The sequence below is a fragment of the Mesorhizobium sp. M0018 genome (genome assembly GCF_040323955.1).
GTDB lineage: Bacteria > Pseudomonadota > Alphaproteobacteria > Rhizobiales > Rhizobiaceae > Mesorhizobium.
Genome location: NZ_JAMYVL010000002.1, coordinates 113597 through 224721, shown reverse-complemented (window position 1 = coordinate 224721; position 111125 = coordinate 113597). Strand labels below are relative to the sequence as shown.

Here is a 111125-nt window from a genome sequence, read left to right as displayed (position 1 = left end):
CCGGTGTTGTTTATCGGTGGCGTCTGCTGTGCCGCGCTAATCCATGGCCGGCGGCAACCGGTTCGCTACGCACTGGATTTGGTTCAAGGGCGCTGGCGCGGTTGTCTGCTGGTGCTGCTGTTCTTCTTTGCCAGCTTGACCGCGTTCTCTACCTACAAGATCGCCATCCCGTCCGTCGTCCCATACTATGCCGACAACTGGTTGGCCGACGCTGATGAATGGCTGCACGGGATGCCGCCATGGGAGATCGTCCATAAGCTCGACAGCAACAATTGGTCGTTCGTCGTCTTCAACAGCTATGAAGTCATTTGGTTTTACCAGTGGTTCGGCGCCATCCTTTTCGTGTCGCTCTGGTCGGACGAGATTGCCCGCATCCGCTATCTCTGCGCAGCAGCGCTGACGTTGTCCGTCCTCGGAACGGTCTTGGCCGTGGCGCTGGCATCGGTCGGACCGGTTTACTACCACCACTTTGTCGGCGTGGATCGCTTCCACGGATTGAATGCGGCCCTGGACAGGCTGGACCATAGTTACATGGTGCGGGAACCCGCGGCATATCTCCTGATGGCTTACCAAAGCGGCCGGCCAAGTCTTGGCGGCGGCATCTCGGCCATGCCAAGCATGCATGTCGCCTTTGCCGCATTGAACGCCTATTTGCTGTCATCGATCAATCGCTGGCTTGGCGTTCTGGGTTGGACCTTTGCAGCCCTGATCCTGTACGGATCGGTGTTCACTGGCTGGCACTATGCCGTGGACGGCTACGCATCGATCGTTGTTGTGTCGGTGATTTGGTGGGCGACCGGACGCCTGGTGCGCGAATAGTTATGTGCGCTTGTCGATAGATGGCCATGCCTGCCGATGGCCACTTCGCATAAGCCAAACTCGCGACCGCAATCAGGCAAAAAGCACGTGCCCCGACAAGGACGCTCCCTGCCGTGCTCGAATTCAACGGGCAAGAGATTCCGCTTTCGAATTTGATGGTGCGGTCGAGATGCAGCGCCGCAACGCCTCCCGCGTTGATTTTAAGCCATTTTTCTACGATTCCGTGGCGACCTGTATTGAGGATGGTTCGGCAGCGGCAAAGCATGTAGTTCCGGCCAGCCACCATCGGCAGGCAGCTGGCAGCCTTGCCATCACATCCTCCTCTGACGAACACCTAGTACGGTCAACCCTTAGCTGCCGCGCCGCGCCGCTCGAGCGCGGTCTTGCGGATGGTTTCTGCGATCTCCGGGCTGCTGCTGCACAGCATCTGGAAATCCGCCGAGTGTAGCGACAGGAGTGAGACCACCGTTGTGGCGCTGACGGTCGCCGAGCGCGGTTCGCCGGTGATCAGCGCCATCTCGCCGAAGAAGGCGCCAGGGCCCAGATCCACCGGGTTCGGCGTCGCGACGCTGACGCGCCCCTCCACGACGAAGAACATCTGGTCACCGGTCTCGCCATTGCGGCAGATCACAGCGCCCGCCGGCACGACGCGAGGTCGTAATGCGCGCACGATCTCGACTAGTGTGGCCGGGCCGAGCTTCTGAAACAACGGCACGGCGGCGACCAATTGCCAATTGCGGACGAAATCCTCGCGACGGACTTCTTGATAAAAGCCGGTGGCAAGAATGCCAGCCCAGAGCGCGAAGATGCCGATGCCACTCATCATGACCGCCCCGGCAAGGACGCGGCCGGCGAAGCTTTCCGGAATAGCGTCGCCATAACCGGTGGTGGACAGCGTGACCACCGCCCACCACATTGCCTGGGGGATGCTGCCGAACTGTTGCGGTTGGACGTCGCGCTCGATGACATAGGCTGCGAGCGCAAAACCGAAAAGAACGATGCCGAAGACCGTGGCGACGCCGATCAGGTTGCGCGCTTCGTTGGTCAGGATTCTGCCCAGCAGCGGGAAGAAAGTTGAATCGCGCAGCGGTTTGAGCAGCCAGACAGCACAGTAGAGGCTCCGGTCGGGCGTGCCGACGAGCAGAAATGCGGCGAGTGGAACCAAAACCGCGAGCACATCAATGGCGATTGCCGGCGTCCTGTCCCGAACGTCTCCCGTCCGGCGCTTGAGCAGTTTCTCCGCCAATTCCAGGAGATAGACACCCCAAATGACCGCGAGCACGGCAGCCAAAGCCAGTCTGCTTCGTCCGGACATGTCCGGTATCGTGAGCGTAGCCACCGCCACAAGCCCAGTCGCAGCCAGCACCGCGTTGAGCAGCGCGTAAATTCTTAAGAAAGGCAGTACCGACATTCTATGCCCACGAGCGGATACTACCCGCCAGAATAGGATGCCTTCAAGGCAAGCGCAAAGGTGCTAATTCGATATGGAGATTACCGGGCCACCCTTGGTCGTCGCTGGACCATAGGCCATGAACCATCCGATCAGCGTCGAGATCGAGCTGCCCCTCGAACCACACCCAGCGCCGGCTCGTTCTCGGTTGGAACTTTGCAGCCCTGATCCTGTACGGATCGGTGTACACTGGCTGCCACCATGCCGTGAACGGCTACGCATCGATCGTTGTTGTATTTGTGATCTGGTGGGCAACCGGACGCTTGGTGCGCGAATAGTTTGCACGCCAACCGCATAGATGGCTCCGCGCGCCGATTGCTTCTTCACTGGGCCACATTCGTGATCGCAACCAGGCAAAAAGCCTCGCGCCCCGACAAGGACGCTCCCCGCCGTGCTCGAATTCAACGGGCTGGAGGTTCCGCTTTCGAATTTAATGGTGCGGTCGAGAAGACTCGAACTTCCACGGGTTGCCCCACAGCGACCTCAACGCTGCGCGTCTACCAATTCCGCCACGACCGCACGTGGTAGGAGCCGGAACCAACCGGCCCGCGGCGTGTAGCAAATCGTTTCCGGTGAAACAAGTGCGCGGCCAGCAATAATCGGCCGGACATCGGCATAACTCTTCAAGGGCCGAACGTGCCGGAACTGGACGTTTGTACCGATTGCCGCCATATGAGTGGCGAGACGAGATATCATGACAGAGCGCAGCCAGATCGCCACGTCGTTCCTGCCCTTGCCCGGCTCGGCGCCGGTCGAATGGCGCATCGAGCCCGGGCTCACCGCCTATCCCGATGCGCTCGCCGTAATGGAGGCGCGCGCCGAGGCAATCCGCAGCGGCGGCGCCGGCGAGATGGTCTGGCTGGTCGAGCACCCGCCGCTCTACACCGCCGGCACCAGCGCCCGCATCGAGGACCTGATCGAGCCGGACCGTTTCCCGGTCTTTGCCGCCGGGCGTGGCGGCGAATACACCTATCATGGGCCGGGCCAGCGCGTCGCCTACGTCATGCTCGACCTGAAGCGGCGGCGCGAGGATGTCCGCGCCTTCGTCGCCGCACTCGAACAATGGATCATCGGCTCGCTGGCCGCCTTCAACGTACGCGGCGAACGCCGCGAGGACCGCGTCGGCGTCTGGGTGGTTCGGCCGGACCGCCCCGCTTTGCCCGACGGCTCGGCGGCCGAGGACAAGATCGCCGCCATCGGCATCAGGCTGAGGCGCTGGGTGAGCTTTCACGGCATCGCCATCAATGTCGAGCCGGACCTTAGCCATTTCAGCGGCATCGTGCCGTGCGGCGTCCAGGATCACGGCGTCACCAGCCTTGTCGACCTCGGCCTTCCCGTAACCATGGCCGACCTCGACCTGGCGCTGAAATCCGCTTTCGAGGACGTGTTCGGGCCCGCCGCGGTGTCGCCTGTCGAAGTATCCCGCAAGGCCGGCTGAAACACTCGCCCAATGCCTGCGCCAATATGCGAAGGCGGCCCTCGCTCATCAGCATCGAGCCCGCCCTTGAGCTCAATCCTCACATCGCGCCGATCCAGATTGCCATGGAAATGAGGAACGTGCTCATGCACACCAGCGAGACGACATCCTGAACAAGATCGGTCATAACTCTCTCCTGTTGTTAGTATGTTCGTATTTTGTTCTAATTTTGTTCGAATGTCAACGATCGCAGTCCGGACGTCACCGGAATTTGCGCCCGGTCAATTCGACAGGGTTAAGAAAGGGTTGAGAGGGAAATGCCGAGCGTTTCGCGGCCGACAGGCGCGCGAAAGGCGGCGGGACGGCGCACGGCAGCTCGCAGGCCGTCATCGCCTCAATTGCAGCGCACCCTAAAGCGGCACGACCTTGCCGTCGGCGAGCGTCACGCGGCGGTCCATGCGCGAGGCGAGCTCGTGATTGTGGGTGGCGATGAGCGCCGCCAGGCCCGATTGCCGGACCAGCGCTGCCAGCGCCTCGAACACATAGGAAGCGGTCACCGGGTCGAGATTGCCGGTCGGCTCGTCGGCCAAAAGCACCAGCGGCGCATTGGCGACGGCACGCGCAATGGCGACGCGCTGCTGCTCGCCGCCGGAGAGCTCGGAAGGACGATGCTGCGCGCGCTTGCCGATCTGCATATAGTCGAGCAATTGCGCCGCCCGCTCGGCCGCCTCCTTGCGCGGCAGCCCTTTTATCAGCTGCGGCATCATGATGTTTTCCAGCGCAGAAAACTCAGGCAACAAATGATGGAACTGGTAGACGAAGCCGACATCGTTGCGGCGGATCGCCGTGCGTTCGTCGTCGGAAAGCCGGCCGCAGGCGCGCCCCGCCAGGATCACGTCGCCGGCGTCCGGTCGCTCCAGCAGCCCGGCAGTGTGGAGCAGCGTCGACTTGCCGGTGCCCGACGGCGCCACAAGCGCCACCATCTCGCCACGCTTCAGCGAAAAATCGGCGCCGTTCAGGATGGTCAGCTTGCGCGGCCCCTGTACATAGTGGCGTTCGACGCTCTTCAGCTCGATAATGGCCTCGGCCATCATTCGTACCTCAGCGCTTCGACCGGATCGAGCCTGGCAGCGCGCCATGCCGGAAACAGTGTCGCCAGGAATGACAGCGCCAAAGCCATGAGAACGACCGAGATCGTCTCGCTGGCATCCATGCGGGCCGGCAGCTGGCTCAGGAAATAAAGCTCGGGATTGAACAGCCGCTCGTTGGCCAGCCAGGAGAAGAACTGGCGGATGCGCTCGACGTTGAGGCAGATCACGATGCCGAGCAGCACGCCGGCGATAGTGCCGACAACGCCGATCGCAGCCCCGGTCATCAGGAAGATGCGCAGGATCGCGCCGCGCGTGGCGCCCATGGTGCGCAGGATGGCGATGTCGTGGCCCTTGTCCTTCACCAGCATGATCAGGCCCGAAATGATGTTGAGCGCCGCCACCAGCACGATCAGCGTCAGGATCATGAACATGACGTTGCGCTCGACCTGCAGCGCGTCGAAGAACGTCTTGTTACGCTCCCGCCAATCGACAAGGCTGATCGGCCGCTGCGCCGCCTCTTCGACCTTCGGCTTCAGCGCGTCGATATTGTCGGGATTGTCGGCGTAGATCTCGATCGTCTGCGCCCTTCCGTCCATGTTGAAGTAAAGCTGCGCTTCGGAAAACGGCATGTAGACGATGGAACTGTCATATTCCGACATGCCGACCTCGAAGATCGCGGTTATCGGATAGCCTTTCATACGCGGCGTCGTGCCGAGCGGCGTGATGTCGCCCTCGGGCGAGATCAGCGTGATGGTATCGCCGAGCACAAGGCCGAGATTTTCGGCCATGCGGCTGCCGATGGCGACGCCTTCGCCGGTGTCGAAGCCGACGATCGAGCCCTCCTTGATGTTGTTGGCGACGATGGTGATCTTGCCGAGATCCTCGCCGCGTATGCCGCGCACCAGCGCGCCGGTGCCGCCGCCGACATTGCCTTGCGCCAGCACCTGCCCGTCGATCAGCGGGATGGCGTATTTGACGCCGGGCACGCCGTTGATGCGGCCAGCGACCTGGGCATAGTCCTCCAGCGGCATGTCGAGCGGCTGCACGATCAGGTGCCCGTTGACGCCTAGGATGCGCGTCAGCAGTTCGGCGCGAAAGCCGTTCATGACTGCCATGACGACGATCAGCGTGGCGACGCCCAGCATGATGCCGAGGAAGGAGATCGAGGCGATCACCGAGATCACCGTCTCCTTGCGACGCGAGCGCAGATAGCGCCACGCCACCAAGCGTTCGAAGCCGGAAAAAGGCCCGGCGCCCGGTGGTCTTGCTGCCGCCGCTTCGTTCATGCGGCGGCACCGAAACGCTTTTTCACGTCGCCGATCGGCAGCGTCTCGCGCTCGCCGGTCCTGCGGTTCTTGATCTCGACCTCGCCGGCGGCGACACCACGCGGCCCGACGATCACCTGCCACGGGAGCCCGATCAGGTCGGCGGTGGCGAACTTGCCGCCCGGCCGCTGGTCGGTGTCGTCGTAGAGCACCTCCTTGCCGGCGGCGGCAAAGGCGGCATTCAGCTCGCCGCAGACGCGGTCGCATTCGGCATCGCCAGCCTTCATGTTGATCAGGCCGACATCGAACGGTGCCACCGCCTCCGGCCAGATGATGCCGTTATCGTCATGGCTGGCCTCGATGATCGCCGCGACCAGCCTGGACGGGCCGATTCCGTAGGAACCGCCAGAAACGAAATGATCCTTGCCGTCCGGCCCGGTCACCTTGGCGCCCATCGGCTTGGAATATTTGTCGCCGAAATGGAAGATATGCCCAACCTCGATGCCGCGCGCCGAGACCCGGTCGCTCGCGGGCACCTTCTCCCACGCCGCCTCGTCATGCATCTCGTCGGTGGCGGCATAGGGCGTCGTCCACGTCGTGACGATGCCGCCGATCTCGGCGTCGTTCGAAAAATCAGTGTCTGCGCCGGGCACTGCCAGCGAAAGATAATCGCGATGGCAGAACACCTGGCTCTCGCCGGTGTCGGCCAGGATGATGAACTCATGGCTGAGGTCGCCGCCGATCGGCCCGGTGTCGGCGCGCATCGGGATGGCCTGCAGCCCCATGCGCGTAAACGTCCTGAGATAGGAAACGAACATGCGGTTATAGGCGGCCTTGGCGCCTTCATAATCGAGGTCGAAGGAATAGGCGTCCTTCATCAGGAACTCGCGCGAACGCATGACGCCGAAGCGCGGGCGCACCTCGTCGCGAAACTTCCACTGGATGTGATAGAGGTTGAGCGGCAGGTCCTTGTAGGACTTGACATAGGAGCGGAAGATCTCGGTGACCATCTCCTCGTTGGTCGGCCCGTAGAGCATATCGCGGTCTTGCCGGTCCTTGATGCGCAGCATCTCCTTGCCGTAGTCTTCATAGCGGCCGCTTTCGCGCCACAGCTCGGCCGATTGGATGGTCGGCATCAGGATTTCGAGTGCGCCGGCGCGATTCTGCTCCTCGCGAATGATCCGGCAGACCTTGTCCAGCACCCGCTTGCCGAGCGGCAGCCAGGAAAAGCTGCCCTGCCCCTGCTGGCGGATCATGCCGGCGCGCAGCATCAGCCGATGCGAGACGATCTCGGCCTCGCGCGGATTTTCTTTGAGGATGGGCAGGAAATAGCGCGACAAACGCATGAACTGGTCCGTGAGAGAGGATGGCGGCGCCGGAATCGGCGCAGCGCAGGCTTGCTTGCCCCGGCTTCATAGCCATTTCATGGCGGAATGGAAACCCGGCCCAGGCGCTGCACAGGCGCCGCAATTGCCGCACGCGGCTTGCTGGGCGTTTCGCAAGCAACGCCTGCCGTACTATTGTGCACTGCAGCACGAGATTGCCTGTTTCTGGGCAAAATTCTTCGTGACATTTTCACCCGCCTTAGGCTAGTGTGCCCCCATAACCGAGAGGGTAGAGAAAAATCTGCCCTCCTACGCGGTCAAAGTCTTGGGAGGATGCGATCTAGGCGCGGTAACTCGCTGCCGCCGGACACCGGAAACAGATCGGACGCGTTTAAATTGCAAGGCCTCGCGCCTTGCATTTTTTTTGTGCAATCATCTGGTTAGCACGACGGATTACCAAACTACATGACGTTGCGTCAGCCCAAACCCGCCCCGGCCTTTACTTTGGGTTGACCTTGCTGGCTCAGCTTGATTTCAGAGCCTCGGCTAGGCTGGGATAGTCGGACACGATCGGTAGCCGGCTAATGCGCTGGGCTCTGGTTAAAATCCGGCACGATGTGCGGGATGTCGTCGATACCGAGGCCAAGCCCTCTCGTGATGCCGTAGAAGATACCCATGAGGACCAGCGTGGCGATCGTCGTGCGCAGCGCGGCGCGCAGCATGTGCGGTCCGCGCGGTGCGCTCGGAACCGTGCCAAGCGTCACGTCCCGATCCTCGTCCTGCGTCCGCATGCTGAACGGCAGGACGGCGAACAACACCACCCACCACGTGGCGAAGAACAGGGCGATAAACGAAACCCAACTCATGCTTGCTCCAGTTCGACCAGCGTGCCGAAGAAATCCTTGGGGTGCAGAAACAATACCGGCTTGCCATGTGCGCCGATCTTCGGATTGCCGTCGCCGAGCACGCACGCGCCGCTGGCCTTGAGACGGTCGCGCGCCGCAACAATGTCATCCACCTCATAGCAGACATGGTGCATGCCGCCGGACGGATTCTTCGCGAGGAATGCGGCGATCGGCGAGGCTTCGCCGAGCGGCTCGAGCAACTCGATCCTGGTGTTGCCGACATCGACGAACACCACCGTAACGCCATGCTCCGGCAGCGCCTGCGGCGCGGTCACGCGCGCGCCAAGCGTATCGCGATAGACCGCCGCAGCCGCGGCCAGATCCGGCACCGCAAGCGCGACATGGTTGAGGCGTCCGAGCATAGAGTGCTCCCGGTTAGGGGAGTAGGGGAATAGGGGAGTACGGGAGTACGAAAAACAAGTTTGGAGAGTGCAAACTATCTGTTCTTCCCTACTCCCCTACTGCCATACTCCCCTACTCCCTCATCTTGTGACGAACACCGTCACCAGCGGCTTCTTGCCCCAGGCTTCGTTGGCCGCGCCGCGCACCGCGCGCCGCACCGCCTCCTGGACCAGGTCGAGGTCTTTTCGGCGCTGGCGGGGGATGGAGTCCACGGCGCCGATTGCCGCATCGATCATCAGGTCTTCCAGGCTCTCACCGCTGCCGTCGGCCTCGGCGACGCCGATGGCGACCAGATCGGGATCGCCGGCAAGCTCGTATTTGTCGTCGAGCACGACATTGACGGCGACATGGCCGGCAAAGGACAGCTTGCGGCGGTCGCGAATGCCCATCGCCTGGTCGGTGCCGATCAGCCTTCCATCCTTGTAGATGCGGCCGAACGGCACCTGGTCGATGATGGCGGCGGCACCCGGATACAGCCTGAGCATGTCGCCGTCGCGCACCTGCGCGACCTGGCCGATACCGGACGTCGACATCAGCGAGCCCTGCGCCACCAGATGCGCCGCTTCGCCATGCACGGGAACGCCGATCTGCGGCCGCACCCATTCATACATCTTGCGCAATTCGCTGCGGCGTGGATGGCCGGAGACATGCACCAGCGCATCGCCGTCCTCGATGATCTTGATGCCGAGATCGATCAGGCGGTTCTTGATTTCGAGGATCGCCTTCTCGTTGCCGGGAATGGTGCGCGAGGAAAACACCACCGTGTCGCCGGCCGTCAGCGCCACCGACTTCATCTCGTCGCGCGACAGCTTGGCAAGTGCGGCAAGCGGCTCGCCCTGGCTGCCGGTGCAGATGATGACGAGGTTTTCGCGCGGGATGAAGCCGTAATCCTCCTCGGCGATGAATTCCGGCAACCCGTCCATATAGCCGAGTTCATCAGCCACATCGATGACTCGCTTCATCGAGCGGCCAATCACCAGGCACTGGCGGCCGGCATCCCGCGCCGCCTTGGCGATGGAGACGATACGCCCGACATTGGAGGAGAAGCTGGTGACGGCGACCCGGCCCTTGGCGTTCTGGATGACGCTCTTGAGGCCCTCGCCCACCGCCACTTCGGACGGCGATTCCCCTTCCCGCATCGCATTGGTGGAATCGCAGACCAGCGCCAGCACGCCCTTGTCGCCATAGGCTCGGAAGCGCGCCTCGTCGGTCATCGGCCCGACCGTCGGCGCCGGATCGATCTTCCAGTCGCCGGTATGGATGACGACACCGGCCGGCGTCGTGATCGCCAGCGACATCGGTTCGGGAATGGAGTGCGCAACAGGGATGGCCTCGATCTCGAACGGGCCAACGGTGAATTTCTCGCCGGCCCGGTAGATCGTCACCGGGATCTTCGGCGCCCCTTGCTCGCCCTGCCGCTTGGCTTCCAGCAGGCCGGCGCTGAACGGCGTCATCCACACCGGCGCCTTGAGCTTCGGCCAGATGTCGTGGAGCGCGCCGTAATGGTCCTCATGCGCATGGGTGATGACGATGCCGCGCAGATTGGCGACATTCTCCTCGATGAAGCGTGTGTCGGGCAGAACCAGGTCGACGCCGGGCAGGGTTGCATCGGGAAAGGTGACGCCGACGTCGACCACGATCCATTCGCGCGCATTGGCCGGTCCATAGCCGTAGAGGGCAAAGTTCATGCCGATCTCGCCGACACCGCCGAGCGGCACGAAGACAAGTTCGGCGTTTTCCGCTGTCGCCATGGTCTTTCCTTCCTTGCCGGTCAAAATTGCGGGCCGGTCAAAATTGTCGGCCGGTCAAAATTGTCGGCCGGTCAAATTCAAGCTGGTCAAATACCTGGCCAGTCAAACGTATTGGCCGGTCAAACGCCGGCCGAGGCAACCGCGCCGAAATGCACGTCGCCGGCGGCGATCGTCAGAACCGAACCTTCATCGTCGCGGATCACGAAACGGCAGTCCTCGTCAATGGTCTCGAAGGTGCCGCGCACCACATTACCGTCAATTCTGACAGCAACCTGCCCGCCAAGCCCCGCCGCACGCGCCAGCCACCGCCGCCTGACGGCGGCAAGCCCACGCCCTTCGTTCCACAGCCGCGCATTCTCGCTCCAGGCATCCGACAGCGCCAGAAACAGCGTCTCGGCATCGCAAGCAGACCCCAGCGCGCTGAGCGACGTCGCTGGATAAGGCAAATCCTTGGGATAAGCCACCACGTTGACGCCGATACCGACAGCCACCGCCGAACGGTCGCCATCCAGCATCGCCGATTCCAGCAGGATGCCGGCGAGCTTGGCGCCCGAGGCAAGCACATCGTTCGGCCATTTCAGTTCGAAACGGTTCTTGCCTTGGCTCGCACCATCGAGGCCGATCCCGATCCTGCCCTTCGGCACGACAGCGTCGAGCGCGTCGGCCAGCGCCAGTCCGGCAACGAAGCCGAGCGTCGCGGCAAGCCGAAGCTCGGTGTTGGTGATCACCAGCAGCGTCGCTGCCAGATTGCCCTCGGGCGTCGCCCAGGCGCGGCCACGGCGGCCACGCCCGGCTTCCTGCTTTTTTGAGACGACCCAGAGTTTGCCCGGATCGCCGGCCCGCGCGTGCTCCAGCGCCAGCGCATTGGTGGAGCCGACCGTGTCGTGCGCCTCGAGCCGGAACCCGTCCGAAGCCGCGGTTGGAGCCAGCCTGAACGTCATTCCGTCAGAAGAAGGTCTTGGCTGCGGCAGCGGCGTAGGTTCCGATCGGGCCGCCGATCAGCACGTAGAACAGCACGAAAGCGCCGCAGGCGCCGAGTACGACGCGCAGTTCGGTCGCCATCGGCACGAAGCCGCCGACCGGTTCGTCGAACCACATGATCTTGATGATGCGCAGATAATAATAGGCGCCCACCACAGACGCCAGCACGCCGATGATCGCCAGCGCGTAGAGGTTGGCATTGATGGCGGCGAGGAACACGTACCATTTCCCCCAGAAGCCGGCGAGTGGCGGGATACCGGCCAGCGAGAACATCAGGATGGTGAGGATCGTCGCCATGATCGGATTGGTTGCCGACAGTCCGGCGAGATCGCTGATCTGCTCGACATTGCCCTCCTTGCGCCGCATGGCGAGGATGAAGGCGAAGGTGCCGAGCGTCATCACCAGATAGATCAGCATGTAGATGGCGACGCCGCGCACGCCGTCCTGGCTGTTCGCGGCAAGGCCGACCAGCGCATAACCCATATGACCGATGGAGGAATAGGCCATCAGCCGTTTGATGTTGGTCTGGCCGATGGCCGCAAAGGCACCAAGCGCCATCGAGGCGATCGAGATGAAGACGATGATCTGCTGCCAGTCGGCGGCGATCGGCTTGAAGGCGCCCATGGTGACGCGCACCATCAGCGCCATTGCCGCCATCTTCGGTGCCGCCGCCAGAAAAGCCGTCACCGGCGTCGGCGCGCCCTCATAGACGTCGGGCGTCCACATATGGAACGGCACCGCCGAGATCTTGAAGGCAAGGCCGGCCAGCACAAAAACCAGGCCGAAGACGAGGCCGAGCTGGCGCTCGCCGCCGCTCAGCGCCGCGGCGATCTCCTGGAAGCCGGTGTTGCCGGTGTAGCCGTAGACCAGCGAGATGCCGTAAAGCAGCATGCCCGACGACAACGCGCCAAGGACGAAGTACTTCAGCCCAGCCTCGGTCGAGCGCAGATTGTCGCGGTTGATCGCCGCCAGCACGTAGATCGCCAGCGATTGCAGCTCGAGGCCGAGATAGAGCCCGATCATGCCGTTGGCCGAGATCATCAGCATCATGCCGAGCGTGCAGAGCAGGATCAGCACCGGATATTCGAACTTGTCGAAACGCTCCGCCTGGGCAAAGCGGACCGACATGACCAGCGTCACCGCCGAGCCGATCAGCGCCAGCACCTTCATGAAGCGGGCGAATGGGTCCTGGATGAAGGCTTCGCCATAGGCATTGCCCTGCCCTGGGGAAAAGATCAGCCAGGCGCCGGCGATCACCAGCACGGCAACAGCAAGGCCGCTCACCGTGACAGTGGTGTTGGCGCGCGAATAGGCGCCGAGCATCAACAGCGCCAAGGCGCCGATGGCGAGGATCAGCTCTGGCGTCGAGAGCGACAGGCTTGAGAGAAGGTCCGGCGTCATGGTTCGCAAACCCCCAGTCAGTTCGCCGCCGCGGTCTGCGCGGCGCCGATGGATGCGGTGACATTGGTAACGAGCGCCTTGACCGATTCGGCGGTCGCGTCGAAGATCGGCGCCGGATAGACGCCGAAGAAGATGACCAGCGCGACCAGCGGATAGATGATCACCTTCTCGCGCGTCGACAGGTCGAGCAGGCCTTTCAGGCTTTCCTTGGTCAGCGCGCCGAAGATCACCTTGCGGTAGAGCCAGAGCGCATAGGCCGCCGAAAGGACGACGCCGGTGGCGGCGAAGAACGCCACCCAGGTGTTGACCCGGAACACGCCGAGCATGGTCAGGAACTCGCCGACGAAGCCGCTGGTGCCGGGCAGGCCGACATTGGCCATGGTGAAGATCATGAACACGGTTGCATATTTCGGCATGTTGTTGACCAACCCGCCATAGGCGTCGATGTCACGCGTGTGCATGCGGTCGTAGACGACGCCGACGCAGAGGAACAGCGCGCCGGAGACCAGGCCGTGCGACAGCATCTGGAAGATCGAACCCTGGACGCCTTCCTGGTTCATCGCGAAGATTCCCATGGTGACGAAGCCCATGTGAGCGACCGACGAATAGGCGATCAGCTTCTTCATGTCCTCCTGCATCAGCGCCACCAGCGAGGTGTAGATGATGGCGACGACGGAAAGCGTGAAGATCAGCGGCGCGAACATTTCGGATGCGATCGGAAACATCGGCAGCGAAAAACGCAGGAAGCCGTACCCGCCCATCTTGAGCAGGATGGCGGCCAGGATCACCGAGCCGGCCGTCGGCGCCTCGACATGTGCGTCCGGCAGCCAGGTATGCACCGGCCACATCGGCATCTTCACCGCGAAGGACGCGAAGAAGGCAAGCCATAGCCAGGTCTGCATATTGGCTGGGAAGTTATGCGTCAGAAGCGTCGGGATATCGGTGGTGCCGGACTGGAAGAACATCGCCATGATGGCGAGCAGCATCAGCACCGAGCCGGCCAGCGTATAGAGGAAGAACTTGAACGAGGCATAGACGCGCCGCTTGCCGCCCCACACGCCGATGATGATGAACATCGGGATCAGGCCGGCTTCGAAGAAGACGTAGAACAAGACGATGTCGAGCGCGCAGAACACGCCGATCATCAGCGTCTCGAGCAGCAGGAAGGCGATCATATAGGCCCTGACGCGCTTCTCGATCGATTCCCACGAGGCGAGGATGCAGAGCGGCATCAGGAAGGTGGTCAGGATGACGAACAGCATGGAGATGCCGTCTACGCCCATATGGTAGGAGATGCCGGAATCCAGCCAGGCAAACTTCTCGACGAACTGGAAGCCGGGCTGCGAATTGTCGAAGCCGGTCCAGATAAACAGCGAAACCACGAAGGTGAACGCAGTCGTGAACAGCGCGATGGCGCGGATGTTGCGGCGCGCGTTCTCGCTGTCGTCACGCACGAAAAGGATGAGAAGCACACCAACCAGCGGCAGGAAGGTGACCAGCGATAGGATCGGCCAGGCGGTCATCAGAGCATCATCCAGGTGACGAGTGCGGCAACGCCGATCAGCATGGCGAAGGCATAGTGATAGAGGTAGCCGGTCTGCAGCTTGACGACCCGGTTGGTGACGTCGACGACGCGCGCCGAAATGCCGTCCGGCCCGAGCCCGTCGATGACGGTGCCGTCGCCGGTCTTCCACAGGAAGCTGCCGAGGCGCTTTGCCGGCCGCACGAACAGGAAGTCGTAGAGCTCGTCGAAATACCATTTGTTGAGCAGGAAGGCGTAGAGCAGGCGATGGTTGGCGGCGACGCTCCGAGGCATTTCCGGCGCGCGAATATAGAACTGCCAGGCAATCGCAAAGCCGATCAGCATGGCGATGAACGGTGACAGCTCGACCCACAACGGCACTTCGTGGATTTCGTGCAGGATGTGGTTGTCCGGCAGCGTGAACAGCGACGCCTTCCAGAATTCGGCATAGCCCTCGCCAATGAAGGCGCCGTGGAAGATCACGCCGGCGAACAGCGCGCCCGCCGCCAGGATGAACAGCGGTACCAGCATGACCGGTGGCGATTCATGGACATGGTGCATGACCTCGTGGCTGGCCCGCGGCTCGCCGTGGAAGGTCATGAAGATCAGCCGCCAGGAGTAGAAGGAGGTGAAGCAGGCAGCAATGACCAGCAATATGAAGGCAAACGCGGCTACCGCATTGTGGCCGGCGAAGGCCGCTTCGATGATGGCGTCCTTGGAAAAGAAGCCGGCCGTGCCGATGATCGTTACCGGAATGCCGACACCGGTCAGCGCCAGCGTGCCGATCACCATCATCCAGTAAGTCGTCGGGATCAGCGTCCTCAGGCCGCCCATTTTGCGCATGTCCTGCTCGTCGGAGACGGCGTGGATGACCGAGCCCGAGCCGAGGAATAGCAGCGCCTTGAAGAAGGCGTGGGTGAACAGATGGAAAATCGCTGCGCCATAGGCGCCGACGCCGAGCGCCACGAACATGTAGCCGAGCTGCGAACAGGTCGAATAGGCGATGACGCGCTTGATGTCGTTCTGGACGAGACCGACGGTCGCCGCGAAGAAGGCGGTGAAAGCGCCGATGAAGGTGACCACCGTCAGGGCCGAATGCGACAGCTCGAACACCGGCGACAACCGCGCCAGCATGAACACGCCTGCCGTCACCATGGTGGCGGCATGGATCAGTGCCGAGACCGGCGTCGGGCCCTCCATGGCATCCGGCAGCCAGGTGTGCAGCGGCACCTGCGCCGACTTGCCCATGGCGCCCATGAACAGAAGCAGGCAGACGACCGTCATCGCAGCCTGCCTGTCGAGTGCATAGCCGAGGAAGGTCAGCACGGCCGCACCTTGCGGCGCGCCTTCCGCCGGAATGAACGTCGCCGCATTGGCGAAGATGGTGCCGAGATTGACCGAGCCGAACAGCACGAACACGCCGAAGATGCCGAGCGCAAAGCCGAAATCGCCGACGCGGTTGACGACGAAGGCCTTGATTGCAGCCGCATTGGCCGAAGGCTTCTTGTACCAGAAGCCGATCAGCAGATAGGAGGCAAGGCCGACGCCTTCCCAGCCGAAGAACATCTGCACGAGGTTGTCGGCCGTCACCAGCATCAGCATGGCGAAGGTAAACAGCGACAGATAGGCGAAGAAGCGCGGCCGGTCCGGATCGTGATGCATGTAGCCGATCGAGTAGATATGGACCAGCGACGACACCGTGTTGACGACGACCAGCATGACCACCGTCAGCGTGTCGATCCTGAGCGCCCAGGACGCCTCCAGCCCGCCCGACTGGATCCAGCGCATCACCGGCACGGTGAACACCTCGCCGCCGCCGAAGCCGACCGAGAAGAAGGCGACCCACGACAGCACAGCCGCGATCACCAGGAAGCCGGAGGTGATGTATTCTGAAGCCTTGGCGCCGAGCGAACTGCCGAACAGGCCGACGATCAAGAAGCCGAGCAGCGGAAGGAAGACGATGGCCTGATACATGGTGGTTCCGTCAACCCTTCATCATGTTCACGTCTTCGACCGCGATCGAGCCGCGGTTGCGGAAGAAGACGACGAGAATGGCAAGGCCGATCGCCGCTTCGGCCGCCGCGACCGTCAGCACGAACAGTGCGAACACCTGGCCGACCAGGTCGCCGAGCGCCGCCGAAAAGGCGACGAAATTGATGTTGACCGCAAGCAGGATAAGCTCGATCGACATCAGGATGACGATGACGTTCCTGCGGTTCAGGAAGATGCCGAATACGCCGAGCGTGAACAGGATCGCCGATACGGTCAGGTAGTGCGCGATGCCGACGACCATCTCAGACTCCTTCGCCCGTCTTGACCTTGCGGATTTCCACTCCGGTTGCCGCCGTGCGGCCGACCTGGGCGGCGATCGACTGCCGCTTGACGCCCGGCTTGTGGCGCAGCGTCAGCACGATGGCGCCGATCATGGCGACCAGCAGCACCAGCCCCGCCACCTGGAAGTAATAGAGGTAATCCGTATAGAGGATGTCGCCGAGCGCTGCCGTGTTCGAGCGCGCGGCCAGGTCCGGAATGGGCTTGGCGACCGTCGCCGCCAGTTTCGGCACGAATGTATAGCCGCCGAGCACCACGATCAGCTCCGCCGCCAGGATCAGCCCGACCAGCGCGCCGATCGGTGCATATTGCAGGGCGCCTTCCTTCATTTCGGCGAAGTCGACGTCGAGCATCATGACGACGAACAGGAACAGCACCAGCACCGCGCCGACATAGACGACGAGCAGGATCATCGCCAGGAACTCGGCGCCGGTCAGCATGAACAGGCCGGCGGCGTTGAAGAAGGTCAGGATCAGGAACAGCACCGAATGCACGGGATTGCGCGCCGATATGACCATGAACGCCGATGCCACCGCGACAAAGGCGAAGAGGTAGAAAAAGGCCGCCTCTAGTCCACTCAGCATGGGTTCCCCCGGGTTTCCTGTCAGAACAGGACGTTCGTCCTGTTTTTTGCCACCGCCTCCGGTCGGCAAGTTGCGTGTTCCTTAAACGAGGCCCCTCGCCCCGTCCATGCGTCAAATATCAGCGGTAAGGCGCATCCAGCGAGATGTTGCGCGCCAGTTCACGCTCCCAGCGGTCGCCATTGGCCAGGAGCCTGTCCTTGTCGTAATAAAGTTCCTCGCGCGTCTCCGTCGCGAACTCGAAATTCGGCCCCTCGACGATGGCGTCGACCGGGCAGGCTTCCTGGCAGAAGCCGCAATAAATGCATTTCACCATATCGATGTCGTAGCGCACGGTGCGCCGCGTGCCGTCATTGCGGCGCGGGCCGGCCTCGATGGTGATGGCCTGCGCCGGGCAGATCGCCTCGCACAATTTGCAGGCGATGCAGCGTTCCTCGCCGTTCGGATAGCGGCGCAGCGCATGCTCGCCGCGGAAGCGCGGGCTGACCGGCCCCTTCTCATGCGGATAGTTGATCGTCTCCTTCGGCGCGAAGAACTGGCGCATCGACAGGAAGAAAGCGCTGACGAAATCCTGCAAAAGCAGTGACTTGGCGGCCTGGGATAATGCTGACATCACGCAAACCCCGTGAGTTTGAGGAAGGCGGCGGTGGCGACCACCATGAACAGCGAGATCGGCAGGAACACCTTCCAGCCGAGCCGCATCAGCTGGTCGTAGCGGTAGCGCGGCACGAACGCCTTCACCATGGAGAACATGAAGAACACCAGGCAGACCTTGAGCACGAACCAGATCAGCCCCGGCACCCAGGTGAACGGCGCGAAGTTGAAGGGCGGCAGCCAGCCGCCAAGGAACAGGATGGTGGCCAGCGCGCACATCAGGACGACGGCGACATATTCGCCGAGGAAGAACAACAGGAACGGCGTCGAGGAATATTCGACCATATGGCCGGCGACAAGTTCCGATTCGGCTTCCACAAGGTCGAAGGGCGGCCGGTTGGTCTCGGCCAACGCCGAGATGAAGAAGACGATGAACATCGGGAACAGCGACAGCCAATGCCAGTCGAGGAAGGTGTTGGGCAGGCCGAGCCGCGTGCCCAGCCCGTCCTGCTGCGACAAGACGATGTCGGACAGGTTGAGCGAGCCGACGCAAAGCAGCACGGTCACGATGACGAAACCGATGGAGACTTCGTAGGACACCATCTGCGCCGCCGAGCGCAGCGCGCCGAGGAACGGGTATTTCGAATTGGACGCCCAGCCGCCCATGATGACGCCATAGACCTCGAGCGAGGAGATGGCGAAGACATAGAGGATGCCGACATTGACGTTGGCGATCGCCCAGCCTTCATTGACCGGTATGACCGCCCAGGCAGAGATCGCCAGCACCGCCGACACCAAGGGCGCCAGCAGGAAAACGCCCTTGTTGGCGCCGGACGGGATCACCGGCTCCTTGAAGACGAATTTCAGCAGATCGGCGAAGGCCTGCAGCGTGCCCCACGGGCCGACGACGTTCGGTCCGCGGCGCAATTGCACCGCCGCCCAGATCTTGCGGTCGGCGTAAAGCACATAGGCGACGAAGATCAACAGAACGACGATCAGCACGACCGACTTCAAAAGGATCAGCAGCGCCGGCAGCACGTAGAAGGAGAAGAAGGTGTCCATGTCTACTCCGCCGCCTGCCTGAAGCCGTTCTTCGCCAAAGCCGAGCACTCGGCCATCACCGCGGAAGCCCGCGCGATCGGGTTGGTCAGGTAGAAATCCTTGACCGGCGAGGTGAAGGTGCCCTTGTTCAGCCGCCCGCCGAGCTTGGCAACCCTGGCGATGTCGGCCGGGTCGCCGGCCGCGACATGGTCGATGCGGGCAAGATGCGGGTATTCCGCATAGAGCTTAGCGCGCAGCTGCGGCAGCGAATCGAACGGCAGCTTCTTGCCAAGCACATCCGACAGTGCCCGAAGGATCGCCCAGTCCTCGCGTGCCTCGCCGGGCGCGAAGCCGGCACGGTTGGTCTGCTGCACGCGCCCCTCGGTGTTGACGAAGGTGCCCGACTTCTCGGTATAGGCGGCCCCCGGCAGGATGACGTTGGCGCGATGCGCGCCCTTGTCGCCATGCGTGCCGATATAGACGACGAACGCGCCGCCGGTCTTGGCCATGTCGATTTCGTCGGCGCCGAGCAGGAACAGCACGTCGGTCTCGCCGAGCATGCCGGCGACGTTCCTGCCGCCCTCGCCCGGCACGAAGCCGACATCGAGGCCGCCGACGCGCGCCGCCGCGGTGTGTAGCACGGCAAAGCCGTTCCAATCGGCCCTGGCGGCGTTGACGGCGACGGCGAGCTTCGCCGCCTGGCCGAGCACGGCCGCCCCGTCCGGACGCGCCAGCGCACCCTGTCCGACGATGATCAGCGGATGCGTCGCCTTCTTCAGCAGTTGGAAGAACTTGCCGTTGCCGTCGGCCAGATCCTTCAGCGATTCCGGCCCGGCGCCGAGCTGCTCGTAATCATAGCGCGTATCGCCGACATCGCCGATGACGCCGACCGGCAGATTGCCGGCCCGCCAGCGCTTGCGGATGCGGGCGTTGAGCAAGGATGCCTCGAAGCGCGGATTGGCGCCGATGATCAGCACCGCATCGGCCTGTTCGATGCCTTCGATGGTCGGGTTGAACACATAGCTCGCCCGGCCGAGCGACGGATCGAGTGCGGCGCCGTCCTGGCGGCAGTCGGTGTTCTTTGAGCCGAGCGAAGCCATCAGAAGCTTCAGCGCGTAGATCTCCTCGACGGCGGCAAGATCGCCGGCAATGGCACCGATCTTTTCGGGTGCCGCATTCGACACCGCTTCCTTGATCGCGGCAAAAGCCTCGGCCCAGCTTGCCGGGGCCAGTCTGCCGTCCTTGCGCACATAGGGGCGGTCGAGGCGCTGCGTGCGCAAACCGTCCCAGATGAAGCGGGTCTTGTCGGAAATCCATTCCTCGTTCACCGCCTCGTTGGTACGCGGCAGGATGCGCATCACTTCGCGGCCCCGGCTATCGACGCGGATCGCCGAGCCGACGGCGTCCATCACGTCGATGGATTCGGTCTTGGTCAGTTCCCACGGCCGTGCCTGGAAGGCGTAGGGTTTGGAGGTCAGCGCACCGACCGGGCAAAGGTCGATGACATTGCCTTGCAGTTCCGAAGTCATCGCGCTTTCGAGATAGGTGGTGATCTCGGCATCCTCGCCGCGGCCGATCAGGCCGAGCTCGGATATGCCCGCAATCTCGGTGGTGAAGCGGACGCAGCGCGTGCAATGGATGCAGCGGTTCATGATCGTCTTGACGAGCGGCCCGATATACTTGTCTTCGACCGCCCGCTTGTTCTCATGGTAGCGCGAGGAATCGACTCCGAACGCCATCGCCTGGTCCTGCAGGTCGCACTCGCCGCCCTGGTCGCAGATCGGGCAGTCCAGCGGATGGTTGATCAGCAGGAATTCCATCACGCCTTCGCGCGCCTTCTTGACCATCGGCGTGTTGGTGAAGATTTCCGGCGGCTCGCCATTCGGACCGGGGCGCAGGTCGCGCACGCCCATGGCGCAGGACGCCTGCGGCTTGGGCGGGCCGCCCTTTACTTCGATCAGGCACATGCGGCAATTGCCGGCGATCGACAGCCGCTCATGGAAGCAGAAGCGCGGCACTTCCGCGCCGGCGTCCTCGGCCGCCTGCAGCAGCGTGTAATGGTCGGGTACAGTGATCTCTTTCCCGTCGACCTTGAGCTTTGCCATTTCGCCTCAAACCCCTGCGGACGTTCCGCAATCTTTCCTTCCGGGCGCAGCCGAAACCGCGCACGATATTGAATTCACTTTTTGGCCCCGGCCAACGCGGCCGCCTGACCGATCCAGCCGTCACGGCCGATGCGGCCCTTCAACGACAGGTAATCTTCGACCCAGGCGATCTCTTGCGGCGTCCACGCGGCGATCTGGGCGTATGTCCAGATGCCAAGGCCGTTCAGCACCTTTTCCAGTTTCGGCCCGATGCCCGATATCGCCTTGAGGTCGGCGGGCTCGGCGGGCCGATCCATCGGCTTGGGCTGCTTGAAATCCTCCGGCATCAGTCCGGCCGACGCATCCGCTGCAACGGTGCTGGCATTCGCCAAGCTCCGCGCAGCGGTGCTCGTCGCAATGTCGGTCACATCGTTGGCGAAGGACTGCGCCTCGGCAATCAGGGTTTTGGTCGCCGCGCGTGCCTTGGTCGAGGAGCTTTTGCCGGTCGCGGAAACGCGTTCCGTTCGCGCCTCGAAATCCTCGGCGACCGGCTGCCAAAGCCGCTGCGAGGTCTCGGCCGCGCCTGAAAGCACGCCCATCCAGATACCAAAGGCGTGGTTGGCAAGGCCGATGCCGAGTGCCGTCATCGCCGCCGCGCCCGCGACAGGATGCGCCAGGAGATTGACGGCATTGGCCATCTCCTTCGGCATCATCCTGGTCAGATCCTGGTTCATCTTCAGCAACGGGTCCATATCGGGCGTAAAATCGTCGGGTGTCGAAAACAGCGACATAGGTGGTCTCCTGGTCGTTTCCGTCTGCCCCGCGCTCGTTTCCTCGTGTCGGACATTCGTCCGCATTTTGAATTCTTCTATTCCGCCGCCGCCAGCACCGGTTCGGCACGGTGTGCGTTGCGCGAAAACTCGTCGATGCGCCGCTCCACCTCACCGCGGAAATGCCGCATCAGGCCCTGGATCGGCCATGCTGCCGCATCGCCCAGCGCACAGATCGTGTGGCCCTCGACCTGCTTCGTCACGTCGAGCAGCATGTCGATCTCGCGCTTCTGCGCCTCACCGCGCACCAGCCGTTCCATCACCCGCCACATCCAGCCGGTGCCCTCACGGCAGGGCGTGCACTGGCCGCAGCTCTCGTGCTTGTAGAAATAGGACAGCCGCGCGATCGCTTTCACGATATCGGTCGATTTGTCCATGACGATGACAGCCGCCGTGCCGAGGCCCGATTTCAGGTCGCGCAGCGCGTCGAAATCCATCGGCGCGTCGATGATCTGCTCGGCCGGCACCAGCGGCACCGAGGCGCCGCCCGGAATGACCGCCAGCAGATTGTCCCAGCCGCCGCGGATGCCGCCGCAATGCGTATCGATCAGTTCGCGGAACGGGATCGACATCGCCTCTTCGACGGTGCACGGATTGTTAACGTGGCCGGAGATGCAAAACAGCTTGGTGCCGACATTGTTGGGCCGGCCGAAGGACGAGAACCAGGCGGCACCGCGGCGCAGGATGGTCGGCGCGACAGCGATGGACTCGACATTGTTGACCGTCGTCGGGCAGCCATAGAGGCCGACATTGGCCGGAAATGGCGGCTTCAGCCGCGGCTGGCCCTTCTTGCCCTCGAGGCTTTCGAGCAGCGCCGTTTCCTCGCCGCAGATATAGGCGCCGGCGCCATGGTGCATGTAGATGTCGAAATCGTAGCCGGAGGTATTGTTCTTGCCGATCAGCTTGGCCGCATAGGCCTCGTCTATGGCGCGTTGCAGCGCCTCGCGCTCGCGGATGAACTCGCCGCGCACATAGATGTAGGCGGCGACCGCGCCCATGGCGAAGCCGGCAAGCAGGCAGCCTTCGACCAGCGTGTGCGGGTCATGGCGCAGTATGTCGCGGTCCTTGCAGGTGCCGGGCTCGGATTCGTCGGCATTGACGACGAGATAGCTCGGCCGGCCGTCGCTTTGCTTGGGCATGAACGACCATTTGAGCCCGGTCGGGAAACCGGCGCCGCCGCGGCCGCGCAGGCCCGATGCCTTCATCTCGTTGACGATCCACTCGCGCCCCTTGGCAACGATGCCGGGCGTGTTGTCCCAGGCGCCGCGCGCCATGGCGCCGGCCAGCGACTTGTCGAAGCGGCCGTAGATGTTGTTGAAGATGCGGTCTCTGTCCTGAAGCATTGCTCGTTCCTCAGACCGGCTTCTTGCCGGTCGGCCGGCTCTTGTTTCCGGGCGACGGCTTGGCCGCCTTGGCGGCAGCCTTCGCCGGTTTGACCTTGGCCTCCGGCGCTTTGAAAGCAGACGCCGGCTCGGCCTTGTTCTTGGGGCCCTTGCGCTGTTTCGAGACGTCCTCGACCTGCGGTTCGGCCTTGTTGGCATTGGCGGCCGAATGCAGAGGCGCTGCGACGCTCGCCGCCCTTTCCGCCGCGGGCGCGACTTTCGTCGCCGACGGCGATTTCAGCGCCGGGTTGGTCTCGACCGCGTCGGTCTTCGGCTTGCTGGCATTCGAGGGCGCAACCGGCGCCGGCGCGGCAGGAGCAGCTGGCGGAACTGATGCTGCGGCGGCAGCCGCCGGCTCTGCATACTTGGCCGCCTTGGTCGCCGCCCTGGTTTCCCGGTCGCGGGTCGCCTTGAGGATCGCCTTTTCGCTCTTGAGGGTCGTCAGGCCACTGGCCGGCTCAGAGGTGATGCGGCCGTTTTGCGGTCCTGGCGTCACCGAAGCACCTTTGCCGGCGTCATAGAGGTCGATGATCTCGGCAAGCCGCTCCGGCGTCAAATCCTCATAGGTGTCCTTGAATATCATCACCATCGGTGCGTTGACGCAGGCGCCGAGGCACTCGACCTCCTCCCACGACAGCGTGCCCTTGTCGTTGGTGTGGAACTGGTCGTGATGGATCTTCGAGCGGCACACATCCATCAGCGCTTCCGAGCCGCGCAGCATGCAGGGCGTGGTGCCGCAGACCTGGATATGCGCGCGGGTACCGACCGGATTGAGCTGGTACTGCGTATAGAAGGTGGCGACTTCCAGCCCACGGATATAGGGCATGTCGAGCATGTCGGAGATCGTCTCGATCGCCGCCTTGGTCACCCAGCCTTCCTGCTCCTGCGCCAGCATGAGCAAGGGGATAATCGCGGATTGCTCGCGCCCCTTCGGATATTTCTTGATCCACTGCTTCGCCGCCGCCGCATTCGCCCGATTGAAGGCGAAGGAGGCTGGCTGGAGGCTGGCTTCTGCGAGACGGCGGACTGACATTTAGCTTTTAACTCTGTTGTAGCAGTCGAAATAAAAACGAGGGTCGGACCTGGCCAAGACCGCGGTACTCTCATCGTTTCCGATCTTTCCCCGGGTAGTGTCGACATAGTCGCGATATTCGCGATACCGATCCGAGCAATCCGCGCCAAGGGCCACATTCCAATCCGGATATGCCGTATCGGCATAAAGATACCAACCGGAATCCAGATCCCAAAGTCGGCCCGTCGTGGTTACCCTGCACATGACATCTGTCTTCACGCCCTCAAGGCGGCAGGACACCCAATAGGCTTCCGCCGAGCTGCCCCAGGCGGCAACGGCACCCATGCCTGCCACTCCGGCAGCAAAACCGGCAGCAACATGCAGGGCGCTCCGCATCTTCACCGATCCACCTCCCCGAAGACGATATCGAGGGAGCCAAGCACAGCGGTGACGTCGGCCAACATGTGGCCGCGGCACAAAAAGTCCATGGCTTGCAGATGCGCAAAGCCGGGCGCGCGCAGCTTGCAGCGATAGGGTTTGTTGGTGCCGTCGGAGACGAGATAGACGCCGAACTCGCCTTTCGGCGCCTCGACGGCCGCATAGACCTCGCCGGCCGGCACGCGGTAGCCTTCGGTATAGAGTTTGAAGTGATGGATCAGCGCTTCCATCGAGCGCTTCATCGCCGCGCGCTTCGGCGGCACCACCTTGCCGTCGAGGTTAGACACCGGTCCGCTGCCTTCCTTGCCGAGCAACAAGTCGACGCATTGGCGCATGATCTTGGCCGACTGTCGCATCTCTTCCATGCGCACCAGATAACGGTCGAAACAGTCACCGTTCTTGCCGATCGGAATGTCGAAATCCATCTCGGCATAGCATTCGTAGGGCTGCGATTTGCGCAGGTCCCACGGCGCGCCCGAGCCGCGCACCATGACGCCGGAAAAACCCCAGGCCCAGGCGTCGGCCAGAGACACCGTCGCGATGTCGACATTGCGCTGCTTGAAGATGCGGTTGCCGGTCAAGAGTGAGTCGAGGTCGTCGACCGATTTCAGGAACGGGTCGATCCAGCTGCCGATGTCCTCGATCAGCTTCTGCGGCAGGTCCTGGTGGACGCCGCCGGGGCGGAAATAGGCGGCATGCATGCGCGAGCCGCTGGCACGCTCATAGAACACCATCAGCTTTTCGCGTTCGACGAAGCCCCACAGCGGCGGCGTCAGCGCGCCGACATCCATCGCCTGCGTCGTCACGTTGAGGATATGCGACATGATGCGGCCGATTTCCGAATAGAGAACTCGGATCAACTGGCCCCGCTTCGGCACCTCGATGCCGAGCAACCGCTCGGCGGCGAGCGCAAAGGCGTGCTCCTGGTTCATCGGCGCGCAATAATCGAGCCGGTCGAGATAGGGCACGGCCTGCAGATAAGTCTTGGCCTCGATCAGCTTTTCCGTGCCGCGATGCAACAGCCCGATATGCGGATCGACGCGATCGACGACTTCGCCGTCAAGCTCCAGCACCAGGCGCAAAACGCCGTGCGCCGCTGGATGTTGCGGGCCAAAATTGATGTTGAAGTTGCGAACGGAGGTTTCAGCCATTTACTGCTTTGCCTTTTCGTCGCCTGGAAGGACGTAATCCGTACCTTCCCACGGAGACAGAAAATCGAAATTGCGGAATTCCTGCTTGAGCTCCACCGGCTCGTAGATGACGCGCTTGGCTTCGTCGTCGTAACGCACCTCGACGAAGCCGGTCAGCGGAAAGTCCTTGCGCAGCGGATGGCCTTCAAAGCCGTAATCGGTCAAAATCCGCCGCAGATCCGGATGGCCTGAAAACAGCACGCCGTAAAGATCGTAGGTCTCGCGCTCGAACCAGTCGGCGCCGGGATAAATCCCGGTGATCGACGGCACCAGCGTCTCTTCGTCGGCTTGGACCTTTATGCGGACGCGGATATTCTGCCTCGGCGACAGCAGATGATAGACCACATCGAAGCGCTTTGCCCGCGACGGATAATCGGCGCCGCAAACGTCAATGATCGAAATGAACTGGCATTTCGGGTCGTCGCGCAGGAAGGTCACCACCTCGATCAGGTCGCGCGGCTCGACCGAGATGGTGAGTTCGCCATAGGCGAACACCGCCGCGCCGATCCGGCCGATCAGCTTCTCGCCGAGATAGGTCGAGAGGTCATTCAACGCCTGGGTCATGCCGCTCACCGCTCGATCGTGCCGGTGCGGCGGATCTTCTTCTGCAGCAGAAGGATGCCGTAAAGCAGCGCTTCGGCGCTCGGCGGGCAGCCGGGCACGTAGATGTCGACCGGCACGATGCGGTCGCAGCCGCGCACCACCGAATAGGAATAATGATAATAGCCGCCGCCATTGGCGCAGGAGCCCATCGAGATGACGTAGCGCGGCTCCGGCATCTGATCGTAGACCTTGCGCAGCGCCGGCGCCATCTTGTTGGTCAGCGTGCCGGCGACGATCATGATGTCGGACTGGCGCGGGGACGCGCGCGGCGCGACACCGAACCTCTCCGAGTCATAGCGCGGCATCGAAGTATGGATCATCTCGACGGCGCAGCAGGCGAGGCCAAAGGTCATGAACATCAGCGAGCCGCTGCGCGCCCAGGTGATCAGCGCCTCGGTCGAGGTGACGAGAAAGCCCTTGTCGGCGAGCTCGTTGTTGATCTCCAGGAAGAATGGATCGTCGGACCCGACCGGCCTGCCGGTGTTGGGGTCGATGAGGCCCTTGGGCTTCGGCGCGACGAGCGTACCGGAACTGTCGTTCAATCCCATTCCAGCGCTCCTTTTTTCCATTCATAGGCAAAGCCGATGGTCAGCACCGCCAAAAACACCATCATCGACCAGAAACCGAGCATGCCGATCTGACTGAACGACACCGCCCACGGAAACAGGAAGGCCACCTCCAGATCGAAGATGATGAACAGGATCGACACCAGGTAGAAGCGGATGTCGAATTTCATGCGGGCGTCGTCGAACGAGTTGAAGCCGCACTCATAGGCCGAAAGCTTTTCCGGATCGGGGTTGCGATAGGCCACCAGGAAGGGTGCGGCGAGCAGCGCCAGTCCGACGACCAGCGCCACGCCGATGAACAGGACGATGGGCAGGTACGAACTCAACAATGCGTTCATTCTGCAGCTTTCCGTTGCGGCCAATCCACTCTGATTACAGCACCGGACCCACTTGCGGAAGCGTGACAGTTTAACCACTGAACCGTTTTAAGGGGGCTCTATGCTGCAACGCGGCGAGGGTTAGCGCAGCGCTTTCGGCGAAGCAAGTCAAACCTTGTTCAAATCGCGGTGCTGGACGGCATATCCGGGAAAACTGGTCCGATCCGCTCCTGTTTGATTTCCTTCACTTTTTACTCCACTTTTCTCTCCTGACATGGATGCCGCCAAAACCCTGCTAGCATGGCACGGAATCGCAGGTCATTTTCTCTGTCCAAAATCGTCCGGATGCCGCCTTCATGAAGGAAAAAATCTCGCTTGCCATGGCCCGCCGCATTGCGCTGGCGGCACAGGGATTCAATGACCCGCGCCCCACCGGCACGCCTGACCGCCGGCATCTGGCCCGCGTGCTTGCCCGTACCGGCCTGCTGCAGATCGATTCCGTCAGCGCCGTGGTGCGCGCCCACTATATGCCGCTTTATTCGCGGCTTGGCCCTTACAAGCTGGCGTTGCTCGACAACGCCGCCGTCACGCGCAAGCGCATGGTCTTCGAGTATTGGGCGCATGAAGCCTCGTTCTTGCCGGTCGAGACCTATCCGCTGATGCGCTGGCGCATGCAGCGGGCCGAACGCGGCGACGAAATGTACAGCGGACTGGCCAAATGGGGCCGCGAGCACGCCGCCTATATCGAAGACATCTATCGCGAGGTCGCCGAACGAGGCCCGATCGCGGCGTCGGCTTTCGAAGGCCAGAAGGGTTCGGGCGGCTGGTGGGGCTGGAGCCATGCCAAGCATGCCTTCGAGTGGCTGTTCTGGGCCGGCCGCATCACCACGGCGCATCGCCGCGGCTTCGAGCGGTTCTACGATCTGCCGGAGCGCGTGCTGCCGCCGGCGGTACTCGCGCTACCGGTTCCCTGTCCCGAGGATGCTCACCGCGAATTGCTGCGCATCTCGGCCCGCGCCCACGGCATCGCCACGGCAGGCGACCTGCGCGACTATTTCCGCCTCTCGCCCGCCGACATCAAGGGCCGCATCGAGGAGTTGGTCGAGGCCGGCGACCTGTTGCCGGTGAGCGTCGAAGGCTGGAGCAAAACAGCCTATCTCCACAACGACGCCCGTTTGCCGCGCAGGATCGAGGCGCGCGCCTTGCTCGCGCCGTTCGATCCCGTCGTCTTCGAGCGGTCGCGCACCGAGCGCTTGTTCGACTTCCACTACCGCATCGAGATCTACACGCCGGCCGAAAAGCGCCGGTATGGCTATTATGTGCTGCCATTCCTGCTCGGCGACAGCATCGTCGGGCGCGTCGACCTCAGGGCCGACCGTCCGGCCGGCGTATTGCGCGTCCATGCCGCCTATGCGGAGCCCGGCGCCCCGCCACAAACCGCTGCCGAACTCTTCGAGGAATTGAAGCAGATGCAGGGCTGGCTCGGGCTTGAGCGCATCGAGGTGACCGCTGCCGGCGATTTGGGCCGGCCGCTCGCGGACATCGCCGCGCCATAGACGTGCGTTGACACGACTGCCTCCACAAGCCTAAATCGGTTCCAGACGGTCCCCTGCCCGCAACGGCAGGGGCCAAGAGGGAATGCGGTGCGAAATCTCGATTTCAAATCCGCGGCTGTCCCCGCAACTGTAAGCGACGAGCCAAGGCCGAAAACCACTGGGATATTCCCGGGAAGGCGGCACCCAGGCGATGACCCGCGAGCCAGGAGACCTGCCGTCTAGGACCTAAGAATCCGATGGCCTGGCGGGTTTTCCGGGCAAGGAGCCTGATTTGGAACGCGACAGCAGTTTTCCGGCTGAGACAGCGGATTTATTGTCCGGCCATGGTGATTCCCCGGCCGGCGTTACCGTCATCGTCTGCTCGTCCTGCCGTGACGAGACCGGTTCGGACGCTCATCCGCGCGCCGGCGAACTGCTCGCAGAGGACACGCGCCGCGCTGCTTCCAGCGAAAACATCAAAATCCGCGCCGTCGAATGCCTCGGCAATTGCAAGCGCCGGCTCAGCGCGGCCATGCTGCGCGACGGCTGCTGGAGTTACGTCTTCGGTGATCTGACCACGACCAGCGGCGCCGATCTCGTCACCGGGGCAAAGCTGTTCGCCACCTCGACGGATGGGCTCATTCCATGGCGCGGCCGTCCCGATTGCCTGAAGCGCGGCCTGGTTGCCCGCATCCCTCCCCTTGACCTGTTGAAGGACCTGACATGACCGCTGCCTCCCTTTCGCGCGTTCCCTGCACCGTGGTCACCGGCTTTCTCGGCGCCGGCAAGACGACGTTGATCCGCCATTTGCTCGAAAACGCCAAAGGCAAGCGCCTGGCCATCATCGTCAACGAGTTCGGCGACATCGGCATCGACGGCGAGATCCTGAAGGGCTGCGGCATCGACACCTGCCCCGAGGAAAACATCGTCGAGCTGGCCAATGGTTGCATCTGCTGCACCGTCGCCGATGATTTCGTCCCGGCGCTGGACCAGATCCTGTCGCTGACGCCGAGGGTCGACCACATCCTGATCGAGACATCCGGCCTCGCTTTGCCCAAGCCGCTGGTCCAGGCCTTCCAGTGGCCGTCGGTGAAAAGCCGCGTGACGGTGGACGGCGTCATTGCCGTGGTCGACGGACCGGCGCTGGCTGATGGCCGCGTAGCCAACGACATGGACGCCCTGCAGGCGCAGCGGGCGCAGGACGAGACGCTCGACCATGACGATCCGGTCGAGGAAGTGTTCGAAGACCAGCTCGCCTGCGCCGACCTGATCATCCTGTCGAAGAGCGACCTGATGGACGCAGCCGGCTCGGCCCGTGCCAATGCCGTCATCGGCAAGCACGTTGCGCGGGCGGTGAAGATCGTACCGACTTCGCAAGGCAAGGTCGACCCTTCGGTGCTGCTCGGCCTCGGCCTCGCCGTCGAGGACGACATCGAGAACCGCAAGACCCACCACGACGACGAGCTCGACCACGAACATGACGATTTTGACTCGTTCGTCATCGACATCGCATCTGTGTCCAACCCGAACGAGCTCGCACAACGCGTCGCCACGGCGGCGGAGGAAGAAAACGTGTTGCGCGTCAAGGGTTTCGTCGAAGTCGGCGGCAAGCCGATGCGGCTCCTGCTGCAGGCCGTCGGTCCGCGCGTCAACCACTATTACGACCGCGCCTGGACCGCTGAAGACGACCGCCGCTCGCGCCTCGTCGTCATCGGCCTGAAAGGGCTGAACCGCCCGGCCATCGAGCGTATCCTCGCCGGCTGACCCCAGGTACGAGCCGCGATGCACATCCTCACCACCACATCCGCCTCGCTCGACGATCTCGCCGAGCCTGTCGATCTCAGGCAAACGCCTGCGGATGTCGTGGCGCTGTCCTTCACCGACAGCGACCTGGCCGGGCTGGCGGCGGCGTGGAAGGCAGATGCGCACCGCCTGCCGTCGATGCGGCTCGCCGCCTTGCGCGACCTGCGCCATCCGATGTCCGTCGACCTGTGGATCGACAGTGTCGCCCGCCACGCCAAGGTCATTCTGGTCCGCATCCTCGGCGGCTATGACTGGTGGCGCTATGGCTGCGACCAGCTCGCCGCTATCGCGCGAAATCGCGGTATCAAGCTGGCGCTCCTACCGGGCGAGAGCCACGACGAGGATTTGCGACTGATCGAAGGCTCGACGCTGCCGCGCGAGGAGTTGGACGCCCTGCTTGGCTACTTCCGCGAGGGCGGGCCGGCAAATATGACGGCGCTGGTGCAGAGGCTGGCAAGTCTCGCTGGATCGGGTGCGGCGGTAGCCGAACCTGTTAGCGTGCCAAAGGCGGGATTTTACGAGCCGGGACTGGGGGTCGTAGAACGCGGTGTCCCCCTCCCCCTCGAGGGGAGGGCCCGGCCGCAGGCCGGGGGTGGGGTCCTCTCCGAAGCGCGCCTGCACAAAACGTCGAGCACTGCCGTGACGACCCCACCCGGCCCTGCGGGTCCCCTCGAGGGGGAGGGGGACGTCGTGCCAATTCTCTTCTACCGTTCGATGCTGCTCGCGGCCGATGTCGCGCCCATCGACGCGCTTTTCGAAGCCCTGCGCCACCGCGGCATGGCTCCCGTGCCTATGTTCGTCTCCAGCCTCAAGGACCCGGCGTCGCTCGCCTTTGTCGCAACCGCGCTCGCAACCCTGAAGCCTGCCGCCATCATCACCGCCACAGCTTTCGCCTCGGGTGCCGAGCCCGGCGTTGAAACCCTGTTCGACCGCGCCGGCGTGCCCGTGTTCCAGGTCATCGTCGCAACCACCCGCCGCGACATCTGGCAAACCAATCAGCGCGGCCTGGCGCCCGCCGACCTTGCCATGCATGTCGTCCTGCCCGAGCTCGACGGCCGCATCCTGGCCGGCGCCATTTCATTCAAGGGCGAAAGCGAAACCGACCCGGCGCTGGCCTTCCGCGCCTTCGCCAACCGGCCTGAGCCCGACCGCGTGGCGCAAGTGGCGAACCGTGTCGAGGCCTTCGTGCGCCTGCAGCGGTCGCCGCGTGCGGAGCGCAAGCTCGCCATCCTGATCCCCGACTATCCGAGCGCCCCCGGTCGCACCGGCTACGCGGTTGGTCTCGACGTGCCGTCCAGCGTCCTGGCAATGCTGCACGACCTCAGCGAACAGGGCTACGCCGTTGAAAGCATTCCGCAAACACCGCGCGAGTTGCTGGAGACGCTGGAAAAGGGCGGCCATGGGCTGGCATTGAAGGAGTATTTGACCTTCTCGACGGAATTGCCGCCGTCGGCCATCGCTGCGGTGGAAGCCGCATGGGGAAATCCAGAAGATGAGACAGGTTTGTGCGAGGCACCCCCCTCTGTCCTGCCGGATATCTCCCCCTCAAGGGGGGAGATTAGCAGTTCCGCCACCGGCTCTCCCTTAAGGCCCTCGGTAATTGGCGAAAGTAGAGACAACAGCGCAATCTCCCCCCTTGAGGGGGAGATGTCCGGCAGGACAGAGGGGGGCGCGACAGAACGCCAACCTTCGCTGCTGGTCAGCGAAAAACAATTCGCCTTCCGCACAGCCACCTTCGGCAACGTCACCGTGGCACTCGCCCCTGACCGCGGGCGCTCAGCCGACCGCCGCGCCGACTATCACGACCCGACGCTGCCGCCGCGCCATGCGCTGGTCGCCTTTGGGCTCTGGCTGCGCAAGTCGCTCGGCATCCATGCAATTGTCCATGTCGGCGCCCACGGCACGCTGGAGTGGCTGCCCGGCAAGACCGTGGCGCTCAGCGAAAACTGCTTTCCCGAGATAGTCACCGGTCCCCTGCCCGTCATCTATCCCTTCATCGTCTCCAACCCGGGAGAGGCAGCGCAGGCCAAGCGGCGCATTGCCGCCGTCACGCTCGGCCATCTGCCGCCGCCGCTGACCGGCGCCGGGCTGGACGAAAACCAGCACCGGCTTGAACGACTGGTTGACGAATATGCCCAGGCCGACGGGCTCGACCGCCGCCGCCGCGACCGCCTGGCGAAGCTGATCGTCGAGACGGCGGAAAAGACCGGCCTCGCCTCGGAAGCCGGGGTTGCCCAAACCGACGTCCCCGACGAAGCGCTGCGCCGCATCGACGCCTGGCTCTGCGATCTCAAGGATTTCGCCATCAAGGACGGCCTGCACATTTACGGCCGCTCGCCGGAAGGCGAGGCTGATCCGTTGCGGCGGCAAAGCGCGGCAGCTGAAAAAACCGCGCTGCTTGCCGCCCTCGACGGCCGCCACGTCGCTGCCGGTCCGGCCGGTGCGCCGGCGCGTGGCCGGAGCGATGTGCTGCCCACCGGCCGCAATTTGTTTACCGCCGACCCGCGCACCATGCCGACGCCGACCGCCTATGATCTGGGCAAGGTGGCAGCGGAGGAAGTCGTCCGCAGCTACATGCAATCGCATGGCGACTGGCCGCGCTCGCTGGTCATCGACCTCTGGGGCTCGGCCTCGCTGCGCACCGGCGGTGAGGAGATCGCGCAAGGCCTGGCGCTGATGGGCTGCCGGCCGCAATGGGATTCCGCCACCGGCCGCATCACCGGCATAGATGTGCTGCCGCCGGCAACACTCGGCCGTCCGCGCATTGATGTCACCTGGCGCATATCGGGCCTGTTCCGCGACATGTTCCCGACCCAGATCGCGCTGATCGACGCCGCGGCCAACGCGGTGGCGACCCGCGACGAGGACGATTCGGAAAACCCGCTCGCCGCCAGGGCCCGCATCGACGGCAAGATCAGCCCGCGCATTTTCGGCACCTCGCCGGGCACTTACGGCGCGGGCGTCGAGGACTTGTTGTCGAGCGGCGACTGGGCCGCGCGCGAAGAGATCGGCCGCACCTATCTCGCCGCCACCTCGCACGCCTATGGCGGCTCCGAGGGCAAAGGCATTTCGGCGCCCGGCGCGTTCGAGGATCGCCTCGCCGAGGCCGACCTTCTGGTTCATACCGGCGACGACCCCGGCCGCGACATCCTCGAAGGCTCGGCCGACGTCGCCTTCATCGGCGGCTTTTCGGCAGCGCTTGCCGCGCTCGGCAAGAACGCCGACGTGATCGTGCTCGACACCACGGACCCGCAAAAGCCGAAGCCGCGCTCGATCAGTGAGGCCGTATCCCGGGTAGTTCGCGCCCGCGCGGTCAACCCGCGCTTCATCGCCGGCCAGCTGCGGCACGGGCCGCGCGGCGCCTCGGAATTCGCCGAGACGGTCGACCGGCTGGTCGGCTTTGCCGAGACTACCCATGCCATATCGGGCACGCTGATCGAGGCGGTGCACGACGCCTATCTTGGCGACCCCGTGGTGCGCGCCTTCATCCTGCGCGAGAACCCGGCGGCGGCGAAGGTGATCGCCGAGCGTTTGCTGTCGGCACGGCGGCGCGGGCTCTGGCATCCGCTGCGCAATTCGATCGATGGCGATCTCGCCGCACTGATTGCCGAAGCGCAAGCGCTGGGAGTGGCGGCATGAACGCTTTCTCGCTCCGTGGCGCCTGCCCCGCTTTGTCGGCGCCGATGCAAACCGGTGACGGGCTGCTGGTGCGGCTCAATCCGGTCGCTGGAGGACTGTTGCCGAAGTCGTTGATCGGAGCCTGCGAATCCGCCTTGCGCCATGGCAACGGCATCATGGAAGTGACCGCCCGCGGCAGCCTGCAGATCCGCGGCCTGACGCCGGCAAGCGCGCGGCTGCTGGCGATGGAGGTCGATGCGCTCGGCATCGCTGTGCGCACCGGCGTGCCGGTCGAGACCGGCCCGCTGGCCGGGCTCGACCAGGAGGAGATAGCCGACCCGCGCCCGATGGCGGAGCTGATTCGGGCGGCAATTGAGGACGCCGGTGTTACGCAACGCCTTGGCCCGAAGGTTTCGGTGATTGTTGACGGCGGCGGGCAGCTGACAATGGATGCGGTTACGGCCGATGTCAGGCTGGTCGCGGTGCGGGCCGCCGACGGAATTAAGTGGTGGGTATCGCTCGCCGGAGACGTGCAGGGTGCTACGCCGCTGGCGATATCCGAGGAAGATGCGGCTTGTGACATCGCCGTCGCCATTCTCAGGATGGTTGCCGAAAAGGGCCGCGATGCTCATGCACGGGATTTGACGGCGAGGCAGCTGAGATCTCTCGCAAGTTGGCGATCCGTCGCGCCCCCCTCTGTCCTGCCGGACATCTCCCCCTCTAGGGGGGAGATCGGCAGCTTCGCCGGCGGCTTCCCCCCAGCACCTTCGGCGATTGGCGAAAGCGGAGACGAAGGCGCCATCTCCCCCCTAGAGGGGGAGATGTCCGGCAGGACAGAGGGGGGCGCGAAGGATCGCCGGCCCATCGGAATTTTCGATCTGGCAGCCGGCAGTACCTCCCTCGGCATCGGCCTGCCGTTCGGCAGCATACCAGCGCAAAAGCTTATCGATCTCACCGAACACGCCCTCACCCTCGGCACTACCGAAATCCGCCTGGCGCCGGGTCGCGCGCTGCTTTGGCTTGGCCTCTCCCCAGCCGCATGTCTTTCCCTCCAGAAAACCGCCGCAGCCCTCGGCTTTGTCACCGACGCAGCCGATCCGCGCACCAGGATCGCCGCCTGCCCGGGTGCTCCCGCCTGTGCCTCGGGCCGGATCGCCACCCGCGACATCGCCGAGATCATCGCTACAGAAAACCGCGACATCCTCGATTACTCCTTAACGCTGCACATCTCCGGCTGCGCCAAGGGTTGCGCCCATCCTGGTCCGGCGGCGCTGACCCTGGTCGGTGGCGAAAACGGAGCCGGACTTGTCGTGGACGGGACGGCAAAGGCATTGCCCGCCGGATACAGGCCGGGCTACGACGCCGCGCACGGCATCGGCCGCGTTGCAGCGGTGATCCGCAGCGCACGACATCCCGGCGAAACCGCTGCCGCCTGCCTGGCGAGGCTCGGCGCGGCCGGCATCACCGAAATCTATCGACAGGAATGAGCATGCCCGCCCAGAACGCCTACGACTACATCCGTGACGGCACGGCGATCTACGAGCGCTCCTTCGCCATTATCCGCGCCGAAGCCGACCTGTCGCGCTTTTCCGAAGCCGAGGCCGAAATCGCCATCCGCATGATCCACGCCTGCGGCCAGGTCGAGGCTGCGCGACACTTCGTTTTCTCGAGCGATTTCGTCGCCGCCGCGCGCACGGCGTTGGGGGCCGGCGCGCCGATCTTCTGCGACGCGCAGATGGTCTCGCATGGCGTCACGCGCGCCCGGCTTCCGGCCGGCAACGAGGTGATCTGTACGCTGCGCGATCCACGGACAGCCGACATCGCGAAAAAGATCGGCAATACCCGCTCGGCCGCGGCGATCTACCTGTGGGGCGAGCGCATGGCCCGTTCGGTCGTCGCCATCGGCAATGCGCCGACAGCCCTTTTCTATCTGCTGGAAAAGCTGCGCGACGGCGCCCCGAAGCCGGCGGCGATCATCGGCATGCCGGTCGGGTTTGTCGGCGCCGCCGAATCGAAGGATGCGCTGGCCGAAAATTCCTATGGCGTGCCTTACGCCATCGTGCGCGGCCGGCTGGGCGGCAGCGCCATGACCGCCGCCGCGCTCAACGCTTTGGCGAGGCCGGGCCTATGAATGCGATCGCAAGAGGTCGGCTGGTCGGCGTTGGCACCGGTCCTGGCGACCCGGAACTTTTGACGCTGAAGGCAGTGCGCGCGTTGGCCGAGGCCGAAGTCGTTGCGCATTTCGCCAAGCGCGGCAACAACAGCAACGCGCGGGCCATCGTCGGCGCGCATTTTCGCCCCGATTTGATTGAACTGCCGCTGTTCTATCCGGTGACGACCGAGATCGACAAGGATCACAGCGATTACCGCTCGCAGATATCGGATTTCTACGAAGAGTCGGCCGAAAAGGTCGCCGAGCACCTCAGCGCCGGCAGGATGGTCGCGGTGCTCTCGGAGGGCGATCCGCTTTTCTACGGCTCCTACATGCATCTTCATGTCCGGCTGGCGCACCGCTTTCCGAGCGAAGTCATTCCCGGCGTCACCGCCATGTCCGGCTGCTGGTCGGCGACCGGCCTGCCGATCGTCCAGGGCGACGACGTGCTGACGGTGCTGCCGGGCACCATGAGCGAATTCGAGCTGACGCGTCGCCTCGCCGATACCGACGCTGCGGTGATCATGAAGGTCGGCCGCAACCTGCCCAAGATCAGGCGCGCGCTGGAGGCCACCGACAAGCTGGCGCGGGCCATCTATGTCGAGCGCGGCACCATGCCGGGCGGCGTCTCGATGCGGCTGGCCGATAAAAAGGACGACCAGGCGCCTTATTTCGCCATCGTGCTGGTGGCCGGCTGGTCGGGCCGACCAAGCGCATTGAAAGCCGAAGCATGAGCGGCCGCCTCACTGTCATCGGCCTCGGGCCCGGCAACGCCGACCAGGTGACGCCGGAGGCAAGCCGCGCCGTTGCCGAGGCAAAATTCTTCTACGGCTATAAACCCTATCTCGACCGGCTCGATCTGCGCCCCGACCAGATTCGCGTCGCTTCCGACAATCGCGAGGAACTCGCGCGCTCCAGGGACGCGCTGCTGAAGGCTGTGGAAGGCCACGATGTCGCCGTCGTGTCGGGCGGCGATCCCGGCGTCTTCGCCATGGCCGCGGCCGTCTGCGAGGCGATAGAGGCGGGCCCACCCGAATGGCGCGCGGTCGACATCGCCATCGTGCCCGGTATCACCGCCATGCTCGCCGTCGCCGCCCGCATCGGCGCGCCGCTCGGCCATGATTTCTGCGCCATCTCCCTGTCCGACAATCTGAAGCCGTGGGACCTGATCGAGCTACGCCTGCTGGCGGCAGCCGGCGCCGGCTTCGTAATCGCGCTCTACAACCCGATCAGCAAGGCGCGCCCATGGCAGCTAGGCCGCGCCTTCGAATGCCTTGCTGCGATCCTGCCCGGCACCACGCCGGTGATCTTCGGCCGTGCCGCCGGCCGTCCCGACGAGCGCATCGAGGTTTTTCTGCTGGCCGACGCCGATGCCGCGAAGGCCGACATGTCGACCTGCATCATCATCGGCTCGCCGGAAACCAGAATCATCAAGCGGGGTGACAAGGCCGCGCTGGTCTACACGCCGCGTTCGGCAGCGGGCCCAAGAACATGACCGACCAGAAAATGATCGACCATCGCGGCAAGAGATTCGACGGTCTCAGCCGACGTGACGTCCGGCAGCGCCGGCCTGCGGATCATCACCACCTCGATTCCCAGCGCTCGCGCCGCCGCGATCTTGCCGTAGGTCGCCTCGCCGCCGCTGTTTTTGGAAACAACGACTTCGATGTGGTGTTGCAGAAGCAGTGCATGTTCGTCGACTTCCCGAAACGGCCCGCGCGCCAAGAGATAGGTCGCATCGGGCACAGCGAGCCTGGGCTCGACCGGGTCGACACTGCGGATGAGATAATGATGCTGGGGACCGGCCTTGAAGGCAGCGACCTCCTGTCGCCCGAGCGCCAGGAACACGCGGCGCGGCACCGATCCCAGAGCCGTCACCGCGCTGGCAACGGTGTCGACCAACATCCAGCGATCACCTTCGACCGCCTCCCATCCGGGACGCCTGAGCGCAACGATAGGCACGCCGGTCATGCGCGCTGCTTCCGCCGCATTGGCAGAGATTCGCGCCGCATAGGGATGCGTGGCGTCGATCAGCAGGTCGATCTTGTTCTGGCGGAGATACGCCGCCAGCCCGCCGGCACCGCCGAAGCCGCCGACCCGCACCGGCACCCCCTGCGCGGCCGGGTTTTCGGTGCGGCCGGCCAGCGACAGCATGACCGAAATATCCGCGCGCGCGGCCAGCTTTCCGGCCATTTGCCGGGCTTCCGTGGTTCCGCCGAGGATCAGAATGCGGTGGGTCGTCATGCCTGCTGAAGCTCCGCGCGGCGCCAAGCTCACCTCAAAGTGGCTCACGATCATCGGCATCGGCGAGGACGGTGTAGCGGGTCTCGGCGACGAGGCCAAGCGGTTGATCGCGGAGGCCGAATTCGTCTTCGGCGGCAAGCGCCACCTTGCCCTCGTCGCGTCGCTCGCCAAAGGTGAAGCGCGCGCCTGGCCGACACCTTTCGATGCCGAGATGCGCGACGTGCTGGCGCTCTCCGGCAGACGCGTCTGCGTGCTGGCCTCCGGCGATCCCCTCTACCACGGTGTCGGCGTCACCCTCGCCCGCAAGGTCGCGGCAGAGGGTATGCGGGTGATCCCCGCGCCCTCGGCCTTTTCGCTGGCCGCCTCACGCCTGGGCTGGGCGCTGCAGGACGTCGAGACCATTTCGCTGCATGGCCGCTCGCTCGACCTGATCCGGCCGTCGCTGCATCCTTGCACCCGCATTCTCGCGCTGACCTCGGACAGCGATGCACCGGGAGCGATTGCCCGTCTCATGACCGAACTTGGCTTCGGCGCTTCGCGGTTGATGGTGCTGGAGGCGCTGGGTGGGCCGAACGAAAGCCTGCGCTCGGCGAGCGCCGGCACTTTCGACCTCGAAAAGATCAACCCGCTCAACGTGCTCGCGATCGAAGTTGAATCGACTTCGCAAGCACGCATCCTGCCGCTGACACCGGGACTTGCCGATCATTTGTTCGAGCATAACGGCCAGATCACCAAACGCGAAGTGCGCGCCATCACCCTGTCCGCTCTCGCGCCAAGACGCGGCGAACTGCTGTGGGACATCGGCGCCGGATCGGGCTCCATTGGCATCGAATGGATGCTGGCGCATCCCTCCATGCGCGCCATTGCCGTTGAGGCCGATCCGACCCGCGCCGCGCGCATCCGACGCAACGCCGCGGCTTGCGGCGTTCCCAGTCTCACCGTCGTCGAAGGTTCGGCACCGCAAGCTCTTGCCGGGCTGGAGACGCCCGCGGCGATCTTCATCGGCGGCGGCGGCAGCGATGCCGGCGTGCTGGAAGGAGCCATCGATGCCTTGCCTGCCGGCGGCCGCCTCGTCGCCAATGCGGTGACCCTGGAGATGGAGGCGCTGCTGCTTTCCCGTCACGCCGCGCACGGCGGCCAGCTCGCCCGCATCGCTGTATCCCGTGCTTCGCCGGTTGGTTCGATGCAGGCCTGGCGGCCGGCTATGCCGGTCACTCAATGGAGTTGGGTCAAGCCATGATGGTCGCGGGCATCGGCAGCCGCAAAGGCGTCAGCGCAACGGACGTGCTTGCCGCGGTAGAAACCGCGCTGGAGGCGCACGGGCTTGCCCTGCCCGCGCTTTCGGCCCTCGCGACCGCGTCTCTCAAGCAGGATGAGGCGGCAATCTTCGACGCCGGACGCGAACTCCGCCTTCCGGTAATCGTTGTCGGGCAGGACGAACTCAAAGCCGCATCTACGACCAGCCGTTCCGACCTATCGCAGGAGCATGCCGGCACGCCGTCAGTTTCCGAAGCCTCGGCGCTTGCCGCCGCCGGCAAAGGCGCAAAACTGCTCGGGCCGCGCACCGTGCTCGGTGCTGTCACTTGCGCCATCGCCATCAGCGGAGAGGCGGCATGACCGTTCACTTCATCGGTGCCGGCCCGGGTGCTGCCGACCTCATCACCTTGCGCGGCAGCCGCCTGCTCGGCAGTTGTCCCGTCTGCCTCTATGCCGGATCGATCGTCGCGCCCGAGCTGTTGCAGCACTGCGCGCCCGGAACGAGGTTGATCGACACCGCGCCGATGTCGCTCGACGAGATCGAGGCCGAATATCTGGCCGCCCACGCGGCCGGCAATGATGTCGCCCGCCTGCATTCCGGCGATCTTTCGGTGTGGAGCGCCGTTGCCGAGCAGATCCGCCGGTTGGAAAAGCACGGCATTCCCTACACGCTGACGCCGGGCGTGCCGTCATTCGCCGCTGCGGCGGCAGCGCTGCGCCGCGAGCTGACCATTCCAGAAGTCGCGCAAAGCCTGGTGTTGACCCGAATCTCCGGCCGCGCCTCGAAAATGCCGCCCGGCGAAACGCTGGCCGGCTTCGGCCGCACCGGCGCCACGCTGGCCATCCACCTTGCCATCCACGCCATCGACCGCGTCGTCGCCGAGCTGACGCCGCATTGCGGCGCCGACTGCCCGGTCGCGGTCGTCTTCCGTGCCTCCTGGCCGGACGAGCGCGTGCTGACCGGCACGCTGGCCACCATCGAGGCGCAATTGGCCGCCGATCCGATGGAACGCACGGCAATCATCTTCGTCGGCCGCTCGCTGGCGGCCGAAGGCTTTGGCGAAAGTTCACTGTATGACGCGCATTACCAGCGGCGCTTTCGCGGACGGGACGGATTGTGAGCGGCAGCAATAGAAACACTACGGTCGAGCAGGCGCTCACCCGGCTGAACTTCAAGCCGCGCCAGCTGGAGCCCGGTCACGTCTGGCTAGCCGGTGCCGGCCCTGGCGATCCCGGCTGCCTGACGCTGGAAGTGCTGGCCGCCCTCGGACAGTGCGACGCGCTGGTTTATGACGCGCTGGTCTCGCCCGCGGTCGTCGCCGTCGCCGAGGGCGCGGAACTGTTCTATGCCGGCAAACGCGGCGGCAAGCCGTCGATGAAGCAGGACGACATAACCGCTCTGCTGGTCCGGCTGGCGCGCGCGGGCCGGCGCGTCGTCAGGCTGAAGGGCGGCGACCCCTATATTTTCGGGCGTGGCGGCGAAGAGGCGCTGGCGCTGGCCGGGGAAACTATCCCGTTCCGCATCCTGCCTGGCCTGACGTCCGGCCTCAGCGCGCTGGCCGCGACCGGCATTCCCGGCACCATGCGCGGCATCAACAAGGCGCTGATCCTGGCGACCGGCCATGCCGCCGGCACCGATGATGATCTCGACTGGGCGGCAATCGCTCGCACCGGCCAGCCGGTGGTCATCTATATGGGTATGGCCAACCTGCCGCTGATCGCCGCTTCGCTGCTCGAGGGCGGCCTGCCATCTTCGACGCCCGCCGCGGCCATCGTTGCCGCGACGACGCCGCAGGAGCGTATCGTCGTCGCCACGCTCGCGACGATTGCCGAGGAAACGGCCGCAGCCGGCTTGACCTCGCCGGCGCTGATCGTCGTCGGCGGGATCGTCGGGATGCGCGCGGCACTGGCGGGTGAGCCATGACCCGCGCCATCATCATCGGCGCGCCGCGCTCGGGCTCGGGCAAGACCAGCGTCACCATCGGCATTCTACGCGCCCTCGCCCGGCGCGGCCTGAAAGTGCGCGGCGCCAAATCCGGCCCGGACTATATCGATCCCGGCTTCCACACCGCCGCCACCGGGTTGTCCGGCATCAATCTCGACAGTTGGGCAATGCCGCCCGCCCTGCTCAACGCACTGGCCGGCGAAGCGACCGAGGACGCCGACTTCATCTTCCTCGAAAGCGCCATGGGCCTGTTCGACGGGATCCCTGCTGCTCCGGGCCGTTCCGGCTCGGCCGCCGATCTCGCCCGGCTCTATGGCCTGCCGGTGCTGCTGGTGCTCGACGTCTCCGGACAGTCGACCACGGCGGCGGCCGTCGCCAAGGGCTTTGCTATTTATGACCCCGATGTGCGCATGGCCGGGGTCGTGCTCAACCGGCTGGGCAGCGAGCGCCACCGCCGGCTATGCGGCGATGCCATCGAGGCACTTGGCCTGCCTGTCGTCGGCGCCATCCTGCGCGATCCCTCGCTCAACCTGCCCGAGCGCCATCTCGGCCTCGTCCAGGCCGGCGAATATGAGAATCTGATGGCGCATCTCGACCGGCTGGCCGACATGGTCGAGCGCTCGCTCGATCTCGAGGCCATCATGGCGCTGGCGGCGCCATTCACGCCCGCGCCGGGCAATTTCGACGACGCGCTGCCGCCGCCCGGCCAGCGCATCGCATTGGCCGAGGACGCCGCCTTCACCTTCCTCTATCCGCACGTTGCCGCGCATTGGCGCAAGGCCGGCGCCGAGATCGTTCCGTTCTCGCCGCTCACCGATGAGGCGCCAGGCGACGATTGCGATGTCTGCTGGCTGCCCGGCGGCTATCCCGAGCTTCATGCCGGCCGCCTCGCGGCCGCGGCGAATTTCAGGGCCGGCACGGCGCGGTTCGCCGCCACGCGGTCGGTGCACGGCGAGTGCGGCGGCTTCATGGTGTTGGGCGAAGCGCTCGAGGACGCGTCGGGCGAGACGCATCGGATGCTTGGCCTCCTCGGCCATTCGACCAGCTTCGCCAAGCGCAAGATGAATCTCGGCTACCGCGAGGCGCGGCTGCGGTCCGGCTGTCCGCTCGGCAGCCAAGGCACGCTGATCCGCGGCCATGAATTCCACTACGCGCAGATGATTGCGACCGGCAATGACGAGCCGCTGGCCGACCTCGCCGACGGTCAAGGAAATCCGCTCGGCGCCTCGGGCTACCGGCGCGGCAATGTCAGCGGCACGTTCTTCCATGCCATTGCGAGGGGCGGATGAAGGCCTCGCAACAGCAAATTCTCGATGATATCGCGCTTTGCCTCGTCTTCTTTACCCGGCTGCCGCTGCCGCGAGCCGACTTCCGTGGCCGCAGCCTTGCCGCTGCGATCTGGGCTGCACCCGTTGCCGGCCTCGCCGTCGCTGTTGTCGGTGGGCTGGTCTACGCCGTGGGCACAAGGCTCGGCCTTGCCACGGCTCCCGCTGCCGCATTGACCCTTGCCGCGATCCTGCTCGCCACCGGCTGCCTGCATGAAGACGGGCTTTCGGATGTCGCCGACGGCTTTGGCGGCGGCAAGACACGCGACGGCAAACTCGAGATCATGCGCGACAGCCGCATCGGTGCCTACGGCGCCTGCGCGCTCGGCATCTCGCTGCTGATCCGCTGGAGCGTGCTCTCTGGATTCGCCGGCCCGGCCCATGTCTTCTGGGCCCTCATTGCCGCGCATGCGGGCTCGCGCGGCCTGCTCGGCGCCTTCATGCACCTGCTGCCGCCGGCCCGCGCCGACGGCCTCTCGGCTGATGCAGGCTTAGTCACCGCCGAAACCGCGGGTGTCGGTGCCGCGCTCGGTGCGATCGCGCTGCTAACGCTTGGGGTCGGCGCTGCCATCTTGGCGCTCGTCCTGCTTGCGTTTCTGTTTGCCGCGTTCCGGGCGCTTTGCCTGAACCAGGTCGGCGGCCAGACCGGTGACACCGTCGGTGCCCTGCAGCAGCTGGGCGAGATCGCAATCCTGCTCGTCGCTTCCGTTTCCCTTTCCTGACTCTGTTTCGGAGATTTTGCCCCCATGCCTTTCAAATCGCTCGATGAACTGCGCGCCGCCTGCCTCGACCTGCCCATTGGCAGCGACGCCGCGGCCAATGCCGTCGCCCGCCGCCAGGACACGCTGACCAAGCCGCAAGGCAGCCTTGGCCGGCTGGAGACGATAGTCGCCTGGCTGGCGCGCTGGCAGGGCCGCGACATGCCAAAGCTCGACCGTGTCAAGGTCTTGGTCTTCACCGGCAATCACGGCGTCACCGCGCAAGGCGTGTCGGCCTTCCCGTCGGAGGTCACCGTGCAGATGGTGGCGAATTTCGCCGGCGGCGGCGCCGCCATCAACCAGCTTGCCCGCGTCGCCGGCGCCGAACTCGACGTCATCCCGCTCGACCTCGACCGTCCGACCGGCGACTTCACGCAAGAGCCCGCGATGGACGACGAGGCCTTCCTCGCCGCTGTCTCCGCCGGCTACGACGCGATCAGCAGGGATCTCGACCTCGTCTGCTTCGGCGAAATGGGCATCGGCAACACCACGCCGGCGGCGGCCATCTCGACCGCGCTGTTCGGCGGCGGCGCGGAGCGATGGACCGGGCGTGGCACAGGCGTCGACGATGCCGGCCTCGTGCGCAAGATCGTCGCCATCGAGGCCGGCCTGAAGCGCCATGCCCCGGCGCTAGCTGACCCCCTGAAGATAGCAGCAGCCCTCGGCGGCCGCGAACTTGCAGCGATCCTTGGTGCGACGCTGGCGGCGCGCCATCTCGGCGTGCCGGTATTGCTCGACGGCTTCGTTTGCACCGCCGCCGCGGCACCCTTGGCGAGATTGTATTCTGCCGGCCTCGCTCACACACTGGCCGCTCACGTCTCTGCTGAATCCGGCCATCGCCGGCTGCTGGAGGCACTCGACCTGCCGCCCTTGCTCGACCTCGGCATGCGGCTCGGCGAAGGCTCCGGCGCCTGCCTCGCGGTCAACATCGTCCGCTCGGCATTGGAATGCCACGCCCGCATGGCAAGCTTTGCAGAGGCCGGCGTGTCGGAGAAGTAGGCGCTCGCAGAGGGTGCGGTTAACCGGCCCTTGCGCCGAGCGGAGGCGTCGCGTTTGATCAAGGCGGGCGGAGGAGAAATGCCTTGTGCGGAAAGAACTAGCAGTGATTTTACTGTGCGGACTGTGAACGGGTGGCACCGCCGAGCCGCCTCAGAAACGTGGTCGCCGCGGACTTCATGTCCGACAACGAGAACCAAGCCAATGCGCAGAGGGTGATGAGGATCGTTAAGGCTAGAGGCGGGAGGGTGAAGCATCGGGATTTTGCTTGTAGCGATGAAACACACCATGAAGGCGAGAGCTGGAGAGATTCACGATAGCGATAAGTGACGGGCTGAATGCTTAAGGATATAAGCTTATATTTCAGATCAATTCTTCGAATCCTTTTGCCATTTTTCTCTTCGCCAATAAATTAACGAGGTTCTTGTCTCCTCTCTCAGTGATCTTCCAGTAGCTATTTTTGTCGTTTACCCCGCGCTTTTTTACGCCTTGCTCTAAAAGCCCCAAAGCTCGAAATTGAATTAAGATTTCACTCCAAGTTTCTATACTAATAACCACTTGACCTGCTGCCTCATAGTTCTCTTGATCGATTTTATCCTAGCTATGGAATCTGGAAATGAGGCTCTTCATGTCGTCTTCTGATGCCTCGTTTATTAGGGCCGGTCCAATATCTTGGAAAATAGCATCCCAAGATGCGGTGCATTTCCATTTGTGGTAAGAGGAAGCATACGTGTTAATATCTCTAAGATACCTAACTCCTTCAAGTGTAGTTTCACTTTTTCCGGATTCAAGAGTATCGTCAACTTCGTTATCAATATTTTTTGGATATGTTTCTCTTAGCTTACTATTTTCTTCGGTTAATCTGTTTATTTGCTCCAATAACGCAATAGGCGAAGACCCGTCATTCCTGATCCACCCGGGGCGAGGATTGATCTTGATCTCGCGAATTAACGAGCGTGACACTAATCCTCCCAATTCCGAAGCGCTGGACCATTCCCGGATAGGGTAGTCCTTCATAATCTCGGAGCGGAATGCTTCTAGTTTTTTCCGTAATGTCTCGTCCTTCTCCGTTTTTCCGACAGATATCTCGTCTGGCTTTCCATGAATGAAGGCGAGCACAGGAAGGCCGGTCTTCTTTGCGTAGCGATACTCTTTCTCTGTGTAACTAATGCCTTCATCGGTAACGGAGCCATATCGGCCGCCAATGATCAGGACATAGTAATCGCATTCGTCGATCACCCTCTTGATCACATCCCATTGGCTTTCGTTCGAAGCGACAAAGGCTTCCATCCCGGTTGGGATGCAATCCAGTTCCCAAATTGCCTGAATTACCTCGGCCCGCTCCTCCTTTAGATCGGCAAATGTCGAACTGATGAACACCTGATGCCTAACTGAGTAAGCCAACCAAATTCCTCCCCAAACGCCGCCGACTGTTCCGTCAACAGTTTCCGACCAATTCGCCTCGGAAACAGTCCAGCTATAAATAATGAAATGAAATCAATACAATACCGGACTGTTTCCGGATTTCCAGAAAAAGATATGGCTTGTTGAAAAATCAGCGGAAAATGGTGGGTGCGCACAGGATTGAACTGTGGACCCGCTGATTAAGAGTCAGCTGCTCTACCAACTGAGCTACGCACCCACTCGGCCGGCAAAACCGGCGTTGGCGGGCATATAGCCGCCGATATCCGCCATGTCCAGCCCCGTGGGATTCATTTCCCGACAAATCGCCGAAGTGCCGCGCCCGTCAAACAAAAAGCCTGCCTTCAGTCACCTTGACCGCATGGCCGCCGATGCGGGCGGCCGCCAGTTTGCCGCCTTCGACATTCAGTTCGAGGCGGATGCGCGAAGGCCGGCCCATCTCCAGCCCCTGCTCGATCCACAGTTGTGAAACACCGTCGGTCGGGCCGTCGAAATGCATGATCGCGCCAGCGAACGCGGCCGCCGCCGACCCGGTCGCCGGGTCTTCGTAGGACGGATTGCCGGGCACCATCATGCGGACATGGAAGGCGCTGTCGTGATGCACCGTCTCGCGGCAATAGACATAGGGGCTGGCGAAGGCCCAATCGCTCTTGCGTGGTGCGAGCTCCGACCAGGCCTGGTTGTCCAGCCTGATCCGGGCGGCCGCCTCCAGATTGGCGACGGGGATGGTCACGTAGGGCACGCCCGCCGACCAGAACGAAACGCGGTGGTTCTCGAAGCCGATCTCGTGCGGCCCAAGGCCAAGGGCCGCGCCGATCGCCTCGGGATCGGCCGACAATGCCAGCTGCGCCGGCAGTTTCGCCAGGTCGAACTCGGCAAAGGTCGAACCGTCGTGCTTGCTGACAGCGCAGCGCACCGGACCGATATTCTCCTCGAGCACGAAGATGCCGGCGGCCTCTCCCGCCATTTCGGCGAGCGCTATCGCGGAGCCGACGGTTGGGTGGCCGGCGAACGGCATTTCATAGTCGGGCGTGAAGATACGGATGCGGGCCCGGTGCTTCGGGTTGTCTGGCGGCAGCACGAAGACGGTTTCGGACAGGTTGAACTCGCGCGCCACCGCCTGCATCGCCGCAACATTGAGCCCGTCACAGTCGAGCACGATGGCCAGCGGATTGCCGGCCAGCCGGTTGGTGGTGAATACGTCGTAAAGCAAGTAATTCCGCGGTTGCATCTCAGTAAGTCCTCTGCCTCATTCCCAACATGAGCGAAATTTAATTTGAATTTTGAACCATAAGGCCTGATTTGTGCACTGATGCGATATCACTGAACATAGGGGTCCGGCGTGGACCAGATTGTCAATCTGCCAAAGACGGAATCCGCTTCCGCCATCGAGACGGCGCTCGGGCTCGACCACCAGGGCCTGAAGACAAAACGCCGTCGCGGTTGGGGTTACGCAGTGTTCGCACTGCTTGCCGTCGCCGCGAGTGTCGTCGGCTACCAGTGGTATGCGGGCTCGCCCGCCAAGATCGAGTATACCACGACACTGGCCGCCATGGCCGACCTTACCGTCGCCGTTTCGGCTACCGGCGCGCTGCAGCCTCTCACCCAGGTCGATATTTCCAGCGAACTCTCCGGCGTCGTCCGCTCGGTTTCGGTCAACGAGAACCAGCTGGTGAAGAAGGGCGATGTGCTGGCCGCGCTCGACACCGCAAAGCTGGAGGTGCAGATCGAGCGCGCCCAGGCCTCCGCCAAGGCAGCGGCGGCGAGCGTCGAGGACGCCACCGTGACCCTGGCCGAAAACGAAAAGGCGCTGGTGCGCGCGGCGCAACTGACCAAGCGCGGCATGGCGACGGACCAGTCGCTCGAAGCGGCAACCGCCACCCGCGACCGCTCGAAGGCGGCGCTTGATATCGCCAAAGCCAACCTCGCCATGGCCAATGCCGATCTCAAGGCGCAACAGACGGATCTTGCCAAGAGTACCATCTACGCTCCGATCGACGGCATCATACTGACGCGCTCGGTCGACCCCGGCCAGACGGTCGCCTCCTCGCTGCAGGCGCCGGTGCTGTTCGTCATCGCCGCGGATTTGAAGAACATGGAATTGAAGGCTGCGGTCGACGAGGCCGATATCGGCGCCGTCAAACCCGGCCAGCATGCGCGCTTCACCGTCGACGCGTTCCCCGAACGGCCATTCGACGCCGAAATCCGCGACATTTCCTATGCCTCGGTCACCACCGACGGTGTCGTTACCTATGATGCAAGGCTCGACGTCGACAATAGCGAGCTTCTGTTGCGGCCCGGCATGACAGCCACCGTCTCGGTCGTCACCAAGCAGGCCAAGAACGTGCTCACCGTGCCATCGATCGCCTTCCGCTACCGGCCGGCGCAGACGGCGGAGCGCGGCTGGAGCCTCACCGACCTGTTCACCGGCCGCATGGGACGCCCCGGCGGCAACCGCCAGCACCAGGCGGCGGCGAAGCCCACCGACGGCTCGCGCACGCTCTACGTGCTGGAGAATGGGCGGCCGCATCCGGTCAACGTCAGGGTCGGCTCGACAGACGGAGAACTGACCGAGATCGTCTCCGGCCTGGAGGAAGGCGCGCAAGTCATTACCGCCTCGCAGCAGCGGAGCTGATCGTGGCATCGGGCGCGACCACCCTCATAGGCTTCGACAAGGTCTGGAAAAGCTATGGCCGGGGCGAAGCCCGGGTGCATGCGCTGGCCGGCGTCGACCTCGCCATCAGGCGCGGCGAATTCATCGCCATTATGGGCCCGTCCGGTTCGGGCAAATCGACGGCCATGAACATCATTGGCTGCCTCGACACGCCGACCGCTGGGACCTACAGCTTCGAAGGCATCGACGCCGGCCGTCTCGATCGCAATCGCCGCGCCGTACTGCGCAACCTCTATGTCGGCTTCGTCTTCCAAGGCTACAACCTCTTGCCGCGCACCACGGCGGCGGAGAATGTCGAACTGCCGCTGATCTACCGCGGCGTTGGTGCCCGCGAGCGTCGCGGCCTTGCCATGCAGGCGCTTGCCGAGGTCGGCCTTGTCGGCCGCGAGCATCATACGCCAGCCGAGCTGTCCGGCGGCCAGCAGCAGCGCGTGGCGATCGCCCGCGCCATCGTCACCAGGCCGACGCTGCTCGTTGCCGACGAGCCGACCGGCAATCTCGACACCGCACGCACGCACGAGATCATGGAACTCCTGACGCAGCTGAACAGCGAGCTCGGGCTGACTATCGCCATGGTCACGCACGAAGCCGATGTTGCCGGCTATGCGCAGCGCACGATCCGTTTCCTCGATGGCCATGTCGCCTTGGACACAGCCAATCTCGAGATGGCCTAGCCATGATCTGGGAAACCGTTCGCCTCTCGCTCCGCTCCATCCGCCGCAACGTGCTGCGCTCGTTCCTGACGCTGCTCGGCATCGTCATCGGCGTCGCCGCCGTCATCGCCATGCTGACCATCGGCTCGGGCACCACCGAGAAGGTCAAATCCGACATTTCCAAGCTCGGCAGCAATCTGCTCGTCATCCGTTCCGGCCGTCCGGCCGGGCCTGGCGGACCTGGAGGGCTCGATCAGGTCGTCCGACCGCTGGGCGACAAAGATCTCGCAGCGCTTGTCGCGCATCTGGACGGCGCGCGTGCCATCTCGCCGGCGTCGCAAAAGCAGGTGCGCGTCATTTTCGGCACCGAAAGCCTGACCTCGGGCGTCACCGGAACCGACAGCGCCTATCTCGATGCCCGCGACTGGAAGCTGGTTTTGGGCCGCCCGTTCAGCGATTCGGAAACCCGCTCGGGCACCGGCGTCTGCCTCATCGGTGAGACGGTGCGCCAGCAGTTCTTCGGCGCCGGCGACCCTGAAGGCGAGATCATCCGCGTCAACCGCACTTCCTGCAAGATCATCGGCTTGCTCGAACCGAAGGGCTATACCGGTTTCGGCCAGGACCAGGACAATGTCGTGCTGATGCCGCTCGCCGCCTATCAGCGTCGCATTGCCGGCAATCGCGACATCGATTCGATCTATGTCGCCGCCGACGACCGTACGCCAACCACGGTGCTGCAGCAGCGCGTCGAGGACATCTTGCGCGACACACGCCGCATCACGCCCGACCGCGACGATGATTTCTCGATCCGCGACATGACCCAGATCGCCGATGCCATGGCCAGCGCGACCACCACCATGACTGGCATGCTCGGTGCCGTCGCCGGCGTCAGCCTGCTCGTCGGCGGCATCGGCATTATGAACATCATGCTGGTGTCGGTAACCGAGCGCACGCGCGAGATCGGCATCAGGCTCGCCATCGGCGCCCACGAAAAGCACATCCTCATCCAGTTCCTGGTCGAGGCAACCGTGCTGTCGCTGCTTGGCGGCATCATCGGCATCCTGATCGGCCTGGCCCTTGCCGGCCTCGCCTCGCTGACGCTGACGATCCCGTTTGCGCCAAGCCCGGCGGTCATCCTGCTTGCTGTCGGCTTTTCCGCGCTGATCGGCATGGTGTTCGGCTTCTTCCCGGCGCTGCGCGGCGCGCGGCTTAACCCGATCGACGCGCTGAGGCATGAATAGGCATTGCAGCAAGTGTCGCCTCCAGACGCTGCCAATTTTTTATGCAACCTGCCCTTGTCGCAGCACATTCTGCAATGATAACAATGCTGTTGGGGACTAAGGGGGGAACAATGGATGAGCAAGAAAGCGCGACTGGCTCTGGCGATTGTGATCGTCGAAGCCGCCTTGGCAGGGCTTTGGTGGAATTTGATCCTTTATGGGATGGAGAATCCCGATCGCGTCACCGCTGACTTCCAGCAGGTAATTGGGCAGACGATGGGAACAGCGATGGGGGCGCTCCTGGGTCTCGGCGTGCTGTTGTATTTTGTTGCCGCCCGCAACGACCGCAAGGCTATTGAAGGTAGGCTACGGCGTTAGAGTTGGAAACCTTGCTCGCTCGCAAAGTGCCATTCGATCAGCGGTCTCATATGCGGCATCAGCCCGTCCGGCAGATCGGCGGCATTGCGGATGATTACAGGGCCTTCGATTTCAGGCTCTGATTCGGCGGCGACGAATGCACTGATCCGCTGTGCGAGGTCGTCGGCGGAGGCCGTCTCGCGGTAGCGGCGAAAGATCACCGTGCCGGTTGCCGTCGACAGGGCGTAATGGCGCCTGCCGCGTGTCGCACCTGATAGATCGAGCCCGGTTTCCTCCAGTACCTCGCGGATCATGTTGAAGTCGACGTCAACAATGCCGTCGCGGAAATCGGTTGGCTCGAACGAACCGGCGGCGAAGTAGACGCGCCCGGCATTGACCGTATGCGGTGCCATACGGATCGCCACCAACGCGTTGTCGCCGGCGACCAGCATGGCGTGCGCGTAGGCATGTTCGGCGCCAGGCACCTGTCGATTGCTGCGCCAAAGCATGAAGGTCGAATAACGCACCGCATGGCAACGGCCGACTAGGCGATTGTCGCGATAGCTGAGAGCGGAAAGCAGCACCACGGTGCCGTCGAAAAGCGCCGGCTTGGCCGCGGTCTCACGCCGCCAGTTTGCCGCGATCGCGTCGGCATGATCGCGCTCGAACGGATGCGGGCCGGAATCGAGCCTGACGTCGATGGCATCGACCGGCAGGATGACGTTGCGCGGCAAATCGAAACTCACGCCTGTCTCACACCATGTCGAGGGCAATTGCTACTGGGCAATGGTCGGATGCCTTCGGCCGGTCCCACCCGGCGCGTGGGAAGCGCTCGACCTCCTGGCCCGCCGGAAATATGGTGCGCCAAGGCTGCCCGCTACGGATGATATCGGGAACGGCGGTGGCGTTCTGCCTGGCTAGCGCCCTCGACAAAAGGATGTAGTCGAGCTGGCAGAGATGCCGCTCTTCCGGTCCGCGCGTGTGATAGAAAGTCCAGCGGTCCATTTCCGGCCGCCGCTCGACCGTGTTTTCGCAAAAACCGCCGGCAGTGAGCACGTCGATGCAGGACCGGGTCTCGTCGATCACCTCGAAGCGATGGCCGTCGAAAACATCGCCAGTGATCTTCACGCGCTGCCGGTAGTCGTTCATGTCGCCGCAGATTGCCCAGCGCTTGTCGGCGGCATTATCCTTACCGAAGCGCTCCTCGATGATCCGGCGCACCGCTTGCGCCTCGGCGATGCGCAGCGGCATTGTCGCCTCGCGGCCGTCGAGGCCGTTACGGGGCGAGCCCATCGACTTGAAATGCACGAGATACAGCGTCAACGGCGCGCCAGCGACTGTCAGATCGATTTCCAGGCAGTCGCGTCGGAAGATGCGTTCATTGGCCTGGTGACCAAGCGCTGCCAATTCCGCCGTGTGCAGGCCGAATTGCTCGAACGTGACATAGGCGTAGCTAGTCATGCGCACGAATTCGATTGGCTGGCCCTGCGCGGTCTCGTTGCGCATCATCACGGCGACGTCGATGCCGCGCGAATCATTGCCGGCGGTGGTGTATTTCTGCCGGTAGCCTTGCCCCACCATCTTGAACAGATAGCCATATTCGAAGGCCCTCAGCGCCTCGATATTGTCGACTTCCTGCATGCAGATGATGTCGGCGCGGGTGGCCGCGATCGCCAGCGCCGTCAACTGGCGCGTGTCGTCGGACTGCGCGATCGCCCGCGCCTGCTCGAGCATCTTGTATTCGGCCTCGCTCTGGATGTCGAAAAGCGCCAGTGTGCGATCTTCGTTGAGCTGATTGCGGTATCCGGAATAATCAAACCTGTTCATTAGGTTTTCGACGTTGAAGGTGGCAAGGCGCAGCGACATGGCTTTGAGCTTTGCCCGCAAGCGCGCCCGAAAACAAGGGCGCAGAAACCAGGCGGCTCTGATTGATCGCGCGCTCGCCATGGTTGACGGAACCTTTTTGTTCATCTTCCGTTCAGATGGAAAGTTCCATCAATAGGCCCTTCCCCGAGGTTTCTGGGCGTGGGGCCTGAATTTCGGAGAGTGCGATGAAACCGCTCTTTTTATCTTCCGTCAGATCCGGGCTGATGGCCCTCGGTCTGATCGCCAGCCTCTCGGCCCCGTCGCTTGCCGGGCCGATGCCCAAACCCCTGCTGCCGGTGGCGGGCAACGCTGCCGACATCGTGCAAATTCGTGAAGATTGGGCAGGCGGCAATGACAGGCAGATCTGGCGTTGGCGCAATCGCGGCTTTCGGCAATGGCACGGCGGCGACGATTGGAGATGGCGGTCCCACAATTTCCGCGGCCGTCATTTTTCGAGACACTGGGACAATGGCGGCTGGGACGACAGCTGGCGCTGGCGCCACCATCGCCGCCATTACCGCGGCGGCTACTATGATGATGGTGCGGGTGCCGCGATTCTTGGCTTGGGCCTGGGCCTCGGCCTTGGCAGCCTGTACAACAGCTACAACTACTACGACGCGCCGCCACCGCGCCGCTATTATCGCGCAGGGCGGCTTTCCAGTGCACATGTTCAATGGTGTTACAATCGCTACCGGTCGTACCGCGCCTGGGACAACACCTTCCAGCCCTATTACGGGCCGCGCCAGCAATGCTACTCGCCCTATAGGTAAGCAGGCCGACAACAAGCATCATTCGGCGCCGTGCTTCGCGGCGCCTTTTTCTTCCAGCCAGGAACCGCGAACATCGCCCAGTCCCGACTGCTGATAACGCTATTTTTATCAGGCAGGTCTAATAATCCTCCCGATCAGAACGCCCGAGACGCGAAAAATGGCTGGATTGCGTGCGATGGCCGAGGACGAACAGAGGGACAAACACCGGCAGCGCGTCTTGAAGGGCGCGACGATCCTGACCGGCGTGAGCAATTCCGAGGTCACATGCACGCTGCGCAACATGCACGCCGGCGGCGCCGAATTGAAGGTCTCGATCGACGCGCGCGTGCCCGATGAGTTCCTGCTCTATGTTCCGACCGACGGCATTGCCTACAAGGCCGTGGTCCGCTGGCGCCGCGAGGATCGTATCGGCGTGATGTTCACCGGTACCGAACCAAAGCCCAGTTGGCACTACGGCTGAGATCCCGGCGCTATCCGGGTGGCAGGACTCGCAGTGTCTGCTCGTCAAACAGCGGCTCATCCTGGCCGACGCGAACGAATAGAAGCTTTCGCAGTTCGGGTGATTGCACCTCGAAATACTGAATGCCGTCCGGGGCTTCGCCCCATTCGCCGCAAGGCGGTACGCCGACCTCGTCAGGGTTGGCGACGGTCTTCAATTCCTCACGATAGGCGGCATTGGGACTGAAAACATACCGGAGGATGCGCGCGGGCGTCGCCCCTTCGGTGTAAGGCATGAGCACGCAACGTGTGCTGATGGCTTTCTCGGTCTTCTCCGTAAAAATGCGCTGCAACGCAGCATCGGCGGCCTCGCCAGGCAGCATATCGAAGACTTCGACGACAGGATCGGCCGGCCCGCCGTCGCTGTATTTGATGGCAAGAGCATTGCCGCCAAGCTCGAAATGAATCCGGCGAAGACCGAAATCGCAACGCTGCACCCAGGCAGCCAGCCCGACATCCCTGTCCGCCAGCCGTTCCCAGGTGCATTTGTCGACAGGCGGACGCGACGGCTTGCCTTGGTCGGCGCGAGCGCCGGTTGCCATGGCAACAAGGACCGGCAGGGCGCAGATGCAGGCCGGCAGTCTCTTGCTATTCATCGCTGCAACCCGACAAGGTAAAGGCATCCCAGGCTGAACCATCGGGATTGGCATTGGCGAAATCGGGCCATTCGGTAAAAATCGCGCCGAAGTCAGGCAACAGCAACCCTGCCGGTGCCGGCGAGGCTTCGCGGGAATTCAACTGCTCGGCACCGCCTGCATTGAACGCATAGACCTGCCCATCCCACACTCTGCACAGCCCGGTGCCGTCCTCGAGACCAGCCTCACGATCGTCGTCGGTGCAGGTGTGCCGGATCGTGCCCACAGGAAAGGAGTACTTGCCATTGGTCCAGGTAATGTCCGACGGCAGACGAATGTCGGTGTTGGGCACGATCAACGAAAAGACCTCGGTCGTCAGCGCGGCCGGCTCGTTGTTGGTTGGCCGGAACTGTATCGTCGCTCCCGAACGCGGCTCGCGATAGGTCGCATGGCTGAGCGAACATTCTGTTGCGTTCGCTGCTTGCAACAGGCTCAGCATGCTCAGAAAAATAGCTGCTGCTTTGCGGATGATCATTTAAGTCCCTTGGAGCAGCATCATTGTGAAGTTTGAGCATCGATGCTTTAGCATGGCCCAAGGCCGCGTCGAAAAGAAAGAATCGATGATGCGAAATCTCTTGATGCTCATTTCGATCTTAACATTTACGTGCGGCAGCGCCTTTGCCACGGAACCTTATGTGGGCACATGGTCCGGGGACAGATCGAACTGTACCGCCGTTGCGGATGTTCAACGCCAGACTGTCTACACATTGTACCGCGACGCGCTGTCGGTCCCTGCTCTCGGCTGCGAACACGCATCGTTTCTCAAGACGCCTACGGGCTGGGTGGCTCGGGCCAGCCAATGCTACGGATCCGACCCATCGGCCGAAGAGCCGTTCTCCCGTGTCATCCATATTGTGGTCGACGGGGCGACGGTGAGATTGACATGGCCTGGCTTCGACAGCGGAGTTCTTGTCAGATGCTGAAGACAGGCGTCTTTTTCCGCTGGATATGCAGCCTAGGACAGCAGCTTCAGATGACGCCTACCAGCAGCGCGGCTCCACCGAGGAGGCCAACTGCGCAGACCCACAGGAGCCAAAGCCCGCTCACCCTGCATTCGAGAACCGCTGCAACCGGGTTGTCGGGATCGTAGTGGACCTCGACCTTGTCGCCCTGGAGGTAGCGCTGCGATCGACCGCTGACGAGGCTCGGCAGCGAAGCCGTCACGTTTGCGCCGAACGCGATGCGATCGGCGGCGTAGCGCTGGCCGGCGACGCTATAGCTGTAGACGACGCGGGATTTGAAGACTGTCCGCCAGGGCCGATAGCCGCCTCCGGACCTGTCGCGGGTCTCGAATTTCCGCAGGCCCGAAGCATCGATGCGTCCTGCCGTGATCGGCCATTTGGCCGCCTGTTCCGCAAGTGACTTCTGGGCAAAGCCCATGCGCAGGACAAACAATCCCATGAAAAGCAGCAGGGCAGCGGCGCCGAGGTTCTGCGGCCTGGGCAAAAACGGCCGGATCGCTTCGAGGACGCCGCCGACGGAGAAGACCAATACAAGCGCGCCGACCACCAGCCCGGCCGAAAGCTGGACCATGAACTTGAAGGAGCCGTCGGGCATGGTGCGTTCGATCACCGCCTTGGCTGGATCGGCCGGATTGTAGAAGACGGTTACGCCGGCCCCGTTTGGAAATTTCGCAAGGGTTTCCGCCACTGCAAAGTTTCCAAGGTTCTCCTGCACGCTGTAGTGCGAACTGCGAAATGTCTTGCCGTTCACCTTGTATTCGAAGGTGATTGCCGGGAAGTTGCGGATTTCGGTCGACCCTCTGCTGTCCGAACCGGATCCCGAACTGGTCACCTCGCGGGCCTCGACCCGCGACGAGATGATTTTTCCCGGCGTCGGAGACCAGCGGCTGACCGCCCTAACCTCCCACCATTTCAGCAAGGTGACGAGGGAGAGCATGCCGGCAACCGCGCAGGCAAACCCGATCAACAGAAATTTGAGTTCCAACTCTCACCCCCTTGGCACTTTTGTGCCATGCCCCGCACAGGCATATCACGGTGATGAGGATAGTGCGCCTGTCCAGAAGCCTGGAAACCACACGATCTTGATGCGAAAAGGCCGGCGGATCGCTCCGCCGGCCTTTCTTGATCGGCAATGAAATTGCGATCAGTTCTTGGCCTTGTCGACCAGCTTGTTCATGGAAATTCCCACGCGCCCGCAGGGCGAAGCCCGAGGACGGGTAACGAAACGAACGTGGATGTCCTTCAGTTCTTGGCCTTGTCAACCAGCTTGTTCTTCGAAATCCACGGCATCATCGCGCGCAGCTTGGCGCCGACTTCCTCGATCTGGTGGCTGTCGTTGTTGCGGCGGATGCCCTTGAAGCGCGACATGCCGGCGCGGTATTCCTGCATCCATTCCGAGGTGAACTTGCCGGTCTGGATATCCTTCAGCACGCGCTTCATCTCGGCCTTGGTCTCGGCGGTGATGATGCGCGGGCCCGAGACATATTCGCCCCATTCGGCGGTGTTCGAGATCGAGTAGTTCATGTTGGCAATGCCGCCTTCATAGATCAGGTCGACGATCAATTTGACCTCGTGCAGGCACTCGAAATAGGCCATTTCCGGCGCGTAGCCGGCTTCCACCAGTGTCTCGAAGCCGGCGCGGATCAATTCGACTAGGCCGCCGCACAGCACCACCTGCTCGCCGAACAGGTCGGTCTCGCACTCCTCGCGGAAATTGGTCTCGATAATACCCGAGCGGCCGCCGCCAACGCCGCAGGCATAGGAGAGCGCCAGGTCGAGCGCATTGCCCGAAGCGTCCTGGTTGACCGCGACCAGGCACGGCACACCACCGCCCTTCTGGTATTCGCCGCGCACCGTATGGCCAGGCCCCTTCGGCGCGATCATCACGACGTCAACCGAAGCTTTGGGCTCGATCAGGCCAAAATGCACGTTGAGGCCGTGGGCAAAGGCGATCGCTGCGCCATCGCGGATGTTCGGCGCGATCTCGGATTTGTAGATGTCGGCCTGCAGCTCGTCCGGCGTGGCCATCATCATCAGGTCGGCCCACTTGGCGGCATCGGCTACGCTCATCACCTTGAGCCCGTCGGCCTCGACCTTCTTGGCGGTCGCCGAGCCGGCCTTGAGGCCGATGGCGATGTCCTTGACGCCGGAATCCTTAAGGTTGAGCGCATGCGCCCTGCCCTGGCTGCCATAGCCGATGATGGCGACCTTCTTGCCCTTGATCAGGTTGAGATCGGCATCGCGATCGTAATAGACACGCATTTTTGTTCCTTCCCGTTTTGAATTCAGAGGCCTTGCGGCCCGGTTTTTGCCCCGTAAAGAGCGAGAAACTGCTGCGTCGCCCGGACGGCATCGCCGCCGATCGCCGCATCAGTCAATTCCAGCCGGTCGCCAAGCAGCAGGCGGATCTGCACGTCGCGGGCGACCAGCCCGAAAAAGGTGCGGAACGCCGTCTCCGCGTCGGAAAACTCGAGGAAACCAGCTTCCTTGCCTGCCTCCAGCACCGGTTTAAGGCGCCGGGCCAGTGCGAAGCGGCCGTTCTCCAGCACGATGGCGCCGAGATCGTCCTTCCCCGAACTAGCATGGCCGACCGCCACCCTGTTCAGCGCGATCGAGGTGTCGCTCGAAATTACCTTGAGCCAGTCCGAAGCGAAGCGTTCGAGGCTCGCCGTCAGCGAAGGGAGGTCGAGCCCCTTGCGGTCGACCGGCACTACCCGCACCTTGGACGCCTGCCATTGTACCGTTGCCGTCAACAGCCCGTCGCGATCGCCGAACCATTTGTAGAGCGTCTCCTTCGAGCAGCTCGCCCGCCGCGCCACGGCGGTCATGGTCAACTGATCGCCCTCTTCGACCAGCAGGCGAAGGGCGGCGTCGAGCACGTCCTTCTGCCGCTCCGTCAGCGCCTCGCTGGTTTCGATGTCGGTCACAGCGTGCAACACAGTTTTTCCTCAGGAGGCAAACTCACCGCAGTTCAGATACGAGCTCGATGCGTACCGTACGTTACGGTTCGGCTTTATGGCGTATTGCCCGACCCGACGCAAGCCTTTATTTCTGTAGCTTGCTCCATGCGGGGCATCACGGGAGACACTGATCATGCTCGCCGGATTGCTTGCGTTGACCGTTACCGCAGTGTTCGCGGGTGCGGCTATCTACGTCAGCGTCGCCGAACAGCCGGCGCGGCTTCGCCTCGAGGACAAAGCATTGCTGCAGGAATGGCAGCCTTCCTACAAGCGCGGCGCCGCCATGCAGGCCTCGATTGCCGTCATCGCCTGTTTTCTTGGCCTCGTCGCGTGGTGGCTGACTGGCAATCTCGCTTATCTGGCCGGCGCCGTGCTGATCATCCTGCCTTGGCCATGGACGCTGCTGGTGATGATGCCGGCAAACAGGTTGCTGGAGGCGATGGACGCGAACTCCGTCAATCCTGAAGCTCGGACATTGATCGCCAAATGGGGCAATCTGCATCTGGTCCGCGTCGGGCTTGGCGTTCTGGCGACGTTGGCATTCCTCTTGGGCAGTGCCTGACCTCGCCAATCGGTCGCCATCTTCGTCATGAAGGCGTGTCACTCCAGGGCGGGCGGATCTCGCAGGCGCCCAAGCAGAGCTGACAGCGCGTCCAGTTCAACATTGGAAAGCCGGGAGCCGACCAACTCCGCGATCGACCGGCCGTAGACAGCCCACATGCGGCGGCGCGTCTCGCGTCCCTTGTCTGTGACGCGGACTGTTTGCCCGCGGCCGTCATCGGCAACTGGAAGCTTCTCGACCTGCCCGTCGGCTTCGAGCCGCGCCAGCAGCCGGGAGATGTTGTACTGCGCAAACAGGGTGCGCTCGGTGAGTTGGAACGGCCGCAATCCGCCCTCGCCCGCCTCGGCAAGCTCGTGCAGGATGTCGTACCAGGCAAGCGGCGGCAGGCCACTGTCCTTCAGCGCGTCCTCGGCTCTTTCCAACAACTGGCGCGAAACCCGCATCAGGCGAGCCCAGGCCTTGATGGCTGGAGGTGAAGGAATCCCGGTCATGATTGCATCGTAGGCGATAGATGCAATTGCATCAAGCTTGACGATCGATGCAAGTGCATCTATATAGATGCAATCGCATCAATCACGAGAGGCAATTCCGATGAAGCATGAAATCTGCAAGATCGCCGACATTCCGGAAACAGGCAGCCTCATCGCTCCGTTTTTCGGCCGCGAGGTCCATGTCTACCGCAGCGGCGAGCGTATCCGCGCCGCCGCCAACGTCTGCCTGCATTTCGGTGGCCCGCTCGACTGCAAGGACGGCAAGCTCGTCTGCCAGTGGCACGGCGCCTCGTTCGACATGGCGAACGGTGATCGCCTCGAAGGCCCGGCGCCGAAGGGCTCCCGCCTGATGTTCCTCTCCACCCGCGTCGAGGACGGTGCTTTGAACTATGTCTGGGAGGAGTGAGATGACCGACAAGCTCACTCTCGTCAGCCATCATCTTTGCCCCTATGTGCAGCGCGCGGCGATTTCGCTTCGCGAAAAGGGCGTGCCGTTCGAACGCATCACGGTCGATCTCGCCAACAAGCCTGCCTGGTTCAAGGCGATATCGCCGCTCGGCAAGGTGCCGCTGCTCCGCGTTGAGCATGACGGCCAGGAAACGGTGATCTTCGAATCGCTCGTCATCCTCGAATTCCTCGAGGAAACCCAGCCCAATCCGCTGCATCCCACCGACCCCTACGCCCGTGCCCGGCATCGCGCCTGGATCGAGTTCGGCTCGGCAATCCTCAATGCCATCGGCCGCTTCTATTCAGCTCTCACCGAAGCCGCCTTCATCGCCGAACGCGGGGCTCTGGCAGCAATGTTCGATCGCCTGGAAGTGGAACTGGCGAACGGCGCGGCTGGGCCATGCTTCGACGGCGAGCGCTTTTCACTGGTCGACGCGGTCTACGGCCCGATTTTTCGCTATTTCGACGCCTTCGACCGGATCGGCGATTTCGGCATCCTGGACGGAAAGCCGCATGTCCAGGTGTGGCGCGAGGCGTTGCGCAAACGCCCATCCGTGAAGGGCGCGGTCGCTCCCGATCATCCGCAACGCCTCCATGCATTCTTGCAGGCTAAGGGTTCGCACCTTTCGGAAATCATCCGCCAAAACGATCCGGCCACAGCGCTTCCGCAAGCCCTATCGGCTTGAATGGATTGAGCACCGTTCCTGTAACCATGGAAGCAAGAAACTGCGGCGCCGGCGGGACTTTTGCCAGCGTCGCCACCAGCCTGTCGCGGACGAACGGCATCACAATCGAGTCCGATTGATAAAACGGCGTCAGCACCAGCGACAGCGCCTGGAAGACCCGCACATGCCATCGCCGTGTCCGGACATAGGCCTCCAGTGCAGTATCGATACGGTCCGTTCCTATTAGTGCGTAGTTGAGCGCGGCTGCATCGAGCAGCGCCATGTTCGCGCCCTGGCCGAGCTGCGGGCTCGTTGAATGGGCCGCGTCGCCGATAACGGCCAATCGCCGTCCGGCTGGCGTCTTCATCGTGTGATGGCCATAGCGCGCCAGCGAGAGCTGCTCGAAACTGTCGATCTGGTCGATGAAGGCCGCGCATTCAGGCCACAGCCCGACCAATCTCGCCTTCCATGCCTCGAGACCTGCCGCCCAGACGCGCTCGGCATCCGCCGGCTTGAGGCTCCAGAAGAATGCCGCCATCTTCTGGGCATCCGGCTCGGGCCGGCCGATTGGCAGCACGCCGATCATCACGCTCGCGCTGTCGTAGCGCTGCAGCAGCGCGTGCTCGTCGAAACCCTCGCCGCGCCAGCCAAGCGATGCCCAGAACGCGCCATAGGCGAGCGATCGCGGTTCGCCCGGATTGTTCACGCACCGCCGCAGTTTGGAGCGCGAACCGCTGGCATCCACTACCAGGTCGAACGACCCTATCCGTTGTCCGTTGCCGCAGATCAATGTTGCCCGCTCGCCGGTTTCCAGCGTCTCGAGCTCGATACCTGTCTCAATGGTGAGCGCCTGGCGCCGGGCGGCGCGGAAAAGCACGCCGAACAGAGCCGCGCGGTGCACCGCCAGCCCGAAGCGGCCGCCACTCCGGGCATCGTAGCGGACGTCGAGCACTGTGCGGCCGGTCTTGGCATCTGCACCATGCAGGCGGTCTATGCGGCTGCCCAGCGCCAGAATGTCATCGAGCAGGCCGAGATCGGCAAGCACCGTCAGCCCGGTCGGCTGCAGGATCAGCCCGGACCCGACCGGTTGTGGCTGGTCGAAGCGCTCGAAGATGATGACCCTATGTCCGGCGCGCGTGAGATAGAGCGCGGCGGCAAGTCCAGCCGGCCCGGCGCCGGCAATCGCGATGTCCAGAGAATTGCCCATCTGCCCGCCCCAACCCAGGCCGGACAATCCTTCAGCACCGCCGCTAAATCAAGCCGCCGTCTCGGCCTGGGGGCTCAGCCTTCGGCAGCATCGAAAACCTTCCGTGCCTCGCGTACAGCGCCGTGATTGAGCTCGGCCCATTGGATCAGCTGATGCAAGGGTCCAAACATCGAGCGCCCGAGATCGGTGAGGCTGTATTCGACGCTCGGCGGTTTGGTCGGGAACACCTGGCGATGCACATAGCCGTCGCGCTGCAGATCGTGCAGCGTCTGGGTGAGCATGCGCTGTGAAATATCGGGCACCAGCCGCCGCAATTCGCCGAAGCGGTACGGCTTCTCGGCCAAGGCCTCCATCAACAGTGAACTCCATTTATTGCTTATGCCCTGGATCACGTCGCGAACCGGGCAATCCGCAAGGTTTCCGCCACCGCTGCCTGCTTTGTATATCTCGAGCTTCGATCTCAGATTGACGATCTTGCCGTCCATGGCTGGTTCCCTGGGTGTGCCTACCTCCCGCAAAACTGCCTTCTTTACGAGGATGGGTCAATTCCTATTTTAGTGCTGGTCTCTTTTTGAGACTAACATATGCACCCGCCGCTCCGGCGCAACGTCAGGACATCTCATGACCGACACCCTTCTCGTCACCGGCGCCTCCGGCCAGCTTGGCCGCGGCGTCATTAATCATCTGCTTGACACGCTCAAGGTCTCCCCTCAGCGCATCATCGCCGCCACCCGCAACCCGGAAAATCTGGCCGATCTGGCAGCCCGAGGCGTCACCATCCGGGCAGTCGACTTCGACGACGCCACGTCGTTGGCCAGTGCATTTACCGGTGCGGGCAGGGTTCTGATCATTTCGACAAACGAGCTCGCCGTTCCGGGCAAGCGCCTGAAGCAACATGAGGCTGCGGTCGCCGCAGCAAAAAGCGCCGGCGTTTCGCATCTGCTCTACACGTCGATGCCCAGTCCGGAGCCAGGATCGCCGGTACTGTTTGCGCCTGATCACCACGGCACCGAGCAGGCGATCAAGGCGAGCGGTATCCCCTACACCATCTTCCGCAACGGCTGGTATCAGGAGAACCTGTTCATGGCGCTGCCGCACGCCATCGCGTCGGGGCAGTGGTACACATCCGCCGGAGACGGCCGCATTGCCCATGGCGCGCGCGACGACATGGCCGCGGCGATCGCCGCCAGCCTTGCTTCGAGCGGAACCGAAAGCACGACATACACGCTGACCGGCCCCAAGGCCCACACGATGGCCGAGATTGCAGCCCTCGTCACCGAAGTTACCGGCAAGCCGATCGAGGTCGTCCAGCTTTCGGACGAAGCGCTGACCGGGGGATTGAAGGCAGCCGGCGTCCCCGAAGGTTTCGCGCCTGTCATCGTTTCCTTCGACACCAACACACGCTCCGGCCGCATCAGCATGGTGACGGACGCGATCGAGACGCTGTCCGGCAGGAAGCCGCGGCCGCTGAAGCAATTTCTTGAAGCAAACAAGGCGGCTCTGGTGAGCTGAGCCTGACAAATGGCCGTGCCCTTCGAAGGGCACGGCCGTTTGCTCAGATAGCCACCTGCGTTCCGATCTCGACGACGCGTCCGGTCGGGATCTGGAAATATTCCGTTGCATCGGCCGCCGAGCGCGCCAGCCCGATGAACAGCTTGTCCTGCCAGACCGGCATGCCGGAATTGGGCGAGGCCTTGAGAGAGCGCCGCGACAGGAAGAAGGACGTCGTCATGATGTCGAACTTCCAGCCCTGTTTGCGGCAGATCGCCAGCGCACGCGGGATGTTGGGCTGCTCCATATAGCCGAAGGTCAGCGTCACCCGCATGAACAGCTCGTTGACCATTTCCATCTTGACGCGCTCGCTGTCGGGCACAACCGGCTGCGGTGCCGTCACCACCGAAAGGATGACGTTCTGCTCGTGCAGCACCTTGTAGTGCTTCAGGCTGTGCATCAGCGCGGTCGGCGCGCTCAGCGGATCGCTGGTCAGGAACACCGCGGTGCCCGACACCAGATGCGGCTTCTTCTTCAGCAGATTGCCGGCGAGGAAATCCAGCGGGATCTCGTTCCGGCGCGTCTTGTCGAACAAATAGCGGCTGCCGCGGATCCAGGTCCACATAGTCATCACGATAACTGCGGCGATGGCAAGCGATGCCCAGCCACCTTCAAACACCTTGACTATGTTGGCGGCAAAGAAGCCGGTATCGACGAAGGCGAACACGGCCATCAAGGCGATCGCGACGCCGAGCGGCCATTTCCAGATGCGCGTCATCACAACAAAAAGCAGCACATTCGTCACCAGCATGTTGCCGGTCACCGAAATGCCGTAGGCCGAGGCCAGGCGGCTGGATTCGCCGAAGCCGACCACCAGCAACATCACCACCAGCGCCAGCATCAGGTTGATGCGCGGCAGATAGATCTGGCCCGACTGTTTTTCCGACGTATGCTGGATAACGAAACGCGGCAGCATATTGAGCTGCACCGCCTGTCTGGTCAGCGAAAAAGCGCCGGAGATCACCGCCTGGCTGGCGATGACGGTCGCCGCCGTCGCCAGCACGACCATCGGAATAAGCGTCCAGCCCTGGTTCATCTCGAAGAATGGATGACCGACAACGCCGCCATTTGCCAGCACGAAGGCGCCTTGCCCGACATAGTTGAGCAACAGACAAGGAAACACGATTGCCAGCCAGGCGAGTACGATCGGCTTGCGGCCGAAATGGCCGAGGTCGGCATAGAGCGCCTCGGCGCCGGTGACGGCGAGGAAGACCGCACCAACCGTGACGAAGGCGACATCGGGCGAGTTGACCAGGAACGACACGATGTAATGCGGGCTGATCGCCAGCAGGATTTCCGGATCGGCGATGATGTGGTTAATGCCGGAAAGGCCGATGGCCAGGAACCACAGCGCGGTGACTGGCCCGAACACCAAACCTACGCCGCCGGTGCCGAATCGCTGTACCGCAAACAGGATCGCCAAGATGGCCAGTGTCAGTGGCACCACATAGGGCTGGAATGTCGGCGTGACGACGTTCATACCTTCGACCGCCGATAGCACCGAGATCGCCGGCGTAATGACTGCGTCGCCGAAAAAAAGCGCCGCGCCGACGATGCCGATGCCGAGGATCACCGCCGAGCGGGTCGGGAAACTGTTGCGCGCCAGCGCCATCAGCGACAGCACCCCGCCCTCGCCTCGATTGTCGGCGCGGAGCACGAACATGATGTATTTGATGGTGACGGTGATCGTCAGCGACCAGATGATCAGCGACAACACGCCAAGGATGTCGCCACGGTTGGCGACGTTGCCACCGGCCGATGCGTGCAACGCCTCGCGAAATGCATAGATCGGGCTGGTACCGATATCGCCGTAAACCACGCCGAGCGCGCCCAGCATCAGCACCTTGGTGCTGTGCTGCTCGACCTCAGAATGGCTGGATTGTTCGACAGGTTCTGCCTCGTTACCAGCATTGGTAAGGGCCATGGACGACACTCCGGTAAGCGGGCGGTGCTCTACGCTTGCTGCGCTGCAATATCAAGTGCCGTCACGTAATGGCTCCGTCCCGATATTGCGAGCCCTCCACGACTTGGCAGACTCAGTCCGATCGGCAGACCACCTGGAATGTCGCAACGGACACGTTTTTAAATAGCCACCTGCGTCCCGATCTCGACGACGCGTCCGGTCGGGATCTGGAAATATTCCGTTGCATCGGCCGCCGAGCGCGCCAGCCCGATGAACAGCTTGTCCTGCCAGACCGGCATGCCGGAATTGGGCGAGGCCTTGAGAGAGCGCCGCGACAGGAAGAAGGACGTCGTCATGATGTCGAACTTCCAGCCCTGTTTGCGGCAGATCGCCAGCGCACGCGGGATGTTGGGCTGCTCCATGTAGCCGAAGGTCAGCGTCACCCGCATGAACAGCTCGTTGACCATTTCCATCTTGACGCGCTCGCTGTCGGGCACAACCGGCTGCGGTGCCGTCACCACCGAAAGGATGACGTTCTGCTCGTGCAGCACCTTGTAGTGCTTCAGGCTGTGCATCAGCGCGGTCGGCGCGCTCAGCGGATCGCTCGTCAGGAACACCGCGGTGCCCGACACCAGATGCGGCTTCTTCTTCAGCAGATTGCCGGCGAGGAAATCCAGCGGGATCTCGTTCCGGCGCGTCTTGTCGAACAAATAGCGGGTGCCGCGTATCCATGTGGACATGATCAGCCCCATGCCGCAGGCGACCGTGATCGACACCCACCCGCCTTCGAGGATCTTGACGACGTTTGCGAGGAAAAATCCAGTATCGATCGTGCCGAACAGCAGTGTGAGCGCGGCTGCCAGTGCAAGCTGCCATTTCCACCGGAACCGCATCACCACAAACAACAGGATGGTTGTCATCAGCATTTCGCCAGTCACCGAAATGCCATAGGCGGAAGCCAGCGAACTCGAACTGCCAAAGCCGACCACCAGCAGCATCACGCCGAGCGCGACCACCAGATTGACCCGCGGCATGTAGATCTGGCCGGATTGCATCTCGGAAGTATGCTGCACCTCGATACGTGGCAGCAGATTGAGCTGCACCGCCTGCCGCGTCAGCGAGAAAGCGCCGGAGATCACCGCCTGACTGGCGATCACCGTCGCTGCCGTGGCCAGCCCAACCATGGGCATTAGCGCCCAATCCGGCAGCATCTGGAAGAATGGATTGGTGGGTTTGCCGCCGTTGGCCAGAACGAACGCGCCTTGTCCGAAATAGTTGAGGAGCAGACAAGGGAACACCACGGAGAACCACGCCAGCACGATCGGCCTGCGGCCGAAATGGCCGAGATCGACATAAAGGGCTTCGGCCCCGGTGACCGCCAGGAACACAGCCCCGACCGTGACGAACGCACCGGTGGGCGTATTGGCCAGATAAGCGACCGCGTAATAGGGATTGATCGCCAGCAGGACCGACGGGTCGTCCAGCAGATGGTAGACCCCGGCGGCACCGATCGCCAGGAACCACGCTGCCGTCACCGGTCCGAACACGGCCGCCACCCTGCCGGTGCCAAAGCGTTGCACGGCAAAAAGCATTGCCAGGATGATCAGCGTGATCGGAACAACATAAGTTTCCAGCGTCGGGGTCACCACTTCCAGGCCCTCGACCGCCGAAAGCACGGAGATGGCCGGCGTTATGATGGCGTCGCCGAAAAACAGCGCCGCGCCGCAAAGTCCGATCCCCAGAATGAACCGGGCTCCCTTTGGATAAGCGTTGCGCGCAAGTGCCATCAGCGACAGCGTGCCGCCCTCACCCTTGTTGTCGGCTCTGAGCACGAAAGCGACGTACTTTATCGTGACGATGATCGTCAGCGCCCAGACGATAAGCGACAGCACGCCAAGGACGTCGTTGCGCGCTACCGGTCCCGACGATGCGTGCAGCGCTTCCCGAAACGCGTAGATTGGGCTCGTGCCGATATCGCCGTAAACCACGCCCAACGCGCCCAGCATCAAAACTCTGGTGCTGTGCTGCTCGGCCTTGGAGTGGCTGGATTGTTCGATGGGTTCTGCCTCGCTACCAGCGTGGGCAAGGGCCATGGACGACACTCCCATAGACGTGCGGCGCTCTATGCTGCGGGATGGAAAGGACGCGCTGCCGTGCCGGGAACGCATGGCCTATCGGCTCGCCTTTCTCTACCAGCCACAAGCCTTCAGAAACCGCCTGACCGTTGCGGCCATGCCATACTCCAACGCATCGGCTGTCAACCCATGTCCGATCGAGACTTCGGCCAATGCCGGGATGCGCCTGGCCAGCGCCGGCAAATTGCTCACCACAAGGTCGTGCCCGGCATTGACCTGGAGCCCTGCAGCCAGTGCGGCATCCGCCGTTTTTCCCAATTTCTCCAATTCCTTCGCCGCTTTTGCCGAATCGGAATGATAGCTGCCATATGGACCCGTATAGAGTTCGATCCGGTCGGCGCCGGTGTCGCGAGCGGCTTTCACGCCAGCGGGATCCGGATCGGAAAACAGCGATACGCGAAAGCCTCCCTTCTTCAGGCGCTTGACGACCGGTGTCAGGAACGCAGCCTCGGCGGCGAAGTTCCAGCCATGGTCGGAAGTCGCCTGCGCCGGGTCGTCCGGCACCAGCGTCACCTGCTCCGGCTGATGCTTTTCCACAAGCGCCAGAAAATCCTCGGTCGGATAGCCCTCGATGTTGAATTCCGCATTCGGGAACTCGTCGTCGATCAGCGCCCTGATCTCAGGCAGATCGGAATGCCTGGTGTGCCGCTCGTCGGGTCGCGGGTGCACCGTCAGCCCATGCGCGCCGGCAGCAAGGGCAATGCGTCCAAGCCCGGTCACGCTTGGCCACGGCAGGTCGCGTCGGTTGCGCAGCATGGCGATGGCATTAAGGTTGACGGAAAGCTTTGCAGGCATTTGCACGGCTCCAGGCTGATCTTGGCGCGCATCTATACCGCCTTTAACGGGAACAGACAGAGGGTTTCAGGTGTTCCAAGGTGTGCGAAGAAAATCGAGCCCAAGGAGTTCCCTGTTGAATTTTCTCGAGGCCGTGCCGGCGGTTCGCCGCATCGACACCGATCGCGAAGATCTTTTCGCCATAGATGTCGTCGGCCATGTCGCAGCGGCTGACGCCGAAAACCTGTTCGGATTGCTGGAGGCGGCCTATGCGCTGCATCCGAAAATCGACGTGCTGGTGCGCCTGATCGACCATGAGGGTGTCGACTGGGCCGACGTATCGGACGAGACGATCGAACAGGGCATAGCTCATGCCGTGGAGCATATCGGCCGCTGCGCGGCGATCGGTGAGCCGAACTGGATACCGGAGGCAAGAGCCTTTTTGCCTGCCTCTTTGCCTATCGAACTCCGGCATTTCGAGGCCAAGGACGAAGCCGCCGCCTGGGAATGGCTTGACGCCAGACCGATCGCCCAGCGCTGATACGACGGACCTGACAGCCCTATCGGACGATCGTCAGCCGTTCGGCCGCGCGCGTGATCGCGGTGTAGAGCCAACGCTGGCGAGTTTCCTTGAATGCCCAGCTTTCGTCGAAAAGCACGATCTCGTTCCATTGCGACCCTTGCGCCTTGTGCACGGTCAGCGCGTAACCGTAATCGAAATCGTCGAAGCGCTTCTTCTGCTGCCAGGGAATGTCGGCGTCGGGATCCTCGAATGCGGCCTTGAGCAGCTTGATCTTGGCGACGCCGCGATCCGGGTCGTCTTCCTCCGGTGAGACCAGCAGATTGATGCCGGGCTTGACCGTCTCGCGCGACGAGGTCATCACCTTCCACAGCGAGCCGTTGAGCAGTCCCTTGGCCGGATCGTTGCGCAGACAGACCAGCTTGTCGCCGGCTTGCGGATAATCGGCGTTGAACCCCTTCAGCTCGCGCAGCCGCTGGTTATAACGGCGGCGCGTGCGGTTGGTACCGACCAGCACCTGGTCCGCCTTCAGCACCAGTTCCTGGGTGACGTCTTCCTTGCCGATCACCTGCGCCGCGCCATAGTCGCCGCGCATGAACTCGCGGCCCTCGCGCACGTCGAGCGCAAGCCGGATGATCGGGTTGTCTCGCGCCTGGCGATGGATTTCGGTGAGCAGAATGTCCGGCTCATGGTCCGTGAAGAAGCCGCCGCCGGAAATTGGCGGCAACTGGCCGGGATCGCCGAGCACCAGGATCGGCGTGCCGAAGCTCATCAGGTCACGGCCGAGTTGCTCGTCGACCATTGAGCATTCGTCGATGACGACGAGCTTGGCGCGCGAGATCGGGCTCTGCCGGTTGAGCGAAAATGTCGGCGACATCGATGTCTTGCCGGTTACCTCGTCCGCTACCGATTCTTCGCCCTTCGGCCGGTAGATCAGCGAATGGATGGTGCGGGCATTGACCGCGCCCTTGGAACGCAGCACCTGCGCCGCCTTACCCGTAAACGCGGCGAACTGCACCTGGCCGTCGACATGCTCGGCGAAATAGCGCGCCAGCGTCGTCTTACCGGTGCCGGCATAGCCGAACAGCCGGAACAGCTGCGGCTTGCCGGCTTTCAGCCAGCCGGCCACCGCCTTCAGCGCTTCGTCCTGTTGAGGGGAGAATTCCATCAGCGCGACAGACCGGATTCGCGAGGGAAAGACAAGGTGACTGCCGTCACCATCAATTTTCATCGCCGGCAATCACGCCGCTGCGACAGGGTCAGGCTATCAGTGACGAACAGGAACGTAAAGAGAACAAGGCCAGGCGACCGCAGCTTACCCGGCCCGCTGTGGATCGTTCTCCAGCTGGATCGGCTTGCCATGCGGCGTTGCATGCGCGGCGCGTTCCCAGGCAGCGGCGAGCGCATCGACGTCGCGCTTTCCGGCAACGCCCTTGGCCAAAAGCAGCTTTTCCAGCGCTGCCAGCCAGTGCTCGTAGTAATCGTGACCGTCGCGCGCGGCGCCCGGCCGCTTCACCTCTGCCGACAAAGCATCCGCCCATTCGCTCCACGAAAACAGCCCGTTGTCGTGCAGTGCTACCGTCATGGCAAAGGCCTCTGCTTGCCACGGCTCGGCAAACACAGGCGCCTCGAAACCGGCGGGCAGCATGGCGGCGACTGAGCCCGTCTCACGCCGGCTCAAGGTAGCTCTCCCAGGCATCGATCGACACGACGAGTGTCGGATCGGCGCCCTCGCCCCAGATTTCGCCGCCGGTGAAGGCCACCGTATAGACCCATTGCGGGTTTTCGCCCTGGCCGTGCGCATTGGTGTCGGGAAAGACAAAGCCGTCGCGCACAGCCTCGACGACGCCTCGCTTGCCGCGTGCATAGCGCGGCAACCTGGTGTGGCCGGTCGGATGAAAGTTCTTGGTTCGCACGGGGTCGCCCGCCTTGAACCGCGCAGGCGCGGCGACAGGCCGATCGCAGTGCCCGCCCTTGGCCAGCACCGCCGGAACGTCCTTAGCCTTCAGCACCCGTTTGGGTGTCGCTGCCGGGTCGACTGCGTCGCCCGTAGTCAGGTCCCCGTCGCTGACGAAACCATGGCGTTTGAGCAGCACCTCCAGCGCCTTGATCCATATCTGGTAGTAGCTGGAGGCATAATAATCCGCTGGATGCAGCGATTCCCGCGCGTGCCGGCTCTCGTCGATGGTCCAGGCGCCCATGGCGCCGGCGCACAACGTCACGCCCAGCGCCCGCCTTTCCCAATCGGCATGGAAATAGGGTTCGTCAGGTTCGGGCGCGACCGGCCCGAAACCCATCTGGCCGCCGAGATCCTGCGGCCCGTTCATGCCGGTTCCCGCACCAACGCCGTGCCGATCATGGCATCGCGCGTCACCAGATCGGCGAGCCTTGCCTCATCCCAGCCCTCCGTACCCCGGGGGCGCATCGGCACCACCAGATAGCGCAGCTCGGCGGTCGAATCCCACACCCGGATTGTCGTCCTCGCCGGCAAGGTCAGACCGAATTCCTCGAGCACGCCGCGCGGATCGATCACTGCGCGCGAACGGTAGGGCGGCGCCTTGTACCAGACCGGCGGCAGGCCGAGCACCGACCACGGATAGCAGGAGCATAGCGTGCAGACGACGAGGTTGTGCGTGTCGGCCGTGTTGAACACCGCCTGCATGTGCTCGCCTTGCCGGCCGGTGTAGCCGAGCGATTCGATTGCCGCCGTCGCATCACGCTTCAGCCATGCGGCAAACCCGGGATCAACCCAGGCCTTCGCCACCACCTTTGCGCCGTTGCGCGGCCCGATCTTGGTCTCATAGGTGTCGACGATAACATCAATCGCCGCCGGATCGATCAGGCCTTTGCGGGTGAGAATCGTCTCCAGCGCGCGCACCCGCGCCGCAAAAGGATCAAGCTCGTTGTCGTGGTCGTGATTGTGCGGCATGGCGTCAAATTACGATCGCGGACCCCCGGCCGCAAGCACTACGGCTTGGGCCAGCGCTATTCGGCTGCCGCCTTTTGCGGCACCGGTTCTTCCTCCTCGTCGAACAGTGACGGCTGGTCGACCGCTTCGACCGGGCTCGGCTCACCCCGGCGCCGCGCCCACAGCCTGACCAGCCAGCCGGAAAAATGCTCCATGTAGACGTAAATGACGGGCGTGACGAACAGCGTCAGTGCCTGCGAGGCGACAAGACCGCCGACCACGGCCACGCCGAGAGGCTGACGCAGTTCCGCGCTGGCGCCGGTGCCGAGCGCGATCGGGATGGTACCCATCAGCGCGGCAAGCGTGGTCATCATGATCGGCCGGAAGCGCATCAGGCAGGCCTTGTGGATGGATTCGACGGGCGACATCCCCTCGCGCCTGAGTTCCAGCGCCACGTCGATCATCATGATGCCGTTCTTCTTGACGATGCCGATCAGCATCAGGATGCCGATCACCGCGATCACCGACAGATCCATCCCCGCCAGCCGCAGTGCCACCAGCGCGCCGAGCACCGCCGATGGAAGCCCGGTCAGGATGGTGAGCGGGTGGATGAAGCTCTCATAGAGCATGCCGAGAACGATATAGATGGTCAGAATCGCGCCGCCGATCAGCAGCCCCTGGTTGGAAAGCGAATCCTGGAACGTCTTGGCCGTGCCCGAGAAGGCGGTCGAGATCGTCGGCGGCATGCCGATCTTGTCCTTCAGCGCGTTGATGTGGCTCACGCTGTCGCCGAGGGCCACGCCTTGCGGCAGATTGTAGGAGATGGTCACTGCCGGAAGTTGGCCGAGCTGGTTGACGGTCAAAGCACCGGCGGTCCGATCGACGCGGGCGAACGCACCGAGCGGCACCAGGCTGCCGCTCGCCGTTCTCACCTTGATGGCCAGCATCCGCTCGGGCGACCACTCGATCTTCGGATCGAGCTCCATGATCACGTCGTAGCTGTCGGCCGAACCGAAGATGGTCGACACCTGCTGGGTGCCGAAACCGCCGTAGAGACTGGAGCGCAGCGTGTCGGTATCGACGCCGAGGTTCGCCGCCTTGTCGCGGTCGATCACCAGCGTCGCCTGTAGCGCGTTGTTCTGCAGGTCATTGGTGACGTCGGTGAAGGCGGCATGATCGGCAGCCATCGCGTCCGTCAGCCTCTGCGCCCAGACGTTCGTCAGGCCGGTATCGAGGCCCTGAACGGCAAGCTGGTAGGCACTCGCCGAAGAACGCGCGCCGAGCCGCAGGTTCTGCACCGGCTGCATGTAGGTTTCGATGCCGGGCACATTGGCCAGCTGGCGCCGCAGGTCCGTAAGCACCTTGTCGATGTTCGGTCGGTGGTCCTTGTCTTTCAGCTGCACAAACAGCTGGCCCTGGTTGAGCGCATTGTTTCCACTGCCCGCCGACCAACCGACATGCGCGACGTAGGGCGAATGGGTGAAGACATCCGCCACTTGCCCCTGCAGCTTCACCATCGCGTCAAACGAAATGTCCTGGCGCGCGATGGTCGTCACCGAGACCTGGCCGATATCCTCCTGCGGAAAGAAGCCCTTCGGCGAGATCTGGATCAGCCACACCGACAGCCCGGCGGTCACGAGGAAGACAAGGAAGACAAGGAAATTGTGGTGCAGGCAGGATGTCAGCAGCCTGTCATAGCCCCGCATGAAGACGTTTTGTCTATGGTCCTCGCCATGCGCTGCTTTCTGCTCGGCTTTCGATAATGACAACAGCCGCGAGCACAGCATCGGCGTCAGCGTCAGCGAGACGAACATCGACGCCAGGATGGCGACCGTCACCACCACCGCGAATTCGTTGAAGATGCGCCCGATCACGCCGCCCATCAAAAGCACCGGAATGAACACGGCGACCAGCGAGATCGAGATCGAGATGATGGTGAAGCCGATCTCGCGCGCGCCCTTGAGTGACGCCTCGAGGGCCGAGAGCCCGTCCTCCTCCATATGGCGGAAAATGTTTTCGAGCATGACGATTGCATCGTCGACGACAAGGCCGACCGCCAGCGTCAGCCCCATCAATGAGACGTTGTCGATGGAAAAGCCGAACAGGTACATTACACCCAGCGTGGCGATGAGCGAAATCGGTACCGCCACCGCCGGAATGACCGTCGCCGTCACTCGGCGCAGGAACAGGAAGATCACCATCACCACCAGCGCGATGGTGAGCAGGAGCGTGAACTGCACGTCATCGACCGCCTCGCGGACCGATGTCGAGCGGTCGTTTAGCAACTGGATGCTCGCCGCTGCCGGCATCTGATCGTCGAAGGAAGGCAGCATCGCCTTGACGCGGTCGACGACGTCGACGGTATTGGCATCCGGCTGGCGCTGCACCGCCATAATGATGGCGCGGGTGCCGTCATACCAGCTTGCCGTCGTCGTGGTCTCGACCGAATCGATGACGCGGGTCACCTCGCCGAGCCGCACCGGATGGCCGTTCTTGGTGGCGATGATGATGTTGGAGAATCCCGCCGCATCGTTCAGCTGCGTGTTCGCGGTGATCGTCAGCTGCTGTTTGTTGTTCTTGAGCACGCCGAGCGGCGTGTTGCTGTTGGCCGAGGCAATGGCCGTCTGCAGCTGGTCGATCGAGATGCCGCGTGCGGCGAGCGCCGTCGGATCGATCTGGACGCGCACGGCATATTTCTGCTGCCCGTAGATCGACACCTGCGCAACGCCGTCAATCGTCGACAGCGACGGCGAAATCACATTCTCGGCAAACGCGTCGAGATCAGTCAGCGGAATTGTGTCGCTGACCAGCGACATCAGCAGGATCGGCGCGTCGGCTGGATTGACCTTGCGGTAGCTCGGCGGGCTGGTCATCTCCGGCGGCAATTGTCGTTGCGTACGTGCGATCGCTGCCTGCACGTCGGCGGCGGCTGCATCGATGTCGCGGTTGAGTACGAACTGAATGGCGATCGAGGTCGAGCCGAGCGAGTTGGTCGTCGAGATCGAATCGATGCCAGCGATAGTGGCAAACTGCTTGATCAGAGGCGTTGCCACCGAGGTCGCCATGGTTTCCGGCGAAGCCCCGGGCAGCGAGGCCGAGACGTTGACAACCGGAAATTCGGCGCTTGGCAGCGCCGCGACCGGCAGGAATTTGTAAGCAAATAGTCCGCCCAGAACCAGGGCGAACGACATGAGCAGCGTGGCGACGGGCCTGCGGATGCAGAATTCGGAAATCATGGCTGTGTTCCGCCCGTCCGGTCAGCCTCGGCAACCTTCGGAGCCGCCCGATCGCCTGTGCCGGTCGAAGCCTTGCCTTCGCGCACCGCCGCGCCGTTCTTCAGTTTGGTCTGACCCTCGACGACGACACGCTCGCCGCTTTTCAATCCTTGGCTGATTGCGGTGTTGGTGCCTTCTGTCAGCGCGACCTGCACGGGCCGCATTTCAACGGTGTTGTCCGGCTTGATTACATAGACGAACGGGCCCTTCTGGCTGGGCTGGACGGCGACCGTCGGAACGGACGTCATTTGTGGCATGATGCCGGCATCGAGCACGACGTTGACGTATTGGCCCGGCCATAGCGAAAGATCGGCGTTGGGCACACTGGCCCGCGTTGCGATCGTGCCGGACGCCGTGTCTACGCTGGAATCGACGAAATCCAGCGTTCCCTTACCGACCGGCTTCGGGTCGCCGTCCTTGGTCAGCGTCACCGCACCTTGCCGCGGCGCTGCCAGCGCCTTGTGCAGCAAGGCAAGATCGCTTTCGGGGAGATTGAAGTTCACCTGCAGCGGGTCGACCTGCGTGATCGTCACCAGTGGAGTCGACGTGCTGCTGCCGTTGCTGGTGGTGACGAGATCGCCGACGGCGACGCTGACTGCGCCAAGCCTGCCGGAGATCGGCGCCCTGATCGTGGCGAAGCCAAGCTGGATTTGGTCCGCATCGATCGTTGCCTTGTCGGCGTCGACGGTGGCCGCGGCGGATTTCTGTGCCGCGACGGCCTGATCGTAGGTCTGCTGTGTTCCGGCCTGCCTGGCGACGAGATTTTTGGCGCGCTGAAGATCGGCCGTGGCGCTGGCAAGCAGCGCCTGGTCTTTTGCGAGCGTCGCCTGATCGCGTGCCAGTTGCGCCTTCAACGAGCGATCGTCCAGCGAGAAAAGAAGGTCGCCGGCCTTCACCATCTGTCCGTCCTTGACCGCGATTGCGACGATCTGGCTCGAGACCCGCGCGTTGATGCTGACCACGGCAGGAGAGGACACAAAGCCGATGGCATAGCGCCGGACCGGGAAATCGGCCGTCGTAGCGGTGGCGGCAACCACCGAAGTCGTACGCGCGGCATTTGCCGCTGCAGCGGGCTTGTCCGCCGTCGCCGTCTGCTTCGCCGACAGCATCTGCTGAAGACCGCTCATTGCGCTGGGCGAAAGATAGAGCCACGCCGCGGCAACGCAGGCTGCAGCGATCACCGCTAATACGATCTTTCCGCGCATCGACAAAAGACCTCTCGATCCGACACGCCGCTATCCGGTGGCCGTAGTCTAGCTCAACTCGCAGCCTCTTGCCGCGCTTTTGCCAGATAATAGAGGATGCCGAAGGCGAAAAAGGGCCAAACCCGTCATTACGAAGATTTAATGTGCAGTGCACAATAGAACGGCAGCTAACGCAGCATCGGCCACAGCGTCGCCGCAAGCATCACACCCATGACGATGTTGAACCATTTGAGCCGCACCGCATCCGCCAGAAAGCCGCGCAGCGCCATGCCGAAACCGGCCCAGGTCGAAATGCTCGGCAGCATGACGACGGCGAAAGCGGCTGCGATCAGCACCACCGACACAAACGGGCGTTCCGGACTGGTATAGACGGCCATGGCTGTAATCGCCATCACCCAGGCCTTGGGATTGACCCACTGGAATGCCGCAGCCTCGATGAAGCGCATCGGCTGGCCCTTCGTCTTGTCTTCGCCGCCGAGCGAGCGCGACATGGCGATCTTCGAGGCGAGATAAAGCAAGTAGAGGCCGCCGGCGATCTTCAACCCGGTATGCAGGACCGGAAAGGCCGTCAACACGGCGCCAAGCCCGAAGCCTACGGCAAGCAACAGCACGAGGAAGCCGATGCCGATGCCGAGCATGTGTGGCACGGTTTTGACCAAGCCGAAATTCACGCCCGAGGCCAAAAGCATGAAATTGTTCGGACCCGGCGTGATCGAGGTCACGAAGGCATAAACCAGCAGAGCAAGGAATGCGTCGAAGGTCATGGAGGATCGCAAAGATCAATAATACTGAAATACTGACTTAAATCGATGAGGTGCTGAGTGCAATTGCAATTCGTTGGTCCACGCGCCCCAAGCGTTCCTTCATATCTTAGGCCAATATCCGCTGAGAACATCTATCTGCGGTAGGGCTGCACCGACCATAGATCTGAATTCGGGGCAGTTTCGCGCTGACGGCGCACGCGTCGCAGCCCTTTTCGTCTCGGCGTATTCTCCGGAATCTTGACGCTGTGCGCCAGACCCAGGATCGCCAGAACCTGAATGAATAGCCAGCCGAGATCGATCTGTCCGTGTTCCAGACCAAGCCGTGCAGACTCGGGAAACGCGTGATGGTTGCCGTGGAAACTCTCGCCGAACGTTACCAGCCCGAAACGCGGCAAATTGTATCCTTGCACGGCAACGTCGTCGACGCGCCATCCTTGCTCCCCATCTCGGTGCGCAAAATGCCCAACCAACCAATGCCCGGTAAGCGACACTGAAACGCGCACCGCGATTCCCCATACCACCCAATCCCAGCCGCCAAGCGCGAAAAAGAGGATCGCCCAGGGCAGTTGTTGCAGCATCCAGGTGCGCTCGACGAACTTGTAGAACCGGTCATTCGTGATCGAGTGTTCGATGACGAAGGTGGGTGGATTGCGCAAAGCGACCGCGCAATGCATCTGCCAGAAGGCATCGGTGAAAAATGGCCGACGATGGGCATGGAGATCGTGACATGCGGTCTGGCGCTGAGCCCAGTCACGAATATCGTGAGCATAGATCATCCCAAAAGGACCGGCCATGCCGACGAGCACGCCAAGGTAGACCAGCGCATGCTCGACCCAGATATGAACCTTGAACGACCGGTGGATGAGCAGACGGTGCATCCCCACCGAGTGTCCGGCGCAGATTGTCGCCGCCGTTGTCGCAACGAATAAGGCGAAGGCACTCCAGCTAAATGTCATCGGTCCCAACACAATGGCGGCGATCGTCATCGCCCCGACCCAGATCGACTTTGCCGGCACCCACACGACTTTGCCGTCTTCGGCGTCACTGTCCTGTTGGGAAATCATTCTGCCCGTGGATATGGTTTTCATCGGTACCCCTCCTCCTGCATGAACATTTCCGGACCACAGCCTTGCCTTCTGGCGCGTCGTCCGTTACTTAGGCAGTAAGCTAATCGTCTACTACTGTGAATTAGGTATTTAGGCAATAGTCTAAATGAAAATAAGAAAGGCGGACCGAGGCGCAGCCAACGCCTCGGCATCACAAGGTGGCAGACAGTGATCGAAGATGCAGAGCACGCAGCGGATGCCGAAACGGCTGCTCACGCAAATGGCGCGATACAGCGCGTGTTTGAAGCGCTATCTTCAGCGCCCCGGCGCAAGATCCTCGCCTATCTTGCGCACTCTTCCCTAACGGCGGGCGAGATCGCGGCGCGCTTCGAGATGTCGAAGCCGTCGATCTCGCAGCATTTGAGCATTCTGGAGACGGCCGGGCTCATCGCCAAGGAGCGGCACGGACAGTTCATCCACTATTCTCTGGTCCAGAACAATCTTGTGAACACGCTGAATGGATTTGTTCAGGATGTCTGCCCGGTATCGCGCCCTATCAAGAGAGAAAGCAAAGAACTTGGTCGAGGCGAGGCAGCGCAAAGATCGCAGTTGCGCAAATCTGAAAAGCCCTAGCGGCTTTGCATCGTTTTCATGAGCGCCTTGGCGTATCGGCAGGCGTCAAATTCCACAGCGATCTCGCAAGACTTTTTGTAAGCGGCCATCGCCTCGGCTTCGTCCGCAGAGACGCCTTCACCATGCTGAAGGGCGCTGCCATACATGGTGCAACCCCAGGCATCGCCCTCATTGCAGCTCAGCTTGAATGTGCGCGATAAGGGCAAGATTCATTGGCACTACCGGCGGCAAGCAGTTTGTTTAGCCCAAGCCGACCCAAGAGAATTCCCGCGCCGCGATTTGTGCAGCCGCCGATACTGCCAGTTGCGCAGGCCTGGGCGAACATCTCCTCGGTCCATTGCTTGTCTTCTGGCGAGTGCTCCTGGATGACCCTGGCCGTCTCGAAACAGGCTTCGCCCCTGCGTCCGTCGAAACACCGCCTGGCACAGGCCAAGACGTCTTTCTCACAACCTTGGTAATCTATTCCCGGCGTGGAAAAGAGCGCGTCATCGACGCCCGACGCCCTGCGCCAAATATCGGCCGGGCATTGTTGGAAATAATAGCTCGGTGTGCCCCTGCGGGTCGATTTCTTCAAACAATTTCGGCAGCACTGACTTGTCGAATACCGGCTCCTAGCTGGCCGCCGCCGTCGTGACCGCAAGAACGATTGCGCCGGCGCCTGCTAGAATTGCCGCCGCGAGCATCATGATCACATCCCTTGCGGGCCGCGGTTCATCGCCGCCACCCCGGTACGGCAGATCTCGACCAGCCCGAGCGGTTTCATGATGGCGATGAACTGATCGAGCTTGGAGCCCTTGCCGGTGATCTCGAAGATGAAATGCTCGGTGTTGGCATCGATGACGCTGGCGCGGAATGCATCGGCGAGCCGGAGCGCCTCGACGCGGGCTTCGCCGGTGCCGGCGACCTTGACCAGCGCGAGTTCCCGCTCCAATGGCCGCTCCTGTCCGAATTCCTGCGACCGCACGGTGAGATCGACGACGCGGTGCACCGGCACGATGCGCTCGAGCTGGTGCTTGATCTGCTCCAGCACGTGCGGCGTGCCGCGCGTCACGATGGTGATGCGCGACAGGTGCTTTTCGTGCTCGGTTTCCGAGACCGTCAGGCTCTCGATGTTGTAGCCACGTCCGGAAAACAGGCCGATGACCCGCGCAAGCACGCCCGGCTCGTTGTCGACCAGGACCGAAAGCGTGTGGTTCTCTGGTTTTTCCGTCTCCTTGGCGATGAAATAGGCGGAGCCGGTCGGTTGCAACTGTGCGTTCATGACATGAATCTCGATTTCAAACTTTTGCGCTAATCTGCTGTTTTCGCACAGCTTCCTTGAACCAGACTACACCAGTTCCCTACCCTTGGCGTCGATCGCGTTGGCGACAGCTTCGTCCGTCGCCTCGTCCGGCAACAGCATCTCGTTATGCGCCTTGCCGGACGGGATCATCGGGAAGCAGTTGGCGAGCGTCGCCACGCGGCAGTCGAACAGGACGGGCTTCTTGACCGCGATCATCTCCTTGATGGCATCATCGAGTTCGTCCGGCTTGTCGCAGCGAATGCCGTGGCCGCCATAGGCTTCGGCGAGCTTGACGAAATCCGGCATCGCCTCGGTGTAGGAGTGCGACAGCCGGTTGCCGTGTAGCAGCTGCTGCCACTGCCGCACCATGCCCATATACTGGTTGTTGAGGATGAAGATCTTGATCGGCGCCTCGTGCTGCACCGCCGCGCTCATTTCCTGCATCGTCATCTGCACCGAGGCATCGCCGGCGATATCGATGACCAGCGCATCCGGGTGCGCGATCTGCACGCCGAGTGCCGCCGGCAGGCCGTAGCCCATCGTGCCCAATCCGCCAGAGGTCATCCAGCGGTTCGGCTTCTCGAAATGATAGTGCTGCGCCGCCCACATCTGATGCTGGCCGACCTCGGTGGTGATGTAGGTGTCGAGGTCCTTGGTCAGCGCATAGAGCCGCTGGACGGCGTATTGCGGCATGATCACCTCGTGGTTCATCTTGTAGGCGAGCGAATCGCGCGCGCGCCATTTGGCAATCTGCTCCCACCACGGGTGAAGCGCTTTCTTGTCGGCCTTGGCGGTTGCCCGCCACAGCCGCACCAGATCCTCCAGCACACGCCCGACATCGCCGATGATCGGCACGTCGGTATGGACGTTCTTGTTGATCGACGACGGGTCGATGTCGATGTGGATCTTCTTCGAATTCGGCGAAAACGCCGTCAGCCGCCCGGTGATGCGGTCGTCGAAGCGCGCACCGATGCAGAGCATGACGTCGCAATCGTGCATCGCCATGTTCGCTTCATACGTGCCGTGCATGCCGAGCATGCCCATCCAGTTCTTGCCCGACGCCGGATAGGCGCCGAGGCCCATCAGCGTCGAGGTGATGGGAAAGCCGGTGAGGTCGACCAGCTCGCGCAGCAGATGGCTCGCCTCCGGGCCGGAATTGATGACGCCGCCGCCCGAATAGATGATCGGCTTTCGGGCAGCCCCCATCAGCTCGACCGCCGCCTTGATCTTTTCCAGATCGCCCTGGACCTTCGGTTGGTAGCTGGTGCGCGGCGCCGTCTGCGGCGGGACATAGATACCCCTGGCGAACTGCACGTCCTTCGGGATGTCGACGACGACCGGACCGGGGCGCCCTGTCGTTGCCACATGGAAGGCCTCGTGGATCGTTGCCGCGAGCTCGTTGACGTCCTTGACCAGCCAGTTGTGCTTGGTGCAGGGCCGCGTGATGCCGACCGTGTCGCACTCCTGGAACGCATCCGAGCCGATCAGCGAAGTCGGCACCTGGCCGGTCAGGCAGACCAGCGGGATCGAGTCCATCAGCGCGTCCTGCAATGGCGTCACCGCATTGGTGGCGCCCGGCCCTGAGGTCACCAGCATGACGCCGGCCTTGCCAGTCGAGCGCGCATAGCCTTCCGCCGCGTGGCCCGCGCCCTGCTCGTGGCGGACGAGGATGTGCTCGACCTCGTCCTGCTGGAAGATTTCATCGTAGATTGGCAGAACCGCGCCGCCCGGATAGCCGAAAACATGCTTGACGCCATTGTCCTTCAGCGCCTGCACCACCATTTCGGCACCCGTCATTTCGCTCCTTGGCATTTCAGTTCTTGGCATTTCGCGCCGCTCATTCTGTCCACTGCTCATCGTTCTGGTCCCGTACTGTTCGCCATCTGGCGATTGCTCGTCGTTTAGTCGTGTTTCGGGCAATAAAAAAGGCCCCCGAGGGAGCCTGTGTCTTGCGCATGGGAGGTCACCGCCCGGCGGTTACACCGCCTTGCCCACGCGCTTTCCTACGAGAATGAGTGCCTTTTTCATGGTGGCGGACAATAGAATTGGTTTGACGCCGCTGTCAACGGCGAATGTGCACTTGGCCCGACGTCGGCACATCCGCCCATTATGCACCCGCGCCGCCTTTCCGCCGCGCGGGTGTTCCGTTTCAGGCGCAGAGCACCACACCCCTCGCCTTGGCCCAGCGCTCGATGATCTTGCGCTCCTCGAGCGAGGCGAGACGATTGCCGAAACCGCGCACCTGCACCGCACGGTTTTGCGGGTCGAGTTCGATCGTCAGCAACCGCTCGATCTTGCCCAGCGCCGAGCGCCGCAGCACCCAGATCGAGGCATTGCCGGCGATGCATTTGGCCGCGTATATCGAGACGCAATGATGCATCGCCCGGCTCTCGGCGACCAGATCCTCGGCTGTCTTCAACTGACGGACGAAGAAACGCTCGCCATGCGCCTTTGCCTCCTTGGTCGACGGCTGCCAGTCCCAGTCGTCCAGGCACGAGCCGTCCCAGGCGCGACCCTGCGACTGCGTCCCGGCAGTACGCGTGGTCCGCCCGGCAGCGCGGCGGCGCATTGCCTCGATGCGTTCGATCGCGGCAATGTCTCGATGCCATTCCAGCATCTGCCGACGCAGCGAGGCAAGCGTGCGACCCTTCAGGCTGTACGCCGCATCGCGCTGGTGCACGGCGCCGATATAGTCGCAAAGATCGTCGATCTCCTCCTTCGACGCGGGTTGCCCGCAGAAGAACCGTGTCACCTCGCGCCAGAAGGCCAGATCGTTACGTGGCGTGCGCGCGATTTTCGACTTGGCAAGTCGGGCCGCCAACCCGGAATCATCCGTGTAGGACCGGGCGATCACCACCCAAAATGCCTCGTCGAACGTGAAATCGCCGGGCAAGTTCAAGAAGCAATGCACCTCCTTGCGAGACAGCCACGCACAGGCGCCCGCCTTGTAAAGCGAGTCACCACGTGCCACTGCGGTATACCAAGCCTTGCGAAGCGCAATCTCGCCGGCATTCAACCCCGAGCTGTCCAGCCAGATCCCCTCGAGCGCGGCTGTAACCGGGTAGCGCGCATAGAGATGGCGCGCCGCGGCCAGCCGCAGCCGCGCGGGGTCGCGCGTCTTCAGCTTTGGACGCCACAGCGCGCCGTCGCGGATCGCCATGCCGGCAAAGCCCCGACGTGCCTCGTCGAGCGCCCGCTCGAAATCCGGAGCGGGACGCGGGACAGGAAAAACCCGCCGCAGCGTTACGGCATATGCTTCAATGCGTTCGCGCTCGGCATCCTGCCTGCGCTGGATCATGGACTTTGCCATGGCCGTTCTTCCTGATTGGAACCCTGTCAGCCGCACGCAATTCCAGCGTCGGCACGGAATGTGTCGATCTGGATCGCCGGGTCATTGACAGGTCTCCTTTCAGGACGACGGATCAGAATGGGCGGCTTCTCTAAGCTCGCCGCCAATTTGACGCAAGAGCTATTCTTTCCACGCCCGCGATGGTCTGACGGGTGTTGCAAAGGTGCATCGTTGTCGCCATCAGCGTGTCCGGCCGACGCGTTTCCAGTAGATGAGGGTGCCTGTGAGCCCGCCATGCGGCTTCAGCGCATAATCCGGTATTTCGCCGGCCAGCGTGAAGCCGAGCTTTTCATAGAGCCCGGAAGCCCCCTCCTCTTTTGCCGTGTCGAGGACCAACAGCGTGCGGCCTTTCTCCACAGCAACGGCTTCCGCCGCCTCCATCAGGCGGGTTGCGATGCCCTTGCCGCGGTAATCGAGGCGGATCATCAGCTTGGCGATCTCGGCCCGGTGCGGCTGGTTGGGAGGGCAGTCGAGCAGCAAGGTGATGGTGCCGACCAGAGCCTCGCCGTTCCAGGCCCCAAGCACCGCCCTTTCGCCTCTGGCGGCCGCCTGAAGCGACTTGTTCCAGAAGGCCGCGGCCATCTCCGGCACCAACGGATGCATGAAGCTGACCGAGCCGCCGGCAGCGACTGTCCCGATCAGCAGTTCCGTCAGCATTTTTTGCGTTCCGTCAGCATTGCTGAGTGGCCTGATTTCGATCGAACTCATGTCGTTCCCCTGTCGCCGTCCGTCAGTCGAAACGACTGGTCCGCTTCCGCTTCCTGGCCCGCCGGATTTCCGCGATGCGATCGGCGTCTTCCTCTTGCAGATGTCGCCCGCGTTCCAGCAGTTCGAGCGTGTATTCCTCATAGGTCAGGCCCAGCCGCTCGGCCTTGTGCAGCCGCATCAGCATGATCTCGCGGCTCGGCACTTTCCATGCCTGGGCATGGGCGGTCTGCCAGGCAAGAAACACATAGGGGTCGCCCTTGCCCCAGGGCGGACCGTCATAGTCGTCGAGCGGCGGACCGCCATTGTCGCAGCGTTTTGGACGGCGCGCCTTCACCTCAGCTCCTGGCCAACGCAACCAGATAGTCGGCGGCGTCCGGCCCCGGAGCGTGAAAGACGCAATCGGATGGCGCGCCGAGCGCCAGGCAGTCGCCCGGTTCGAGCCGGTGAACGATGTCTCCCTCTGTGAATTCCAGCCGCCCGGAGATCAGCCATATCTGTTGCCTGATGAAGGCATAAGACGCCGCCGGGAAACTTACCTTGGCGCCGGCCGGCAACTGGATCCGGATCAGTTCGAGGGGTATGTCGGAGACCGGCGAAAGATGCCGCCGCACATAACCCGTAGCCGGATCGCGCCAGAGCGGCTGGTCACGTTCGCGAAGCAGGCCACCGCCCTGCAATTCCGCCCTTGCGATCAATGTGGACAGCGTCATGCCGAAGGCGGCCGCAATACGCACAAGGAGTGCCGCCGTCGGGCTGGTCATGCCGCGTTCTACCGTGCTCAGCATGGCTTTCGAAACATTGGACCGCTCCGCCAGCTCTGCCAGGGACCAGCCTCGAGCCACTCTTTCGGTATGTATTCTTCTGCCGATGGTCGAGGAGATGTCGTTCGCTATATCATCCATTAATCCAATATATCGAAATTCTTCTACAGAGCAACGGCCGTTTCATCCAGTTTTCGCAAACACCTTAATGTCCGCTAAACCATCCGGCCTCATCCCACCTTAACCCCGTTCGCCTAGGCTCATCGCTTGGGAAAAGGGACCGGCGTATCCATGCTCGTTGAACGCGAAGCCTCCATTGGGGAACCGACTTTGCTGGAGCGCCGCAGGGCGGAGCAGAACGACAAGCGCATTCTGGGCAATGTCGTGCAATGCGACGGCGCGCGCGCCACCATCAGCGCCTATGCCGACGATATCGAAGGCACGGTCACCGGCCTGTGGAGCGTCGGCAAGATGATCTCGATCAATCTCGGTACATCACGAACCGTCGGCCTGGTCTATGAAATCGGCAAGTCGGATCGTGCGTGGAGCAGCGAGGGCCAGAATCCGATCGAGGTCAGCATCGAATTGATCGGCGAGGTGCGCGACGGGGCCGAACCCGGCGCGAAGCCGATCTTCGACCGTGGCATCACAACCTACCCGCATATCGGCGCCATTGCCCATCGTATCCGCAGCCGCGACCTGCAGGCCGTCTACGATCTCGCAGGTCGTCATTCGATCACCATCGGCACGCTGTCGCAGGACGAGGCGATCGACGCCAATATCGCCATCGACGATACGCTGGCGCGGCATTTCGCCATTGTCGGCACCACCGGGGTCGGCAAATCGACCGCCGTGTCGCTGCTCTTGCGCAAGTCGATCGCCGCCCGGCCCGACCTGCGCGTGCTCATCCTCGATCCACACAACGAGTTCGCCGCGTCGTTGCCCGAATATTGCGTCAGGGTCGATTCGACGACGCTCGACCTGCCCTTCTGGATGTTCAAGCTAGAGGAATTTGCCGAGGTGCTGTTTCGCGGCCGCGAGACGGTCCCGGAAGAGGTCGACGCCTTGCGCGATCTCATCCCCGCGGCCAAGAACCTCTACCGCAATCCGAACTCCGGCAACTATCTACGGCGCAGCACCGATGCGCTGACCGCAGACGCGCCGGTGCCCTATCGCATTGCCGACCTCATCAAGCTGGTCGACGAGCGCATGGGGCTGCTGGAAAGCAAGAACGATCGCCCGACCCTCAGGTCACTGAAGACACGTATCGAATCGGCGGCATCCGATCCGCGCTACCGTTTCATGTTCAACTCGCGCCTGATCGAGGACACCATCCACGAGACGATCGGCAACATCTTCCGCGTGCCGCATCACGGCCGCCCGGTGACCTGCTTCGAAATGGCCGGCATGCCGTCCGAGGTGGTCAATTCCGTTTGCTCGGTCCTGGCGCGGCTGGCCTTCGACCTGGCGTTGTGGAGCGAAGGCCGCCTGCGGCTGCTCTTCCTGTGCGAGGAAGCGCATCGCTATATGCCGGCCGATCCGCGCCTCGGTTTCGCGCCGACGCGGCACGCGCTGTCGCGCATCGCCAAGGAAGGCCGCAAATATGGCTGTTATCTCGGCGTCGTCACCCAGCGCCCGGGCGAACTCGACCCGACCATCCTGTCGCAGTGCTCGACGTTCTTTGCCATGCGGCTCGCCAACGAGCAGGACCAGGCGATCATCCGCTCGGCGATCGCCGATTCCTCGGCTTCGACGCTCGCGTTCCTGTCTTCCATGGGCCAGCGCGAGGCTATCGCCTTCGGGGAAGGCGTGGCGACGACGATGCGGATGAAGTTCGAAAAGCTCTCCGAGGATTTGATCCCCGGCACCGCCAAACGCGAGAATGCCTTGCCGTCCGAAACCGGCGACGAGGTCGACCTCGTGGCGATCGTCGAACGGCTGCGCAACGTGCCGAAATCACAACAGGCAATGCCTTTCGCGGAAGTCGTCGATCCGGGCCGGCAGGCCGGCGATTCGGACTATCGCAAGCGGTCGGCCGCACGCACCCAGCGAAACGACGATTTCGACTTGCGCTACGGCCTCAAGCCGGCGACCTTCGGCCTGCGTCCCCCAGAATGATTGAGCCGAGCGACTTTTAGGCAGCGCTCGCAGATATCAAAGCTGAGTTTCGATGGCTGTCTTGTCTATAACTGACCACACCTGGCGAATTTTCCCTCTCTGAAGCTCATAAAATACGTTCTCGGCAAACGAAATTCTCTTCCCGCTTACATCGAGCCCAAGGAACGTTCCCCTTGGCGCGCAGTCGAAGCTTAGCCGGCTCGCTACATAAGGCGGATCGGCAACCAATAGCTGAATGTTGAAATAAAGGTCCGGAATTTCGTCGAAGTCTCTCACCAACATCTCGAGATAGCCGGACAATCCGAGCTTGCGACCGTTGTGGGTCACTTCATCATGAACAAACCTCCCCAGATTTGGCCAATCCTGCTTGTTCAGGCATGCAATATAGCCTCGGTAAAGACCGGAGAGATCGGATTTAGTCACGGCAACACCTCTATTTCCGGCAAGCCCCGCAAAGGCAGCATCTCAGCTTGACGGGGTGATGTCGGTCTGCGTGCACCGGAAACGAAGAAAACGATACCAGACGGCCGGAATCACGAATTCAATGACGGAATTCAGGCACAGACGCGGTTGCGCCCTTGCCTCTTCGCCTCATAGAGCTGGCGATCGGCGCGGCGATAGAACTCCTCGGCGGTTTCCTTGCGATCCCAGACGGCAAGCCCGACGCTGGTGGTGATTTTCAGTCGGACATTGCCCGTCAGCACCGACATGTTGGCGATCGCCTTGCGGATGCGCTCGGCGAATTTGGATAGCAGCTCGGCGTCCATATTGGGCGTGACCACCGCGAACTCCTCGCCGCCCAGGCGCGCCACCACGTCGTGATAGCGTGTCATGTCCTTGAGACAGTTGGCGACCGCCCGCAACACCTCGTCGCCGACATCGTGGCCGTGGCTGTCGTTGACCTGCTTGAAATGGTCGAGGTCGAGGATCATCAGCCCTACTGGTTTCTCGATGCGGCGGAACTCTTCGAGATATTCCTTCAGCGCATCGTCGAAATAACGCCGGTTCTGCATGCCGGTGAGGCTGTCGGTGAGCGCCGCATGCTCCAGCGTCTCCGAACGCGCGCTGAGCGAAACGGTCATGGCGCGCAGCTTGCCTTCTTCCGTCGCCTGCTTTCGGATCAGCGGGTAGATGAAGAAAATGCCGAAGAACAGCGCAGTCGCCAACAGCACGCCCGTCGCAAACAGCAGCTTGTTGAGATAGACGATTTCATCGAGTTTTGAAGGCGTATTGCTAATGTCGGCGGCCAGGGTTTGCAGGAGCCCATAGGCGTAAAGCGTCACCAGGCCGGCGGCCAGGATCACAAAAATAAAGACGAAAAAGGCTGATTCCGCCTTGTGGAAACGCATCTGCTCCCCGTTGGAAAGTTCGTAGCGATCTTATGGCATGCGGGAACTTACGGACAGTTAACCTGGACAACTTCAACGCGAAATGTCCCCTCGGTGTCGACTTTTCAGGTTGCGCTCGAAGGAGGGAGTGAGAGCATCGAGTCGATCCCCCCATCAGGACGCAATCTCTGCCATTCCGGGCCCAATTGGTGCCTGAACCAGGTCGCCTGCCGTTTGGCATATTGCCGCGTCGCGATTTTCGCGCGCTCGATGGCCTCGGGAAAACTGAAGGCGCCGGCCAGCGCGGCCTGAAGCTCGCGAACACCGATTGCTTTCATCGCCGGCAGGTCGGGATCGAGGCCGAGCGCTGAAAGCTGTTTCACCTCGTCCAGTGCCCCCTCATCCAGCATGCGGTCGAAGCGGGCATCGATCCGCTCCACCAGAGCCGCTCGCTCCGGCTCGATGACGAAAAAACGCGCGCTGCTGCCGTCGATCAACGGCCGGCCACGCGCGGCCTGCCAGTCCAGGATGGAACGGCCCGACGCGTCGAGCACCTCCAGCGCCCGCACGATGCGCTGGCCATCCGTCGGCTTCAGCATCATGCCGGCCGCAGAATCCTCGCGCAACAGGATGCGGTGCAATCTCACTGCGCCCTGTTCCTGGAGCTCGTAGCGCCAGCGGTCGCGGATCGACTTCGGAATGTCGGGCATCTCCGAGATACCTTCCGTGAGCGCCCGGAAATAAAGCCCGGTTCCGCCGACGAAAATCACTGGCCGCTCCGAAAGCGTGCCGTCGTCGATCAGCTTTATGACATCACGCAACCAGGCGCCGGTTGAATAGGCGGTGGACGGATCGACGTGTCCATAAAGAAAGTGGGGGACGCGGGCGAGTTCGGCAGGACCAGGCCGCGCCGTCAGCACGTCGAGCACCGAATAGCCTTGCATGGAATCGGTGTTGACGATGACACCGCCATTGCGCTCGGCGAGGTCGAGTGCGAGCGCCGACTTGCCGCTGGCGGTCGGCCCGGCTATCAGGATCGCGTTCTTCAGGCGGCCTTCGCCCGCCCGTCCGCTGGAATTTTCGATGCCGCTGATCGCCACGCTTCTATCCCATCCCGCCGGCCGCGCATTGACGTCGACGCTAGCGAATATGGCCTCGCGGTCGGTCGGCGCAAGCGCTGTTCGCTGGCTGGCCGAAGGCATCGCCTGCGAGCTCGACTTGCCGGAGACCGCCGACGCTTCCGAAATAACGGCGCGCCTGCGTGCCGCGCTGGCTTCCGAACCGATCGACGTGGCCGTCCAGCCGGCCGAGAACAGGCGCAAGAAGATCCTGATCGCCGACATGGATTCGACGATGATCGACCAGGAATGCATCGACGAGCTTGCCGACGAGATCGGCGTCAAGGATCGCGTCGCCGCCATCACGGCGCGATCGATGAACGGCGAGATCGCATTCGAGCCGGCCTTGCGCGAGCGCGTGGCGCTGCTCAAGGGTCTCGATGCCGCAATCATCGACCGCATCATCGACAATCGCCTGACGCTAGCCTCCGGCGGCCGCACGCTCGTCCAGACAATGGCGGCCAATGGCGCCCGGACGGCGCTGATCTCCGGTGGTTTCGACATCTTCACCACCCGCATCGCAGCATTGCTCGGCTTTCACGAAAATCGCGCCAACCGCCTGATCGAGCAGGATCGCCGCTTCACCGGCCTGGTCGCCGAACCGATCCTCGGCCGCGCCGCCAAGGCCGAAGCCCTTATCGAGATTTCCGCCCGCCTCGGCCTGACGCCTGCCGATGCCATTGCCGTCGGTGACGGCGCCAACGATCTCGACATGATCCGTCTTGCCGGCATCGGCGTCGCCTTGCATGCCAAGCCGGCCGTGGCAGCCGAGGCAAAGATCCGTATCGACCACGGCGACCTCACCGCCTTGCTTTATCTGCAGGGTTATCGCCGGGAGGAATTTGTCGAATGACGCCGATCCGCACCGAGCGCCTGATCCTGCGCAACTGGGGAGATCGTGACCGCGAGCTCTTCCATCGCATCAATTCCGACGAGTTGGTCATGGAATTCTTTCCGTTTCGCCGCGACCGCGCCCAGGCTGACGCCAAGATGGAGGAGTTGCGCGCGGCTATCGATCGCGACGGCTTCGGCTTCGCGGCCGCTGAGATCGCAGCCACAGGTGAATGCATCGGCTTCGTCGGCATAACCGGAACCGATCATTTGCCATTCCTGCCGCGCGGCACGATCGAGATCGGCTGGCGGCTGGCACCCGAATTCTGGGGCCGCGGCTATGTCACCGAAGCAGCCGAAGCCTGGCTCACCTATGGCTTTGAAAGACTTGGCCTCGACGAAATCGTGTCCTTCGCAGTCAAGGATAACAGCCGGTCCACTGCCGTTATGGAGCGCCTGGGCATGATCGCCGACCCCGCCTCCGATTTCGACCATCCCGGTGTTCCGGACAGCCACACCGCACTCAGGCGACATGTCTTCTACAGGCTGTCACGCACAGACTGGCAGGCAAGAAAAAGAGCGGCCCGCTAGCCGCCCTTTTTCGTTTCAAGATCAGAGCATTGCAGGCTCCTCCGGACTCAATCCATCCGGATTGTCACAAACCTCAGCTCGCCGGTCTTCGACGCCAGCATCAACAGCGCGTTCTTGCGCCCCTGCTCCTTCAGCGCGCCGATCCGGTCCATGACGTCCTTGGGCGTTGCGACCGATTCCTGCGCGATCTCGGTGATCACCTCGCCCGGCTGGATGCCGCGTTCGGCAGCCGCCGAATCCTTGGAGACGTCGGTCACGACGACGCCGGAGACGTCGGCGGCGATGCCGAATTTCGTGCGCGTCTCCTCATTGAGCTCGCCGATCGTCATGCCGAGCACGGCAGCCGTCGAAACCGCAGGCGCCTTGTCGGCATCGTCCTGGTCGGCGTTGCCGTTTTCACCGCCGCTGGCAAGCTTTTCGCCGTCCTCGAGCCGGCCGAGCGTCACCTTGACGGTCTGCTCGACCCCTTTGCGCACGATGATCACGTCGACCGCCTTGCCGACCGGGCTCTCCGCCACGACGCGCGGCAGGTCGCGCATTTCATGGATGTCCTTGCCGTCGAATTTGATGATGACGTCGCCGGCCTGGATTGTGCCGTTGTCGACCGGCCCGCCCTTGATGACGCCGGCGACCAGCGCGCCCTTGGCGGTCGCCATGCCCAGGCTTTCGGCAATGTCGTCGGTCACCGGCTGGATGCGCACGCCGAGCCAGCCGCGCCGCGTCTCGCCGAACTGGCGAAGCTGGTCGACGACGCCCGAGGCAAGCTGCGACGGGATCGAGAAGCCGATGCCGATCGAGCCGCCCGATGGCGAGATGATTGCCGTGTTGATGCCGATGACCTCGCCGCTGCTGTTGAACAGCGGTCCGCCGGAATTGCCGCGGTTGATCGCGGCATCGGTCTGGATGAAGTCGTCATACGGGCCGGAATTGATGTCGCGATTGCGTGCCGAGACGATGCCGACCGTCACCGTGCCGCCGAGACCGAACGGATTGCCGATCGCCATCACCCAGTCGCCGACACGCATCGTGTTGGAATCGCCGAACTTCACCGCCGTCAGCTTGTGCCCTTTCGGATCGACCTTCAGCACCGCGACATCGGTCTTGGTGTCGGTGCCGACCAGCGTCGCCTTGAGCGTCACCCCATCGGAGAAATTCACCTCGATGTCGTCGGCATCGGCAATGACGTGGTTGTTGGTCACCACGATGCCCTGCTCGGCGTCGACCACGAAGCCGGAGCCCAGCGACTGCACCTTTTGCCCGCCGCCGCCCTTGTCGCCGCCACGGTTCTTGAAGAAATCGTCGAAGAAGTCCTGGAAGGGCGAGCCCTCCGGCAGCTGCGGCATCGGCACTGCGCCCGGCCCTTCAGTGCCTTTAACAGTCTGCGACGTCGAGATGTTGACCACGGCGCCAAGCAGGCCGGCGGCGAGATCGGCAACCGAGGGCGGCCCGTCGGCTGCCATCGTCGGCGCCACGAACGACGGAACGGCAATGGCGCCGACCAGAAGCGCAGCGGCCCCGGCGATGAACGTCCGCCTCGCTGCACGCAGAAGGGTGGTGGATGTCATCGAAAGGCCTCCGGGTGTTCTGAAAAAAGCGCTTCGGCAAAAAACGCCGCGTCGCGTCATGTTGGCAAGAAATAAGGCACGTTTGCGGCTATGGCTACCGCCAGAGAATAAATCCTCTGTTACGCCGGCTATCCCTGCACCGGCCCTACTGGCCGGTGCTTGGCTGAGCCGCCGGTGGCGCGGGAGCGGCAGGTGCTGGCGGTGCTGCCGCCGGTGCCGCAGGCGTTTCCTTGCTGTCCGGGTCGCGGAAGAAGCGGAAGAACTCGGAATTCGGCGACAGCACCATCGTCGTTCCTGCGCTGTTCAGCGCCGTGCCATAGGCATTCATCGACCGGTAGAAATCGAAGAAGGCCGGATCGCGCTGATAGGCCCCGGCAAACGTCGCGCTGCGCTGGGCTTCACCTTCACCGCGCAGGATTTCAGACTCTTTCTGCGCTTCGGCGACGATTTCGACCACTTCGCGGTCGGCGCGAGCCCTGATCCGCTGCGCTGCCTCGTTGCCGCGCGCCCTCAGCCGCTCGGCTTCGGCGAGACGTTCGGCCTTCATGCGGTCGAAGGTCTGCTGCGAGACTTCGGCCGTGAGATCGGTGCGGCGGATGCGGACATCCTCGATCTGCAGGCCAAGCGAGGTGGCATCAGGCCTCAGCTGATCGCGCACCTCGCGCATCATCACGGCGCGCTCTTCCGAGAGTGCCGCCTCGAAGTCGCGCAGGCCGTAGACGCGGCGCAAGGCAGCGTCGAGACGCGTCCTCAGCCGGGCCTCGGCCAGTTCGATCTGGCCGGAAACCGCGGCGCGGAACACACGCGGGTCCGAGATACGATAGGCGATAAAGGCATCGACCTCATAGAATTTGCCGCCCGAAACCTGGACACGGATGTTGTCGAGGTCGAAGCGCAGGACCCTGTTTTCGATCAGCTGGACGGTGTCGGCATCGAAGAAGGAGAATGGCGCCTTGAAATAGATGCCCGGCTGGTTCTTGACGTCGACGATTTCGCCGAACCTGAGCACCAGCGCCTGCTGGCGCGCATTGACGACGAAGACCGACGAATAGAGCAGGAACAGGATGACCGCGGCGATGACCGCAATGACGGGAAGACGGTTGGCCATCACTGGTTTCCTCCGGTGGCCGGTGCCGGCGCCTTCTGCTGCAATGCCGGCAGCGGCAGGTAGGGAACCACCCCTTGCCCGTTGCCTTGCTCGACGATGACCTTGCTGGAATCCTTCAGCACCCTCTCCATCGTCTCCAGGTAGAGCCGCTTGCGCGTCACTTCCGGCGCCTTTGCATATTCGTCATAGACCGAGATGAAGCGCTGCGCCTCGCCTTCGGCCTCCTGCACGACCCGGTTCTTGTAGGCGGCCGCGTCTTCGCGGATCTGTGCGGCCGCACCGCGCGCCTGGCCGAGCTTCTGATTGGAATACTGATTGGCCTGCTCGACGAACTTGTCCTCGTCCTGTTCGGCCCGCTGCACCTCGTCGAACGCGTCTGCCACCTCGCGCGGCGGCGCGGCGTCCTCGATGGAAATTGCGTTGACGTTGAGGCCGGCCTTGTAGCCGTCCAGCGTCGTCTGGATGATCTCACGCACCGACGCCGCAATGCCTTGCCGGTCGTCGCGGAAAATGTCCTGCGCCGGGCGCCGGCCGACCGCTTCGCGCATCGCGCTTTCGGCGACCTGCTGCAGCATGCCGCCCGGGTCGGACACGTCGAACAGATAGGCCTTCGGGTCGGAAACCTGATAGGCCACCGAGAATTGCACGTTGACGATGTTCTGGTCGCCGGAAAGCATCAGGCCATCGCCGCTGGTGCTGCCGCCGCCGATGCTGACAAGCTGCTCGGCGATGTTAGCGGTCTCGACCGTTTCGATGGGCCACCAATGGAAATGCAGGCCCGGCTGCGACAGCTCCGCCTTCGGCTTGCCGAACCTGAGCTCCACCGCAACTTCATCTGGCTGGACGGTGTACACTGCCTTGAACGCCCATAGCACCACCAGCGCCGCGGCAATCAGCCCGAACACGGCAGGGCTCGCGCCACCGCCGCCCGGCAGCGCGCGCCGCAACCGGTCCTGCCCGCGCCGGATGATATCCTCGAGATCGGGAGGCGAGCCCTGCGGGCCGCTGGGTCCTTTTGGTCCCTGACCCCAAGGCCCCTGATTGTTGCCGCCGCCCCACGGGCCGCCGCCGCCGCTCTTGTCGTTCCAGGGCATGAATGTCCTTTCGCTTGGAATTCCCTCAAGCGCCGGCTCACCGGCGCAAAATCCAATATTATTCTTCTATAGGGATGCGACGGCACGCTTTCAACGCGATCGGCTGCCGCCACTGTCCGCCTTTGGGTCCATCTAGACCTGTCGCGACCCCTTTGTCGCCTTCAATGCACGTCGCGGCGCCGCTCGTAAACCGAATAGCGTGTCGCATGGCTGTCCTTTTCGCCAGCCTCCACCTCCTGCGAGCGGACGATCCGCCACAGCGCCGGATCGATCGGCGGGAAATGGGCATCGCCGTCGACCGCGGCCAGAACATGGGTCACGTGCAGCCGATCGGCCAACGGCAGCGCCTGAGCGTAGATTTCGCCTCCGCCGATGACGCAGATCTCGTCGGCGCCGGCCATGCAGCGCCCGCGCACCGTCGCCAGCGCGATTGCGTCCTCGATCGAGTGCGCGACTTCGACGCCCTCGGCGCGCCATGCCTTGTCTCGTGTCACCACGATGTTGAGCCTGCCCGGCAATGGGCGGCCGATGCCTTCATAGGTCTTGCGGCCCATGATGATGGGCTTGCCCATCGTATCGGCTTTGAACCGCTTGAGATCGGTGGACAGCCGCCACGGCAACCCACCCTCGCGCCCGATCACGCCGTTCTCGGCGATGGCGACATAAAGCGCGAGGTCCATCAGCCGCCGTTTCCGCCATCCGACGGCTCCAGCAGCAATATGTCGATGTCATGCTCGGGGTAGAAGTTCTGCGCCTTCATCTCGAACGTCGTCGGTCCGATCTTCCTGACGTTTTCGCCGCAAAACGAGACCAGGTTCTTCGCATCGCCCTTGTCGACGGTCAGCTTGAAACTGCCGATGTTTCCCGACGCCCAGTTGCCGCCCGTGGTCAGGATATAGGCGATGCGGTTCTCGAAATATTTGGGGTAGCCGTCGGGATCGTCCTTGGCTGCCTTGCGCACGGCATTCTCGAAGGCATCGTCCATGCAGTAGCGTGTCTTGTAGGCGGCATACTGACCCTGGAACTGGCCGTCATAGAAGAAGCTGACCGAGGAGGTGCCGCCGACGCTCGGCTTGTAGCGATGCGAGACATGGACCGCCTTGTTGGCCGGAAACGTCGAGCGCCACCAATAGGTCGAGCGCAATTGCCAGAACGGCGTATAGACGGTCTTCATGCCCGAACCGTCGTCAGCAGTGTCCTCGATGATGATGCCGCGGTTGACCCAGTCGTCGGCGACCGCTTGCGGCAGCTTTGCCAGCGCTGCCTTGGCCGCATCGCCGAACGGATAGAACGGCACGCCCTGCGCCTTCAGGTCAGCGCCGATGTCGATGCCGAGCGCGAACACCTTCTGCTCTAGCTGCGGCTTTGCCGGCACCCCGTCGATCGTCACTTCGAAGCCGAGGAAATTGTCGCTCTGCGCCTCCGGAATCGCTGGTATTTCTTCGGGGTCGCCTTCGATGTCGGGCATCGGAAAGGCGACGATCGCATCGACATCCTTGTCGGTATTGTTGCGGAAGACGTAATCGACCATCACTTTTTCCGGCGAGATGTAGAGATCCTCGCTTTCCATCGCCACCGCATCGCTGCGCGAAAGGATCAGCCCACCGGTGCCGAGTTCGGCGACCGAATCATTGGCGAGCGCAGGCGTAGCCGAGAGCGCCAAGGCTGCGGTCAGGACGTAACGGAACATGGAAACTCCCCCGGCGAGAATGCCAACATGACTCTAGCTGTTCAATGTGGCGTTTCAAAGCCTTTCGGCAAATGCGCCGGCGCCTGCCGGCATGTCGTGTCGGTCTAGACACGCCGGTCCCGATCGGGCAGGAGTTCGCCCATGCGCAAGCTTCTCGTCATCGGCATCGGCGCCGGCAATCCGGAACACATGACGGTCCAGGCCATTAACGGTCTCAATCGGGCCGACGTGCTGTTCATTCCTGACAAGGGCGCCAAGAAGAACGATCTCGCCGAATTGCGCCGCCAGATCTGCGACCGCTTCGTCATTAATCCGAACTCGCGCCGTGTCGAATTCGACGTGCCGGTGCGCGCCGAGCCGGCGCCTTCCTACCGCTCGACCGTCGACGACTGGCACGAGGCGATCGCCGCGATCTACGAAGGCCTGATCCGCGACGAACTCCCTGAAGATGGCTGCGGCGCCTTCCTGATCTGGGGCGATCCGTCGCTCTACGACAGTGCGCTGCGCATCCTTGAGCGCGTGCGCCTCAGAGGCAATGTAGCGTTCGAGCTGGAGGTCGTCCCTGGCATCACCGCCATCCAGGCACTCGCAGCCAGCCACAAAATGGCATTGAACCGGATCGGCGACGCCATTTTGATCACCACCGGCCGCCGGCTCGCCGAGGAAGGTCTGCCCGAAAACGCCGGCAGCACCATCGTCATGCTGGACGGCAAATGCGCCTTCAACACGCTGGACGACAACGACGTCACCGTTCACTGGGGCGCCTATCTCGGGACGCCTGACGAGATCGTCATCTCGGGCCGGATTGGCGACGTCGGCGACAAGATCGTGACCACCCGTGAGCAGGCCCGCCGGAAAAAAGGCTGGATCATGGACACCTATCTGCTGCGCAAGCCGGGCGAGCCTAAGAAGTAACAGGGATCACACGCGGCATGAATTCCGCCGGCGTCACGCTGCGTCGATCTCGGCCTGCAGCGCCTCCATATGCGCCGCCGCTGCTGAAGACGCAGCCCGCTCGATCGCGCGGAAGCGGCTGACCACAGCAAGCCCGACCGACGTCAACTGGGCGCCACCGCCTTTCTTGCCGCCTGTCTGCGCCGCAACCAGCGGTTTGCCGAACACGCGGTTCATGTCTTCGACCAGATCCCAGGCGTGCTTGTAGGACATCTCCATGCCGCGTGCCGCGGCTGAAATCGAGCCGAAGGCGGCGATCTGTTCCAGAAGCTCGATCTTGCCCGGTCCGATGCGGCCATCTGGATCGAGATTTATCCGCAAACTCAGCGACGGCATTTGCTCCTCCGCGGTCACGCTATTCTACAAGTTCCGCGCCGATACCGCTATTCCAAAACGATATAGCGAATCATCGGCCGTTCACTCATCCGCCTCGGCGGGCAGGCCGGCGCCGGTATTCGCCCGGTCGAAGCTCACCGTCTTGACCACGGCGAAGACCTGTCGACCAAGCCGAAGCTCCAGTGTCTGCCGCGACTGTTCGGTGATGCGGGCAAGCACGGTTGCGCCATTGCAGTCGATGCCGATCTCGACCGTGGGCCCTTCGCCCGGCTCTATCGCCACGATCGTGCCCGGCAATATGTTGAGCGCGCTGAGGCCAACCGGCTGCTCGGTGGCGATCATCACGTCGCGGGCACGGATGCGGACGCGCACCGGCGCACCGACTGGCGTTGCCAGAAGCGGCACCCGGATCTCGCCCGCCAATGAGCCTAGCACCGTCATGCCAAAGGCTTCGTCGTGGCGCAGAACCGCGGTATCCAGCACGCCACCGCCCTCGCCGCGCTCTTCGGCCGGCAATAGATCCAGACGCTGCATGATCGCACCGGTCGGACCGGAAGCGGCGACCTTTCCTTGCATCAGCACCACGACGTCGCTCGCCAGCCGCGCCACTTCGGCGATCGAGTGGCTGACATAGACGATCGGAATTTTCGTCTCGTCGCGCAGCCGCTCGATGTAAGGCAAGATCTCGGCCTTGCGCCGCTCATCGAGCGACGCCAGCGGCTCGTCCATCAGCAGCAATTTCGGACTGGCAAGCAGCGCCCTGCCGATTGCCACGCGCTGCTTCTCGCCACCGGAGAGTTTTGCCGGCCGCCGATCGAGCAAATGGCCGATCCCGAGCAGTTCGACCACACCATTGATATCGGCGTAACGCTCGGCAGCCGGCGTGAACCAGCGGCCATAGCGCAGATTGCTCGCCACGCTCATATGCGGAAACAGCCGCGCATCCTGGAACACCATGCCGATCCGCCGTTTGTGCTTCGGCACGAACAGGCCGGCATCGCTATCGACCAGCACGCGGCCCTCGGCCGCGACGCGACCTTTGTCGGGGCGGATCAGCCCGGCAATCAAATTGATCAGCGTCGTCTTTCCGGAGCCGGAAGGCCCGAACAGCGCAGTCAGCCGCCCGGCGCTTTCGAAACGGGCATTGACGATGAAATCGCCAAGCCGGTGGCTGATGTCGACCTGAACCGTCATTCGATGTCCATCCGCCGGCCGACACGCCGCGCCAGCACTTCCGAGGCAACAAGTGCCGCCATCGAGATGACGATCGAGATCAGCGTCAGCCTGAGCGCGCCGGCGTCGCCGCCGGGAACCTGCGTGAAAGTGTAGATCGCCGACGGTAGCGTCTGCGTCTCGTTCGGAATGTTGGAGACAAAGGTGATCGTCGCGCCGAATTCGCCCATCGCCTTGGCGAAGGAGAGGATCGCACCGGCGATCAGCCCGGGCAGGATCAGCGGCAGCGTGATCGTGCCGAATACCCATAGCGGATTGGCGCCGAGCGTGCCGGCGGCCGCCTCGATTTTGCGGTCGACGGCCTCGATCGACAGCCGGATGGCCCGCACCATCAGCGGAAAGCCCATCACGCCGCAGGCGAGCGCGGCGCCAGTCCAGCGGAAGGAAAAAACGATCCCGAAATGTTCGGCCAGGAAAGCGCCGGCCGGACCACGCTTGCCGAAAGTCAACAGCAGCAAATAGCCGGTCACCACCGGCGGCACGATCAGCGGCAGATGCACCAGACCATTGAGCAGCGTCTTGCCCCAGAACTGGCCGCGGGCAAGCACAAGAGCGATCAGGATGCCCGGCGGCAGGCTGGCAATCATCGCCACGGTCGCCACCTTGATCGACAGCCGGACCGCATTCCATTCGTCGGGAGCGAGATCCAGCAGCCAGTTCATGTGCGGTGCCGTACGTCAGTTGCTCGGCGCGAGGATTGTAAAACCTTGCGCCTTGAAGAGTTCGCCAGCCTTGGCGGATTGCAGGCATTTCAGGAATGCCGGCGTATCCCTGCTCTTCGAATCCGCAAGCTGGGCGACTGGATAGATGATCGGCGGATGGGTACCCGCGGGGAAAGTGCCGACCACCTTCACGCCAGGCTCCGCATGCGCATCCGTGGCGTAGACGATGCCGAGTGCTGCCTCGCCGGTCGACACCAGCTTTAGGGCGGCGCGGACATTCTCGGCCTGCGCCACCTTGCCTTCGACCGAAGACCAGGCACCGAGCGATTCGAGGGCTGCCTTGCCGTATTTGCCTGCCGGCACAGCTTTGACATCGCCCATGGCAAGTTTGCCGTCACCGACGAGCTTGGCAAGATCGAAACCCTTTTCGATCCTGGTTTCAACCTTGGAATCCCGTGGCGCAACCAGAACGATCTGGTTACCGAGCAGTTTCACTTCGGTTTCGGGCTTGGTCAGCTTCCTGTCAGCAAGATATTTCATCCAGTCGAGATCGGCCGAGATGAACAGGTCTGCTGGCGCGCCGCTTTCAATCTGCCTGGCCAGCGCCGAGCTCGCCGCGTAGGAAATGGTCGCCGGCTCGCCGACATCGGCCTCGCAGGCCTTGTTGACGGCATCGAGCCCATCCTTCAGGCTCGCCGCGGCAAACACGACCACCTTGTCATCGGCATGGGCCGCCGGCACCGCGGCCATCAGGATGGCGGCGAGACCCGCGATGGCAATCGTCGTCGAACCTTTGCGCGCCAGCATGAAACTCTCCTCGTCTCGGAACGCCCGAAGCCGTCCATCGATATATCCATGTGAACATAACAAGGAAAGGCTCTTTACCGCCTACGGCATTCTGAGCTGAGGTTTTCCCGGCCTGCGATAATCTTCGTTGGATACAGCGGCACCGAGGCCGAAGGAAATATTCATATGAAAATCAGCGACCAGGGATTGCGCGTCAAGTCGACGTCGGCCGATCGAGATGGATGCTGACAACGCCCGAGGGCGCAGCCGCAGTAGGCAATGTCGATATGCACGGTCGGCTATGGTGCTAGACTGCGATCGGTGCCTTGATCGTCGCGTCGGCGAAATAGTTCTCGAGCCGGAAATCCTCGAAGCGGAAGGCAAAGAGATCCTTCACCTCGGGATTGATCCACAGCGTCGGCAACGCCTTGGGCGTGCGCCGCAATTGTTCGCGCGCCTGCTCGAAATGGTTCGAGTAAAGATGCGCGTCGCCGAGCGTGTGGATGAAATCGCCGGGTTTCAATCCGGTCACCTGCGCCACCATCAGCGTCAGCAACGCATAGGAAGCGATGTTGAACGGCACACCGAGAAAGATATCGCCCGAACGCTGGTAGAGCTGGCAGGAAAGCTTGCCTTCCGAAACATAGAACTGGAACAGGCAGTGGCAGGGCGGCAAGGCCATGGCCTCCACCTCGGCCGGGTTCCACGCCGAAACGATCAGCCGCCGCGAATTAGGATTTTGGCGTATCTCCTTCAGAAGATTCGCAATCTGGTCGATGGCGCCGTCATGGCCGTCCGGCCACGACCGCCATTGTTTGCCATAGACCGGGCCGAGATCGCCGTTCTCGTCGGCCCACTCATCCCAGATCGAGACGCCGTGATCGTTGAGATATTTGATGTTGGTGTCGCCGGCCAGGAACCACAAAAGTTCGTGGATGATCGACTTCAGGTGCAGCTTCTTGGTGGTGGTGACCGGAAAGCCGCGGGCCAGGTCGAAGCGCATCTGGTAGCCGAATACCGAGCGCGTTCCGGTGCCCGTGCGGTCGCCGCGATCGGCGCCGTTTTCCAGCACATGCTTCAGAAGGTCGAGATACTGGCGCATCGGCTCCGGTCCGATTCGGATTGTCAGCCATCATAGCCGAATGACCATCGGCCGAACACAGCAAAGCGAGACGATTCCAGCAGAAGTCTCACCAGCACCGGCGGCGAGGTTGCTCAGAGCGAGCCGAGCATGCCCAGATCCTTGGCGACGAGGTAATAGAATGTCACCCGGCTCTTGCTGTTGTCGGCCGCCATAGCCTTGCAGGTCTTTTCGATAGCCGCATCCGCCTTGGCACCGTCGGTGACGCCGAGCTTGCCGGCGACCCAGCTGTTCCTGACGCGCTTCAGTTCCTCCGGGTCGGTGCAGGACACTAGCGAGGAATCGCGGTTCCTGAGCGCGATGCCCAGATGCTTGACGATCTTGGCGACCGCGTCGGCATCCGCCGCCGCATCATACTTCTTTACGTCTGCGAGATAATCGGCCATCGAATTTCCCCTCGTCGGCGCCACGGGATCCGGTCGATGAGGATTGTGGCGCGCTGCCGCAAGTATGCGCTAGGTCTCCTCACCGCCACAAAGCTTCGGTTGAGACCGGCTGCAAGTCAACCCTTCATGATCCACTTTGGCACGGACGAAAGTGGCATTCCGGCCTTTCATTTTCCACCGCCAGTCCCTATATTCGCTTCGTCGGCTCGACCGACTATGGCGATAAACAGGCGATGAAATAAGCCGTTCGGACCCGGGGGCGGTACCCGGCGCCTCCACCAAAAACCGCTGCTCAGGAGCGGCTTTTGCTGGGGGCGAAATAGGATCGACGAAGGTGTAAAGATCGTACTTTTGCCCGGCATTGTACCACCGTTATCGGGCTAAACTTATAGTTGCCAACGACAACTATGCGGAAGCACGTCTCGCCGCGTAAGCGGTGCGATAGCTTCAATTCAAGCCCTAGTGGTTCGCACTTCTAGGCGGGGTTCGGAGGTACCTGGCAACAGAAACCTCCATTTCTCCCCCTTTTTGATATGCGCAGCCGCAGGCTCGCCCGATATGTGCAGCTGCGGGCCTGGGCTTTTTACGCCCTGATACGCCCTGGCGCCGCTGCGTTCATACCAGTCCCTGGCTGATCGTTTCGATCGCGCTGCCAAAGGTCTCGTCGGCAGCCTCATGTGACAGAAGCATCTCATTGTGCGCCCTGCCCGTCCTGATCATCGGAAAACAATTGGCGAGCTTGGCAACACGACAGTCAAGGAGCACCGGCCGGTCCACATCGATCATTTCCTGGATCGCATCATCAAGGTCGGCTGGTTTGTCGCAGCGCAGGCCGACCGCTCCGAACGCCTCGGCCAATTTGACAAAATCGGGCAAAGCCTCGGAATAGGAATGCGCGAGGCGGTTGCCGTGGAGAATTTGCTGCCACTGGTGAACCATGCCCATATATCCGTTGTTCAGGATGAAGACCTTGATCGGCGCGTCGTACTGGACTGCCGTCGACATCTCTTTCATGGTCATCTGAACCGATGCGTCGCCGGCGATATCGATGACGAGGCTGTCCGGATGTGCGATCTGCACGCCCAGCGCCGCCGGCAGGCCGTAGCCCATCGTCCCGAGGCCGCCCGAACTCATCCAGCGGTTCGGCTTTTCCAAGCCGTAGAATTGGGCCGCCCACATCTGATGCTGGCCCACTTCAGTGGTGATGTATGTGTCGCGATCCTTCGTCAGCGCGTAGAGACGCTGCACCGCATATTGCGGCATGATCACATCCTTGTTCATCTCGTAGGAGAATGAATTGCGTGCGCGCCAGCCGACGATCCTTCTCCACCAGTCCTGGAGGCGGCCTCCCTCCGGTTTCTGAGGCAATGCGCGCCATAGACGAACCATGTCATCGAGAACATTGCCGACATCGCCTTGTATGCCGATATCGACGTGGACGTTCTTGTTGATCGAGGACGGATCTATATCGATATGGATCTTGCTGGAGTTCGGCGAAAAAGCGTCCACACGCGAGGTCACGCGGTCATCGAAGCGCGCGCCGACACAGATCATGACGTCGCAATCGTGCATCGCCATGTTCGCCTCATAGGAACCATGCAGACCGACCATTTTGAGCCAGTTCTTGCCGGAGGCGGGGTAAGCTCCAAGGCCCATCAGCGTCGAGGTGATCGGAAAGTCGGTCAGTTGAACCAGCTCCCGCAGCAATCTCGATGCTTCCGGGCCGGAATTGACGATGCCGCCGCCGGCATAAATAACGGGACGGCTGGCATTGGCCATCAGTGCTATCGCCTGGCCGATCTTGCCGATATCACCCTGCAGCTTCGGTCGATAATTTTTCAGCGCAGCAACACCCGATGGCGGGGTGTACACGCCGGACGCAAACAGAACGTCCTTTGGCATGTCGACGAGAACAGGCCCCGGTCGCCCCGACCGGGCGATGTGGAACGCCGTATGGATTGCTGACGCCACGTCATTGACGTCTTTGACCAAAGAGTTGTGCTTGGTGCAGGATCGCGTGATACCAATCGTGTCACATTCCTGAAAGGCATCGGAGCCGATCAATGTTGTCGGCACTTGTCCGGACAGACAGACGATCGGCACTGAATCCATCAGAGCGTCCTGCAGGGGCGTCACGGCATTCGTCGTGCCTGGGCCTGATGTGACCAGCATCACGCCGACCTTGCCCGTGGACCGGGCATAACCCTCCGCGGCATGGCCGGCGCCCTGTTCGTGGCGCACGAGGATATGTTTGATGTCGTCCTGCTGGAATATCTCGTCGTAGATCGGCAATATGGCCGCGCCGGGATAGCCGAAAATATGCTCCACACCATTGTCTTTGAGTGCGCGGAGAACGATCTCCGCTCCTGTCATGCGGTTGCTCGTATGCTGAATGGAATTATCGCTTGTCATGGTTCTGTCCCGTAGCGTGATGAGGATGGGTTGACGGGGCGTCGCCGAAATCGGGCGTAAGAAGAATTTCGGGCATAAAAAAAGGCCCCGTCGGGAGCCTGTTTGTGGCGCACGGGTGGCTGTCGCCGGATGGTTACACCATCCTGCCCGTGCGCTTTCCTACCACTGCAAGAACGATTGCGATCTTCATGATGATCGCTGCTACACAGAAAATCGCGCATCGTCAACGTCTCAGGCTGAGGCGTCTCAGGCTGAGGCGAAAGCCCAAGGGCCTCCCATCATCGGAACCTCCGATGGCAGCATTCGTTTCTTCCCGTTTCCCTTCTTCTACGCCTTTGCGGGACAAGGCCTCAGTTTCTCGCCGCGTGTGGTCATGCCCGGCGAGCTGCCTCATGGAGAGATAAGATGAACCAGGAAACCACACCAAAACACGAACGCATCCTGATCGTTGGCGGCAGTTCCGGCATGGGGCTGTCGCTGGCCGAACAGCAGCTTGCCGCCGGCGCCGAGGTTACGATCGTCGGCCGCTCCGAGGACCGGTTGTCGGCCGCACGGCAGCGCTTGCCTCACCCGGAAAGGCTGAGGACGATCGCCGCCGACATCACAAGCGAGGACGAGGTCCAGCGCCTGTTCCGGGATGTCGGCACGCTCGACCACATCGTCTCGACCGCCGCCGACGTTACCGGCGTCTATGTGTTGCTTCCCGAGATGGATATCTCGGTGGCGCGGAAAGTGATGGATTCCAAAGTCGTCGGACCGCTTCTTCTTGCCAAGCATGGCGCGCCTCGTCTGACGCCCGGGGGATCGATCACGCTGACCTCGGGCATCGCCGCCTATCGTCCGGCGGCGAAAGGCTCGGTGGTGGCAGCCGTTAATGGGGCACTTGGCTCACTCGCCTACGCGCTTGCCGTCGAACTGGCGCCGATCCGCGTCAACGTCGTTTCGCCCGGCTGGGTCGACACGCCGATTTGGGATGCCGTCGTCGGCAGCGGAAAGACAGCCGCGCTGGACGCCATGGCAAAGCGTCTGCTCGTCGGCCGGATCGGCCAGGCAGCCGACATTGCCCAAGCCATCACGTCCCTCATGCACAACGGCTTCATCACCGGAACCGTGCTTCATGTCGATGGTGGCCAGCGACTGGTCTAGCGATGGCCAAAATTTCGCGGACCATTGCAAGGAACAGCCGCAGCACCGGCGCTTGAATGCGGCGGTGGCGCCATACCATGGTGACCGGCGTCACCGGGCTGCTTCCGACCCAGGGCAGCACGACGATATTGGCGTCAGCCGCGGAAGCCACGAGACGCGGGACCAGCGCGCATCCAAGACCGCCTTCAACAAGGCTCCGTATCGCGCCCATGCTGGCGAACTCGCCGACGAGTTTTGGACGGTCAGGCAATGTTGCGGCAAACGTTTCGTCGAACATCCGCCTATAGACGCAACCGGGCTGGGTGACGAGGAAGGCCTCGTCGGCCAGATCGTCGGGCGTTATGGCAGAATATCCGGCCAACCGGTGATTTGCCGGCATTATGGTGACGAGCTCTTCTAATGCCACTTGCTCGCTTCGCAGCTCCGGCGGCGCCGCCGGGACGGCTCCGAAATGGAAAGATACGTCCAGCGCCCCGCTTGTCACGCCGGCACGCAACCCACTGCTATCGTCCGCCCTGAGGTTCAGTTCCACATCGGGATGGCGCCGATGGAATTCCGCCAGCACAGCTGGCAAGCGTGTCGAGCAAAGCGTCTCCAGGCCGCCGACAGTCAGGCGACCGGCAACCGTGCCGCTCGCGTCGGCGACTGCGGAACGGGCTTCGTCCGCGAGGTCGAGGAGATCGTTTGCATAGTCCAGCAGGCGTTGTCCCGCCGCCGTCAGCTTCAAGCCACGCCGTGATCTGTCGAACAGCGACGTGCCTAGATCGCTTTCCAGCGCCTGGATCTGTTCGGTCACGCTCGATTGGGCAAGATGAACCCGCTCGGAGGCGCGTGTGATGTTCAAGGTGGTGGCGACCGCCACGAAGGTTTTGAGATGTCGAAGCTGCATGTCCTGAACCCGTCATATAGGCATAGGCTGCTTTGAACCGGGACCGCAAACGTGAAAAGGCCGGGAACATCGCCCGGCCTTTTTGTCTCGATAAGCGAAGTTTACTCCGCCGGCGCTTCCGCGACGTCCCGGCTGCGGCCGAGCGTTATTTTGGCCAGTGTGAAGGAGATCGCCGCGCAGAGCGTGATGCCCGCCACCATCGGCAGCGGCGTGCCGTCGAAAAACACGCCGGCGACGCCCATGGCGACCGCGCCGATGGCGAAGTGCAGCGTGCCCATCAGCGCCGACGCGGTACCGGCGATCTCGCCATGCTCTTCCATGGCCAGCACCGACGTCGTCGGGATGACCAGGCCGAGAAAGCCGTAGCCGATGAACAGCAGCGCCGCCATCACGTCGAGCCGGTCGACACCCGATGCCATCACCGCGAACAGCACCACCATCGTCGTCGCATAGCCGGTCACCGCGACGCGCACCACGCGCTGCAGCCCGAACCGCTCCGATAGCAACCCGGTCAGCTGCGACATGCCGATGAAGGCAACCGCATTGATCGAGAAGAACACGCTGTAAACCGAAGGCGACAGGCCATAATGGTCGATCAGGATGAAGGACGAGCTCGACAGATAGACGAAGAAGCTCGCAATGCCGAAGCCGGCGATGGCCGTCAGGCCAAGGAAGTTGCGGTCGCCCATCAGGAAGCGGTAGCCGGAAAGTGCCGTCCCGAAGGACGACCCGGCGCGCTCCTCGACCGGCCGTGTCTCCTTGAGCGAGGTCGCCAGCAGGATGGTGGCGAGCACGGCCGCGCCCGTCACCGTCCAGAACACGGCGCGCCAGCCGAAATTCTCGATGATCTGGCTACCGGTCAGCGGTGCCAGGATCGGCGACACCGAAAACACAAGCATCAGCAGCGACATCAGCTTGGCGGCCTCGGTGCCGGTATGCAGATCGCGCACGATCGCGCGCGGCACGGCCATGCCGGCGCTGGCGCCGAGCCCTTGCAGGAAGCGGAAGGCGATCAGCCATTCGATCGAGGGAGCCAGCGCCGAGCCGACGCCGCCGACCATGAACAGCGCCAGGCCGCCGTAGAGTGGCAGCTTGCGGCCGACCATGTCGGAGATCGGTCCGACGACGATCTGGCCGAAGCCCATGGAAAGAAAGAAGATCAGCAGGCTCATCTGCACCGCAGCAGTGCCGGCATGCAGATCCTCTCCGATTGAAGGCAGGGCCGGAAGATACATGTCGATGGCAAACGGGCCGATCGCGGACAATAGGCCGAGCACGACCGCAATGCGGAGGAATTTGGCGTTCATGATAGCAGGCTCTTTCGAATTCTGGTTGCCGCCGAGGACCGGCGTGTAACCCTAGGACGTTCCATCCCGTGGAGTTCCGACTCTTCTGCGGAACGAAACCCCCTTCGTGCGAGTCCACAAATTTAGACAGGCTTGTCTAATTCGTCAACCACCTCTATATAGTTTTGCATGAAGGCCAACGTCTCTCCTGACATTTTCCCGCCGCGAGGCCACGAGGCCAAGCGCATGTCGATTGTCGATGCCGCCGCCTCGGTCTTCTGCCGCGAAAGCTTTGCCGGTGCCAATATCGACATGATTGCCGCCGAGGCCGGCGTCTCCCGCCAGACCATCTACAATCATCACGGCGACAAGGAAAAACTCTTCGTTGCCATCGTCCGCGACCTCACCGAACGTTGCAATGCCGGCATCTTTGCCACGATCTCCACTTTTCCCGATCAGCCGAAGGATCTCGAGGCCGACCTCATCGCCTTTGCTGTGCGGATGAACCACAACTGCATCTGCAACCGCGACGGCAAATTCCTGCGCAAGCTGATCCAGACCGAGGGCGGGCGCTATCCCGAGTTGTTCGCCGAATGGCGCGAAGAGGGACCGGGCAGGACATGGCCGGCGATCGCCGCCCGCTTCGCCCGCCTCGCTCATGCGGGCTTCCTTGACATCGACGATCCCGATGTCGCAGCGCGCCAGTTCATGGCGCTTGCCAATGCCGAGTTGCAGACGACGTTCATGCTCGGCGGCACGCCGACCGAGGACGAGGTGGTGCAATCGGCGACAAATGGCGTGCGCACCTTCCTGCGCGCCTTCGGCAAGCGGCAGCCTATGGCCCGGGCGAGCAAACAGGGCGCGCTCGCCAGCGCTTGACGATCAAAGCCGTTTGGCGATCAAATCGTCGCCAATGGGCTTCGCTTCCGCACGCCGGCGATCTATATCCGGTTTACGCCGCGCTCAAGCTTGATTACAGCTATCAGGACGATTCAACGGAACCCGACAGCCACATGGCCGACGACCACATCCGCTACGACATTCTGGCCCAGGAGGCGTTGCGCGGCGTCATGCGCAAGGTCCTGGCCGAAGTCGCGCGCACCGGTCTCCCGGGCAACCATCATTTCTTCATCACCTTTCTCACCGGCGCGCCGGGCGTGCGCGTGTCGTCGCGGCTGCGCGAGCGCTATCCCGAACAGATGACCATCGTCATCCAGTTCCAGTATTGGGACCTGAAGGTGAGCGACACCGGCTTTGAGGTCGGGCTGTCGTTTTCCGACGTGCCGGAGAAACTGGAAATCCCGTTCTCGGCCGTACGCGGCTTTTACGACCCGTCCGTCAACTTCGAGCTCGAATTCGACGTCAAGACCGATACCCCGGCGGAACAGGAGACAAAGGCCAAGCCTGCTCCCGAACCGCTGGCCATCGTCGCCGAGAAAAAGCCCGAGTCGAAGAAGAAAACCGCCGAGGCGGAAAAGAAGCCTGCCGCGGCCGACGCCGTCGCCAAGGGCGCCGACGTGGTGTCGCTTGACGCCTTCCGCAAGAAGTGACCCGACGGGCGGCGTGACATGGCCGAGATCGTCAATCTCCGTCAGGCACGCAAGCAGAAGGCGCGAGCCGAGAAGGAGCGCCTGGCCGAACAGAACCGGGCGCTGCATGGCCGTTCCAAACCCAGCCGGGATCGCGACCGCCTGATCGCCGACAAGGCCGATAAATTCGTCGCCGGCCATCGCCGCGAAAATTCGGGCGATTCGGACAAATCCGATGCTTGAAGTGTGAGTAGGATCGTCTCGTGAGCCCGGTGGAAAAGCGCTCGGTCACCATTCGCGGCCACCGCACCAGCTATTCGCTCGAAAAGCCTTTTTACGACGACCTGGTCGCCATCGCGGCCGTGCGAAAACTGACGCTCGCCGCCCTTGTCGCCGAAATCGACGAGAGCCGTCCGCGGGATGCCAATCTCTCCTCGGCGCTCCGGCTCTATGTGCTGGATTGGGCCAAGCGCAGCAAGTTGTAGCCTTCAGGCAACGCTATCCTGTTTCCTGCGCCGGATACGGAAGCTCAGCAAAGCCGAGCGGTCGCGTTCTTCGGCCTGCCAAGCGGCGTATCCTGCAGTTTCAGGTCGGCGAGCGTGAACTGGCCAAAATAGGCGATGTTCGTGGCAAGCCGGATCAGCTTCAAGAGGGCAATGCCGGCAAACAACCCCGCCGTCGCAACCACCACCGCTATGCCGGCAATGAGCAGCACCCGGGCATCGGTGGTAAAATCGCGCAGATGGCTGGGGTTGGCGTGATCGGACTTCATTTGCAGACCTTGCTTTCTGGCGGCGTGCCGACTTGCGGATGGGTCGCCGGCCGTGCCACCGAAGATGGCGGGCACGAGCGATGTTGGTGACACCACGCCAGCATCAGGCCCTGCTTGCAATCAAAGGGTTCCCCGGCGGAGGGCCAGTGACCATTGGCGACCTCGCGGAGCGCCTGCGCATCCGCCATCACAGCGCAGTGGAATTGGTCAACCGTCTTTGCGAAGCCGGGCTGGTCGCGAGGGACCACGACGAGGAGGACCACCGCCGCGTGCTGCTGCGGCTGACCGAGCGCGCCGACGACAGTCTCGCCGATCTGTCAGCCGCTCATCTCGACGAACTCGGGCGGATCGAGCCGATGCTGAAGCGCTTGCTTGCTGGAGGCGACACATAAGGGATGCGCCGTCACCCGCCATTCAGCGATTTCAGCAGATCGTCGATCGACGAGGGATCGAGCTTGAGCTTTGGCGGGGGCTGCACTGGCGGTGGCACGTTGTTTGCGGCCGGTGGCTCCCGTTCCGCGCGCTCCGCCGCGGCCTTGCGTTCGGCGTCGAGCCTTGCCTTCTCTTCCGAGGCGATCCGCAACGCCTCTTCCGCCCTCTGGCGTTGCTGTTCTTCGGCCTGCGCGGCTTCCTCGGCAGCCTGTTGCGCCGCCTTGGCTTTGGCTTCGGCATCCGCTGCGGCCTTTGCAGCCGCCTCGGCTTTCGCCCTGGCCTCGGCTTCGGCTTTCGCCGCTGCATCCGCCTTTGCCTTGGCTTCAGCCTGCGCCCTGGCCTCCGCTTCGGCTTGGGCCTGCGCCTCAGCTTCGGCCTTTGCCTTGGCGTCCGCTTCAGCTTTCGCTTTGGCCTCAGCCTGCGCCCTCGCCTCCGCATCCGCCTGTGCCTTGGCGTCCGCTTCAGCCTTCGCCTTGGCTTCAGCCTGCGCCCTCGCCTCGGCTTCGGCCTGGGCCTGAGCCTCGGCTTCGGCCTTTGCCTTGGCGTCGGCCTCGGCCTTCAGCCGCGCTGCTTCCTGTTGCCTG

The 111125-nt window shown here is 62.9% G+C and carries 113 protein-coding genes, 2 tRNA genes, 1 other RNA gene, 1 pseudogene and 1 riboswitch (2 of these 118 running past the window's edge); of the genes and pseudogenes, 41 read left to right on the top strand and 76 right to left on the bottom strand.

What is annotated here, in order from left to right; all coding sequences use genetic code 11:
* A protein-coding gene (locus NKJ81_RS03350; RefSeq protein WP_352539759.1) for a phosphatase PAP2 family protein crosses the window boundary here: on the top strand, window positions 1-819 show its 3' portion. The gene continues 93 nt to the left of window position 1, outside the view; the window shows 819 of its 912 coding nt (coding positions 94-912); its start codon lies beyond the left edge, outside the window; its stop codon occupies window positions 817-819.
* Between the two features lie 343 nt (window positions 820-1162).
* On the opposite strand, the gene NKJ81_RS03345 is transcribed toward NKJ81_RS03350, so the two are convergent.
* Together NKJ81_RS03345 and NKJ81_RS03340 are read right to left on the bottom strand one after the other, a co-directional pair.
* Window positions 1163-2230 carry a cyclic nucleotide-gated potassium channel gene (locus NKJ81_RS03345; RefSeq protein ID WP_352539629.1) on the bottom strand — a complete coding sequence of 356 codons (1068 nt, stop codon included), beginning with the start codon at window positions 2228-2230 and terminating at the stop codon, window positions 1163-1165.
* Window positions 2231-2703: 473 nt separating this feature from the next.
* A tRNA-Leu gene (locus tag NKJ81_RS03340) sits at window positions 2704-2788 on the bottom strand.
* A 175-nt stretch (window positions 2789-2963) separates the two neighbouring features.
* Between NKJ81_RS03340 and lipB the strand changes: the two genes are divergently transcribed.
* Entirely contained in the window at window positions 2964-3707 is a 744-nt protein-coding gene (lipB, locus tag NKJ81_RS03335; RefSeq protein WP_352539628.1) for a lipoyl(octanoyl) transferase LipB, read from the top strand.
* Window positions 3708-4096: 389 nt separating this feature from the next.
* On the opposite strand, the gene NKJ81_RS03330 is transcribed toward lipB, so the two are convergent.
* The 23 genes from NKJ81_RS03330 to NKJ81_RS03220 all read right to left on the bottom strand — a co-directional run bounded on the left by NKJ81_RS03330 (window position 4097) and on the right by NKJ81_RS03220 (window position 27319).
* Window positions 4097-4780, bottom strand: coding sequence for an ABC transporter ATP-binding protein (locus tag NKJ81_RS03330; protein WP_254818120.1), 684 nt, complete (start codon window positions 4778-4780; stop codon window positions 4097-4099).
* On the bottom strand, window positions 4777-6063 hold the full coding sequence (locus NKJ81_RS03325) for a lipoprotein-releasing ABC transporter permease subunit (RefSeq protein ID WP_352539627.1): 1287 nt from the start codon (window positions 6061-6063) through the stop codon (window positions 4777-4779). The genes NKJ81_RS03330 and NKJ81_RS03325 overlap by 4 nt, the downstream gene beginning before the upstream one ends.
* Complete coding sequence (gene proS / locus NKJ81_RS03320) at window positions 6060-7388, bottom strand: proline--tRNA ligase (protein WP_352539626.1); 1329 nt, start codon at window positions 7386-7388, stop codon at window positions 6060-6062. The genes NKJ81_RS03325 and proS overlap by 4 nt, the downstream gene beginning before the upstream one ends.
* 560 nt (window positions 7389-7948) lie before the next feature.
* Window positions 7949-8233 carry a DUF1467 family protein gene (locus NKJ81_RS03315; protein ID WP_352470241.1) on the bottom strand — a complete coding sequence of 95 codons (285 nt, stop codon included), beginning with the start codon at window positions 8231-8233 and terminating at the stop codon, window positions 7949-7951.
* A complete protein-coding gene (gene mce / locus NKJ81_RS03310; protein WP_352539625.1) occupies window positions 8230-8634 on the bottom strand; it encodes a methylmalonyl-CoA epimerase in 405 nt (134 codons plus the stop codon). The genes NKJ81_RS03315 and mce overlap by 4 nt, the downstream gene beginning before the upstream one ends.
* 120 nt (window positions 8635-8754) lie before the next feature.
* Entirely contained in the window at window positions 8755-10425 is a 1671-nt protein-coding gene (locus tag NKJ81_RS03305; protein WP_352450006.1) for a ribonuclease J, read from the bottom strand.
* A gap of 119 nt (window positions 10426-10544) precedes the next feature.
* The gene (locus NKJ81_RS03300; protein ID WP_352470240.1) at window positions 10545-11366 is read right to left on the bottom strand and encodes a biotin--[acetyl-CoA-carboxylase] ligase; all 822 of its coding nucleotides are present in this window, start codon (window positions 11364-11366) and stop codon (window positions 10545-10547) included.
* A gap of 4 nt (window positions 11367-11370) precedes the next feature.
* On the bottom strand, window positions 11371-12807 hold the full coding sequence (nuoN, locus tag NKJ81_RS03295; protein WP_352539624.1) for an NADH-quinone oxidoreductase subunit NuoN: 1437 nt from the start codon (window positions 12805-12807) through the stop codon (window positions 11371-11373).
* A gap of 17 nt (window positions 12808-12824) precedes the next feature.
* A complete protein-coding gene (locus NKJ81_RS03290) occupies window positions 12825-14330 on the bottom strand; it encodes an NADH-quinone oxidoreductase subunit M (protein ID WP_352539623.1) in 1506 nt (501 codons plus the stop codon).
* Window positions 14330-16303, bottom strand: coding sequence for an NADH-quinone oxidoreductase subunit L (gene nuoL / locus NKJ81_RS03285; protein WP_352539622.1), 1974 nt, complete (start codon window positions 16301-16303; stop codon window positions 14330-14332). Before nuoL ends, NKJ81_RS03290 begins: the two co-directional genes overlap by 1 nt.
* A 10-nt stretch (window positions 16304-16313) precedes the next feature.
* Window positions 16314-16622, bottom strand: coding sequence for an NADH-quinone oxidoreductase subunit NuoK (gene nuoK, locus NKJ81_RS03280; protein WP_023676620.1), 309 nt, complete (start codon window positions 16620-16622; stop codon window positions 16314-16316).
* A 1-nt stretch (window position 16623) separates the two neighbouring features.
* The gene (locus NKJ81_RS03275; RefSeq protein ID WP_352539621.1) at window positions 16624-17244 is read right to left on the bottom strand and encodes an NADH-quinone oxidoreductase subunit J; all 621 of its coding nucleotides are present in this window, start codon (window positions 17242-17244) and stop codon (window positions 16624-16626) included.
* Between the two features lie 118 nt (window positions 17245-17362).
* The gene (gene nuoI / locus NKJ81_RS03270) at window positions 17363-17854 is read right to left on the bottom strand and encodes an NADH-quinone oxidoreductase subunit NuoI (protein ID WP_023676622.1); all 492 of its coding nucleotides are present in this window, start codon (window positions 17852-17854) and stop codon (window positions 17363-17365) included.
* Window positions 17854-18897, bottom strand: a complete 1044-nt coding sequence (nuoH, locus tag NKJ81_RS03265; RefSeq protein ID WP_352450011.1) for an NADH-quinone oxidoreductase subunit NuoH — start codon at window positions 18895-18897, stop codon at window positions 17854-17856. The genes nuoI and nuoH overlap by 1 nt, the downstream gene beginning before the upstream one ends.
* 2 nt (window positions 18898-18899) lie before the next feature.
* The gene (gene nuoG / locus NKJ81_RS03260) at window positions 18900-20981 is read right to left on the bottom strand and encodes an NADH-quinone oxidoreductase subunit NuoG (protein ID WP_023676624.1); all 2082 of its coding nucleotides are present in this window, start codon (window positions 20979-20981) and stop codon (window positions 18900-18902) included.
* Between the two features lie 74 nt (window positions 20982-21055).
* The gene (locus NKJ81_RS03255; RefSeq protein ID WP_352539620.1) at window positions 21056-21751 is read right to left on the bottom strand and encodes a helix-hairpin-helix domain-containing protein; all 696 of its coding nucleotides are present in this window, start codon (window positions 21749-21751) and stop codon (window positions 21056-21058) included.
* Between the two features lie 77 nt (window positions 21752-21828).
* Window positions 21829-23133: an NADH-quinone oxidoreductase subunit NuoF gene (nuoF, locus tag NKJ81_RS03250; protein WP_352539619.1), complete on the bottom strand. Its 1305-nt coding sequence runs from the start codon at window positions 23131-23133 to the stop codon at window positions 21829-21831.
* 10 nt (window positions 23134-23143) lie between these two features.
* Window positions 23144-24205 (bottom strand): NADH-quinone oxidoreductase subunit NuoE, encoded by a 1062-nt coding sequence (nuoE, locus tag NKJ81_RS03245; RefSeq protein ID WP_352539618.1) that lies wholly within the window; start codon window positions 24203-24205, stop codon window positions 23144-23146.
* Window positions 24206-24586 (bottom strand): hypothetical protein, encoded by a 381-nt coding sequence (locus NKJ81_RS03240; RefSeq protein ID WP_352539617.1) that lies wholly within the window; start codon window positions 24584-24586, stop codon window positions 24206-24208.
* The gene (locus NKJ81_RS03235; RefSeq protein ID WP_352539616.1) at window positions 24583-25773 is read right to left on the bottom strand and encodes an NADH-quinone oxidoreductase subunit D; all 1191 of its coding nucleotides are present in this window, start codon (window positions 25771-25773) and stop codon (window positions 24583-24585) included. The genes NKJ81_RS03240 and NKJ81_RS03235 overlap by 4 nt, the downstream gene beginning before the upstream one ends.
* Window positions 25774-26376: an NADH-quinone oxidoreductase subunit C gene (locus NKJ81_RS03230; protein WP_352539615.1), complete on the bottom strand. Its 603-nt coding sequence runs from the start codon at window positions 26374-26376 to the stop codon at window positions 25774-25776.
* 5 nt (window positions 26377-26381) lie between these two features.
* Entirely contained in the window at window positions 26382-26963 is a 582-nt protein-coding gene (locus tag NKJ81_RS03225) for a NuoB/complex I 20 kDa subunit family protein (RefSeq protein WP_023670824.1), read from the bottom strand.
* On the bottom strand, window positions 26954-27319 hold the full coding sequence (locus NKJ81_RS03220; protein WP_023798850.1) for an NADH-quinone oxidoreductase subunit A: 366 nt from the start codon (window positions 27317-27319) through the stop codon (window positions 26954-26956). Before NKJ81_RS03220 ends, NKJ81_RS03225 begins: the two co-directional genes overlap by 10 nt.
* Before the next feature lie 335 nt (window positions 27320-27654).
* On the opposite strand from NKJ81_RS03220, the gene NKJ81_RS03215 reads away from it, so the two are divergent.
* From NKJ81_RS03215 to NKJ81_RS03180, 8 genes are all read left to right on the top strand, one after another.
* Window positions 27655-28854 (top strand): winged helix-turn-helix domain-containing protein, encoded by a 1200-nt coding sequence (locus tag NKJ81_RS03215; protein WP_352539614.1) that lies wholly within the window; start codon window positions 27655-27657, stop codon window positions 28852-28854.
* A gap of 29 nt (window positions 28855-28883) precedes the next feature.
* Window positions 28884-29087: riboswitch (cobalamin riboswitch) on the top strand.
* A gap of 38 nt (window positions 29088-29125) precedes the next feature.
* Complete coding sequence (locus tag NKJ81_RS03210; RefSeq protein ID WP_352539613.1) at window positions 29126-29560, top strand: DUF1636 family protein; 435 nt, start codon at window positions 29126-29128, stop codon at window positions 29558-29560.
* Window positions 29557-30597, top strand: a complete 1041-nt coding sequence (gene cobW / locus NKJ81_RS03205) for a cobalamin biosynthesis protein CobW (RefSeq protein ID WP_352539612.1) — start codon at window positions 29557-29559, stop codon at window positions 30595-30597. Before NKJ81_RS03210 ends, cobW begins: the two co-directional genes overlap by 4 nt.
* A gap of 18 nt (window positions 30598-30615) precedes the next feature.
* Complete coding sequence (locus tag NKJ81_RS03200; RefSeq protein ID WP_352539611.1) at window positions 30616-34275, top strand: cobaltochelatase subunit CobN; 3660 nt, start codon at window positions 30616-30618, stop codon at window positions 34273-34275.
* Window positions 34272-35741 (top strand): precorrin-3B synthase, encoded by a 1470-nt coding sequence (gene cobG, locus NKJ81_RS03195; RefSeq protein ID WP_352539610.1) that lies wholly within the window; start codon window positions 34272-34274, stop codon window positions 35739-35741. Before NKJ81_RS03200 ends, cobG begins: the two co-directional genes overlap by 4 nt.
* A complete protein-coding gene (locus NKJ81_RS03190; protein ID WP_352539609.1) occupies window positions 35738-36385 on the top strand; it encodes a precorrin-8X methylmutase in 648 nt (215 codons plus the stop codon). Before cobG ends, NKJ81_RS03190 begins: the two co-directional genes overlap by 4 nt.
* Window positions 36382-37140, top strand: coding sequence for a precorrin-2 C(20)-methyltransferase (locus NKJ81_RS03185; RefSeq protein WP_352539608.1), 759 nt, complete (start codon window positions 36382-36384; stop codon window positions 37138-37140). The genes NKJ81_RS03190 and NKJ81_RS03185 overlap by 4 nt, the downstream gene beginning before the upstream one ends.
* Window positions 37137-37901: a precorrin-3B C(17)-methyltransferase gene (locus NKJ81_RS03180; RefSeq protein ID WP_352539607.1), complete on the top strand. Its 765-nt coding sequence runs from the start codon at window positions 37137-37139 to the stop codon at window positions 37899-37901. The genes NKJ81_RS03185 and NKJ81_RS03180 overlap by 4 nt, the downstream gene beginning before the upstream one ends.
* Here NKJ81_RS03180 and NKJ81_RS03175 read toward each other — a convergent pair.
* The gene (locus tag NKJ81_RS03175) at window positions 37865-38650 is read right to left on the bottom strand and encodes a cobalt-precorrin-6A reductase (RefSeq protein ID WP_352539606.1); all 786 of its coding nucleotides are present in this window, start codon (window positions 38648-38650) and stop codon (window positions 37865-37867) included. The genes NKJ81_RS03180 and NKJ81_RS03175 overlap by 37 nt on opposite strands.
* On the opposite strand from NKJ81_RS03175, the gene cbiE reads away from it, so the two are divergent.
* From cbiE to cobT, 7 genes are read left to right on the top strand one after another with little or no spacing between them, the layout of a single operon-like run.
* The gene (gene cbiE, locus NKJ81_RS03170) at window positions 38649-39890 is read left to right on the top strand and encodes a precorrin-6y C5,15-methyltransferase (decarboxylating) subunit CbiE (protein ID WP_352539605.1); all 1242 of its coding nucleotides are present in this window, start codon (window positions 38649-38651) and stop codon (window positions 39888-39890) included. The genes NKJ81_RS03175 and cbiE overlap by 2 nt on opposite strands.
* Window positions 39887-40267, top strand: a complete 381-nt coding sequence (locus NKJ81_RS03165; protein WP_352539604.1) for a cobalamin biosynthesis protein — start codon at window positions 39887-39889, stop codon at window positions 40265-40267. Before cbiE ends, NKJ81_RS03165 begins: the two co-directional genes overlap by 4 nt.
* Window positions 40264-41028 (top strand): precorrin-4 C(11)-methyltransferase, encoded by a 765-nt coding sequence (gene cobM / locus NKJ81_RS03160; RefSeq protein ID WP_352539603.1) that lies wholly within the window; start codon window positions 40264-40266, stop codon window positions 41026-41028. The genes NKJ81_RS03165 and cobM overlap by 4 nt, the downstream gene beginning before the upstream one ends.
* Window positions 41025-41831: a uroporphyrinogen-III C-methyltransferase gene (gene cobA, locus NKJ81_RS03155; RefSeq protein ID WP_352539602.1), complete on the top strand. Its 807-nt coding sequence runs from the start codon at window positions 41025-41027 to the stop codon at window positions 41829-41831. Before cobM ends, cobA begins: the two co-directional genes overlap by 4 nt.
* The gene (locus NKJ81_RS03150; RefSeq protein ID WP_352539601.1) at window positions 41828-43141 is read left to right on the top strand and encodes a cobyrinic acid a,c-diamide synthase CobB; all 1314 of its coding nucleotides are present in this window, start codon (window positions 41828-41830) and stop codon (window positions 43139-43141) included. The genes cobA and NKJ81_RS03150 overlap by 4 nt, the downstream gene beginning before the upstream one ends.
* On the top strand, window positions 43138-43899 hold the full coding sequence (locus NKJ81_RS03145; RefSeq protein ID WP_352539600.1) for an adenosylcobinamide-GDP ribazoletransferase: 762 nt from the start codon (window positions 43138-43140) through the stop codon (window positions 43897-43899). The genes NKJ81_RS03150 and NKJ81_RS03145 overlap by 4 nt, the downstream gene beginning before the upstream one ends.
* Before the next feature lie 24 nt (window positions 43900-43923).
* Window positions 43924-44934: a nicotinate-nucleotide--dimethylbenzimidazole phosphoribosyltransferase gene (gene cobT / locus NKJ81_RS03140; RefSeq protein ID WP_352539599.1), complete on the top strand. Its 1011-nt coding sequence runs from the start codon at window positions 43924-43926 to the stop codon at window positions 44932-44934.
* A 594-nt stretch (window positions 44935-45528) separates the two neighbouring features.
* Here cobT and NKJ81_RS03135 read toward each other — a convergent pair.
* From NKJ81_RS03135 to NKJ81_RS03125, 3 genes are all read right to left on the bottom strand, one after another.
* The gene (locus NKJ81_RS03135; RefSeq protein ID WP_352539598.1) at window positions 45529-46335 is read right to left on the bottom strand and encodes a DUF4062 domain-containing protein; all 807 of its coding nucleotides are present in this window, start codon (window positions 46333-46335) and stop codon (window positions 45529-45531) included.
* 162 nt (window positions 46336-46497) lie between these two features.
* Window positions 46498-46573, bottom strand: a tRNA-Lys gene (locus NKJ81_RS03130).
* Window positions 46574-46678: 105 nt separating this feature from the next.
* Window positions 46679-47584 carry a PhzF family phenazine biosynthesis protein gene (locus NKJ81_RS03125; protein WP_352539597.1) on the bottom strand — a complete coding sequence of 302 codons (906 nt, stop codon included), beginning with the start codon at window positions 47582-47584 and terminating at the stop codon, window positions 46679-46681.
* A 111-nt stretch (window positions 47585-47695) separates the two neighbouring features.
* Here NKJ81_RS03125 and NKJ81_RS03120 point away from each other — a divergent pair, with 111 nt between their 5' ends.
* The 4 genes from NKJ81_RS03120 to NKJ81_RS03105 all read left to right on the top strand — a co-directional run bounded on the left by NKJ81_RS03120 (window position 47696) and on the right by NKJ81_RS03105 (window position 51278).
* A complete protein-coding gene (locus NKJ81_RS03120) occupies window positions 47696-48988 on the top strand; it encodes an efflux RND transporter periplasmic adaptor subunit (RefSeq protein ID WP_352539596.1) in 1293 nt (430 codons plus the stop codon).
* A 2-nt stretch (window positions 48989-48990) separates the two neighbouring features.
* Window positions 48991-49701 (top strand): ABC transporter ATP-binding protein, encoded by a 711-nt coding sequence (locus tag NKJ81_RS03115; protein WP_352539595.1) that lies wholly within the window; start codon window positions 48991-48993, stop codon window positions 49699-49701.
* Between the two features lie 2 nt (window positions 49702-49703).
* Window positions 49704-50921 (top strand): ABC transporter permease, encoded by a 1218-nt coding sequence (locus tag NKJ81_RS03110; protein ID WP_352539594.1) that lies wholly within the window; start codon window positions 49704-49706, stop codon window positions 50919-50921.
* A 114-nt stretch (window positions 50922-51035) separates the two neighbouring features.
* Window positions 51036-51278, top strand: coding sequence for a hypothetical protein (locus NKJ81_RS03105; RefSeq protein ID WP_023720771.1), 243 nt, complete (start codon window positions 51036-51038; stop codon window positions 51276-51278).
* On the opposite strand, the gene NKJ81_RS03100 is transcribed toward NKJ81_RS03105, so the two are convergent.
* Both NKJ81_RS03100 and NKJ81_RS03095 read right to left on the bottom strand, forming a co-directional pair.
* On the bottom strand, window positions 51275-52003 hold the full coding sequence (locus NKJ81_RS03100) for a hypothetical protein (protein ID WP_352539593.1): 729 nt from the start codon (window positions 52001-52003) through the stop codon (window positions 51275-51277). The two genes, NKJ81_RS03105 and NKJ81_RS03100, sit on opposite strands and share 4 nt — an antisense overlap.
* Window positions 52004-52010: 7 nt before the next feature.
* The gene (locus NKJ81_RS03095) at window positions 52011-53123 is read right to left on the bottom strand and encodes an endonuclease/exonuclease/phosphatase family protein (protein WP_352539592.1); all 1113 of its coding nucleotides are present in this window, start codon (window positions 53121-53123) and stop codon (window positions 52011-52013) included.
* Here NKJ81_RS03095 and NKJ81_RS03090 point away from each other — a divergent pair.
* The 3 genes from NKJ81_RS03090 to NKJ81_RS03080 all read left to right on the top strand — a co-directional run bounded on the left by NKJ81_RS03090 (window position 53122) and on the right by NKJ81_RS03080 (window position 54353).
* Entirely contained in the window at window positions 53122-53259 is a 138-nt protein-coding gene (locus NKJ81_RS03090; protein WP_352470206.1) for a hypothetical protein, read from the top strand. The two genes, NKJ81_RS03095 and NKJ81_RS03090, sit on opposite strands and share 2 nt — an antisense overlap.
* 49 nt (window positions 53260-53308) lie before the next feature.
* Window positions 53309-53893: a BA14K family protein gene (locus tag NKJ81_RS03085; protein WP_352539591.1), complete on the top strand. Its 585-nt coding sequence runs from the start codon at window positions 53309-53311 to the stop codon at window positions 53891-53893.
* Window positions 53894-54068: 175 nt separating this feature from the next.
* The gene (locus tag NKJ81_RS03080) at window positions 54069-54353 is read left to right on the top strand and encodes a PilZ domain-containing protein (RefSeq protein ID WP_352470452.1); all 285 of its coding nucleotides are present in this window, start codon (window positions 54069-54071) and stop codon (window positions 54351-54353) included.
* Between the two features lie 10 nt (window positions 54354-54363).
* On the opposite strand, the gene NKJ81_RS03075 is transcribed toward NKJ81_RS03080, so the two are convergent.
* The 5 genes from NKJ81_RS03075 to NKJ81_RS03055 all read right to left on the bottom strand — a co-directional run bounded on the left by NKJ81_RS03075 (window position 54364) and on the right by NKJ81_RS03055 (window position 58927).
* A complete protein-coding gene (locus NKJ81_RS03075; protein WP_352539590.1) occupies window positions 54364-54987 on the bottom strand; it encodes a hypothetical protein in 624 nt (207 codons plus the stop codon).
* A complete protein-coding gene (locus NKJ81_RS03070; RefSeq protein ID WP_352539589.1) occupies window positions 54980-55501 on the bottom strand; it encodes a hypothetical protein in 522 nt (173 codons plus the stop codon). Before NKJ81_RS03070 ends, NKJ81_RS03075 begins: the two co-directional genes overlap by 8 nt.
* Before the next feature lie 494 nt (window positions 55502-55995).
* Window positions 55996-56973, bottom strand: coding sequence for a DUF3592 domain-containing protein (locus tag NKJ81_RS03065; protein ID WP_352539588.1), 978 nt, complete (start codon window positions 56971-56973; stop codon window positions 55996-55998).
* Window positions 56974-57230: 257 nt separating this feature from the next.
* The gene (gene ilvC / locus NKJ81_RS03060; RefSeq protein WP_023676662.1) at window positions 57231-58250 is read right to left on the bottom strand and encodes a ketol-acid reductoisomerase; all 1020 of its coding nucleotides are present in this window, start codon (window positions 58248-58250) and stop codon (window positions 57231-57233) included.
* A 23-nt stretch (window positions 58251-58273) separates the two neighbouring features.
* A complete protein-coding gene (locus tag NKJ81_RS03055; RefSeq protein ID WP_352539587.1) occupies window positions 58274-58927 on the bottom strand; it encodes a TetR/AcrR family transcriptional regulator in 654 nt (217 codons plus the stop codon).
* Window positions 58928-59081: 154 nt separating this feature from the next.
* Here NKJ81_RS03055 and NKJ81_RS03050 point away from each other — a divergent pair, with 154 nt between their 5' ends.
* Window positions 59082-59510 (top strand): anthrone oxygenase family protein, encoded by a 429-nt coding sequence (locus tag NKJ81_RS03050; RefSeq protein WP_352539586.1) that lies wholly within the window; start codon window positions 59082-59084, stop codon window positions 59508-59510.
* A 38-nt stretch (window positions 59511-59548) separates the two neighbouring features.
* On the opposite strand, the gene NKJ81_RS03045 is transcribed toward NKJ81_RS03050, so the two are convergent.
* Window positions 59549-60001: a MarR family winged helix-turn-helix transcriptional regulator gene (locus NKJ81_RS03045; protein ID WP_352539585.1), complete on the bottom strand. Its 453-nt coding sequence runs from the start codon at window positions 59999-60001 to the stop codon at window positions 59549-59551.
* 100 nt (window positions 60002-60101) lie between these two features.
* On the opposite strand from NKJ81_RS03045, the gene NKJ81_RS03040 reads away from it, so the two are divergent.
* The gene (locus NKJ81_RS03040; protein WP_352539584.1) at window positions 60102-60407 is read left to right on the top strand and encodes a Rieske (2Fe-2S) protein; all 306 of its coding nucleotides are present in this window, start codon (window positions 60102-60104) and stop codon (window positions 60405-60407) included.
* Window position 60408: 1 nt separating this feature from the next.
* On the top strand, window positions 60409-61134 hold the full coding sequence (locus tag NKJ81_RS03035) for a glutathione S-transferase family protein (protein WP_352539583.1): 726 nt from the start codon (window positions 60409-60411) through the stop codon (window positions 61132-61134).
* Here NKJ81_RS03035 and NKJ81_RS03030 read toward each other — a convergent pair.
* A complete protein-coding gene (locus NKJ81_RS03030) occupies window positions 61082-62320 on the bottom strand; it encodes an FAD-dependent oxidoreductase (RefSeq protein WP_352539582.1) in 1239 nt (412 codons plus the stop codon). The two genes, NKJ81_RS03035 and NKJ81_RS03030, sit on opposite strands and share 53 nt — an antisense overlap.
* A gap of 74 nt (window positions 62321-62394) precedes the next feature.
* Window positions 62395-62805 (bottom strand): winged helix-turn-helix transcriptional regulator, encoded by a 411-nt coding sequence (locus tag NKJ81_RS03025; RefSeq protein ID WP_352466906.1) that lies wholly within the window; start codon window positions 62803-62805, stop codon window positions 62395-62397.
* A 136-nt stretch (window positions 62806-62941) separates the two neighbouring features.
* Between NKJ81_RS03025 and NKJ81_RS03020 the strand changes: the two genes are divergently transcribed.
* Window positions 62942-63832 carry an SDR family oxidoreductase gene (locus NKJ81_RS03020; protein ID WP_352470195.1) on the top strand — a complete coding sequence of 297 codons (891 nt, stop codon included), beginning with the start codon at window positions 62942-62944 and terminating at the stop codon, window positions 63830-63832.
* 43 nt (window positions 63833-63875) lie between these two features.
* Here the strand turns inward: NKJ81_RS03020 and NKJ81_RS03015 are convergent, their stop codons facing one another.
* The 3 genes from NKJ81_RS03015 to NKJ81_RS03005 all read right to left on the bottom strand — a co-directional run bounded on the left by NKJ81_RS03015 (window position 63876) and on the right by NKJ81_RS03005 (window position 68704).
* Complete coding sequence (locus NKJ81_RS03015) at window positions 63876-65795, bottom strand: potassium transporter Kup (RefSeq protein ID WP_352539581.1); 1920 nt, start codon at window positions 65793-65795, stop codon at window positions 63876-63878.
* A 158-nt stretch (window positions 65796-65953) separates the two neighbouring features.
* Window positions 65954-67867 (bottom strand): potassium transporter Kup, encoded by a 1914-nt coding sequence (locus tag NKJ81_RS03010; protein WP_352539580.1) that lies wholly within the window; start codon window positions 67865-67867, stop codon window positions 65954-65956.
* Between the two features lie 96 nt (window positions 67868-67963).
* On the bottom strand, window positions 67964-68704 hold the full coding sequence (locus tag NKJ81_RS03005) for a pyridoxine 5'-phosphate synthase (protein WP_352539579.1): 741 nt from the start codon (window positions 68702-68704) through the stop codon (window positions 67964-67966).
* Window positions 68705-68819: 115 nt separating this feature from the next.
* Between NKJ81_RS03005 and NKJ81_RS03000 the strand changes: the two genes are divergently transcribed.
* Window positions 68820-69224, top strand: a complete 405-nt coding sequence (locus NKJ81_RS03000) for a SpoIIAA family protein (RefSeq protein ID WP_352450052.1) — start codon at window positions 68820-68822, stop codon at window positions 69222-69224.
* Window positions 69225-69243: 19 nt separating this feature from the next.
* Here the strand turns inward: NKJ81_RS03000 and NKJ81_RS02995 are convergent, their stop codons facing one another.
* From NKJ81_RS02995 to NKJ81_RS02960, 8 genes are all read right to left on the bottom strand, one after another.
* Entirely contained in the window at window positions 69244-70371 is a 1128-nt protein-coding gene (locus NKJ81_RS02995) for an ATP-dependent DNA helicase (protein ID WP_023720791.1), read from the bottom strand.
* A 147-nt stretch (window positions 70372-70518) separates the two neighbouring features.
* On the bottom strand, window positions 70519-70851 hold the full coding sequence (locus tag NKJ81_RS02990) for a nitrile hydratase accessory protein (RefSeq protein ID WP_352539758.1): 333 nt from the start codon (window positions 70849-70851) through the stop codon (window positions 70519-70521).
* A gap of 19 nt (window positions 70852-70870) precedes the next feature.
* On the bottom strand, window positions 70871-71530 hold the full coding sequence (gene nthB, locus NKJ81_RS02985; protein WP_352539578.1) for a nitrile hydratase subunit beta: 660 nt from the start codon (window positions 71528-71530) through the stop codon (window positions 70871-70873).
* The gene (gene nthA / locus NKJ81_RS02980) at window positions 71527-72132 is read right to left on the bottom strand and encodes a nitrile hydratase subunit alpha (protein ID WP_352501008.1); all 606 of its coding nucleotides are present in this window, start codon (window positions 72130-72132) and stop codon (window positions 71527-71529) included. The genes nthB and nthA overlap by 4 nt, the downstream gene beginning before the upstream one ends.
* Before the next feature lie 56 nt (window positions 72133-72188).
* Complete coding sequence (locus NKJ81_RS02975) at window positions 72189-75347, bottom strand: efflux RND transporter permease subunit (RefSeq protein ID WP_352539577.1); 3159 nt, start codon at window positions 75345-75347, stop codon at window positions 72189-72191.
* A complete protein-coding gene (locus NKJ81_RS02970) occupies window positions 75344-76591 on the bottom strand; it encodes an efflux RND transporter periplasmic adaptor subunit (RefSeq protein WP_352501010.1) in 1248 nt (415 codons plus the stop codon). The genes NKJ81_RS02975 and NKJ81_RS02970 overlap by 4 nt, the downstream gene beginning before the upstream one ends.
* Window positions 76592-76758: 167 nt before the next feature.
* A complete protein-coding gene (locus NKJ81_RS02965; protein ID WP_352539576.1) occupies window positions 76759-77355 on the bottom strand; it encodes a LysE family translocator in 597 nt (198 codons plus the stop codon).
* 131 nt (window positions 77356-77486) lie between these two features.
* Window positions 77487-78443: an acyl-CoA desaturase gene (locus tag NKJ81_RS02960; protein WP_352539575.1), complete on the bottom strand. Its 957-nt coding sequence runs from the start codon at window positions 78441-78443 to the stop codon at window positions 77487-77489.
* Between the two features lie 186 nt (window positions 78444-78629).
* Between NKJ81_RS02960 and NKJ81_RS02955 the strand changes: the two genes are divergently transcribed.
* On the top strand, window positions 78630-79034 hold the full coding sequence (locus NKJ81_RS02955) for a metalloregulator ArsR/SmtB family transcription factor (protein WP_352539574.1): 405 nt from the start codon (window positions 78630-78632) through the stop codon (window positions 79032-79034).
* Here NKJ81_RS02955 and NKJ81_RS02950 read toward each other — a convergent pair.
* From NKJ81_RS02950 to NKJ81_RS02920, 7 genes are all read right to left on the bottom strand, one after another.
* A complete protein-coding gene (locus NKJ81_RS02950; protein ID WP_352539573.1) occupies window positions 79031-79180 on the bottom strand; it encodes a hypothetical protein in 150 nt (49 codons plus the stop codon). The genes NKJ81_RS02955 and NKJ81_RS02950 overlap by 4 nt on opposite strands.
* 542 nt (window positions 79181-79722) lie before the next feature.
* The gene (gene ilvN / locus NKJ81_RS02945) at window positions 79723-80295 is read right to left on the bottom strand and encodes an acetolactate synthase small subunit (protein WP_023676680.1); all 573 of its coding nucleotides are present in this window, start codon (window positions 80293-80295) and stop codon (window positions 79723-79725) included.
* A gap of 66 nt (window positions 80296-80361) precedes the next feature.
* On the bottom strand, window positions 80362-82113 hold the full coding sequence (locus tag NKJ81_RS02940; RefSeq protein ID WP_352471629.1) for an acetolactate synthase 3 large subunit: 1752 nt from the start codon (window positions 82111-82113) through the stop codon (window positions 80362-80364).
* 352 nt (window positions 82114-82465) lie between these two features.
* The gene (locus NKJ81_RS02935; RefSeq protein ID WP_352539572.1) at window positions 82466-83626 is read right to left on the bottom strand and encodes a PcfJ domain-containing protein; all 1161 of its coding nucleotides are present in this window, start codon (window positions 83624-83626) and stop codon (window positions 82466-82468) included.
* Window positions 83627-83845: 219 nt separating this feature from the next.
* Window positions 83846-84373 carry a GNAT family N-acetyltransferase gene (locus NKJ81_RS02930; RefSeq protein ID WP_352471627.1) on the bottom strand — a complete coding sequence of 176 codons (528 nt, stop codon included), beginning with the start codon at window positions 84371-84373 and terminating at the stop codon, window positions 83846-83848.
* Between the two features lie 22 nt (window positions 84374-84395).
* Window positions 84396-84707 carry a hypothetical protein gene (locus NKJ81_RS02925; RefSeq protein WP_352471626.1) on the bottom strand — a complete coding sequence of 104 codons (312 nt, stop codon included), beginning with the start codon at window positions 84705-84707 and terminating at the stop codon, window positions 84396-84398.
* A 1-nt stretch (window position 84708) separates the two neighbouring features.
* Entirely contained in the window at window positions 84709-85275 is a 567-nt protein-coding gene (locus NKJ81_RS02920; RefSeq protein WP_352539571.1) for a helix-turn-helix domain-containing protein, read from the bottom strand.
* Window positions 85276-85425: 150 nt separating this feature from the next.
* On the opposite strand from NKJ81_RS02920, the gene NKJ81_RS02915 reads away from it, so the two are divergent.
* Window positions 85426-87252 carry an ATP-binding protein gene (locus NKJ81_RS02915; protein WP_352539570.1) on the top strand — a complete coding sequence of 609 codons (1827 nt, stop codon included), beginning with the start codon at window positions 85426-85428 and terminating at the stop codon, window positions 87250-87252.
* Window positions 87253-87288: 36 nt separating this feature from the next.
* On the opposite strand, the gene NKJ81_RS02910 is transcribed toward NKJ81_RS02915, so the two are convergent.
* The 3 genes from NKJ81_RS02910 to miaA all read right to left on the bottom strand — a co-directional run bounded on the left by NKJ81_RS02910 (window position 87289) and on the right by miaA (window position 89674).
* Window positions 87289-87675, bottom strand: a complete 387-nt coding sequence (locus NKJ81_RS02910; RefSeq protein WP_352539569.1) for an ester cyclase — start codon at window positions 87673-87675, stop codon at window positions 87289-87291.
* 131 nt (window positions 87676-87806) lie between these two features.
* Window positions 87807-88601, bottom strand: a complete 795-nt coding sequence (locus tag NKJ81_RS02905; protein WP_352501016.1) for a GGDEF domain-containing protein — start codon at window positions 88599-88601, stop codon at window positions 87807-87809.
* 104 nt (window positions 88602-88705) lie between these two features.
* On the bottom strand, window positions 88706-89674 hold the full coding sequence (gene miaA, locus NKJ81_RS02900; RefSeq protein WP_352539757.1) for a tRNA (adenosine(37)-N6)-dimethylallyltransferase MiaA: 969 nt from the start codon (window positions 89672-89674) through the stop codon (window positions 88706-88708).
* Between miaA and serB the strand changes: the two genes are divergently transcribed.
* On the top strand, window positions 89664-90551 hold the full coding sequence (serB, locus tag NKJ81_RS02895; protein ID WP_352539568.1) for a phosphoserine phosphatase SerB: 888 nt from the start codon (window positions 89664-89666) through the stop codon (window positions 90549-90551). The genes miaA and serB overlap by 11 nt on opposite strands.
* Window positions 90548-91120: a GNAT family N-acetyltransferase gene (locus NKJ81_RS02890; RefSeq protein ID WP_352539567.1), complete on the top strand. Its 573-nt coding sequence runs from the start codon at window positions 90548-90550 to the stop codon at window positions 91118-91120. The genes serB and NKJ81_RS02890 overlap by 4 nt, the downstream gene beginning before the upstream one ends.
* 47 nt (window positions 91121-91167) lie before the next feature.
* Here NKJ81_RS02890 and NKJ81_RS02885 read toward each other — a convergent pair whose 3' ends face one another.
* The 5 genes from NKJ81_RS02885 to NKJ81_RS02865 form a co-directional block, all read right to left on the bottom strand.
* Window positions 91168-92685 (bottom strand): DegQ family serine endoprotease, encoded by a 1518-nt coding sequence (locus NKJ81_RS02885; RefSeq protein ID WP_352539566.1) that lies wholly within the window; start codon window positions 92683-92685, stop codon window positions 91168-91170.
* A 145-nt stretch (window positions 92686-92830) separates the two neighbouring features.
* Window positions 92831-93793 carry a protease modulator HflC gene (hflC, locus tag NKJ81_RS02880; protein ID WP_352539565.1) on the bottom strand — a complete coding sequence of 321 codons (963 nt, stop codon included), beginning with the start codon at window positions 93791-93793 and terminating at the stop codon, window positions 92831-92833.
* Window positions 93793-94887, bottom strand: a complete 1095-nt coding sequence (gene hflK, locus NKJ81_RS02875; RefSeq protein ID WP_352471619.1) for an FtsH protease activity modulator HflK — start codon at window positions 94885-94887, stop codon at window positions 93793-93795. Before hflK ends, hflC begins: the two co-directional genes overlap by 1 nt.
* 161 nt (window positions 94888-95048) lie before the next feature.
* A complete protein-coding gene (locus NKJ81_RS02870) occupies window positions 95049-95567 on the bottom strand; it encodes a dihydrofolate reductase (RefSeq protein ID WP_352471618.1) in 519 nt (172 codons plus the stop codon).
* On the bottom strand, window positions 95567-96577 hold the full coding sequence (locus NKJ81_RS02865; RefSeq protein WP_352539564.1) for a DUF4424 domain-containing protein: 1011 nt from the start codon (window positions 96575-96577) through the stop codon (window positions 95567-95569). Before NKJ81_RS02865 ends, NKJ81_RS02870 begins: the two co-directional genes overlap by 1 nt.
* A 141-nt stretch (window positions 96578-96718) precedes the next feature.
* Here NKJ81_RS02865 and cobF point away from each other — a divergent pair, with 141 nt between their 5' ends.
* Window positions 96719-97492 carry a precorrin-6A synthase (deacetylating) gene (cobF, locus tag NKJ81_RS02860; RefSeq protein ID WP_352539563.1) on the top strand — a complete coding sequence of 258 codons (774 nt, stop codon included), beginning with the start codon at window positions 96719-96721 and terminating at the stop codon, window positions 97490-97492.
* A gap of 33 nt (window positions 97493-97525) precedes the next feature.
* Here the strand turns inward: cobF and NKJ81_RS02855 are convergent, their stop codons facing one another.
* The 6 genes from NKJ81_RS02855 to NKJ81_RS02830 form a co-directional block, all read right to left on the bottom strand.
* The gene (locus NKJ81_RS02855) at window positions 97526-97867 is read right to left on the bottom strand and encodes a winged helix-turn-helix domain-containing protein (RefSeq protein ID WP_023676697.1); all 342 of its coding nucleotides are present in this window, start codon (window positions 97865-97867) and stop codon (window positions 97526-97528) included.
* Between the two features lie 81 nt (window positions 97868-97948).
* Window positions 97949-99061 (bottom strand): molybdenum ABC transporter ATP-binding protein, encoded by a 1113-nt coding sequence (gene modC, locus NKJ81_RS02850; RefSeq protein WP_352539562.1) that lies wholly within the window; start codon window positions 99059-99061, stop codon window positions 97949-97951.
* Window positions 99058-99762, bottom strand: coding sequence for a molybdate ABC transporter permease subunit (gene modB / locus NKJ81_RS02845; protein ID WP_352539561.1), 705 nt, complete (start codon window positions 99760-99762; stop codon window positions 99058-99060). The genes modC and modB overlap by 4 nt, the downstream gene beginning before the upstream one ends.
* 15 nt (window positions 99763-99777) lie before the next feature.
* Complete coding sequence (modA, locus tag NKJ81_RS02840; RefSeq protein ID WP_352539560.1) at window positions 99778-100569, bottom strand: molybdate ABC transporter substrate-binding protein; 792 nt, start codon at window positions 100567-100569, stop codon at window positions 99778-99780.
* Between the two features lie 286 nt (window positions 100570-100855).
* Window positions 100856-101650 carry a thymidylate synthase gene (locus NKJ81_RS02835; RefSeq protein WP_352539559.1) on the bottom strand — a complete coding sequence of 265 codons (795 nt, stop codon included), beginning with the start codon at window positions 101648-101650 and terminating at the stop codon, window positions 100856-100858.
* Between the two features lie 113 nt (window positions 101651-101763).
* Window positions 101764-102075, bottom strand: a complete 312-nt coding sequence (locus NKJ81_RS02830; RefSeq protein ID WP_023676702.1) for a DUF2853 family protein — start codon at window positions 102073-102075, stop codon at window positions 101764-101766.
* A 161-nt stretch (window positions 102076-102236) separates the two neighbouring features.
* On the opposite strand from NKJ81_RS02830, the gene ssrA reads away from it, so the two are divergent.
* Window positions 102237-102592, top strand: a transfer-messenger RNA (tmRNA) gene (gene ssrA, locus NKJ81_RS02825).
* Window positions 102593-102690: 98 nt separating this feature from the next.
* On the opposite strand, the gene NKJ81_RS02820 is transcribed toward ssrA, so the two are convergent.
* Window positions 102691-104487, bottom strand: a complete 1797-nt coding sequence (locus tag NKJ81_RS02820) for an acetolactate synthase 3 large subunit (RefSeq protein ID WP_352539558.1) — start codon at window positions 104485-104487, stop codon at window positions 102691-102693.
* Between the two features lie 405 nt (window positions 104488-104892).
* On the opposite strand from NKJ81_RS02820, the gene NKJ81_RS02815 reads away from it, so the two are divergent.
* A complete protein-coding gene (locus NKJ81_RS02815) occupies window positions 104893-105633 on the top strand; it encodes an SDR family oxidoreductase (protein ID WP_352539557.1) in 741 nt (246 codons plus the stop codon).
* On the opposite strand, the gene NKJ81_RS02810 is transcribed toward NKJ81_RS02815, so the two are convergent.
* Both NKJ81_RS02810 and NKJ81_RS02805 read right to left on the bottom strand, forming a co-directional pair.
* Window positions 105587-106522: a LysR family transcriptional regulator gene (locus tag NKJ81_RS02810; RefSeq protein ID WP_352501028.1), complete on the bottom strand. Its 936-nt coding sequence runs from the start codon at window positions 106520-106522 to the stop codon at window positions 105587-105589. The two genes, NKJ81_RS02815 and NKJ81_RS02810, sit on opposite strands and share 47 nt — an antisense overlap.
* 101 nt (window positions 106523-106623) lie before the next feature.
* On the bottom strand, window positions 106624-107829 hold the full coding sequence (locus NKJ81_RS02805; protein ID WP_023676705.1) for a multidrug effflux MFS transporter: 1206 nt from the start codon (window positions 107827-107829) through the stop codon (window positions 106624-106626).
* Between the two features lie 168 nt (window positions 107830-107997).
* Here NKJ81_RS02805 and NKJ81_RS02800 point away from each other — a divergent pair, with 168 nt between their 5' ends.
* The 4 genes from NKJ81_RS02800 (at window position 107998) to NKJ81_RS02785 (ending at window position 109822) form a co-directional block, all read left to right on the top strand.
* Window positions 107998-108687 (top strand): TetR/AcrR family transcriptional regulator, encoded by a 690-nt coding sequence (locus tag NKJ81_RS02800; RefSeq protein WP_352456524.1) that lies wholly within the window; start codon window positions 107998-108000, stop codon window positions 108685-108687.
* A 134-nt stretch (window positions 108688-108821) separates the two neighbouring features.
* Window positions 108822-109358 carry an SspB family protein gene (locus tag NKJ81_RS02795; RefSeq protein ID WP_352539556.1) on the top strand — a complete coding sequence of 179 codons (537 nt, stop codon included), beginning with the start codon at window positions 108822-108824 and terminating at the stop codon, window positions 109356-109358.
* An 18-nt stretch (window positions 109359-109376) separates the two neighbouring features.
* Window positions 109377-109580, top strand: a complete 204-nt coding sequence (locus tag NKJ81_RS02790) for a DUF4169 family protein (protein WP_023676708.1) — start codon at window positions 109377-109379, stop codon at window positions 109578-109580.
* Window positions 109581-109600: 20 nt separating this feature from the next.
* Complete coding sequence (locus NKJ81_RS02785) at window positions 109601-109822, top strand: ribbon-helix-helix domain-containing protein (protein ID WP_352539555.1); 222 nt, start codon at window positions 109601-109603, stop codon at window positions 109820-109822.
* A 44-nt stretch (window positions 109823-109866) separates the two neighbouring features.
* Here the strand turns inward: NKJ81_RS02785 and NKJ81_RS02780 are convergent, their stop codons facing one another.
* Entirely contained in the window at window positions 109867-110109 is a 243-nt protein-coding gene (locus tag NKJ81_RS02780; protein ID WP_502904267.1) for a hypothetical protein, read from the bottom strand.
* 86 nt (window positions 110110-110195) lie between these two features.
* Here NKJ81_RS02780 and NKJ81_RS02775 point away from each other — a divergent pair.
* Window positions 110196-110501: pseudogene (locus tag NKJ81_RS02775) on the top strand (MarR family winged helix-turn-helix transcriptional regulator); the annotation flags it as partial.
* An 11-nt stretch (window positions 110502-110512) separates the two neighbouring features.
* On the opposite strand, the gene NKJ81_RS02770 reads toward NKJ81_RS02775, so the two are convergent.
* Window positions 110513-111125: the 3' portion of an AsmA family protein gene (locus NKJ81_RS02770; protein WP_352539554.1), read on the bottom strand. The gene runs 3509 nt beyond the window's last position; only the last 613 of its 4122 coding nucleotides appear in the window; the start codon falls outside the window, past its right edge; it ends in the stop codon at window positions 110513-110515.

What these genes read in the sequence shown, in the direction of transcription:
- NKJ81_RS03345 (WP_352539629.1), bottom strand. Translation starts at nt 2,230, where the DNA reads ATGTCGGTACTGCCTTTCTTAAGAATTTACGCGCTGCTCAACGCGGTG.
- lipB (WP_352539628.1), top strand. Translation starts at nt 2,964, where the DNA reads ATGACAGAGCGCAGCCAGATCGCCACGTCGTTCCTGCCCTTGCCCGGC.
- NKJ81_RS03330 (WP_254818120.1), bottom strand. Translation starts at nt 4,780, where the DNA reads ATGATGGCCGAGGCCATTATCGAGCTGAAGAGCGTCGAACGCCACTAT.
- NKJ81_RS03325 (WP_352539627.1), bottom strand. Translation starts at nt 6,063, where the DNA reads ATGAACGAAGCGGCGGCAGCAAGACCACCGGGCGCCGGGCCTTTTTCC.
- proS (WP_352539626.1), bottom strand. Translation starts at nt 7,388, where the DNA reads ATGCGTTTGTCGCGCTATTTCCTGCCCATCCTCAAAGAAAATCCGCGC.
- NKJ81_RS03315 (WP_352470241.1), bottom strand. Translation starts at nt 8,233, where the DNA reads ATGAGTTGGGTTTCGTTTATCGCCCTGTTCTTCGCCACGTGGTGGGTG.
- mce (WP_352539625.1), bottom strand. Translation starts at nt 8,634, where the DNA reads ATGCTCGGACGCCTCAACCATGTCGCGCTTGCGGTGCCGGATCTGGCC.
- NKJ81_RS03305 (WP_352450006.1), bottom strand. Translation starts at nt 10,425, where the DNA reads ATGGCGACAGCGGAAAACGCCGAACTTGTCTTCGTGCCGCTCGGCGGT.
- NKJ81_RS03300 (WP_352470240.1), bottom strand. Translation starts at nt 11,366, where the DNA reads ATGACGTTCAGGCTGGCTCCAACCGCGGCTTCGGACGGGTTCCGGCTC.
- nuoN (WP_352539624.1), bottom strand. Translation starts at nt 12,807, where the DNA reads ATGACGCCGGACCTTCTCTCAAGCCTGTCGCTCTCGACGCCAGAGCTG.
- NKJ81_RS03290 (WP_352539623.1), bottom strand. Translation starts at nt 14,330, where the DNA reads ATGACCGCCTGGCCGATCCTATCGCTGGTCACCTTCCTGCCGCTGGTT.
- nuoL (WP_352539622.1), bottom strand. Translation starts at nt 16,303, where the DNA reads ATGTATCAGGCCATCGTCTTCCTTCCGCTGCTCGGCTTCTTGATCGTC.
- nuoK (WP_023676620.1), bottom strand. Translation starts at nt 16,622, where the DNA reads ATGGTCGTCGGCATCGCGCACTACCTGACCGTATCGGCGATCCTGTTC.
- NKJ81_RS03275 (WP_352539621.1), bottom strand. Translation starts at nt 17,244, where the DNA reads ATGCTGAGTGGACTAGAGGCGGCCTTTTTCTACCTCTTCGCCTTTGTC.
- nuoI (WP_023676622.1), bottom strand. Translation starts at nt 17,854, where the DNA reads ATGTCAGCATTATCCCAGGCCGCCAAGTCACTGCTTTTGCAGGATTTC.
- nuoH (WP_352450011.1), bottom strand. Translation starts at nt 18,897, where the DNA reads ATGGACACCTTCTTCTCCTTCTACGTGCTGCCGGCGCTGCTGATCCTT.
- nuoG (WP_023676624.1), bottom strand. Translation starts at nt 20,981, where the DNA reads ATGGCAAAGCTCAAGGTCGACGGGAAAGAGATCACTGTACCCGACCAT.
- NKJ81_RS03255 (WP_352539620.1), bottom strand. Translation starts at nt 21,751, where the DNA reads ATGTCGCTGTTTTCGACACCCGACGATTTTACGCCCGATATGGACCCG.
- nuoF (WP_352539619.1), bottom strand. Translation starts at nt 23,133, where the DNA reads ATGCTTCAGGACAGAGACCGCATCTTCAACAACATCTACGGCCGCTTC.
- nuoE (WP_352539618.1), bottom strand. Translation starts at nt 24,205, where the DNA reads ATGTCAGTCCGCCGTCTCGCAGAAGCCAGCCTCCAGCCAGCCTCCTTC.
- NKJ81_RS03235 (WP_352539616.1), bottom strand. Translation starts at nt 25,773, where the DNA reads ATGGCTGAAACCTCCGTTCGCAACTTCAACATCAATTTTGGCCCGCAA.
- NKJ81_RS03230 (WP_352539615.1), bottom strand. Translation starts at nt 26,376, where the DNA reads ATGACCCAGGCGTTGAATGACCTCTCGACCTATCTCGGCGAGAAGCTG.
- NKJ81_RS03225 (WP_023670824.1), bottom strand. Translation starts at nt 26,963, where the DNA reads ATGGGATTGAACGACAGTTCCGGTACGCTCGTCGCGCCGAAGCCCAAG.
- NKJ81_RS03220 (WP_023798850.1), bottom strand. Translation starts at nt 27,319, where the DNA reads ATGAACGCATTGTTGAGTTCGTACCTGCCCATCGTCCTGTTCATCGGC.
- NKJ81_RS03215 (WP_352539614.1), top strand. Translation starts at nt 27,655, where the DNA reads ATGAAGGAAAAAATCTCGCTTGCCATGGCCCGCCGCATTGCGCTGGCG.
- cobW (WP_352539612.1), top strand. Translation starts at nt 29,557, where the DNA reads ATGACCGCTGCCTCCCTTTCGCGCGTTCCCTGCACCGTGGTCACCGGC.
- NKJ81_RS03200 (WP_352539611.1), top strand. Translation starts at nt 30,616, where the DNA reads ATGCACATCCTCACCACCACATCCGCCTCGCTCGACGATCTCGCCGAG.
- cobG (WP_352539610.1), top strand. Translation starts at nt 34,272, where the DNA reads ATGAACGCTTTCTCGCTCCGTGGCGCCTGCCCCGCTTTGTCGGCGCCG.
- NKJ81_RS03190 (WP_352539609.1), top strand. Translation starts at nt 35,738, where the DNA reads ATGAGCATGCCCGCCCAGAACGCCTACGACTACATCCGTGACGGCACG.
- NKJ81_RS03185 (WP_352539608.1), top strand. Translation starts at nt 36,382, where the DNA reads ATGAATGCGATCGCAAGAGGTCGGCTGGTCGGCGTTGGCACCGGTCCT.
- NKJ81_RS03180 (WP_352539607.1), top strand. Translation starts at nt 37,137, where the DNA reads ATGAGCGGCCGCCTCACTGTCATCGGCCTCGGGCCCGGCAACGCCGAC.
- cbiE (WP_352539605.1), top strand. Translation starts at nt 38,649, where the DNA reads ATGCCTGCTGAAGCTCCGCGCGGCGCCAAGCTCACCTCAAAGTGGCTC.
- NKJ81_RS03175 (WP_352539606.1), bottom strand. Translation starts at nt 38,650, where the DNA reads ATGACGACCCACCGCATTCTGATCCTCGGCGGAACCACGGAAGCCCGG.
- NKJ81_RS03165 (WP_352539604.1), top strand. Translation starts at nt 39,887, where the DNA reads ATGATGGTCGCGGGCATCGGCAGCCGCAAAGGCGTCAGCGCAACGGAC.
- cobM (WP_352539603.1), top strand. Translation starts at nt 40,264, where the DNA reads ATGACCGTTCACTTCATCGGTGCCGGCCCGGGTGCTGCCGACCTCATC.
- NKJ81_RS03150 (WP_352539601.1), top strand. Translation starts at nt 41,828, where the DNA reads ATGACCCGCGCCATCATCATCGGCGCGCCGCGCTCGGGCTCGGGCAAG.
- NKJ81_RS03145 (WP_352539600.1), top strand. Translation starts at nt 43,138, where the DNA reads ATGAAGGCCTCGCAACAGCAAATTCTCGATGATATCGCGCTTTGCCTC.
- cobT (WP_352539599.1), top strand. Translation starts at nt 43,924, where the DNA reads ATGCCTTTCAAATCGCTCGATGAACTGCGCGCCGCCTGCCTCGACCTG.
- NKJ81_RS03125 (WP_352539597.1), bottom strand. Translation starts at nt 47,584, where the DNA reads ATGCAACCGCGGAATTACTTGCTTTACGACGTATTCACCACCAACCGG.
- NKJ81_RS03110 (WP_352539594.1), top strand. Translation starts at nt 49,704, where the DNA reads ATGATCTGGGAAACCGTTCGCCTCTCGCTCCGCTCCATCCGCCGCAAC.
- NKJ81_RS03105 (WP_023720771.1), top strand. Translation starts at nt 51,036, where the DNA reads ATGAGCAAGAAAGCGCGACTGGCTCTGGCGATTGTGATCGTCGAAGCC.
- NKJ81_RS03090 (WP_352470206.1), top strand. Translation starts at nt 53,122, where the DNA reads ATGGCTTTGAGCTTTGCCCGCAAGCGCGCCCGAAAACAAGGGCGCAGA.
- NKJ81_RS03095 (WP_352539592.1), bottom strand. Translation starts at nt 53,123, where the DNA reads ATGTCGCTGCGCCTTGCCACCTTCAACGTCGAAAACCTAATGAACAGG.
- NKJ81_RS03085 (WP_352539591.1), top strand. Translation starts at nt 53,309, where the DNA reads ATGAAACCGCTCTTTTTATCTTCCGTCAGATCCGGGCTGATGGCCCTC.
- NKJ81_RS03080 (WP_352470452.1), top strand. Translation starts at nt 54,069, where the DNA reads ATGGCCGAGGACGAACAGAGGGACAAACACCGGCAGCGCGTCTTGAAG.
- NKJ81_RS03075 (WP_352539590.1), bottom strand. Translation starts at nt 54,987, where the DNA reads ATGAATAGCAAGAGACTGCCGGCCTGCATCTGCGCCCTGCCGGTCCTT.
- NKJ81_RS03070 (WP_352539589.1), bottom strand. Translation starts at nt 55,501, where the DNA reads ATGATCATCCGCAAAGCAGCAGCTATTTTTCTGAGCATGCTGAGCCTG.
- ilvC (WP_023676662.1), bottom strand. Translation starts at nt 58,250, where the DNA reads ATGCGTGTCTATTACGATCGCGATGCCGATCTCAACCTGATCAAGGGC.
- NKJ81_RS03050 (WP_352539586.1), top strand. Translation starts at nt 59,082, where the DNA reads ATGCTCGCCGGATTGCTTGCGTTGACCGTTACCGCAGTGTTCGCGGGT.
- NKJ81_RS03045 (WP_352539585.1), bottom strand. Translation starts at nt 60,001, where the DNA reads ATGACCGGGATTCCTTCACCTCCAGCCATCAAGGCCTGGGCTCGCCTG.
- NKJ81_RS03040 (WP_352539584.1), top strand. Translation starts at nt 60,102, where the DNA reads ATGAAGCATGAAATCTGCAAGATCGCCGACATTCCGGAAACAGGCAGC.
- NKJ81_RS03035 (WP_352539583.1), top strand. Translation starts at nt 60,409, where the DNA reads ATGACCGACAAGCTCACTCTCGTCAGCCATCATCTTTGCCCCTATGTG.
- NKJ81_RS03030 (WP_352539582.1), bottom strand. Translation starts at nt 62,320, where the DNA reads ATGGGCAATTCTCTGGACATCGCGATTGCCGGCGCCGGGCCGGCTGGA.
- NKJ81_RS03025 (WP_352466906.1), bottom strand. Translation starts at nt 62,805, where the DNA reads ATGGACGGCAAGATCGTCAATCTGAGATCGAAGCTCGAGATATACAAA.
- NKJ81_RS03020 (WP_352470195.1), top strand. Translation starts at nt 62,942, where the DNA reads ATGACCGACACCCTTCTCGTCACCGGCGCCTCCGGCCAGCTTGGCCGC.
- NKJ81_RS03015 (WP_352539581.1), bottom strand. Translation starts at nt 65,795, where the DNA reads ATGGCCCTTACCAATGCTGGTAACGAGGCAGAACCTGTCGAACAATCC.
- NKJ81_RS03010 (WP_352539580.1), bottom strand. Translation starts at nt 67,867, where the DNA reads ATGGCCCTTGCCCACGCTGGTAGCGAGGCAGAACCCATCGAACAATCC.
- NKJ81_RS03005 (WP_352539579.1), bottom strand. Translation starts at nt 68,704, where the DNA reads ATGCCTGCAAAGCTTTCCGTCAACCTTAATGCCATCGCCATGCTGCGC.
- NKJ81_RS02995 (WP_023720791.1), bottom strand. Translation starts at nt 70,371, where the DNA reads ATGGAATTCTCCCCTCAACAGGACGAAGCGCTGAAGGCGGTGGCCGGC.
- NKJ81_RS02990 (WP_352539758.1), bottom strand. Translation starts at nt 70,851, where the DNA reads ATGCTGCCCGCCGGTTTCGAGGCGCCTGTGTTTGCCGAGCCGTGGCAA.
- nthB (WP_352539578.1), bottom strand. Translation starts at nt 71,530, where the DNA reads ATGAACGGGCCGCAGGATCTCGGCGGCCAGATGGGTTTCGGGCCGGTC.
- nthA (WP_352501008.1), bottom strand. Translation starts at nt 72,132, where the DNA reads ATGCCGCACAATCACGACCACGACAACGAGCTTGATCCTTTTGCGGCG.
- NKJ81_RS02975 (WP_352539577.1), bottom strand. Translation starts at nt 75,347, where the DNA reads ATGATTTCCGAATTCTGCATCCGCAGGCCCGTCGCCACGCTGCTCATG.
- NKJ81_RS02970 (WP_352501010.1), bottom strand. Translation starts at nt 76,591, where the DNA reads ATGCGCGGAAAGATCGTATTAGCGGTGATCGCTGCAGCCTGCGTTGCC.
- NKJ81_RS02965 (WP_352539576.1), bottom strand. Translation starts at nt 77,355, where the DNA reads ATGACCTTCGACGCATTCCTTGCTCTGCTGGTTTATGCCTTCGTGACC.
- NKJ81_RS02960 (WP_352539575.1), bottom strand. Translation starts at nt 78,443, where the DNA reads ATGAAAACCATATCCACGGGCAGAATGATTTCCCAACAGGACAGTGAC.
- NKJ81_RS02950 (WP_352539573.1), bottom strand. Translation starts at nt 79,180, where the DNA reads ATGTATGGCAGCGCCCTTCAGCATGGTGAAGGCGTCTCTGCGGACGAA.
- ilvN (WP_023676680.1), bottom strand. Translation starts at nt 80,295, where the DNA reads ATGAACGCACAGTTGCAACCGACCGGCTCCGCCTATTTCATCGCCAAG.
- NKJ81_RS02940 (WP_352471629.1), bottom strand. Translation starts at nt 82,113, where the DNA reads ATGACGGGTGCCGAAATGGTGGTGCAGGCGCTGAAGGACAATGGCGTC.
- NKJ81_RS02935 (WP_352539572.1), bottom strand. Translation starts at nt 83,626, where the DNA reads ATGGCAAAGTCCATGATCCAGCGCAGGCAGGATGCCGAGCGCGAACGC.
- NKJ81_RS02930 (WP_352471627.1), bottom strand. Translation starts at nt 84,373, where the DNA reads ATGAGTTCGATCGAAATCAGGCCACTCAGCAATGCTGACGGAACGCAA.
- NKJ81_RS02920 (WP_352539571.1), bottom strand. Translation starts at nt 85,275, where the DNA reads ATGGATGATATAGCGAACGACATCTCCTCGACCATCGGCAGAAGAATA.
- NKJ81_RS02915 (WP_352539570.1), top strand. Translation starts at nt 85,426, where the DNA reads ATGCTCGTTGAACGCGAAGCCTCCATTGGGGAACCGACTTTGCTGGAG.
- NKJ81_RS02905 (WP_352501016.1), bottom strand. Translation starts at nt 88,601, where the DNA reads ATGCGTTTCCACAAGGCGGAATCAGCCTTTTTCGTCTTTATTTTTGTG.
- serB (WP_352539568.1), top strand. Translation starts at nt 89,664, where the DNA reads ATGCCGCTGATCGCCACGCTTCTATCCCATCCCGCCGGCCGCGCATTG.
- NKJ81_RS02890 (WP_352539567.1), top strand. Translation starts at nt 90,548, where the DNA reads ATGACGCCGATCCGCACCGAGCGCCTGATCCTGCGCAACTGGGGAGAT.
- NKJ81_RS02885 (WP_352539566.1), bottom strand. Translation starts at nt 92,685, where the DNA reads ATGACATCCACCACCCTTCTGCGTGCAGCGAGGCGGACGTTCATCGCC.
- hflC (WP_352539565.1), bottom strand. Translation starts at nt 93,793, where the DNA reads ATGGCCAACCGTCTTCCCGTCATTGCGGTCATCGCCGCGGTCATCCTG.
- hflK (WP_352471619.1), bottom strand. Translation starts at nt 94,887, where the DNA reads ATGCCCTGGAACGACAAGAGCGGCGGCGGCGGCCCGTGGGGCGGCGGC.
- NKJ81_RS02870 (WP_352471618.1), bottom strand. Translation starts at nt 95,567, where the DNA reads ATGGACCTCGCGCTTTATGTCGCCATCGCCGAGAACGGCGTGATCGGG.
- NKJ81_RS02865 (WP_352539564.1), bottom strand. Translation starts at nt 96,577, where the DNA reads ATGTTCCGTTACGTCCTGACCGCAGCCTTGGCGCTCTCGGCTACGCCT.
- cobF (WP_352539563.1), top strand. Translation starts at nt 96,719, where the DNA reads ATGCGCAAGCTTCTCGTCATCGGCATCGGCGCCGGCAATCCGGAACAC.
- NKJ81_RS02855 (WP_023676697.1), bottom strand. Translation starts at nt 97,867, where the DNA reads ATGCCGTCGCTGAGTTTGCGGATAAATCTCGATCCAGATGGCCGCATC.
- modC (WP_352539562.1), bottom strand. Translation starts at nt 99,061, where the DNA reads ATGACGGTTCAGGTCGACATCAGCCACCGGCTTGGCGATTTCATCGTC.
- modB (WP_352539561.1), bottom strand. Translation starts at nt 99,762, where the DNA reads ATGAACTGGCTGCTGGATCTCGCTCCCGACGAATGGAATGCGGTCCGG.
- modA (WP_352539560.1), bottom strand. Translation starts at nt 100,569, where the DNA reads ATGCTGGCGCGCAAAGGTTCGACGACGATTGCCATCGCGGGTCTCGCC.
- NKJ81_RS02835 (WP_352539559.1), bottom strand. Translation starts at nt 101,650, where the DNA reads ATGCGCCAGTATCTCGACCTTCTGAAGCATGTGCTGGAAAACGGCGCC.
- NKJ81_RS02830 (WP_023676702.1), bottom strand. Translation starts at nt 102,075, where the DNA reads ATGGCCGATTATCTCGCAGACGTAAAGAAGTATGATGCGGCGGCGGAT.
- NKJ81_RS02820 (WP_352539558.1), bottom strand. Translation starts at nt 104,487, where the DNA reads ATGACAAGCGATAATTCCATTCAGCATACGAGCAACCGCATGACAGGA.
- NKJ81_RS02815 (WP_352539557.1), top strand. Translation starts at nt 104,893, where the DNA reads ATGAACCAGGAAACCACACCAAAACACGAACGCATCCTGATCGTTGGC.
- NKJ81_RS02810 (WP_352501028.1), bottom strand. Translation starts at nt 106,522, where the DNA reads ATGCAGCTTCGACATCTCAAAACCTTCGTGGCGGTCGCCACCACCTTG.
- NKJ81_RS02805 (WP_023676705.1), bottom strand. Translation starts at nt 107,829, where the DNA reads ATGAACGCCAAATTCCTCCGCATTGCGGTCGTGCTCGGCCTATTGTCC.
- NKJ81_RS02800 (WP_352456524.1), top strand. Translation starts at nt 107,998, where the DNA reads ATGAAGGCCAACGTCTCTCCTGACATTTTCCCGCCGCGAGGCCACGAG.
- NKJ81_RS02795 (WP_352539556.1), top strand. Translation starts at nt 108,822, where the DNA reads ATGGCCGACGACCACATCCGCTACGACATTCTGGCCCAGGAGGCGTTG.
- NKJ81_RS02790 (WP_023676708.1), top strand. Translation starts at nt 109,377, where the DNA reads ATGGCCGAGATCGTCAATCTCCGTCAGGCACGCAAGCAGAAGGCGCGA.
- NKJ81_RS02780 (WP_502904267.1), bottom strand. Translation starts at nt 110,109, where the DNA reads ATGAAGTCCGATCACGCCAACCCCAGCCATCTGCGCGATTTTACCACC.